Source organism: Halopenitus salinus (genome assembly GCF_042662125.1).
Classification (GTDB): domain Archaea; phylum Halobacteriota; class Halobacteria; order Halobacteriales; family Haloferacaceae; genus Halopenitus; species Halopenitus salinus.
The window spans coordinates 1-112,409 of record NZ_JBHSXL010000006.1; the positions used below are offsets into that span (position 1 = coordinate 1).

At 68.2% G+C, this 112,409-nt stretch carries 108 protein-coding genes, 2 tRNA genes and 1 pseudogene (1 of these 111 running past the window's edge); 39 read left to right on the plus strand and 72 right to left on the minus strand.

What is annotated here, in order from left to right:
* Window positions 1-252: 252 nt before the first annotated feature.
* Both ACFQE9_RS06175 and ACFQE9_RS06180 read right to left on the minus strand, forming a co-directional pair.
* Window positions 253-867 carry a DUF8054 family protein gene (locus ACFQE9_RS06175; RefSeq protein WP_379741920.1) on the minus strand — a complete coding sequence of 205 codons (615 nt, stop codon included), beginning with the start codon at window positions 865-867 and terminating at the stop codon, window positions 253-255.
* Window positions 864-1,631, minus strand: coding sequence for a nucleotide-binding protein (locus tag ACFQE9_RS06180; RefSeq protein ID WP_379741923.1), 768 nt, complete (start codon window positions 1,629-1,631; stop codon window positions 864-866). Before ACFQE9_RS06180 ends, ACFQE9_RS06175 begins: the two co-directional genes overlap by 4 nt.
* A gap of 146 nt (window positions 1,632-1,777) precedes the next feature.
* On the opposite strand from ACFQE9_RS06180, the gene ACFQE9_RS06185 reads away from it, so the two are divergent.
* Window positions 1,778-1,862: transfer RNA gene (locus tag ACFQE9_RS06185), tRNA-Ser, on the plus strand.
* 52 nt (window positions 1,863-1,914) lie between these two features.
* On the opposite strand, the gene ACFQE9_RS06190 is transcribed toward ACFQE9_RS06185, so the two are convergent.
* The 5 genes from ACFQE9_RS06190 to ACFQE9_RS06210 form a co-directional block, all read right to left on the minus strand.
* Entirely contained in the window at window positions 1,915-2,220 is a 306-nt protein-coding gene (locus tag ACFQE9_RS06190) for a DUF8081 domain-containing protein (RefSeq protein ID WP_379741926.1), read from the minus strand.
* Window positions 2,221-2,329: 109 nt separating this feature from the next.
* Entirely contained in the window at window positions 2,330-3,967 is a 1,638-nt protein-coding gene (locus ACFQE9_RS06195; protein WP_379741929.1) for a 2-isopropylmalate synthase, read from the minus strand.
* Between the two features lie 50 nt (window positions 3,968-4,017).
* Window positions 4,018-4,446, minus strand: coding sequence for a DUF192 domain-containing protein (locus tag ACFQE9_RS06200; protein WP_379741932.1), 429 nt, complete (start codon window positions 4,444-4,446; stop codon window positions 4,018-4,020).
* Window positions 4,443-5,153 (minus strand): type I 3-dehydroquinate dehydratase, encoded by a 711-nt coding sequence (locus ACFQE9_RS06205; protein ID WP_379741935.1) that lies wholly within the window; start codon window positions 5,151-5,153, stop codon window positions 4,443-4,445. Before ACFQE9_RS06205 ends, ACFQE9_RS06200 begins: the two co-directional genes overlap by 4 nt.
* A 113-nt stretch (window positions 5,154-5,266) precedes the next feature.
* Window positions 5,267-6,223, minus strand: coding sequence for a transcription initiation factor IIB (locus ACFQE9_RS06210; RefSeq protein ID WP_379741938.1), 957 nt, complete (start codon window positions 6,221-6,223; stop codon window positions 5,267-5,269).
* 196 nt (window positions 6,224-6,419) lie between these two features.
* Between ACFQE9_RS06210 and ACFQE9_RS06215 the strand changes: the two genes are divergently transcribed.
* Window positions 6,420-7,193 carry a cobalamin-binding protein gene (locus ACFQE9_RS06215; RefSeq protein ID WP_379741941.1) on the plus strand — a complete coding sequence of 258 codons (774 nt, stop codon included), beginning with the start codon at window positions 6,420-6,422 and terminating at the stop codon, window positions 7,191-7,193.
* A 116-nt stretch (window positions 7,194-7,309) separates the two neighbouring features.
* Window positions 7,310-7,876, plus strand: a complete 567-nt coding sequence (locus ACFQE9_RS06220) for a DUF84 family protein (protein ID WP_379741944.1) — start codon at window positions 7,310-7,312, stop codon at window positions 7,874-7,876.
* A 214-nt stretch (window positions 7,877-8,090) separates the two neighbouring features.
* On the opposite strand, the gene ACFQE9_RS06225 is transcribed toward ACFQE9_RS06220, so the two are convergent.
* Window positions 8,091-9,902, minus strand: a complete 1,812-nt coding sequence (locus ACFQE9_RS06225) for a flippase-like domain-containing protein (protein WP_379741947.1) — start codon at window positions 9,900-9,902, stop codon at window positions 8,091-8,093.
* Between the two features lie 199 nt (window positions 9,903-10,101).
* On the opposite strand from ACFQE9_RS06225, the gene ACFQE9_RS06230 reads away from it, so the two are divergent.
* Window positions 10,102-10,350, plus strand: coding sequence for a DUF7123 family protein (locus tag ACFQE9_RS06230; RefSeq protein ID WP_379741950.1), 249 nt, complete (start codon window positions 10,102-10,104; stop codon window positions 10,348-10,350).
* A 76-nt stretch (window positions 10,351-10,426) separates the two neighbouring features.
* A complete protein-coding gene (locus ACFQE9_RS06235; RefSeq protein WP_379741952.1) occupies window positions 10,427-11,107 on the plus strand; it encodes an HAD family hydrolase in 681 nt (226 codons plus the stop codon).
* Window positions 11,108-11,113: 6 nt separating this feature from the next.
* On the opposite strand, the gene ACFQE9_RS06240 is transcribed toward ACFQE9_RS06235, so the two are convergent.
* From ACFQE9_RS06240 to metG, 6 genes are all read right to left on the minus strand, one after another.
* On the minus strand, window positions 11,114-11,755 hold the full coding sequence (locus tag ACFQE9_RS06240) for a winged helix-turn-helix transcriptional regulator (protein ID WP_379741954.1): 642 nt from the start codon (window positions 11,753-11,755) through the stop codon (window positions 11,114-11,116).
* A 126-nt stretch (window positions 11,756-11,881) separates the two neighbouring features.
* Complete coding sequence (locus ACFQE9_RS06245; protein WP_379741957.1) at window positions 11,882-13,015, minus strand: SPFH domain-containing protein; 1,134 nt, start codon at window positions 13,013-13,015, stop codon at window positions 11,882-11,884.
* A 64-nt stretch (window positions 13,016-13,079) separates the two neighbouring features.
* Window positions 13,080-13,718, minus strand: coding sequence for an NfeD family protein (locus ACFQE9_RS06250; RefSeq protein WP_379741961.1), 639 nt, complete (start codon window positions 13,716-13,718; stop codon window positions 13,080-13,082).
* Between the two features lie 82 nt (window positions 13,719-13,800).
* Window positions 13,801-14,031: a DUF7312 domain-containing protein gene (locus ACFQE9_RS06255; RefSeq protein WP_379741964.1), complete on the minus strand. Its 231-nt coding sequence runs from the start codon at window positions 14,029-14,031 to the stop codon at window positions 13,801-13,803.
* A gap of 185 nt (window positions 14,032-14,216) precedes the next feature.
* On the minus strand, window positions 14,217-15,974 hold the full coding sequence (pyk, locus tag ACFQE9_RS06260; RefSeq protein ID WP_379741967.1) for a pyruvate kinase: 1,758 nt from the start codon (window positions 15,972-15,974) through the stop codon (window positions 14,217-14,219).
* A 134-nt stretch (window positions 15,975-16,108) separates the two neighbouring features.
* A complete protein-coding gene (gene metG / locus ACFQE9_RS06265) occupies window positions 16,109-18,244 on the minus strand; it encodes a methionine--tRNA ligase (protein ID WP_379741969.1) in 2,136 nt (711 codons plus the stop codon).
* Window positions 18,245-18,456: 212 nt separating this feature from the next.
* Here metG and ACFQE9_RS06270 point away from each other — a divergent pair, with 212 nt between their 5' ends.
* From ACFQE9_RS06270 to ACFQE9_RS06280, 3 genes are all read left to right on the plus strand, one after another.
* Complete coding sequence (locus tag ACFQE9_RS06270; RefSeq protein ID WP_379741972.1) at window positions 18,457-18,897, plus strand: DUF7562 family protein; 441 nt, start codon at window positions 18,457-18,459, stop codon at window positions 18,895-18,897.
* 108 nt (window positions 18,898-19,005) lie between these two features.
* Window positions 19,006-20,307 (plus strand): ribonuclease catalytic domain-containing protein, encoded by a 1,302-nt coding sequence (locus tag ACFQE9_RS06275; RefSeq protein WP_379741975.1) that lies wholly within the window; start codon window positions 19,006-19,008, stop codon window positions 20,305-20,307.
* Window positions 20,308-20,471: 164 nt separating this feature from the next.
* Window positions 20,472-22,790, plus strand: a complete 2,319-nt coding sequence (locus tag ACFQE9_RS06280; protein WP_379741978.1) for a nitric-oxide reductase large subunit — start codon at window positions 20,472-20,474, stop codon at window positions 22,788-22,790.
* Between the two features lie 46 nt (window positions 22,791-22,836).
* Here ACFQE9_RS06280 and ACFQE9_RS06285 read toward each other — a convergent pair whose 3' ends face one another.
* The 6 genes from ACFQE9_RS06285 to ACFQE9_RS06310 form a co-directional block, all read right to left on the minus strand.
* On the minus strand, window positions 22,837-23,838 hold the full coding sequence (locus tag ACFQE9_RS06285; RefSeq protein WP_379741981.1) for a class I SAM-dependent methyltransferase: 1,002 nt from the start codon (window positions 23,836-23,838) through the stop codon (window positions 22,837-22,839).
* Entirely contained in the window at window positions 23,835-25,229 is a 1,395-nt protein-coding gene (locus ACFQE9_RS06290; protein WP_379741984.1) for a glycosyltransferase family 4 protein, read from the minus strand. Before ACFQE9_RS06290 ends, ACFQE9_RS06285 begins: the two co-directional genes overlap by 4 nt.
* 27 nt (window positions 25,230-25,256) lie before the next feature.
* Entirely contained in the window at window positions 25,257-25,652 is a 396-nt protein-coding gene (locus tag ACFQE9_RS06295) for a 6-pyruvoyl trahydropterin synthase family protein (RefSeq protein WP_379741987.1), read from the minus strand.
* 102 nt (window positions 25,653-25,754) lie between these two features.
* Window positions 25,755-26,591, minus strand: a complete 837-nt coding sequence (locus ACFQE9_RS06300; protein WP_379741990.1) for a CDP-alcohol phosphatidyltransferase family protein — start codon at window positions 26,589-26,591, stop codon at window positions 25,755-25,757.
* Between the two features lies 1 nt (window position 26,592).
* Entirely contained in the window at window positions 26,593-26,964 is a 372-nt protein-coding gene (locus tag ACFQE9_RS06305) for a DUF7475 family protein (protein ID WP_379741993.1), read from the minus strand.
* A gap of 117 nt (window positions 26,965-27,081) precedes the next feature.
* Complete coding sequence (locus ACFQE9_RS06310) at window positions 27,082-28,071, minus strand: zinc-dependent alcohol dehydrogenase (RefSeq protein ID WP_379741996.1); 990 nt, start codon at window positions 28,069-28,071, stop codon at window positions 27,082-27,084.
* A 232-nt stretch (window positions 28,072-28,303) separates the two neighbouring features.
* Between ACFQE9_RS06310 and ACFQE9_RS06315 the strand changes: the two genes are divergently transcribed.
* Together ACFQE9_RS06315 and ACFQE9_RS06320 are read left to right on the plus strand one after the other, a co-directional pair.
* Complete coding sequence (locus ACFQE9_RS06315) at window positions 28,304-28,789, plus strand: DUF2062 domain-containing protein (RefSeq protein WP_379741999.1); 486 nt, start codon at window positions 28,304-28,306, stop codon at window positions 28,787-28,789.
* A 127-nt stretch (window positions 28,790-28,916) separates the two neighbouring features.
* Window positions 28,917-30,125, plus strand: coding sequence for a pyridoxal phosphate-dependent aminotransferase (locus tag ACFQE9_RS06320; protein WP_379742002.1), 1,209 nt, complete (start codon window positions 28,917-28,919; stop codon window positions 30,123-30,125).
* Window positions 30,126-30,184: 59 nt separating this feature from the next.
* On the opposite strand, the gene aldA is transcribed toward ACFQE9_RS06320, so the two are convergent.
* Window positions 30,185-31,639 (minus strand): aldehyde dehydrogenase, encoded by a 1,455-nt coding sequence (gene aldA, locus ACFQE9_RS06325; protein ID WP_379742005.1) that lies wholly within the window; start codon window positions 31,637-31,639, stop codon window positions 30,185-30,187.
* Between the two features lie 135 nt (window positions 31,640-31,774).
* Here aldA and ACFQE9_RS06330 point away from each other — a divergent pair, with 135 nt between their 5' ends.
* Entirely contained in the window at window positions 31,775-32,086 is a 312-nt protein-coding gene (locus ACFQE9_RS06330) for a hypothetical protein (protein ID WP_379742008.1), read from the plus strand.
* A 277-nt stretch (window positions 32,087-32,363) separates the two neighbouring features.
* On the opposite strand, the gene ACFQE9_RS06335 is transcribed toward ACFQE9_RS06330, so the two are convergent.
* The 6 genes from ACFQE9_RS06335 to ACFQE9_RS06360 all read right to left on the minus strand — a co-directional run bounded on the left by ACFQE9_RS06335 (window position 32,364) and on the right by ACFQE9_RS06360 (window position 36,932).
* Window positions 32,364-32,448: transfer RNA gene (locus ACFQE9_RS06335), tRNA-Ala, on the minus strand.
* 38 nt (window positions 32,449-32,486) lie between these two features.
* Window positions 32,487-32,795 (minus strand): 30S ribosomal protein S10, encoded by a 309-nt coding sequence (rpsJ, locus tag ACFQE9_RS06340; protein WP_021073576.1) that lies wholly within the window; start codon window positions 32,793-32,795, stop codon window positions 32,487-32,489.
* A 3-nt stretch (window positions 32,796-32,798) separates the two neighbouring features.
* Entirely contained in the window at window positions 32,799-34,064 is a 1,266-nt protein-coding gene (gene tuf, locus ACFQE9_RS06345; protein WP_379742011.1) for a translation elongation factor EF-1 subunit alpha, read from the minus strand.
* A gap of 367 nt (window positions 34,065-34,431) precedes the next feature.
* On the minus strand, window positions 34,432-35,427 hold the full coding sequence (locus tag ACFQE9_RS06350) for a homoserine dehydrogenase (protein WP_379742014.1): 996 nt from the start codon (window positions 35,425-35,427) through the stop codon (window positions 34,432-34,434).
* Window positions 35,427-36,020 carry an amino acid-binding protein gene (locus ACFQE9_RS06355; RefSeq protein WP_379742017.1) on the minus strand — a complete coding sequence of 198 codons (594 nt, stop codon included), beginning with the start codon at window positions 36,018-36,020 and terminating at the stop codon, window positions 35,427-35,429. Before ACFQE9_RS06355 ends, ACFQE9_RS06350 begins: the two co-directional genes overlap by 1 nt.
* Before the next feature lie 171 nt (window positions 36,021-36,191).
* Window positions 36,192-36,932 carry a hypothetical protein gene (locus ACFQE9_RS06360; RefSeq protein ID WP_379742020.1) on the minus strand — a complete coding sequence of 247 codons (741 nt, stop codon included), beginning with the start codon at window positions 36,930-36,932 and terminating at the stop codon, window positions 36,192-36,194.
* A 161-nt stretch (window positions 36,933-37,093) separates the two neighbouring features.
* On the opposite strand from ACFQE9_RS06360, the gene ACFQE9_RS06365 reads away from it, so the two are divergent.
* A complete protein-coding gene (locus ACFQE9_RS06365; protein ID WP_373672819.1) occupies window positions 37,094-37,300 on the plus strand; it encodes a cold-shock protein in 207 nt (68 codons plus the stop codon).
* Window positions 37,301-37,558: 258 nt separating this feature from the next.
* Here ACFQE9_RS06365 and ACFQE9_RS06370 read toward each other — a convergent pair whose 3' ends face one another.
* Entirely contained in the window at window positions 37,559-38,659 is a 1,101-nt protein-coding gene (locus tag ACFQE9_RS06370) for a DUF4330 family protein (protein WP_379742023.1), read from the minus strand.
* A 345-nt stretch (window positions 38,660-39,004) separates the two neighbouring features.
* Here ACFQE9_RS06370 and ACFQE9_RS06375 point away from each other — a divergent pair, with 345 nt between their 5' ends.
* From ACFQE9_RS06375 to ACFQE9_RS06385, 3 genes are all read left to right on the plus strand, one after another.
* Entirely contained in the window at window positions 39,005-41,785 is a 2,781-nt protein-coding gene (locus ACFQE9_RS06375; protein ID WP_379742026.1) for an autotransporter outer membrane beta-barrel domain-containing protein, read from the plus strand.
* Window positions 41,786-41,929: 144 nt separating this feature from the next.
* Window positions 41,930-42,397, plus strand: a complete 468-nt coding sequence (locus ACFQE9_RS06380; protein WP_379742029.1) for a hypothetical protein — start codon at window positions 41,930-41,932, stop codon at window positions 42,395-42,397.
* Window positions 42,398-42,478: 81 nt separating this feature from the next.
* Window positions 42,479-43,306, plus strand: a complete 828-nt coding sequence (locus ACFQE9_RS06385; protein ID WP_379742032.1) for an undecaprenyl-diphosphate phosphatase — start codon at window positions 42,479-42,481, stop codon at window positions 43,304-43,306.
* A 69-nt stretch (window positions 43,307-43,375) separates the two neighbouring features.
* On the opposite strand, the gene ACFQE9_RS06390 is transcribed toward ACFQE9_RS06385, so the two are convergent.
* A complete protein-coding gene (locus ACFQE9_RS06390; protein ID WP_379742035.1) occupies window positions 43,376-43,663 on the minus strand; it encodes an amphi-Trp domain-containing protein in 288 nt (95 codons plus the stop codon).
* Between the two features lie 181 nt (window positions 43,664-43,844).
* Window positions 43,845-46,034: an elongation factor EF-2 gene (locus ACFQE9_RS06395; protein WP_379742038.1), complete on the minus strand. Its 2,190-nt coding sequence runs from the start codon at window positions 46,032-46,034 to the stop codon at window positions 43,845-43,847.
* 203 nt (window positions 46,035-46,237) lie between these two features.
* On the opposite strand from ACFQE9_RS06395, the gene ACFQE9_RS06400 reads away from it, so the two are divergent.
* Window positions 46,238-46,969, plus strand: a complete 732-nt coding sequence (locus tag ACFQE9_RS06400; RefSeq protein WP_379742040.1) for a DUF5781 family protein — start codon at window positions 46,238-46,240, stop codon at window positions 46,967-46,969.
* Window positions 46,970-47,025: 56 nt separating this feature from the next.
* On the opposite strand, the gene ACFQE9_RS06405 is transcribed toward ACFQE9_RS06400, so the two are convergent.
* From ACFQE9_RS06405 to ACFQE9_RS06425, 5 genes are all read right to left on the minus strand, one after another.
* Window positions 47,026-48,420 (minus strand): PQQ-dependent sugar dehydrogenase, encoded by a 1,395-nt coding sequence (locus tag ACFQE9_RS06405; protein WP_379742043.1) that lies wholly within the window; start codon window positions 48,418-48,420, stop codon window positions 47,026-47,028.
* Window positions 48,421-48,616: 196 nt separating this feature from the next.
* Window positions 48,617-49,255, minus strand: a complete 639-nt coding sequence (locus tag ACFQE9_RS06410; RefSeq protein WP_379742046.1) for a 30S ribosomal protein S7 — start codon at window positions 49,253-49,255, stop codon at window positions 48,617-48,619.
* Window positions 49,252-49,680, minus strand: coding sequence for a 30S ribosomal protein S12 (locus ACFQE9_RS06415; protein WP_373672880.1), 429 nt, complete (start codon window positions 49,678-49,680; stop codon window positions 49,252-49,254). Before ACFQE9_RS06415 ends, ACFQE9_RS06410 begins: the two co-directional genes overlap by 4 nt.
* 234 nt (window positions 49,681-49,914) lie before the next feature.
* Complete coding sequence (locus tag ACFQE9_RS06420; protein WP_379742049.1) at window positions 49,915-50,298, minus strand: DUF5611 family protein; 384 nt, start codon at window positions 50,296-50,298, stop codon at window positions 49,915-49,917.
* A 112-nt stretch (window positions 50,299-50,410) separates the two neighbouring features.
* Window positions 50,411-51,724 carry a DUF7093 family protein gene (locus tag ACFQE9_RS06425; protein ID WP_379742052.1) on the minus strand — a complete coding sequence of 438 codons (1,314 nt, stop codon included), beginning with the start codon at window positions 51,722-51,724 and terminating at the stop codon, window positions 50,411-50,413.
* A 186-nt stretch (window positions 51,725-51,910) separates the two neighbouring features.
* Between ACFQE9_RS06425 and ACFQE9_RS06430 the strand changes: the two genes are divergently transcribed.
* On the plus strand, window positions 51,911-53,242 hold the full coding sequence (locus tag ACFQE9_RS06430; RefSeq protein WP_379742055.1) for a nickel pincer cofactor-dependent isomerase, group 22: 1,332 nt from the start codon (window positions 51,911-51,913) through the stop codon (window positions 53,240-53,242).
* An 18-nt stretch (window positions 53,243-53,260) separates the two neighbouring features.
* On the opposite strand, the gene ACFQE9_RS06435 is transcribed toward ACFQE9_RS06430, so the two are convergent.
* The gene (locus tag ACFQE9_RS06435; protein ID WP_379742058.1) at window positions 53,261-54,400 is read right to left on the minus strand and encodes an alanine racemase; all 1,140 of its coding nucleotides are present in this window, start codon (window positions 54,398-54,400) and stop codon (window positions 53,261-53,263) included.
* Window positions 54,401-54,503: 103 nt separating this feature from the next.
* A complete protein-coding gene (locus ACFQE9_RS06440) occupies window positions 54,504-56,021 on the minus strand; it encodes an amidase family protein (protein ID WP_379742061.1) in 1,518 nt (505 codons plus the stop codon).
* A 140-nt stretch (window positions 56,022-56,161) separates the two neighbouring features.
* Here ACFQE9_RS06440 and ACFQE9_RS06445 point away from each other — a divergent pair, with 140 nt between their 5' ends.
* Window positions 56,162-56,470, plus strand: coding sequence for a cupin domain-containing protein (locus ACFQE9_RS06445; RefSeq protein WP_379742064.1), 309 nt, complete (start codon window positions 56,162-56,164; stop codon window positions 56,468-56,470).
* A 54-nt stretch (window positions 56,471-56,524) separates the two neighbouring features.
* On the opposite strand, the gene ACFQE9_RS06450 is transcribed toward ACFQE9_RS06445, so the two are convergent.
* The 17 genes and pseudogenes from ACFQE9_RS06450 to ACFQE9_RS06530 form a co-directional block, all read right to left on the minus strand.
* A complete protein-coding gene (locus tag ACFQE9_RS06450; RefSeq protein ID WP_379742067.1) occupies window positions 56,525-57,922 on the minus strand; it encodes a signal recognition particle protein Srp54 in 1,398 nt (465 codons plus the stop codon).
* 150 nt (window positions 57,923-58,072) lie between these two features.
* Window positions 58,073-59,194 (minus strand): signal recognition particle-docking protein FtsY, encoded by a 1,122-nt coding sequence (ftsY, locus tag ACFQE9_RS06455; protein ID WP_379742070.1) that lies wholly within the window; start codon window positions 59,192-59,194, stop codon window positions 58,073-58,075.
* Between the two features lie 70 nt (window positions 59,195-59,264).
* On the minus strand, window positions 59,265-59,714 hold the full coding sequence (pfdA, locus tag ACFQE9_RS06460) for a prefoldin subunit alpha (RefSeq protein WP_379742074.1): 450 nt from the start codon (window positions 59,712-59,714) through the stop codon (window positions 59,265-59,267).
* Complete coding sequence (rpl18a, locus tag ACFQE9_RS06465) at window positions 59,714-59,905, minus strand: 50S ribosomal protein L18Ae (protein WP_379742077.1); 192 nt, start codon at window positions 59,903-59,905, stop codon at window positions 59,714-59,716. Before rpl18a ends, pfdA begins: the two co-directional genes overlap by 1 nt.
* Before the next feature lie 127 nt (window positions 59,906-60,032).
* Complete coding sequence (locus ACFQE9_RS06470) at window positions 60,033-60,698, minus strand: translation initiation factor IF-6 (protein WP_379742080.1); 666 nt, start codon at window positions 60,696-60,698, stop codon at window positions 60,033-60,035.
* A gap of 6 nt (window positions 60,699-60,704) precedes the next feature.
* Window positions 60,705-60,983: a 50S ribosomal protein L31e gene (locus tag ACFQE9_RS06475; protein WP_379742083.1), complete on the minus strand. Its 279-nt coding sequence runs from the start codon at window positions 60,981-60,983 to the stop codon at window positions 60,705-60,707.
* 5 nt (window positions 60,984-60,988) lie between these two features.
* On the minus strand, window positions 60,989-61,141 hold the full coding sequence (locus ACFQE9_RS06480) for a 50S ribosomal protein L39e (protein ID WP_379742086.1): 153 nt from the start codon (window positions 61,139-61,141) through the stop codon (window positions 60,989-60,991).
* Window positions 61,142-61,380: 239 nt separating this feature from the next.
* Complete coding sequence (locus tag ACFQE9_RS06485) at window positions 61,381-62,556, minus strand: acyl-CoA dehydrogenase family protein (protein WP_379742089.1); 1,176 nt, start codon at window positions 62,554-62,556, stop codon at window positions 61,381-61,383.
* 118 nt (window positions 62,557-62,674) lie between these two features.
* Window positions 62,675-63,391 (minus strand): type 1 glutamine amidotransferase, encoded by a 717-nt coding sequence (locus tag ACFQE9_RS06490; protein WP_379742091.1) that lies wholly within the window; start codon window positions 63,389-63,391, stop codon window positions 62,675-62,677.
* An 86-nt stretch (window positions 63,392-63,477) separates the two neighbouring features.
* Window positions 63,478-64,263, minus strand: coding sequence for an alpha/beta fold hydrolase (locus ACFQE9_RS06495; RefSeq protein ID WP_379742093.1), 786 nt, complete (start codon window positions 64,261-64,263; stop codon window positions 63,478-63,480).
* Between the two features lie 3 nt (window positions 64,264-64,266).
* Window positions 64,267-67,068, minus strand: coding sequence for an alanine--tRNA ligase (gene alaS, locus ACFQE9_RS06500; RefSeq protein ID WP_379742096.1), 2,802 nt, complete (start codon window positions 67,066-67,068; stop codon window positions 64,267-64,269).
* Window positions 67,069-67,179: 111 nt separating this feature from the next.
* Entirely contained in the window at window positions 67,180-67,977 is a 798-nt protein-coding gene (locus ACFQE9_RS06505) for an SAM-dependent methyltransferase (RefSeq protein WP_379742099.1), read from the minus strand.
* Between the two features lie 150 nt (window positions 67,978-68,127).
* Window positions 68,128-69,156, minus strand: a complete 1,029-nt coding sequence (locus ACFQE9_RS06510; RefSeq protein ID WP_379742102.1) for an LLM class flavin-dependent oxidoreductase — start codon at window positions 69,154-69,156, stop codon at window positions 68,128-68,130.
* Window positions 69,157-69,216: 60 nt separating this feature from the next.
* Window positions 69,217-69,813 carry a GNAT family N-acetyltransferase gene (locus tag ACFQE9_RS06515; RefSeq protein ID WP_379742105.1) on the minus strand — a complete coding sequence of 199 codons (597 nt, stop codon included), beginning with the start codon at window positions 69,811-69,813 and terminating at the stop codon, window positions 69,217-69,219.
* A complete protein-coding gene (locus tag ACFQE9_RS06520) occupies window positions 69,813-70,337 on the minus strand; it encodes a peroxiredoxin family protein (protein WP_379743048.1) in 525 nt (174 codons plus the stop codon). Before ACFQE9_RS06520 ends, ACFQE9_RS06515 begins: the two co-directional genes overlap by 1 nt.
* Window positions 70,311-70,511 (minus strand): annotated as a pseudogene (gene samp2 / locus ACFQE9_RS06525) (ubiquitin-like small modifier protein SAMP2); the annotation flags it as partial. The gene ACFQE9_RS06520 and the pseudogene samp2, both read right to left, overlap by 27 nt.
* Window positions 70,512-70,568: 57 nt before the next feature.
* A complete protein-coding gene (locus ACFQE9_RS06530; RefSeq protein ID WP_379742108.1) occupies window positions 70,569-71,126 on the minus strand; it encodes a hypothetical protein in 558 nt (185 codons plus the stop codon).
* Between the two features lie 94 nt (window positions 71,127-71,220).
* Here ACFQE9_RS06530 and ACFQE9_RS06535 point away from each other — a divergent pair, with 94 nt between their 5' ends.
* From ACFQE9_RS06535 to ACFQE9_RS06555, 5 genes are all read left to right on the plus strand, one after another.
* The gene (locus ACFQE9_RS06535) at window positions 71,221-72,447 is read left to right on the plus strand and encodes an inorganic phosphate transporter (protein WP_379742111.1); all 1,227 of its coding nucleotides are present in this window, start codon (window positions 71,221-71,223) and stop codon (window positions 72,445-72,447) included.
* Between the two features lie 85 nt (window positions 72,448-72,532).
* Window positions 72,533-76,954, plus strand: coding sequence for a replication factor C small subunit (locus ACFQE9_RS06540; RefSeq protein WP_379742114.1), 4,422 nt, complete (start codon window positions 72,533-72,535; stop codon window positions 76,952-76,954).
* 5 nt (window positions 76,955-76,959) lie between these two features.
* Entirely contained in the window at window positions 76,960-77,505 is a 546-nt protein-coding gene (locus ACFQE9_RS06545) for a metallophosphoesterase (RefSeq protein ID WP_379742117.1), read from the plus strand.
* Between the two features lie 405 nt (window positions 77,506-77,910).
* Window positions 77,911-78,039, plus strand: a complete 129-nt coding sequence (locus tag ACFQE9_RS06550; RefSeq protein ID WP_379742120.1) for a DUF7859 family protein — start codon at window positions 77,911-77,913, stop codon at window positions 78,037-78,039.
* A 1-nt stretch (window position 78,040) separates the two neighbouring features.
* Window positions 78,041-79,243, plus strand: a complete 1,203-nt coding sequence (locus ACFQE9_RS06555; protein WP_379742123.1) for an inorganic phosphate transporter — start codon at window positions 78,041-78,043, stop codon at window positions 79,241-79,243.
* 4 nt (window positions 79,244-79,247) lie between these two features.
* Here the strand turns inward: ACFQE9_RS06555 and ACFQE9_RS06560 are convergent, their stop codons facing one another.
* Entirely contained in the window at window positions 79,248-80,633 is a 1,386-nt protein-coding gene (locus ACFQE9_RS06560) for a hemolysin family protein (RefSeq protein ID WP_379742126.1), read from the minus strand.
* A 262-nt stretch (window positions 80,634-80,895) separates the two neighbouring features.
* Here ACFQE9_RS06560 and ACFQE9_RS06565 point away from each other — a divergent pair, with 262 nt between their 5' ends.
* The 3 genes from ACFQE9_RS06565 to ACFQE9_RS06575 are packed head-to-tail and all read left to right on the plus strand — an operon-like array spanning window position 80,896 to window position 82,313.
* Window positions 80,896-81,159 (plus strand): glutaredoxin family protein, encoded by a 264-nt coding sequence (locus tag ACFQE9_RS06565; RefSeq protein WP_379742129.1) that lies wholly within the window; start codon window positions 80,896-80,898, stop codon window positions 81,157-81,159.
* Window position 81,160: 1 nt separating this feature from the next.
* The gene (locus tag ACFQE9_RS06570; protein WP_379742132.1) at window positions 81,161-81,673 is read left to right on the plus strand and encodes a redoxin domain-containing protein; all 513 of its coding nucleotides are present in this window, start codon (window positions 81,161-81,163) and stop codon (window positions 81,671-81,673) included.
* A gap of 4 nt (window positions 81,674-81,677) precedes the next feature.
* Window positions 81,678-82,313 carry an L-threonylcarbamoyladenylate synthase gene (locus ACFQE9_RS06575; RefSeq protein ID WP_379742135.1) on the plus strand — a complete coding sequence of 212 codons (636 nt, stop codon included), beginning with the start codon at window positions 81,678-81,680 and terminating at the stop codon, window positions 82,311-82,313.
* 18 nt (window positions 82,314-82,331) lie between these two features.
* Here the strand turns inward: ACFQE9_RS06575 and ACFQE9_RS06580 are convergent, their stop codons facing one another.
* Both ACFQE9_RS06580 and ACFQE9_RS06585 read right to left on the minus strand, forming a co-directional pair.
* The gene (locus ACFQE9_RS06580; protein ID WP_379743050.1) at window positions 82,332-83,015 is read right to left on the minus strand and encodes a CRISPR-associated protein Cas4; all 684 of its coding nucleotides are present in this window, start codon (window positions 83,013-83,015) and stop codon (window positions 82,332-82,334) included.
* Between the two features lie 246 nt (window positions 83,016-83,261).
* Entirely contained in the window at window positions 83,262-83,954 is a 693-nt protein-coding gene (locus ACFQE9_RS06585; RefSeq protein WP_379742138.1) for a hypothetical protein, read from the minus strand.
* Between the two features lie 178 nt (window positions 83,955-84,132).
* Between ACFQE9_RS06585 and ACFQE9_RS06590 the strand changes: the two genes are divergently transcribed.
* The 4 genes from ACFQE9_RS06590 to ACFQE9_RS06605 all read left to right on the plus strand — a co-directional run bounded on the left by ACFQE9_RS06590 (window position 84,133) and on the right by ACFQE9_RS06605 (window position 86,597).
* The gene (locus ACFQE9_RS06590; protein WP_379742141.1) at window positions 84,133-84,363 is read left to right on the plus strand and encodes a ribbon-helix-helix domain-containing protein; all 231 of its coding nucleotides are present in this window, start codon (window positions 84,133-84,135) and stop codon (window positions 84,361-84,363) included.
* Window positions 84,356-85,060, plus strand: a complete 705-nt coding sequence (locus ACFQE9_RS06595) for a queuosine precursor transporter (protein WP_379742144.1) — start codon at window positions 84,356-84,358, stop codon at window positions 85,058-85,060. Before ACFQE9_RS06590 ends, ACFQE9_RS06595 begins: the two co-directional genes overlap by 8 nt.
* Window positions 85,061-85,138: 78 nt before the next feature.
* Window positions 85,139-85,495 (plus strand): thiol-disulfide oxidoreductase DCC family protein, encoded by a 357-nt coding sequence (locus ACFQE9_RS06600; RefSeq protein ID WP_379742147.1) that lies wholly within the window; start codon window positions 85,139-85,141, stop codon window positions 85,493-85,495.
* A 67-nt stretch (window positions 85,496-85,562) separates the two neighbouring features.
* A complete protein-coding gene (locus ACFQE9_RS06605; RefSeq protein WP_379742150.1) occupies window positions 85,563-86,597 on the plus strand; it encodes a threonine aldolase family protein in 1,035 nt (344 codons plus the stop codon).
* A 6-nt stretch (window positions 86,598-86,603) separates the two neighbouring features.
* On the opposite strand, the gene ACFQE9_RS06610 is transcribed toward ACFQE9_RS06605, so the two are convergent.
* The 4 genes from ACFQE9_RS06610 to ACFQE9_RS06625 form a co-directional block, all read right to left on the minus strand.
* Entirely contained in the window at window positions 86,604-88,853 is a 2,250-nt protein-coding gene (locus tag ACFQE9_RS06610) for a (Fe-S)-binding protein (protein ID WP_379742153.1), read from the minus strand.
* An 86-nt stretch (window positions 88,854-88,939) separates the two neighbouring features.
* On the minus strand, window positions 88,940-89,656 hold the full coding sequence (locus ACFQE9_RS06615) for an energy-coupling factor transporter transmembrane component T family protein (protein WP_379742156.1): 717 nt from the start codon (window positions 89,654-89,656) through the stop codon (window positions 88,940-88,942).
* Entirely contained in the window at window positions 89,653-90,483 is an 831-nt protein-coding gene (locus ACFQE9_RS06620; RefSeq protein ID WP_379742159.1) for an energy-coupling factor ABC transporter ATP-binding protein, read from the minus strand. Before ACFQE9_RS06620 ends, ACFQE9_RS06615 begins: the two co-directional genes overlap by 4 nt.
* 40 nt (window positions 90,484-90,523) lie before the next feature.
* Window positions 90,524-91,105 (minus strand): biotin transporter BioY, encoded by a 582-nt coding sequence (locus tag ACFQE9_RS06625; protein ID WP_379742162.1) that lies wholly within the window; start codon window positions 91,103-91,105, stop codon window positions 90,524-90,526.
* A 296-nt stretch (window positions 91,106-91,401) separates the two neighbouring features.
* On the opposite strand from ACFQE9_RS06625, the gene ACFQE9_RS06630 reads away from it, so the two are divergent.
* The 4 genes from ACFQE9_RS06630 (at window position 91,402) to ACFQE9_RS06645 (ending at window position 95,194) form a co-directional block, all read left to right on the plus strand.
* Window positions 91,402-91,992, plus strand: coding sequence for a 50S ribosomal protein L15e (locus tag ACFQE9_RS06630; protein WP_379742165.1), 591 nt, complete (start codon window positions 91,402-91,404; stop codon window positions 91,990-91,992).
* Between the two features lie 103 nt (window positions 91,993-92,095).
* Complete coding sequence (gene ubaA, locus ACFQE9_RS06635) at window positions 92,096-92,908, plus strand: SAMP-activating enzyme E1 (protein ID WP_379742168.1); 813 nt, start codon at window positions 92,096-92,098, stop codon at window positions 92,906-92,908.
* Window positions 92,909-93,062: 154 nt separating this feature from the next.
* The gene (locus ACFQE9_RS06640; protein ID WP_379742171.1) at window positions 93,063-94,019 is read left to right on the plus strand and encodes a succinylglutamate desuccinylase/aspartoacylase family protein; all 957 of its coding nucleotides are present in this window, start codon (window positions 93,063-93,065) and stop codon (window positions 94,017-94,019) included.
* The gene (locus ACFQE9_RS06645; RefSeq protein WP_379742174.1) at window positions 94,019-95,194 is read left to right on the plus strand and encodes a threonine synthase; all 1,176 of its coding nucleotides are present in this window, start codon (window positions 94,019-94,021) and stop codon (window positions 95,192-95,194) included. The genes ACFQE9_RS06640 and ACFQE9_RS06645 overlap by 1 nt, the downstream gene beginning before the upstream one ends.
* A 52-nt stretch (window positions 95,195-95,246) precedes the next feature.
* Here ACFQE9_RS06645 and ACFQE9_RS06650 read toward each other — a convergent pair whose 3' ends face one another.
* Window positions 95,247-96,764, minus strand: a complete 1,518-nt coding sequence (locus ACFQE9_RS06650; RefSeq protein WP_379742177.1) for a TiaS agmantine-binding domain-containing protein — start codon at window positions 96,762-96,764, stop codon at window positions 95,247-95,249.
* 54 nt (window positions 96,765-96,818) lie between these two features.
* On the minus strand, window positions 96,819-97,955 hold the full coding sequence (locus tag ACFQE9_RS06655; protein WP_379742180.1) for a CNNM domain-containing protein: 1,137 nt from the start codon (window positions 97,953-97,955) through the stop codon (window positions 96,819-96,821).
* 291 nt (window positions 97,956-98,246) lie between these two features.
* Here ACFQE9_RS06655 and ACFQE9_RS06660 point away from each other — a divergent pair, with 291 nt between their 5' ends.
* Entirely contained in the window at window positions 98,247-99,215 is a 969-nt protein-coding gene (locus tag ACFQE9_RS06660) for a transcriptional regulator (protein WP_379742183.1), read from the plus strand.
* A 61-nt stretch (window positions 99,216-99,276) separates the two neighbouring features.
* Here ACFQE9_RS06660 and ACFQE9_RS06665 read toward each other — a convergent pair whose 3' ends face one another.
* The 6 genes from ACFQE9_RS06665 to ACFQE9_RS06690 all read right to left on the minus strand — a co-directional run bounded on the left by ACFQE9_RS06665 (window position 99,277) and on the right by ACFQE9_RS06690 (window position 104,450).
* Window positions 99,277-99,828 carry a DoxX family protein gene (locus ACFQE9_RS06665; RefSeq protein WP_379742186.1) on the minus strand — a complete coding sequence of 184 codons (552 nt, stop codon included), beginning with the start codon at window positions 99,826-99,828 and terminating at the stop codon, window positions 99,277-99,279.
* 258 nt (window positions 99,829-100,086) lie between these two features.
* Window positions 100,087-100,341 carry a glutathione S-transferase N-terminal domain-containing protein gene (locus tag ACFQE9_RS06670; RefSeq protein ID WP_379742189.1) on the minus strand — a complete coding sequence of 85 codons (255 nt, stop codon included), beginning with the start codon at window positions 100,339-100,341 and terminating at the stop codon, window positions 100,087-100,089.
* 77 nt (window positions 100,342-100,418) lie between these two features.
* A complete protein-coding gene (locus ACFQE9_RS06675) occupies window positions 100,419-101,798 on the minus strand; it encodes an NCS2 family permease (protein WP_379742192.1) in 1,380 nt (459 codons plus the stop codon).
* Window positions 101,799-101,965: 167 nt separating this feature from the next.
* Window positions 101,966-102,679 (minus strand): phosphoribosyltransferase family protein, encoded by a 714-nt coding sequence (locus tag ACFQE9_RS06680; protein WP_379742195.1) that lies wholly within the window; start codon window positions 102,677-102,679, stop codon window positions 101,966-101,968.
* Between the two features lie 181 nt (window positions 102,680-102,860).
* Window positions 102,861-103,703, minus strand: coding sequence for a polyprenyl synthetase family protein (locus ACFQE9_RS06685; RefSeq protein ID WP_379742198.1), 843 nt, complete (start codon window positions 103,701-103,703; stop codon window positions 102,861-102,863).
* A 267-nt stretch (window positions 103,704-103,970) separates the two neighbouring features.
* On the minus strand, window positions 103,971-104,450 hold the full coding sequence (locus ACFQE9_RS06690) for an RNA-binding protein (RefSeq protein ID WP_379742201.1): 480 nt from the start codon (window positions 104,448-104,450) through the stop codon (window positions 103,971-103,973).
* A gap of 133 nt (window positions 104,451-104,583) precedes the next feature.
* Between ACFQE9_RS06690 and ncsA the strand changes: the two genes are divergently transcribed.
* Both ncsA and ACFQE9_RS06700 read left to right on the plus strand, forming a co-directional pair.
* Window positions 104,584-105,606, plus strand: a complete 1,023-nt coding sequence (gene ncsA, locus ACFQE9_RS06695) for a tRNA 2-thiolation protein NcsA (RefSeq protein WP_379742204.1) — start codon at window positions 104,584-104,586, stop codon at window positions 105,604-105,606.
* Window positions 105,607-105,674: 68 nt separating this feature from the next.
* Entirely contained in the window at window positions 105,675-106,463 is a 789-nt protein-coding gene (locus ACFQE9_RS06700; protein ID WP_379742207.1) for an SDR family NAD(P)-dependent oxidoreductase, read from the plus strand.
* A 50-nt stretch (window positions 106,464-106,513) separates the two neighbouring features.
* On the opposite strand, the gene ACFQE9_RS06705 is transcribed toward ACFQE9_RS06700, so the two are convergent.
* Window positions 106,514-107,035, minus strand: a complete 522-nt coding sequence (locus ACFQE9_RS06705; protein WP_379742210.1) for a nicotinamide-nucleotide adenylyltransferase — start codon at window positions 107,033-107,035, stop codon at window positions 106,514-106,516.
* A 170-nt stretch (window positions 107,036-107,205) separates the two neighbouring features.
* Here ACFQE9_RS06705 and lonB point away from each other — a divergent pair, with 170 nt between their 5' ends.
* Together lonB and ACFQE9_RS06715 are read left to right on the plus strand one after the other, a co-directional pair.
* On the plus strand, window positions 107,206-109,548 hold the full coding sequence (gene lonB, locus ACFQE9_RS06710) for an ATP-dependent protease LonB (RefSeq protein ID WP_379742215.1): 2,343 nt from the start codon (window positions 107,206-107,208) through the stop codon (window positions 109,546-109,548).
* 83 nt (window positions 109,549-109,631) lie between these two features.
* On the plus strand, window positions 109,632-110,549 hold the full coding sequence (locus ACFQE9_RS06715; protein WP_379742219.1) for a CPBP family intramembrane glutamic endopeptidase: 918 nt from the start codon (window positions 109,632-109,634) through the stop codon (window positions 110,547-110,549).
* A gap of 31 nt (window positions 110,550-110,580) precedes the next feature.
* On the opposite strand, the gene ACFQE9_RS06720 is transcribed toward ACFQE9_RS06715, so the two are convergent.
* Window positions 110,581-111,552 carry a pantoate kinase gene (locus tag ACFQE9_RS06720; protein WP_379742222.1) on the minus strand — a complete coding sequence of 324 codons (972 nt, stop codon included), beginning with the start codon at window positions 111,550-111,552 and terminating at the stop codon, window positions 110,581-110,583.
* 7 nt (window positions 111,553-111,559) lie between these two features.
* Window positions 111,560-112,409, minus strand: partial view of an aspartate--tRNA(Asn) ligase gene (gene aspS / locus ACFQE9_RS06725; RefSeq protein ID WP_379742225.1) — the 3' portion only. The gene runs 464 nt beyond the window's last position; only the last 850 of its 1,314 coding nucleotides appear in the window; the start codon falls outside the window, past its right edge; the stop codon is at window positions 111,560-111,562.

The following is a 112,409-nucleotide window of genomic DNA, read 5'->3' on the forward strand; positions in this document are numbered from 1 at the left end:
TCACGGAGAGCACCGAACAGTTGTGTGACCGAGAGTTTCAGCCCCATCGAGAACATCGTCGAGAGAACAAAGACCGTCGTTACAATCTCAACGACTGCATCTCCAGATATCGCCTCCATTGTCGGTTCGTACAGTCGCAGGTTCGAGGTAGTACCATTTGTCAGTGGCGTATCGAAGATCTAGAAGTGGTTCCCGTCGCGGCCGTTTGGCGAACGAATCGTCGATCGTCCTCGGTCTTGTCTTCGTCCCCGCTCACGGCTCCACGTCGAATCCCCACTCCGCGGCGCGGTCGGCGGCCTCCTCGCGAGCCTGCTCGCGGATCGCTTCGATACGCTCGTCGTCGGCGAGGAAGGACTCGAGCGCGCCGTGGTCGGAGGACGGATCGTCCTCCGTGCGACGGTCGGCCGGCGCACGCTCCCTGGTTCGCTCGGCCAGCGCCGGCGCGTCCGCGAGCTCCTCGGCGGGCATGCCGGGCGGGACGCGAAACGACTCCTCCTCGTGGAGCGTATCGAGCGCGTCGGCGGCGAGTTCGTACACCTCGATCCGATAGGGCCCGGAGACGGCGACGTCGGCGAGCGCGTCGGCGCCGCCGCGATCGGAAGCCGGCGTGTACGCGAGCACGGGAACGCCGTCCTCGAGGGTGAGGACGGTTCGGACGTCGCCGTCCAAAAGCAGCGTCTCCTGAGGGACGAGCACGAGATAGCCGGTGAGCCGAGCCGAAAGCGCCGTCTCGAGTGGCTCCTCGAGGTCGGAGACGACCCGCGAGCGCCGGAGTTCGCCGCGTGGAATCGGAACGCTACCCAGGGCGAACGCGCGGCGCTCGCGAGGGGTCTCGGGGAGGCTCGCGTTCGGTCGGTCCTCGCTCATACCGTGTCGGGAACGACCGCGCTTCGAAACCGGTCGGCCACCGCTTCGACGTCGCGGTCCCGGACGTCGATGGCCGCGGCCGCCTTCCGGAAGGCGGCTGCAGCGTCGCTGTTCGGAGCGTACGCGAGAAGCGGCTCGCCGGCCGCGCGAGCCGCACGAACCGACTCCGCGGCCGGCACCTGTGCGAGCGTCGGTCCGCCGAAGTGGCGTTCGGCCTGTTCGGCCACGCGGTCGGCGTCCTCGCGGACCTTGTTGAACAGGACGCCCGCAGTTTCGGTCCCGTAGGCCCGCGCGTACTCCTGGACCTTCAGTCCGTCCGAGATGGCGGGGATCGTCGGCTGGACCACGATCACGGTTCGATCCGCGAGGACGATGGGCAACACGGCCGATCGCGACCCGAGGGCGGCCGGGGAGTCGAGGAGCAACACGTCCGTGTCGGCGGCCAGCTTCGCGACCACGTCACGGAGGCGGTCCGGATCCGCCCGCTCGAACCCTGAAAGCGAGGTTCCACAGGGGACGACCGTCATGCCGAACCGGTCGTAGCTCGCCTCCGAGATCTCCGTCGCCGTCCCCTCGAGGAGGAGGTCGTGGAGCGTGACCTCGACGTCGTCGAGGCCGGCGTGGAAAAGCAGGTTCGCCATGCCCGTGTCGGCGTCGACGACCGTCACGTCGTGGTCGGCCGAAAGCGCCATCCCCAACGCGAGCGTGCTCGTCGTCTTTCCGGTTCCGCCCTTCCCGCTGGCGACCGCGAAGGCCTCGACCATCGATCGCTACTCGCCGGGGGCGGCTAAAAGTGACTCGGGAGCGAATCCGGTGCGGATCCGGTGCGAGATCCACGGGGGACCGCCGCGCAGTCGGACGGGTACGGGATCGAAACCCCTTTCATTCGAACTCGAGTACGGACACGTGAGCCGAGGTAGCCTAGCCTGGCCAAGGCGGCAGATTCGAAATCTGCTGTCCGTTCGGACTCAAGGGTTCAAATCCCTTCCTCGGCGCTCCCGACTTTTCCGAGAATCCGATCTTGCCCCGCGGATCGAGACCGTGCGATCACGCCCCGTCGAGCGACCGCTGGGTCGCACCGTCCTCACGAAGGCGACGGCGGCGCTTGTCGTAGGCCGCCTCAAGCTTCGCGTTCGTCGCCCGCGAGAGGAGGTAGCAGTCGACGTCGCCGCCGTCCTCCGGATGGGCCGAAGCGATCCAGACGTGGCCGTCGCCGGCCGAGAGGTCCGCCGCCCACCGCTCTGCAGCCTCGCGATCGGCGAACTCCCGGCGTGGGCCCTCCTCGAAGACGGCGGTCCCGACCTTGGCGTTGCGCTTTCGAGCCGAGGGTTTGATCGCGACGACGACGCTCACGCCCGTCGATCGGAGGCGATCGAATAAAAACCCCGTCAGACGCGCGTCGACGATCGAGCGATGGCCCGATACCGGCCGATACGAAGACCGGAACGGAAGCCGGAGTCGCTCAGTCGTCCGCCGGCGTGGGTCCGCTCGCCTGCCGAAGGGCGTCGCCACACAGCCGGTCGAGCGCGTCGACCATGGCCACGACGCTCGCACGCGTGATGTCGGCCTCCGCGGCCTCGACGGTGACCGTCCGGTCGCCGCGGGAGAGTTCGACCACGACGGTCACGACGGCGTCGGTCCCGCCGGTGATCGCATCGACGTGGTAGGAGTCGAGCTCGAACTCGACGTCCTCGTCGGCGAGCGCCTCGCGAACCGCGGCGACGGCGGCGTCGACCGGGCCGGAGCCGTGACCGGATGCGACCCGCTCCTCGCCGGCGACCCGCAGTCGCACCGACGCGGTCGGGAGCCCGGAGCCGGAGGAGGCGGTGAGATCGAGCAGCTCGACCTGACGCTCGCGCTCGCGCTCGCGTACGTCGTCGGCGATGGCGAGCAGATCGGCGTCGGTGACGCGCTTTCCGCGGTCGCCGAGGTCCTTGACGCGCTCGACGACCGTGGCGAGCTGGTCGTCCGTGACCTCGACGCCGTGTTCGGAGAGGGCGGCCGAGACGCCCGCGCGCCCGGCGTGTTTCCCGAGCACGAGCCGGCGCTCGCGGCCCACCGTCTCGGGCGGGTACGGCTCGTACATGGCGCCGTCCTTCAGCGTCCCGTCGGTGTGGATGCCGGACTCGTGGGCGAAGGCGTTCGCCCCGCAGACCGCCTTGTTCGGCGGGGGCGAGACGCCGGTCGCCTCCGAGACGGTCCGGGCGAGCCGGTAGAGGTGCTCGAGGTCGACCGTCTCGATCCCGTAACACCGATCGAGCGCGATGGCGACCTCCTCCAAGGCGACGTTGCCGGCGCGCTCGCCCACCCCGTTGACGGTCGCGTGGACGAAGTCCGCCCCGGCGCGGAGGCCGGCGTGGACGTTCGTCATTCCGAACCCGAGGTCGTCGTGGGTGTGAACCCCGGTCGGCCCGAGGGCGGCCAGGCGCGAGACGATGTCGGCGGTTCGTTCGGGGCCGGCCGCGCCGACGGTGTCACAGTAACAGAACCGATCGGCGCCGGCGTCGAATCCGGTCTCGGCCATGCGCTCGAGGTACTCGAGGTCGGCCCGTGAGCCGTCCTCGCCGAGCAGCTCGAGCCACAACCCGTGGTCCTTCGCGTAGGCGACGAGCTCCTCGACGGTCTCGAGGACCTCCTCGCGCGTGGACCCGACCTTCGTCTCGACGTGGCGATCCGAGGCCGGGACGACGAGGTTGACGCCGTCGACGCCGCACTCGAGCGCGCGGTCGATGTCGGCCTTGACGCCGCGGGCGAAGCTCGTGACGGTCGCATCGAGCCCCTCGTCGGCCACCCGGCGGATGCCCTCGCGTTCGCCCTCCGAGGTGCACGCGGAGCCGGCCTCGATGACGTGGACGCCGGTCGCGTCCAGCTCGCGGGCGATGTCGAGTTTCCGATCCGGGGTCAACGAGACGCCCGGCATCTGCTCGCCGTCGCGAAGGGTGGTATCGAGCAATCGAACGGAATCGCGGTCCGAAAGCGAGGTGAAAACGGCGTCGTCTGTGGACCCGTCGTGAGAAGGACGGGCCGGTTGGTCGTCGTTACCGGAGAATTTCACGGCCAGCCGCCGTGTGGCGACTTCCTCTATCCTCCGAATTGCCACGAGTGTATCGTGTCATTCGTACTCGTGGGGTGGAGACCCACGGTAATAAGCTATCGGGTTTCCGGGAACGCGATAGCGTCGCCGGGTTCGACGGCGTCGGCGGCTCCGGCCGGCAGCTCGATCACCGTGTCGGCCCGGGCGCGACCGATCCCGACGAACGGCCGCAGTCGCTTTGTCCGCGTCACGATCCCGTCGACGATCCAGACGGCGTCGATGGGAAAGGGCACGAAGAGCATGTGTAGCGTTCGCGCGTCGACGTTCTCGAAGGGAAACACGAGCGCGTAGTCGTCGGGGATCGACCGCCGGAACATCAATCCCCTCGCCTTCGAGAGCGTCGAGTCCGCGATCTCGACGGTGCTCGCGAGCGTCCGGTCCGCGGAAACGTCGTCCTCCTCCACGTCGGTCGACGGGGCCGAACCGGCGGGCCGATGACGGAGTCGGGATCCCTCGGAGAGGTTCGACGGCGTGGAGTCGGTCACGCCTCGCTCCCGTCCCGAGTCAGGTCGTCGACGAGCCGACGAAGCGTCGAGAGCGAATACTGTCCGGGCGCCGTCGCGTTCGCCGGATCGACGGGGGCATAGCCGACCCGGGAGCCGTAGACGGGCGCCACGGCACGGGTGTGTCTGCCGGGTTCGCCCATGCACATCGTCGCCACCGTGTGGCCGGCCGCGGTCGCCCGTCGGGTCGCACGCAACATCGCGAGGGCGTCGTCGGGAGAGGCGGCCATCGTCGCGACCTTCCCGACGTCGCCGGCCGCGGCGGCGTCCGCGAGGAGGTCGACGAGCGCGTCAACGGGCGGCGTCGACTCGAAGTCGTGAGCGGAGGCGATCACCTGCACGCCGGACTCGCGAGCGGTCTCCCGGAGCGCGTTCGCGTGTGACCGTTCGAGCTCCGGATCCGGCGCCGTGGCTTGCAGCGCCGCGAGTTCGACGTCGACGGCGACGACGGAGTCGTGGGCGACCGCCTCCGAGAGCCGCTCGTAGCGCGCGAGCGAGTCGGCCTCGCCCCCCTCCCAGTCGGCCCGGTCCGTGGCGATGACCGGGAGCGGTCCGTCGTAGGCCGACAGCGCACGGAGTGGATCATCGGCGAGGTCCATCCGAAACTCGAGGGCGTCGGCGGCGGGCACCGCCGCCTCGGCCTCGCTCGGATCCGCCGTGGCCGCCGCGAGCACGAACTCCTCGAACATGTCGACCCGTGGGCCCCGAGCCGACTTAGGTGTGGCTGTCGACCGCTCGCAAGCGAGGGGAAAAGCAACGGGGAAACGAAAGCGGAGAAAGGAACCGTAGAGACGCCGATCGACTACGCGATGAGGCCTTCCTCGGCTTCGAGCAGCTCGTGGTACCGGTTGCGGATCGTGACCTCGGAGATGTCCGCGACCTCCGAGACGGCCGCCTGCGTCGTCTTCTCGTTGGTGAGCAGCGCGGCGGCGTAGACGGCGGCGGCGGCGAGCCCGACCGGCGACTTCCCCGAGTGGACGCCCTTCTCCTTGGCGTTCTTCAGAAGCTGTTTCGCGCGCATCTCGGCCTCGTCGGAGAGCTCGAGCGCGGAGGCGAACCGGGGGACGTACTGTTCGGGATCCGCGGGTTTGACCTCGAGTTTGAGCTCGCGCACGACGTAGCGGTACGTCCGGGCGATCTCCGACTTCTCGACGCGGGAGACCTCCGAGATCTCGTCGAGCGAGCGCGGAACGCCGGCCATCCGCGCGGCTGCGTAGACACACGACGTCGAGACGCCCTCGATGGATCGGCCGGGAAGCAGGTCCTCGTCGAGCGCCCGCCGGTAGATGACGGAGGCGGTCTCGCGAACGTTGTCCGGGAGGCCGAGCGCGGAGGCCATGCGGTCGATCTCGCCGAGCGCCTGCTTGAGGTTGCGCTCCTTGGAGTCGCGCGTGCGGAACCGCTCGTTCCACTTGCGGAGCCGCTGCATCTTCTGGCGCTGTCGGCCCGAAAGCGACCGGCCGTAGGCGTCCTGGTCGCGCCAGTCGATGTTCGTCGACAGGCCCTTGTCGTGCATCGTGTTCGTCGTCGGGGCGCCGACGCGCGACTTCTCGTCCTTCTCGCGAGAGTCGAACGCGCGCCACTCGGGGCCGCGATCGACGGAGTCGGCCTCGACGACGAGGCCGCAGTCCGAACAGACCGTCTCGCCGTGCTCCTCGTCGGTGACGACGTGGCCGTCACACTCGGGGCAACTCAATCCTTCGTCGCTTTCGGTTTCGCGCTGGGAGGTTCTCTCCCGCATGTGTGTGCGTTCGCTCATAGGTGTCATCCCCCTCGGACGGACCAATGAGAACCCGAGGAAGTGCTTACCCAAAAGACGAGCGAACGACACTTAAAACGACCGGAATCCACCCGGGCAGAAATTGAATGAATGATCACGATCGTCGGCGAACGGTTCGATCTCGTGTGTGAGTGCGTACCGAAGCACCCTTGACGTGGGCGATCGATCGACGACCATGGAGCCTCCCCGCGTCGTCTCGCTGGCGCCGAGCGCGACCGCGACGATCGGCGCGTTAGGCGCAAGCGACCGTCTCGTGGGCGTGACCGCCCACTGCTCGGTCGAAAGCGGTCGCGATCCGGAGACGGTCGGTGGATGGACGACGCCGGATCTCGAACGGGTCGACGAGCTCGAACCGGACGTCGTCCTCACGAGCGACGGACTCCAAGCGGAGATCGCCGATGCGCTTCGTGATCGAGGACATGACGTGGTCCACCACGAGCCCGCGACGCTCGAGGACGTGGTGGAGTCGTTCGCCGACGTCGGTGACGCCGTCGGTCGGCGGGAAGCCGGAGAACGCCTCGCGGAACGGGCACGCGGTCGGATCGACGAGATCACCGAGAGCGTCTCGAACCATCGCCGAGAGTCAAGGGGCACTCGGCCCGTCATCTACTGCGAGGAGTGGAGCGACCCGCCCATGGCCGCCGGCAACTGGGTCCCGGACGTGGTCGAGGCCGCGGGCGGGCGGTATCCGTTCGTCGATCCCGGCGAGCGCTCGCGGGAGACGGACGAGGAAGCCGTCCGTGGCCACGACCCCGATCACGTCGTCCTACACCCCTGTGGATACGGAGATCGCGTGGATCCGAGCGTGATAGCCGATCGGGGCTGGGAACTCGACGCGGAGGTCCACGTGATCCACGACGACCTCATGAACCAACCGAGCCCGGGACTGATCGAGGGGATCGAACGGCTCGCGGAGGTCATTCATCCAGGTCTGCATCTCGAGACGTGATGCCGGCGAGCGCGACGTGCGTGACCGAGGACGCGACCCGGCCACCCATCCACACGACCCGACCACCACTAACACGACCCGACCACCACCGACACCGACTTGTCCGGTCCCGATCGATGGCCGACATGCGAGTCGGCGTCGGTAGCGCGAATCCGGTGAAACGCGAGGCGGTCGCGGCAGCGGTGAACTGTGCCACGATCGACGGGACCGCTCCCGCCTCGATCGAGACAGTTCCCGTCGGGACCGGCGTGAGCGAACAACCCCGCGGTCGCGCGGAGACGATCCGCGGTGCCCGAACACGAGCTCGAAACGTCCTCGAGAGGGGATACGACCTCGGCGTCGGGCTCGAGGGGGGAGTCGCCGACGTCGAGAACGCCGACGGGCTGTTCTTGATCATGTGGGCCGTCGTCGACGACGGAGCGACGACCGGGATCGGTTCCGGACCGAGCGTTCGACTCCCGGCAACCGTCGAGCGGCGGGTGCGGGACGGCGCGGAACTCGGCCCGGTCATCGACGACGTGCTCGGGGAGGAGGACGTCGCCACCGGACGGGGAGCGATCGGCGCGTTCACCGGAGGTCGAATCGACCGAACGAAGGCGCTCGAGACCGCAACTTCGAGCGCTCTCGCACCGTTTCTCACCGATCTATACGTGTGCGAATCGGCCGACCGACCCGACGTTTAATACACATAACGACCCAGCCGTCCCGTGTCTCGGTAGCCGGTCCGGAACGGAACGCGGGCGCGCGATACGGACGTTTCGGAACCGTCGGTCGCTCGTAGTCCGTATCGCCTGTCCGCCACTTCACGAGAGGGTGCTGTTCTGCATCCCCAAAAGATTCCGTCGAGATTCCTCCGATCGAACGACGGAGACCGGATGGATGGGCCAGTATCCGAGCTTACTCCCTGAGCGCGTCAGTCTCGCTCATGTCCGCCGTCTCCTCGACGGCGGTGGTGAGCGAGACGTTGAGCGCCAGCATCGAGACGACGCCGCCGACGAGCGTCACGACGTTCTTCAGGGCGTGATCGAGGACCGCGGCACCGAGGGCCGTCGAGACGCCGATCGGGGTGAGTCCGACGACGAGGGCCGTGAAGGCACCCTCGTAGAGGCCGATTCCGCCGGGAGAGATCGGAAGTACCTTTGCGAGGTTGCCGACGCTCACGGCGAAGAAACAGACCGCGATCAGCGTCACCGGTTCCAGCCTGACGCCGAGCGCAACCAGGACCAACAGGGCAACCAGCACGTCGATGGCCCAGATGACGACGCTCGTCGCGCCGACGCGGGAGAACGCTGCGGGATCGCCGCCGACCCGCTGGAGGTCGCCGACGAACCGCTCGAGGACGTCGGCGACGACTCGACCGTAGGAGTCGCTGCTGACCCGCGAGACGAGCGTGCGGATCCGGTTCGCATCCGAGCGTGCCGAAAACACCAGTCCGAGGACGGCGGCGATCGCCACCAGACCGACCCCCATCGCGACGAACGCCGCCGTTCGACCCGCCGGATGGCCTCCCGAGATGGCGACGATCACCTCCCCGAGTCGTCCGGAGGCGGCATAGCCGACGAGGACGACGCCCGACAGTCCGGCGAGCGTCAGGAGGTCGAAGACGCGTTCGGCGGCGAGCGACGCGAACCCCGACGGGTACGGGATCGAGCGTCGCATCTTCACGATGTAGGCTCGAACGGCGTCGCCGCCGCGAGCGGGCAACACGAGGTTGCCGGTCTGTGAGATGAACACCGCGCCGGTGAGAAACCCGAGACGCTCGTGAAATCCGAGCTCGTGGAGGATGTCCCCGTATCGATAGCCCCGTATGGGCCACGAGAGGGCGTACAACACGGTGGCGACGGCGAGAAGGCGAGGGTCGGCCCGACGCATCTCGCGAACGACCTCACCGAAGTCGATGTAGGTCGACATCAACGCGACGGCGATGGCAACGAGGAGCAGTCCGGCACCGAAGCTCACCCGTGGCGTGATCCGCGGTCTGACCGACAGCTGCCACCACAGACGGCCGAGCTGTGATCCCATTCCGAGTACGTCACGGACGAGATCGACCTTCGTGTCGCCCTTGGGCTCCCAGGCGACCGGGAACTCCTTGACTCGAAGCCCCTGGCGTTGGGCTCGAACCAACAGTTCGGTGTCCCAGAACCAGTGGTCGTCCTCGACGTCATCGGCGAGCGTCGAGAAGGCCTCCCGTGAGATCGCCTTGAATCCGCACTGGTGGTCCCGAACGTCGGAGCCGAGGAGTCCCCGAACGAGGAGGTTGAAGCCGCGTGAGGGAACGCCGCGTTTCGCCGGGCGATCGGCCTCGCGTCCCGGCATCCATCGGGATCCGGTTGCGAGGTCGTACTCGCCGGAGCGGACCGCCTCGACGAGTTCCTCGAGGTGGGACATGTCCGTCGCGAGGTCGGTATCGAAGTAGACGAGAACGTCGCCGTCGGCGGCCTCGAACGCGCGCTCGAGCGCACCGCCGCGTCCGAGCCGCTCCTCGCTGTGAACGTGTCGAACCCGTTCGTCCCTCGCCGCGAGTCGATCGGCGATCTGCGGGGTGTGATCCGTACATCCGTCCTCCGCGACCATCACCTCGAAGTCGCCATCCGGGAGGAACTCGGCGAGCGTCGAGAGGGTCGCCTCGACGGTATCCTCGAGCGTGGCCTCCTCGTTGTAGGCTGGCAACACCACGCTCACGGCTGGATCGCCGGCGACTCCGGTCATCATCGCCACATGGCCACGGCGCAGGTAAGTACCTTCTGAAGGGGTCACGGAAGGCATCCGCGAGCCGCTTCGAGGATCGTACCCACCTCGTCAGTCCTCGGGGACGATCGGGTATCCATCACATGGAGAATCGACGGAATGCGCGGCGTTAGCCGATCCTACCAAACCGCCCTTTTGTCGTCGGTACCTGGGTACGAACATGAGCGCGACAACGACCGATCCGGCGGCGGCCACGAACCTCACCGAAAAACAGCGCCGCATCCTCTCCTACCTCCGTTCGCGCGTGGATACCCAGACCTACTTCAAATCGCGACTCATCGCCGAGGACCTAGGACTCTCGGCGAAGGAGGTCGGCGCGAACATCCGGGCCGTACGCGATGCGCCGATCGACCTGTCGATCGAGAAGTGGGGCTACTCGTCGGGAACGACGTGGATGGTCGAGCGATAGACCCGCCTCGGACGATCAACCGGGGGGATGGCCGCCGTCCGGGGCGCTTTTTGCCGGCGGCGACCTACGAACGGGCGTGACCGAGGTGGCGCTATTCGACATGGACGGGGTGTTCCTCGAGGGGGACGGAACGGATCCCCGCGTGTACCGGGCGGCCGCACACGACGCGCTCCGCGAGCACGGGGTTCGGAGGGTCAGCGACGAGCACGCGTCGATCCTGGAGGAGACCGAGTATCGGCCGGCCATGGACGAGACGTGTCGCGAACTCGATATCGATCGCGACGAGTGGTGGCGAACGCGCGAATCGCATGCCTCCCGCCGCGCGAACGCCCGGATCCGATCCGGTGACCGTCCGCTGTACGACGACGTCGAGGCGATTCTGGAGCTTCCCGACCACCTCCCGACCGGGCTCGTGAGCAACAACCGCCACGAGACGGCGAAGTTCGTTGCCGACTACTGTTTCCCGGAACGATTCGACGTCGCGATCGGCCGGAAACCGACGCTCGCCGATTACCGTCGAAAGAAGCCGGAACCGACGTTTCTCGAGCGTGCGCTCTCGTCGTTGAGTGCCGAAAGCGTCGATTCCGGCCACTACGTCGGCGATCGCGAAACGGACGTTATAGCTGCCCGACGAGTGGGCCTCGAGTCGATCCTTCTCGATCGACCACACGTGAACGCGGCCGAAGTGACGGCGGAACCGGACCACGTGGTCACGTCGCTTCGGGAGGCAGTCCGGATCGTCGAGGACGGCGGATGAGGTGGATCACTCGTCCGCGCCGGGATCGTATCGAAGGTGGTCCGCGGCGTCGTCCGCGAACGCCCGCGCCTCCGGACCGAAGGAATCGGCGTAGCGCACGATCAACACGACGAGGCGCTCGGGCTCGCGAACGACGTATCCGTCCTCGCGATCGAGGAGGCCCGCCGCCTCGAGATCCGCAGCTGCCGCGCTGATGGTCGGGCGGGAGACGCCGACGGCCGCGGCGATCTCCGTTCCCGTCGCCGATGGGTCCCGAAGGAGGTGGACGAGGAGTCGACGGGGCGTCTCGCGACGGAGGTATCCGAGCGCTCGCTTGTCGACGTCGTCGAATCGACCCGTCGGGTAGAACCGTCGGTAGTCGCCGTCCTTCGCGGATTCGAGATCGCCGGCGGAGACGAGTCGCCGGAGGTGATACTGCGTCTCGCCCGTTCCGAGCCGAAGGTCGTCGCGGATCTTCGAGAAGTGGGCACCGGGCGTGGTCGCGACGTATCCGCGGATGGCCTCCCTGGTCTCGTTGTCCGCCGGGGGGTCGCTCGAGTCGTCCCCGTCGTCGTCCGCCCGTGCCGAGCCGACGAACGGAGCGGCGGCTCCGATGGCGGCGAACCGCCGGAGCGTCCGTCGTTTCCGCTCGTCGACGTCGTCTGTCACGACCGAAGAGTGTCGAGCATCGGATAAAAGCTCATCGCTCGTCGTGTGGACGAGTGACAGGAATTGTCCGCGGGGGTCGACCGTTCACCCGGTTTCGATCCGGTTCGATCGGGAGCCACCGTCAACTCACTCGGATTCCCTCTCCAGGTCCTCGTCGGCGACGTCCGCGTCCATCTCCTGGATCACCTCGTCGGCGGACTTGATGCTGCCGACGTCGCCGGACTTGACGGCCTCGGCCTCCTGTTCGAGCTCCTCGACGTTCATCTCGGCGGCCTCGTCTATCTGGCCGAGGATCTCGTCGATGTCGTCGAGACCGAGCAGCTGGCGCGTCTCCTCGTCGAACTCGAGCGCCTCGAGCCCCTCTCCCTCGCTTTCGACGTCCGAACCCGTGAGGTGCTTGCCGTACCGTCCGACGAGGCTCGTGAGTTCCTGCGGGAGCACGAACGTCGTCGACTCTCCCTGGCCGATCGCCTCCAGCGTCTCCATGCCACGTTCGATGACCGCCCGCTCGCCCATCGCCTCCGAGGACTTCGCGCGCAGTACCGTCGAGATCGCGTCGCCTTGTGCCTCGAGGATCTGGCTCTGTTTTTCACCCTGCGCGCGGATGATGTTCGACTGCTTGTCACCCTCGGCCTGTTCGACCGCCGAGCGACGTTCGCCCTGTGCCTCGAGGATCATCGCGCGGCGGCGTCGCTCCGCGGACGTCTGCTGTTCCATCGCCTGCTGGACGTCCTTGGAGGGGTTGACCTCCCGGACCTCGACGCTCTCGACGCGGATGCCCCACTCGTCGGTCGGCTCGTCGAGCTCCTTGCGGATCTTCGCGTTGATCTCCTGGCGCTTGTTCAGCGTGTCGTCGAGCTCCATGTCGCCGAGGACGGCCCGGAGCGTCGTCTGCGCGAGGTTCGAGACCGCCTTCTTGTAGTTGTCCACCTCGAGGAACGCCTTCTTGGCGTCCATCACCTTGATGTAGACGACCGCGTCGGCGGTGACCGGGGAGTTGTCGCGGGTGATCGCCTCCTGGCGCGGGACGTCGAGCGTCTGGGTCCGCATGTCGAAGGCGTAGGTCCGCGAGACGAACGGCGGAATAATGTTGATGCCGGGCTCGAGCAGCTGTCGGTACTCGCCGAAGACGGTGAGCGCCTTCTTCTCGTAGGCGTCGACGATCTCGATCGACTGCCAGATCGCGACGAGGACCAAAACGAGAAACAGCAGGCCGATCGGCGCGAGCCCGAAGCCGGTCTGGAGGAGGGGAGATACCATACGTATGATTGACGTATGACGAACATAAGCGTTCGCCCGGGAGGAAACCGATCGAACCGGATCGTTACTCGGTTTCGACTTCAGCGTCGTCTACGGCTTCGGTTTCGCTTCCGGATTCGGATCCGTCTCCCGCCTCCTCGTCGAGTTCGGCGTTCGAAGCGTCCGCCTCGGCGATCGCGTCTCGACCGGCCGCCAGCTCGCGGTCGATGTCGTCCTCGATCGCCGAGAGGGACTCGACGGTGAGGACGTTTCCGCCGCCGGGATCGACGACCATGACCTCCGATCCCTCCGGGATCGTCCCGTCGATCGACCGGGCCGAGTAGTGGGGGTTGAACCCGCCACCGGAGAGCTTCACCTCCCCTGCGGTCTCCGTCACCGTCTCCGTGACGCGACCGGTCGTCCCGATCAACGAACCGCTGTCGCGGGTCTGTTGTTGTCCCTTCCCCCCGTAGAGGTCGAGTTCGCGGTAGCCGTAGAAGGCGATCGCGCCGAAGAACAGCGCGACCAACGCGAGCGCGAAGGGGCTGGCGAGGGGGGAAAAGACGAGGCCGACGAGTCCGGCGCCAAGGAGCGCGATCCCGACGACGATGAAGTTGGCGCCGGGGGCTATCGCCTCCGCGACCGAGAGGGCGAGTCCGAGGGCCAACAGCAAAATCGGCAGCGCCTCGGGCGTGAGGAGCTCCGCCTGGAACAGCAACTCCATACTCGAGGTAGGGGCTCCAGGGGATTAAGTGGTTTCACGGAGTTTCCGGCGATTCCGCGGCGGTTTCGACGGGGAATTCCCCTCAAAAGGCGGTCACGACGACCGCGACGGCGAGAACGACCCCGAGCGCGACGAACGTCGCGTGGACCGGGTCGATGGATTCGGGCTCGATCGGTCCCGGGCCGGGACTCGTCTCCTCGACGATCCCGTCGGGGCCGACCTCCTCGATGCTGAACCGCCACTCGGACCCCTCGTCGGCGTCGTCCTCCTCGTCCGCCCGCGCGTGACCGCGACCGCGATCTCCCCGAGTCATGGGTGAGATCTGGGTGGGGATGGGTAAATGGCTGGTGGGTGACTCGCCGCGATCGAACTCGAACGGGGTCGCTCGACGGTTCCGGACGGCGTCAGTTAACGGTCGAGCGGGGACGGTTAACGGTAGAGCGGGGACGGTTAACGGTAGAGCGGGGACGGTTGACGGTCGAGGGGATCCGGACGGCCTCAGCGATCGCCGGAGCGCTGCCGGACGTCACCCTCGTATATCACGCCGCGCTCGCCGTCGATGGTCGCGACCTCTCCGTCGTCGATCCACGAGGGGAGGGTGACGCCCGAGACCATCGGGACGCCGAGCTCGCGGGCGATGACCGCCGGGTAGCCGGTCATGCCCGGACGCGCGCCGATGATCCCCGATATCCGGGAGAGATCCCCCGTGAATTCGCCGTCGAACTCCTCGGAGAGTACGACGATCGAGTCCCGCTCGAGGACGGAGAGATCGCCGTCCGGGATCCGAACGAGAGGGGCGGTCGTTCGACCGCTCACGACCGACTTGCCGGCCGCGATCGTCTCGGCTGCGACGTGAACCTTCAGCGTGTTCGCCGTGTCGGTCCCATCGAGTCCGGACATCATCCCCAACAGGACGACGACCGTGTCGCCCGACTCGGCGGCACCGACGTCGATCGCCGCCTCGACGGCGTTGTCGAGGACGTGTTCGATGTCGGTGGCGTAATCGGCGTACTCGGGCTGGACGCCCCACGAGATGGCGAGCTGGCGACGGACGCGGTCCGTCGGCGTGGTCGCAACCACCGGCACTCCGGGGCGGAACATGGCCGTCTTCCGGGCGGTGTATCCGGATTCCGAGACCGCGACGACCGCGGAGGCCCCCACGTCGCGGGCGAGATAGCGCGCCGAGCGAGCGAGCGCCTCCGTCCGGGACTCGTCGTCGGCGGTCGGGACCCGCTGTTCTCTGGTCTCCGCGTACTCGTCGCTCGATTCGATCTCCCGGACGATCCGGTCCATCGTCTCGACGACGCGAACCGGGTGGTCGCCGATCGCCGTCTCGCCGGAGAGCATCACGGCGTCGGTCCCGTCGAGGACGGCGTTCGCGACGTCCGACGCCTCCGCCCTGGTCGGACGACGCGATCGGATCATCGAATCGAGCATCTCCGTCGCGGTGATGACGGGGACGCCGGCATCGACGCAGGTCCGGATGATCCGCTTTTGGATGACGGGAACGTCCTCGAGCGGACACTCCACGCCGAGGTCGCCGCGGGCGACCATCACGCCGTCGGCGGCGTCGACGATCCCGGCGAGGTTGTCGACGGCGCCAGCGCGTTCGATCTTCGCGACGACCGGGATGTCGCCGCCGCCGTACTCGTCGAGGCGGTCCGTGATGGTGTAGACGTCCGCCGCATCCCGAACGAACGACGCCGCGACGAAGTCCGCGTTCTCCTCGGCGGCCAGCCGCAGCTCGCGCTCGTCGCTCGGCGTGACGAGGTCGACGTCGATGGCGACGCCGGGGAGGTTGACGCCCTTCCGGGAGGCCAGCTCGCCGCCGGAGTCGATGCGCGCGGTGACGGTTCCGTCCTGGACGTCCTCGACCGTGGCCTCGATCCGGCCGTCGTCGAGAAGCACCGTGTCGCCGGGTCCGGCGGCGGCGATGGAGTGGGTGAGCCCGACCGCCTCCGGCGTCGCGGTGTCACCCTCCAGAAACCGGACCACGGAACCGGTCTCGAGGTGGATCGGCTCGTCCGTCTCCGCGGTCCGGACCTCCGGCCCCTGGAGGTCGACCATGACGGCGAGCGGCGAGTCCGTCTCGTCGTCGACCGATCGAACGCGCTCGAGCACCGTCCGCCGGTGGTCGGTGGTCCCGTGGCTCGCGTTGAGCCGCGCGACCGACATGCCGGCCGCGGAGAGCGCCCGGATCGTCTCCGTGTCGTCCGACGCCGGGCCCAGCGTGCAGACGATCTTCGCGTTTCGCATACCACGGCGTTGTCGGGACGGGTGAAAAAGCCTCTCAACGATCGGCGGTCCGCGGCCGTCGAACGACGATCGCGTCGTGTGGACCGGGGTCCTACTGCGGGTGGATCGAGGTTCTACCGCGGGCGGGCCGGAATCTACCGCACCGTCTCGCCCGGCTTCGCGTCCCCGTGGGTCGCGAGGAGGTCCGCCTCCTCGCCGGCGGCGAGGACCATCCCGTTCGACTCGACGCCGAACAGCTCCGCGCGCTCGAGGTTGGCCAGGACGATCACGGTCCGTCCCTCGATCTCCTCGAGGTCGTGGAGCTGTTTGATCCCGGCGACGATCTGGCGGGTCTCGACGCCGATGTCGACCTCCAGGCGGGCGAGCTTGTCTGCGCCCTCGATCCCCTCCGCCGAGAGGATCCGCCCGACGCGGAGGTCGAGAGCCTCGAACTCCTCGAAGCTGATCCGGTCCTCGGCGAGCGGCTCGAGATCGACGCTCACGTCGTCCTCTTCGGACCCTTCGTCCGCCGACACGTTCTCATCATCGTCCGTCTCCGTGCCTTCGTCCGTTGCGGCCGCGACCCGTTCCTCGAGCTTCGCGTTCAGCTCCTCGACGCGCTCTTCGGGGATCTTCTCGAAGAGTTCCGCGGGCTCGTCGAACGATCCGGCGGGCGGTTCCGTCGCCGCCTCGACGGTGACGTCGTGGATCGAACCGTCCTCGCCGAGCTGGCTCCAGAGTCGCTCGCACTTTTCGGGGGCGATGGGCTCGAAGAGGACGGCGATCGCCTTGGCGATCTGCACGCAGTCGTAGATGACCTGTGCGGCCGCCTCCGGCTCGTCGTCGACGAGCGCCCACGGCTCGTTGCGCTGGATGTACTCGTTTCCGAAGCCCGCGAGGCGGGTGACGGCGTCGCCCAGATCGCGGATCGAGTAGTCGTTGACCGCCGCCGTGACGTCGGCAACCGCCTCGTCGATCGCCGTCTCGACCTCCTCGCTCGGCTCGTCGACGTCGGCCGGCGCGCCGTCGTAGTTTCGGTGGGCGAAGAGCAGCGAGCGGTAGAGGAAGTTGCCGATCGTGCCCACCAGCTCGTTGTTCACGCGCTCGCGGAACCGCTCCCACGAGAAGTCGACGTCCTGCTGGAAGCCGCCGTTCGTGGCGAGATAGTAGCGCAGCAGGTCCGGGTGGAACCCCTCCTCGAGGTACTCGTCGGCCCAGACCGCCCGGTCGCGGCTGGTCGAGAAGCCCTTCCCGCCGAGGGTGACGAACCCGGAGGCCATCACCGCGCGCGGCTCGACGTGGTCGCTCGCGTGCAGCATCGCCGGCCAGAAGATCGTGTGGTGTTGGATGATGTCGCGGCCGATCACGTGGACGATCTGGCCGCCGTCGTGGTCGGCGTCGTCCCGCCAGGCGGCCTCCCAGTCGAAGACGTCGGCGCCCGCGCGCTCCGTGTACTGTTTCGTCGAGGCGATGTACTCGATCGGGGCGTCGACCCAGACGTAGAGGACGAGGTCGTCACCCTCGCCGGCGTCCCCGCCCTCGTCGGCGTCGGGGTAGTCGATCCCCCAGTCCATGTCCCGGGTGATACACCAGTCCTGCAGCCCCTGTTCGATCCACTCGCGGGGCTGGTTGCGCGCGTTCGAGGTTCCCTCGAGCCGGTCGAGGAACGCGGAGAGGTAGTCGGCGAACTCCGAGACCTCGAAGAACTTGTGGGTGCGCTCGCGGTACTCGGCGGGGTTGCCCGAGATGGTGGAGACCGGGTCCTCGATCTCGCCGGGCTCGAGGTGGCGTTGACACCCCTCGTCGCACTCGTCGCCCCGGGCGTGAGCCCCGCAGTAGGGACAGATCCCCTCGACGTATCGGTCGGGGAGGTACTGGTCGTCGATCGGGTCGTAGGCGACCATGATCTCCTTTTCGTAGACGTGGCCGCGCTCGTCGAGGGTCCGGACGAGTTCGCGGGTGAGCTCGGTGTTCGTCCCGTCGTGGGTGTGGCCGTAGTTGTCGAACTCGACGTTGAACTTCGGGAACGTCTCGGCGTACCGTTCGTGCCACTCGAGGGCGAAGTCCTCGGGGGAGACGCCCTCGCGTTCGGCGTTGACGGCGACGGGCGTGCCGTGCATGTCCGAGCCGCTCACGAACGCCGTCTGCTGGCCGAGTCGTTCGAGTGCGCGGGCGTAGACGTCGCCGCCCACGTAGGTGCGGAGGTGGCCGACGTGCAGGTCGCCGTTGGCGTAGGGCAACCCGCAGGTCACCACCGCGGGGTCGTCCGTCGGGAAGTCTTCGTGGCTCATGGTGGTCCTCGTCGTCGCTCGTGAGCGTATCCGGGAATCGCGGCCTAAAGCCCGCCGATCCGTCCCGCCCGGGTTTTTAACACCCACCGACGCCGGGCGTCCGACACCGGACGTTCGACGCCGGTGTCCAACCGCGAACGTTCGACGCCGAACGTCCGACGCGCGGCAGCCGCGCACGAATCCCTAAGTACCACCGGCCCGTGGCGTCGATCATGTGGTCGCCCCGGAATCACCGGGAACGAACGACGGTGGTGTGTATCGCCTGCGGCGACGCGATCCTCCGATCCGAGGCCCGCGAGTACGACAAGGAGGGCGATCGCTTCGACCGCCGCGGAAAGGAGTTCGAGCATCTCTGCCGGGAGTGCCACGACGATCTGTGCCACCAGCCGCGCGGCGATCTCGAGTCGCTTCTGTGTGCGATCGGCGCCGGCGAGCTCGACCGCTCGACGTTCCTCGAGCGGTACGCCGCGGCCGCCGAGTCGGGAGGGACCGGATCGAACGACGCGGGAGGGTTCGATCGGCCGGACGGCGATCGGCTGGACGGGGAGCGACTGGATGGCGATCGGTTGGACGGCGATCGATCGGACCCCGATCGACTGGACGGCGATCGGCCGGACCTCGATCGTCGAGACGATCGCGATCGCGGGCGGTGACCGGCCTCGGCGTCCGCGAACCGCACCGATACGTCCGCGATCGCGTCCGTACGCCGGTCGTCCCGCGACCCCGACACGCCTTTCTACCCGACACGCATTGTCCCCGACATGTCAAGCGACGCGCGATCCGAGTCGGACACCGGCGACGACCAGGGGCCGGTTCGGGTCACGGAGGCGGTGGCCGACCAGCTGGCCGAGAAACGCGAGGAGCTCTTCGAGGAGTTCGAGATCCGCGACGAGTTCCCCCGGGAGGTGCTCGCGGAGGCCGAGGCCCGAACGGAGGGCGTCGAGGCCGAGATCGAGGAGGCGGTCGAGGAGCGTCGGGACCTCCGGGATCTGACGACCTGGACCACCGACCCGATCGACGCCCAGGACTTCGACGACGCCATCTCGATCGAACGCGAGGAGGACGCCTACCGGCTGTGGGTCCACATCGCCGACGTCACCCACTACGTGAACCCGGAGACGTCGATGTGGGAGGAGGCGGTGAAACGGTGCAACACGGTCTATCTGCCCGCCTATACGGTCCACATGCTGCCGCCGACCCTCGCCGAGACGGTCTGTTCGCTCGTCCCGAACGAGGACCGGCTCGCACACACCGTCGAGATGGAGATCGACGACGAGACGCTCTCCTTCGAGGACATCGATATCTACAAGTCGGTCATCAACTCGAACGAGCGGCTCACCTACACGCAGTGTGAGAACCGCCTCGAGGACGAGGACGCGCCGTTGCACGACGAGAACGCGCTCGCGTTCGAGCTGGCCGACCGGATGCACGAACAGCGCAAGGCGGACGGCTCGCTCGTGTTGAACCCCCGCCGCGACCGCGCGCACACGATCATCGAGGAGTCGATGCTGAAGGCCAACAAGGCCGTCACGCACACGCTCATGTGGGACCGCGGCGTCGAGGCGATGTACCGCGTCCACCCGCAGCCGACGCCGGACCAGTGGAACGACGCGCTCCGGGAGATCCAGGAGCTCGAGTCCGTCTCGATCCCCGGCTCCTCGTGGGACGACCCCCGGAAGGCGGTCAACGCCGCGCTCGAACAGTCGCCGGATCGACAGCTCAACAAGATCCAGCGGGCCGTCCTCAAGGTGATGCCGCGCGCGAAGTACATGAACGACCCCTTCGGGGGCCACCACGCGCTCAACTTCGACATCTACGGCCACTTCACCTCGCCCATCCGCCGGCTCTCGGACCTGATCAACCACTGGATCGTACACACGAACGACGTTCCGGAGAACCTGATCGAGCTCTGTGATCGCGCCTCGGACAAACAGAAGGATGGCGAGACGGCCGAGCGCCTCTACAAGCAGTTCATCCAGGAGCTCGGGATCGACGCCTACGCGGTGAACAACCGCGGACTCGAGGTCGTCGAGGACGCGGAGGACGCCGACTACGACGTCTGAGGCGGTCGGGAGACCGGACGTCGATCGCGGGCACTCGATCCCGGGGGTACCGGGGACGTCGATCACGGAGGTGTCCCGGACACCCGTCCACGTCCGTCGTGACCGGGTGACGCACGAATATACTCGTGGGCAGGTATTATGGGCTCGCGAGTGGACGCTCCGACATGGAGCTCACTCGACGAACGATCGCGAAGGTGCTCGCGGTCGTGTTCGTGTTCAACCTCGTCGTGATGGGTGCCGGGGCGTTCTACTCGGCCCAGCAGGTGCCGCCGATCCCCCAGGAGGTCGTCGGTCCGGACGGGGACGTGATCGTCACCGACACCCAGGTTCGCGACGGCAAGATCGCCTTCCAGAAGAACGGGCTGATGAACCACGGCTCGATCCTCGGAAACGGGGCCTACTTCGGACCGGACTACACGGCGGATACCCTGGATCTGAAGGTCGAGTACATGCGGGAGTACTACGCCGAGGAGCGTTACGGGGAGTCCTACGGGTCCCTCGACGGACCCGACCAGTCGGCCGTCGACCGGATGGTGCGCGACGACCTCGGCGGGACCATCACGGAGGGCCAGGAGACGATCGAGTACTCCACGGCGGAGGCGTACGCCCACGAACAGGTCACGGAGACCTACGTCGATCGGTACCACGGCGGCGATCTCGATCGCGGCGTTCCCGCCGAGTTCATCGGCTCCGAGGAGGAGGCACGCGAGTTCGCCGACTTCGCGCTTTGGACGGCGTGGATCTCCCACACCGACCGACCCGGAAGCGACCACAGCTTCACGAACGACTGGCCGTACAACCCCGACGCCGGGAACGTTCCCACCGGGGCCACGATGATCTGGAGCGTGATCAGCATGGTCCTGCTCGTCGGCGCCGTCGGGATCGGCGTCTGGCTGTACAAGTCGGTCACGCTCCCGGAGCCGGAGGTGACCGGCATCGAGATCCCGCCGCCGGACGAGATCAACCTCTCGCCGAGCCAGCGCGCGGCGACGCGATTCATCCCGCTCGCGGGCGCGCTCTTTGCGGTACAGGTCCTCCTCGGCGGGCTGCTCGCCCACTACTACGTCGAACGGCACGCCTTCTTCGGCGTCGAGGAGGTGTTCGGCGTCGGGATCGTCGAGGCGTTCCCGTTCGCGCTGGCCAAGACGTTCCACCTCGATCTCGGCATCCTGTGGATCGCCTCGCTGTGGCTCGGCGCGGGGCTGTTCCTCCCGCCGCTTTTGACCGGCCACGAGCCGGACCGCCAGCGGACCTACGTCCACGTCCTGTTGGGCGCGCTGATCGTGGCCGCCGTCGGCGGGCTCTCCGGGGTCTGGCTCGGCGCGCAGGGGTACATCGACGGCGACCTCTGGTGGATCATCGGCAACGAGGGGCTCGAGTACCTCGAGGTCGGCCGCCTCTGGCAGGTCGGCCTCCTCGTCGGGTTCGTGTTGTGGACCGGGCTCGTCTGGCGCGGGTTCAAGCCGCTTCTCGATCGCGAGTCGCCCTACGGGCTCGCACACATGATCATCTACGCGGGCGGATCGATCGGCCTGCTGTTCACCGCCGGGTTCTTCTACACGCCGGAGACCAACATCGTGATGACGGAGTTCTGGCGGTGGTGGGTCGTCCACATGTGGGTCGAGGGCGCCTTCGAGTTCTTCATCGTCGCCATCGTCGGGCTCACGCTCGTGAGCATGGGCCTGTTGCGCAAGCGTTCCGCCGAGAAGGCGGTCGCCTTCCAGGCGCTTTTCGTGATGGGCTCCGGCGTCATCGGCGCCTCCCACCACTACTGGTGGGTCGGCCAGCCCGACGTGTGGCTCCCGCTCGGAACCGTCTTTTCGACCCTCGAGCTCATCCCGCTCATCCTCATCCTCTTCGAGGCGATGGGCCAGTACCGCGCGCTCGCGACGAGCGGCGAGTCGTTCCCGTACACGCTGCCGTTCATGTTCATCATCGCGAGCGGCTTCTGGAACTTCCTGGGCGCCGGCGTGCTCGGCTTCTTCATCAACCTCCCGCTCATCAACTACTACGAACACGGCACGTACCTGACAGTCGGCCACGCCCACGCCGCCATGTTCGGCGCGTTCGGCTTCCTCGCGCTGGGGATGGCGACCTACATGCTGCGGATCGCGACGCGGCCTGCCGACTGGACCGAACGTCACCTCCGGTGGGCCTTCTGGCTGTGGAACGTGGGACTCGCCGTGATGGTGTTCGTCTCCGTGCTCCCGGTCGGGTTCCTCCAGCTCGAGGTGGCGTTCACCGAGGGCTACGCCGCCGCGCGAAGCCTCGCGTTCTACAACCGCGATCTGGTCCAGGCGCTGTTCTGGGCGCGCCTGCCCGGCGACACGCTCATCATCCTCGGCACGTTCGTGTTCCTCTACGACATGGTGAAAAAGCGCTTCACCCTCCGTCCGGTCTCGCGACCGACGACCGGATCCGGCACGATCCCCGAGCGGATGATCGACGAGGACGAGGAGCCGGCGGCGCTCGACGACGACTGAGGCGGCCCACCGTCGGGGATCCCGATCGATCCCGTTTTCCTCCGTCTCACGCGCGCATGAGGACGTCGAGGTGATGGGCGATCATCGAACACTCGCCGCGCTCGACCTGCGTCCGTCTGGCCTCGACCCACCGCTTTCGGTCTGCGGGATCGAGGACGTCCGCGGGGAAGTCGGCGAGCGCACCGTCGATCGTTTCGAGGAGTCCGCGAAGAAAGGTCGCCTCCATCGCCGGGTACTCGCCATTCGTCCCACCACTCGGGTCGCCGCGTCCGTTCTCCCCCACGGTCATGGGTCGAACGACCCAGTCCGCCCCGCCCGCGTCGAGCACCTCGTAGTCGAACGCCGGCGCGGCCGCGAGGAGATCCAGACCGGCTCGGCTGCTTCCGGGTTGCTCGCGCACCTCGTCCATGTGTCGGTGGTAGAGCCGCTCGATTCGGTCGTCGAGCGGGTGAGCCGGGGCGAAGCCCGTGGCGCCGGCGTAGGTGCAGGGCGCATACAGGAGCCCGCCGTCGGCGAGCAGCGACCGGATCCGTGGGAGGACACACTCCAGATCCACGAGGTCGAGAAGCGCCGACGCGATGACCGCGTCCGCCTCGGCCGAGACCTCACGGAGGTCGGCCACCTCGAGCGAGATCTCGAGCCGGTCGGGATCCCCGGTTCGTTCGGCGGTCGTCGCCACGAACCGGTCGCCGCGCCGGGTGGTCGCGTCACGCTGGGCAGCCGCGTCCTCCCGGAAGGCCGTGTCATCCCGCGTGATCTCGTAGCCTCGATCCATGAGATGGCGGGGGACCCGATCCCGAGCGACGGCGATCACGTCGGGATCGACGTCGACGGCCCGGTAGCGAACGGAGTCGGGGGTGCCGTCCCAGGCGGCGAACCTGGAGATCATCGATCCGACGCCTGCGCCGAGTTCGAGGACGCGAACCGGGCCGTCGGACCGGTCCGCACGCTCGCGCAGGGCGGCGAGGAACCGATCCCGAATGCGGCGATTCACCGCCCGGTCGTCGACGGTGGTCTTCGCCTCGAGGAATTCGGACTTCGAGGTCACGGGTCGATCGCTCCCTCCACACCTCGGGACGGAGCCCCGTGGGGCTCGATCCGGACGTCGGGGACCGCGTGGGGATCTGGTACAGCAGCGGACCCCCGACCGTCGACGTTCTCGGTCGCCAACGCGCCGCAAAACGAGCGGAGCGACTCCGTCACGGCGTCCCACCCGGGTTGGCGGTCGGCGGTCGCGAGGGCGCCGCGGGCGATCTTCGCGAGCAGGTTCCGGTCGGTCGCGAGCCGCGAGAGACGGTCGGCGAGCGCGGCCGGATCGCCGGGGTCGATCACCAGTCCGTTCACGCCGTCCGCGAGGAACTCGCTCGCGCCGCCGACGGAGCCGGCGACGGGAACGGCCCCGCGCTCCATCGCCTCGAGGTGCGCCATGCCGAAGGCCTCATACTGTGACGGGACACAGCAGACGTGCGCCGACTCGAGTTTCCGCACCAGGACGTCGGTCGGAACGGTTCCGAGGAACTCGACGCGATCGCCGATCCCGAGCGCGTGGGTCCGGGAGAGAGCGTCGTCAGCGTACCCCGGATCCGCCGTTCGATCACCGATCACGGTCAACCGCCAGTCGACCGGGGCGTCGCGCGTCTCCTCCAGTTCGTTGTCCCTAGCACCCGTCTCGTGCTGCTCGCCCCGCGAGGGCCCGATCCGTGCGAGCGCCTCGAGGAGCGTTCGCAGGTCCTTGCGTGGCACGACGGAGCCGACGTAGACGACGCGGAAGGGATCGCCGGCCGTGCGGTCGGCCAACGTGTCCGGAGGGACTGCCGCGGCCTCCGCGCGGCCGGCGGGGTGGGCGACGAGCGACGGACGGGGATCAGGCGACGAACAAGACCCGAGCGACGGACGGGGCCCGAGCGCAGGACAGCAAGTGCGGGCGCGCCGTTCGGTGAACGCGCTGGTTGCGACGACGCCGTCGAGCGAGTCGAGAAACCGCCGTTCGACGGGACGGATCAGCGAGCGGAATCGCTCCGTCGGATCGTCCGAACGGAGGTGGTGGAGCAGCCCGACCACGGCGTCCGGTCCCTCGATCCGACGGTTATGTCGCCACAGGGCGGGGTGACACAGTCCGTCCTCCAGAAGTACGTCGACGTCCCGGTCGAGTCGCGAGCGGAGGCGAGGCGAGTAGGCCGTCGCGACGGCGGCCGGATACCGGCGCCACGGGAGCGCGATCACCTCGACCGTGTCGCCGCGCTCACGCAGGCGCGAGACGATCTCGCGATCGTAGCGGAATCCGCCGGATGACCCCTCGAGTCCCTCGTAGACCACGAGAGCGAACGAGAGGGAGCCCGCGATTGAGGGGCCCGACGTCCGGCCGGTCGATCGGGAGCTGTCGGTCCGTATCCGTGAGGGCGACGTGCCGTCGGTTCCGGGATCGCTACCTGCGTCCATGATGGTGGTCGGTGAGGGTCCCGCGGCTTACGGTTCCGCGTCGGAGCCGAGCGAGCGTCGGTGTGTGACGGCGGCGACATCGTCCTCGCGAACGCGAACCGACAGCTCCGTGGCGGTCTCCGGGACGATCCGATCGAGGAGCCGGTCCCCGACGATCCGCGCGAGGTGTTCGACGCTCGGGTTGCGCCCCGCGAAGGCTTCGAGGTCGTTGAGCGTCCGGTCGGCGAATTCCTCCGCGATGGCCTCGAGGGCGGACGCCAGGGCGTCGATGTCCACGAGGTAGCCGTACTCGCCGAGTTCGGGGCCACGAAAGGTCGCCTCGACCGTGTAGCGATGCGAGTGGAGCGTCCCCTCCGGACCCGGGTCGGGGACGATCAGGTAGTGTTGGGCGATGAACTCGCGGGAGAGTGACACCGAATACACAGGATCACCACGGCGGCGTCGCACATAAAACCGGGTCCCGAGCGGGATCCGAACGAGGAACCGCGAGCAAACATCGATCGGTCCCTAGAACGTCGACGCCGATCAGCCCAGTCGACCGGAGACGACGAGCCAGTCGCGCAGGAAGTGGCCGAGGAACGGAATCGCCACGAACGCGGTGACGACGCGAGCGTGCTCGGGAGCGACGGCCGGAAGGAGCGCGATCCAGACGGCGAGCATGGCCGCCCCCGCCAGCACGCGGCGGATCGGCCGGTCGTCGAGCTCGTGGAGCGCGAGTCCGCGCCGGGAGCGGAAGTGCATTCCGGCGACGAACAGGTAGCGAGCGGCGCCGACGGCGATGAAGGCGGCCGGTGCGGCGCCGTAGCGAACCGCGAGGGCAGAAGCGAGGAGGATCCCGAGCGCGTCCGCCTCCGTGTCGAGTCGGGCGCCGAGCGCGGTGACCGAGTCGGTCGCACGCGCGAGCGCGCCATCGATAACGTCGAGAGCGGCGACGGTCCCGTAGAGCGTCGCCGGGAGCCATCCGTTGGAGCCGACCGTCGGGTCAGCGACGAGCGATACCGCCAGCACGCCGGCGAGCGGAACCAGCGTGCCCGCACGGATCGCGGTCACCAGGGTGGCGGCGGTGGCGGGCTGCGGTCCGGCCTCCGATCGGGCGACGACGAGCGAGCGGCGGCCGATCGCCGCGGCCGCGACGAGCGCCAGGCTCGTTCCGAGGAGAAACGCGAGGCCGGAACGACCCGACCCCACGGGAACCCCCGAACGGATCGGGTCGAGTGACGCCCCGGAACGAGCCGGCTCGAAGGGGACATCGAGGAGCGAGAGGGCGACGATCGAGACTGCCACCGCGAGAACGAGGTGGACGGCGGCGACGGCCCGGAGACGCCGACGACGCCGGCGGGATGCGGATGCGCTCGAGGTCACGCTACCGCTCCCGACGATGGAGGACGACGAGAACGCCGATCAACGCGACCTGAACGAGCTTGTCGAGCAGGTGGACGGCGGGGACGTCGGAGAGCCCGGCCGGACGGTTGAACACGTACCAGAGGACGATCTGAATCCCGACGAAGGGGATCCCGACGAGATACAGCAGGCGGCGACGGTAGCCCATCGCGAGCAGGTAGACCGCGCCGAGGAACCCGCCGGTGGCCAGCAGGAACGCGACCCCCATCGGGTGCGGCAGGAAGCCGACGCCCAACACGAGGTGAACGAGCGCGCTCGAGAGCGCGAGGACGATCCCGAAGCGGGCCAGCGGCGAGAGCGAGTCGAGATCGAAGCGGTCGGCCATCCGAGCCATACGGGTCCTACGGACGAGACCGATAAATCGTTTGTCACGGTCTTTCGTCCGCGATCCTGTCCGGGCCGGTCGAACGGCCGCGACGCTGTCCGGGGCGGTCGAACGGACGGAGCGAACTCACGTGTGGTCCAAAAGCACCTGCAACGCCCGGTCCGGGCTGGTGTCGAGGAGATCGTAGGCCGCCGGCGCCCGTCCGATCGGCATCCGATGCGTGACGACCGTCTCGGGGTCGAACCGTTCGAGGCGGTCCACGGCGACCTCACGACGGCGGGACCGGTCCCACCGTCCCCGCAGCTCCGGATGGATGGTGCTCACCTGGCTCGAGACGACCTCGATCCGGTCGCGGTGGAACCGTCCGCCGAGATCGATCGGTGCGCGCTTGGTCCCGTACCAGGACCCGACGACGATCCGCGAGTCGTAGCCGACGGCGTCGATCGCGTCGTCGAGGGTGCCCGGCCGCCCCGAGACCTCGATCGCCAGATCCGCGTCCATCGACCCGGCCGCGAGGTCCTCCGGGGCGAGGGCATCGTCGGCTCCGAGTTCCTCGGCGGTCCGTCGACGGGCCTCGATCGGATCGACCACGACGAGCCGTTCCAGCGGAAACCCCGCGAGGACGTGGGCCACACAGAGCCCGATGACGCCGGCTCCGAGGACGACGACGCGCTCGCCGACGCGCGGGCGGGCGTCCAACGCGAGGTTCGTGGCGGTCTCCATCGAGGGCAGGAGCGCGCCGGCCTCCGAGGACATCCCGTCGGGGAGCGCGACGACGTCCGTCGCCGGGATCGAAAAACGGGTCTGGTGGGGATGGAACGCGAAGACGGACTCGCCGAGCCACTCCTCGTCCATCCCGCTCCCGACCGCGGCGACCGTTCCGACCGTCGCGTAGCCGTACCGCATCGGGTACTCGAAGCTCCCGTCGAACGCGTCGAGGGTCTCGTCGACGGACATCTCCGGCGTCTCGTCGCGATAGACGAGCAGTTCCGTGCCGCTGCTTATCGCGGACAGTTCGCCCTCAACGAGGAGCTCCTGGGGTCCCGGTTCGGAAACGTCGACCGACCGGACATCGACCGTTCGTTCGTCGACGAAGTAGACGGCACGGTCGGTCATCGTGTGCCGTTCATCGGTCGGCGGTCGACGTCGACTCCGGCCGGACGAACGCGATCGTCGCCTCCGGCCGGTCGGGGACGGAAACGACCGGCCGGTCGCACCGAGCGAAGCTGCGTCCGTCGAAACCGACCCGCGGCATGGGTGGGGAGCATGAACGTAGATGGGACCACGGCGGTATAATTGATGTGGACGTCGAAGCATTGATGTCGGCTACCGGAGTATCGACGCGGTGATGATCCGGGAACGGGCGAGACGAACCCACGATCGGGTTCGCGAGGAATTGGAGTCGGCGTTCCTCGAGGACCACACGCCCCGCGAGATCGCCGTGAGCTTCAGCCTCGGCGTCTTCATCACGGCCCTGCCGACGCTCGGATTCGGAGTCGCGGTGTTCCTCGTTCTCGCGTACCTGTTCAAACAGCTGAGCAAGATCGCGCTCTTCGCGTCCGTGATCGTTCTCAATCCGGCGGTGAAGTGGGGCGTCTACGGCACGAGCTACTGGCTCGGAACCCGCCTGCTCGCGCCCGTCCCCGAGGAGGCGATGGAGGCGTTCACGCCCGTCGCCGGCACGGAACACCTGCTTCGACTGTGGGCCGGGAATCTGCTTTTGGCGATCGTCTTCGCCGTCGTGGCCTACGTGCTCGCGTTCCGGCTCGTGATCGAGTTCCGGGAACGGAACCCGGACCTCGACGCGCTCCCGGTCGATCTCGACGGCGAGTGACTGACGACCGCATCGATGGCGAATGATCGGCGATGGCGTCGACGGCGAGTGGTCCACGACCGCGTCGACGAAAGAACCGGCAACCACAGACGCAAAGACCTCTCGCGTCGATCCTGAAGGTGAGGACATGGATCCGAGGACCACCACCGAGACGAACCGGCTGTCCCGGCGCGTCGGCGACGTCGAACCCCAGCAGATCCGCGTGATGTTCGAGCTCGCGGAGCGGCAAGGCGGCGATCTCGTCCACCTCGAGTTCGGCGAACCCGACTTCGACACGCCCGAACACGTCGTGGAGGCCGCGACCGAGGCCGCGAAGGACGGCCGGACGAAATACACCTCGAACGCCGGAATACCGGAGCTTCGCGCGGCGATCGCGGCGCGCCTGTCGTCGGAGCCGGGTCCGGACATCGACCCCGACTCGGAGGTCGTCGTCACCACCGGCGGCGTGGAGGCGCTCCACCTCGCGATCCAGGCGGTCGCGGATCCCGGCGAGGAGGTCGTGGTTCCCACTCCGGCCTGGCCGAACGTGATCGAACAGACGCGTCTGGCCGGCGCCGAGCCGGTCGAGGTCCCGATGCCCGCCTCCGAGGAGTTCGAGCCCGACCCGGAGGCCATCCGCGAGGCGATCGGCCCCGACACCGCGGCGGTCTCGATCACCTCGCCCTCCAACCCGACGGGCCGAACCATCTCCGAGGCCGGCATCGAGCGGATCGCGAAGACGGCCGCCGACAACGGCGCGTACGTCATCGCCGACGAGGTCTACCGCGAGTTGACCTACGGCGATCGACCCCGGCGGGCCGCGGCCGTGACCGACCACGACGAGTGGGTGCTGTCCGTGAACTCCCTGTCGAAGACCTACGCGATGACGGGCTGGCGCGTCGGCTGGCTCACGGGACCCGCCGACGTCGTCAACGTGCTCTCGACGATCCACGAGTACACGACGTCGTGTGTCAACACGCCCGCACAACATGCCGGCGTCGCCGCCCTCACCGGCCCACGCGAACCGGTCGAGCGCATGCGGGAGACGTTCCGCTCGCGTCGAGAGTACGTCCTCGATCGGATCGAGGCGATCCCGCACGTCTCAGCCGGACGACCGGAGGGGGGTTTCTACGTCTTCGTCGACGTGAGCGCTCTCGAGGGGTCGAGCCTGGAGATCGCGAAGCGACTCCTCGGCGACCACGGCGTGGTGACTGCGCCCGGGTCGGCCTTCGGCGAGGGCGGCGAGGGCTACCTACGGGTGAGCTTCGCGAACGACCGCGATCGGCTCGCGACCGGGTTCGATCGGTTCGAGTCGATGGTTCGATCGGAGCTCGGAGAGACGGAGCGTTCGGCATAACGAGACGGGTGATCGGCCGAGCGTTCGTCGGCGACGACGCGGACGGACCGTGACGTCCGCTAGGCGTAGTTGTGGTAGACGGTCTTGAGCTGTGTGTACTTCAGGAAGCCGTACTTGCCGTCCTCGCCGCCGAGGCCGGACTGGTTCCACCCGATGTGGTGGCCGTGCCAGGACTCGCCGAGGGTGCGGTTGATGTAGGTCTCCCCGAACTCGAGTTCCTCCGCGGCCCGCATGGCGACCTGGTAGTCGTCGGTGAAGAGGTACGCCGAGAGCCCGTATCGCGAGTCGTTGGCGTACTCGATGGCCTCGTCCAGCGAGTCGACCTCCATGATCGGGGTGACCGGCCCGAAGACCTCCCGTTGCATGATGTCCATCTCCTGGTCGACGCCGCCGACGACGGTGGGCTCGTACCAGTACCCGCTCTCGAACGCCCCGTCGTCGGGCGCGGATCCCCCGAGGAGGACCTCCGCACCCTGTTCGCGGGCGCGATCGACGGCGGCCGCGGTCTTTTCGAGCTCCCGCTCGCTCACCTGCGGCCCCATGTCGGGGTCGTCTTTCGGATCGCCGATGGTGACCTCACGTGCGGCCTCGACGTACTTCCGTTCGAACTCCTCGCGGACGTCCGAGTGGACGTAGACGCGCTCGGCGCAGGTACACACCTGTCCGGTATTCGTGATCCGGGCCGTGAGGACGTCCTCGACCGCCTCGTCGACGTCGGCGTCCTTCCAGACGATGGCGGGAGCCTTGCCGCCGAGTTCGAGCGAGACCTCCGTGAGGTTGTCGGCCGCTTGACGCATTATCTCCTTGCCGGTCTCGACGTTTCCGGTCATCGAGATCATGTCGACGTCCGACGACTGGACCAGCTGTGCGCCGGCCTCGCCCGCGCCGAAGACGAGGTTGAAGACCCCGTCCGGGAGGTCGACGTGCTCGTCGATGAGCTCGGTCAGCCGTAACGTCGCCACGGGCGTCAGCTCGCTCGGTTTGGCCACGAGCGCGTTGCCGGCGACGAGGGCGGGCGCGAACTTCCGAACGAACACCGCGATCGGATAGTTCCAGGGGATGATGCCCGCGACGACGCCGACCGGCTGTCGCTGGAGGTGGATGCTCTCGTCGCGAACGTCCCCCGGCAGGATGTCGCCCTCGATGCGACGGTCCCACTCGGCCATGTACTCCGCGAGGTCGGCGGAGGCCTCGATCTCGCCCTCCGCGACCGATCGGGGTTTGCCCTGCTCTTCGACGATCAGCTCCGCGAGTTCGTCCTTGTGGTCCAAAAGCACGTCCGCGACCTCGCGGACCAGCTCGCCGCGTTCCTTGGCCGGGCGTCGCCCCCACTCGGTCTGGGCCTCGTTTGCGGCCTCGACGGCCGCCGCGACCTCCTCGCTCGTCGCGGTCGGCAGTTCCGCGATGACCGCCTCGGAGGCGGGATCGCGAACGTCGACCTCGGAGCCGCCGGACGGCTCACGCCACTGCCCGTCGATGTAGTGACCGCCAGTGCGGTGGTAGGTGCCAGACATCATGCGGATGAGTCAGTCAGATTTTTATATATTTTACGACACCGACACCGGTTCGAGTTACACCGGAACCGATTCGACCCACACCGGAACTGGTTCGGGTTACTATTGAAGTATACGAGGTCCGTTCCCTCGAGTATGATCGACACGAAACGGCTCCTTGAACGGCTCTCGAGCGAGCGGGGAGCGGACTTCGATTTCGAGCCGAGCCCGTCGGAGTCGGCGATCCGCGAGGTCGTTCGGTCGCTGCAGGCAGAGGGGCTCTGTGGCCGTCGCGTCGTGGAACAGCGGCTCGGCCCCTACTTCCTCGCCAGCGATCGACACGGACAACGCGAGCTCGATCTCCTCGAGGAGATCGTCGAGGAGGAGTACGCCGACGTGGACGTCTGTGTCCGGACGCGGAGTTCCGAGTGTAGTCGGCTCCGTGGCGGGTGCCAGGGCGCACGGTAACCGTCAGTTGACACCGATCGGTGTGAGTCAACACCGACTACAAATTCGATACGCGAACGCTCCGCTCACGGATTCGTACTGCGTTCGGAAGTGGACTCGCGGGGTCCCCACGAGCGCAGCGAGTGGGGGCACGCGAGGGAACGAACGAAGTGAGTTCCCTCGCGGGGATGTGAACCGAAACCAGACGTGCTCGCTCCCGTCGGTCGCTGCGCGCGACTGGTAGGGTTCAAATCATCGCTCGACCATTCTGCTCCCTCGTAAAACTCGGTCGCTCCGATGGACTCGCGGGGATTTGAACCCCGGGCCTCTTCCTTGCGAAGGAAACGATCGACGCCGACATCGGCGCCGCTATCGACGGGTCAAAAAACGGAAGAACTGCGGCGCGAGTGCGCCCTAGCGCTTAGTCCTCGAGTACGATCTCGATGCTGACGTCGTTCGGAACCTGAATGCGCATGAGCTGGCGAAGCGCCCGCTCGTCCGCGTCGATGTCGATCAGACGCTTGTGAACGCGCATCTCCCAGTGTTCCCACGTCGCGGTCCCCTCTCCGTCGGGGGACTTGCGGGACGGGATCTCCAGCGTCTTCGTCGGCAGCGGGATCGGGCCCGACAGGGAGACCCCCGTCGAGTCCGCGATCTCGCGGACGTCGTCGCAGATGTCGTCGAGGTCCTCGGGGCGGGTACCGGCGAGGCGGACGCGTGCCTGCTGCATCGATTATCGCTCGTTGACGCTGAGCACCTTGCCGGCAGCGATGGTCTGACCCATGTCGCGGATCGCGAAGCTGCCGAGTTCCGGGATCTCCCCGGACGGCTCGATGCTGAGGGGCTTTTGCGGGCGCACGGTGACGACTGCGGCGTCGCCGGACTTGATGAAGTCCGGGTTCTCCTCGGCGACCTCGCCGGAGGACGGGTCGATCTTCTGGTCGATCGACTCGATCGTACACGCGACCTGCGCCGTGTGGGCGTGGAAGACCGGCGTGTATCCGGCGGTGATGACGCTCGGGTGCTGCATGACGACGACCTGCGCCTGGAAGGTCTCCGCGACCGACGGCGGGTCGTCGGCGGGACCACAGACGTCGCCGCGACGGATGTCGTCCTTGCCGATGCCGCGGACGTTGAATCCGACGTTGTCGCCGGGCTCGGCCTTCGGCACCTCCTCGTGGTGCATCTCGATCGTCTTCACCTCGCCGCCGACGTCCGACGGCTGGAAGGAGACGTTGTCGCCGGTGTTCATCACGCCGGTCTCGATACGTCCGACCGGGACGGTCCCGATGCCGGAGATCGTGTAGACGTCCTGGATCGGCAGCCGAAGCGGCGCGTCCGTCGGCGGCTCGGAGGCCGGCAGGTCGTTGAGAGCCTCGAGGAGGATCTGCCCGTCGTACCAGGGGGTGTTCTCGGACTCCTCGGCGATGTTGTCGCCCTCGAAGGCCGAGATGGGAACGAACGTGGTGTTGTCCGTATCGAAGCGGACCTGGTTGAGGAGCTCCTTGACCTCCTCGACGACGTCGTCGTAGGAGGACTCCTCGTAGTCGACGAGGTCCATCTTGTTGACGCCGATGATGAGCTCGCCGATACCCAGCGTACGGGCCAGGAAGACGTGCTCGCGTGTCTGGGGCGCGACGCCGTCGTCGGCCGCGACGACGAGGACCGCGTTGTCGGCCTGTGAGGCGCCCGTGATCATGTTCTTCACGAAGTCACGGTGGCCCGGACAGTCGACGATGGTGAAGTAGTACTCGTCGGTGTCGAACTCCTGGTGGGCGATGTCGATCGTGACGCCACGCTCGCGCTCCTCGGCGAGGTTGTCCATCACGTAGGCGAACTCGAAGCCGCCCTTGCCCTTCTCTTCGGCTTCCTCGCGGTGCTGCTCGATGACGTGCTCGGGGACGCTCCCCGTTTCATAGAGGAGTCGGCCCACGAGCGTACTCTTGCCGTGGTCGACGTGGCCGATAATGGCCAGATTCTGGTGCGGTTTGTCACTCATGGGTAATCACGCGCTAAGGCGCTCTGTGAGGATGTTTTCGGTTGATTCCACTAAAACGGTTTCGATACGGAGTACAACCCATCCGGATGCCGTCCGGCGGTTTGTGCGGGATCCTCACGTGGGGAGTGCTGACACGACCGCCGCACCCGGTCCGGGAGGTGAGGTCGACACCGGTCGTCAACGTCGATGTCGGTCGTGAATATCGATACCGGTCGTCGAGGCCGATACTCATTGTCGACGCCGATACGCATCGTCGAGCCCGAGGGTGGGCGAGAACGAATCGGATACCGAAAGAGGCGGGGGCGATGCTGATGGAGCGGGGAGAACGCGATGACGGAGAAAGGGGCGAACGGGGAGAAAGCGACGATCAGCTCAGACGACCGACGTCGCCGAGGACGGCGCTCGCGGTCTCGGGGCCGCCGGCGCCGCGTCCCGAGAGGTTCAAGCGGTCCGCGTGGGTCGTCTCGAGCTGGACGATGTTCTGCGTGCCGGGGACCGCGAGGGTCGCGCCCTCGGAGACGAGCCGCGGACCGACCCGGACGCGATCGCGGTTGGCCTCGCCGATGAGGCGGATGGTGCGGCCGTCGTCGGCCGCGAGTTCGAGGGCGTTTCCGGGGATGTCCCGAATGCCATCGACGGTCGCGTCCGCGAGGGAGAACTCACGGGCATCGGAGGGATCCTCGGCGGAGCCGAACGAGAGCACGTTCGCCAGGATGACGCACTTGAGCGCGGCGTCGGTCCCCTCGACGTCGAAGGAGGGGTCGGCCTCCGCGACGCCCATGTCCTGGGCCTCCGCGAGGACGTGGTCGTAACCGAGACCCTCGGCCGCCATCCGCGTGAGGATGAAGTTCGCCGTGCCGTTCAACACGCCGCGAACCGCGGTGACGTGGGCGGGGTCGACGTCCTCGATGGTCGAAATCGCCGGGATGGCGCCCGCGACGGTGGCCTCGAATCGGACTGACCCGGCGGAGTCGTCGGCGAGCGCTTGAACGTCGCCGAACCGCTCGGCGACGGGCCCCTTATTCGCGAGCACGACGTTCCGATCGCGTTCGAGGGCGGTCCGAACGTGTGAAAAGCCCGGCTCGGCGTCCCCGAGCGTGGTCGGCGTCGCCTCGACGAGCACGTCGTAATCCGCGGCGAGCGCGTCGGCCGGGTCGGCGGGACCGACGACGCCCGAGGCGTCCTTCTCGGCGAGCGCGTCGGCGACGTCGAGTCCGTCCTCGTCGATCGCCGCGCCCCGCGAGTCCGAGAGCGCCACGACCTCGTGACCGTACTCGCTCGCGAGTTCGGCGACCGACCGACCGACGGCCCCGACGCCGAGGATCGCGAGTCGGCTGCCGGTCCCTGGCGAGGTCGCCGCCATCACCGGTCACCTCCGGCGAGCGGCTCGATGACGTCGATCCCCTTCTCGGAGGCGATCGACCGGACCGCCTCGAGGGCGGTGACCGTCTCGTTCGCGCGCGCGGCGAGCCGGAGCCTGGCGCTGGAGACGCCGTTTCCGGACCCCTTGGGTGCCGAAAGGGACACGTCGACGACGGAGGCGGACGCACACTCCTCGATCCGCGAGAGCGTGTCGGAGAGGTCGGTGTCGATGAGGTGGCCGACGAGCAACAGCGTGATCTGCTCCGCGTACCGCTCCGTGCCCGCCTGCATCACGTTGATGCCCTCCTCGCGGAGCGCCTCGACGATCGCCTCGAACCGGTCCTCGGTCGCCTCGAAGTCCACCTCGACCGGGATGTGACCACGCGGGGTCTTGTTGCCGCGCTCGTGGTAGATGGACAGGAGGTTGCCGCCGTTGTCCGCGATGGGGTGGAGCGCCGCGAGCAGTTCGCCCGGCTCGTCGACGAGCTCTAAGCGAACGGTGTGGGTCGAGGAGGCGGCGGCGTGGCCGCCGTCGGTGGCGCTCTCGGCGTCGCCATCGACGTCGGCGTCCCGGCGACCGCTCGGGGCGCTCACGCGACCACCTCCGAGCGCCCGATCCGGTCCGCGAGGGGGCACGGCGTTGTCGGCCCGGAGCGACTCGGCCGTGGCTCCGTGTCGACGCGTCGATCTGGGGGCGTGCCCGTCTGCATACACCACGGTGTCGGGTCGGGAGGTATAAGCCTCCGGCGATGTGGGCCGAACGGACTACCGGGTCGAATCGGGGCCGACGTCCTCGTCCGTCTCGGATGCCGATCGCGTGGCATCCTCCTCGGGCGGCTCGGGTGACTCTGATGGGCCGGGCGGCTCGGGCGGCTCGGGCGGTTCGAGCGCGGCGACGAGCAGCTCGACGGGACGCGTCTCCCGAAGCTCGGACCAGGTGCGGTCGTCCCGGAGCGCGATCGTTCCGGCGGCGGCGACGGCGAGCGCGAGAACGGAGCGGATCCCGACGATCGATCCATCCGCGACGACTGCCGAGACGAAGACGCCGACCGCGGACGCGAGTCCGACCGCGAGCGCGAGGAGTCCGAGCACGCGCAAGGGTGCCGCACGGAGCTCCGCGTGAGTCGACTCCGCGGCCGAGGCGAACCACGAATCCGCCGTCGCATCGCCGAGACGTCCGAGAACTCGGTCCAAGAGGACAAGCACCGGGCCGACCGTCCACGTCTCCCGAAGGTCGATGACGATCACCTCCGGGTCGGGCTCCGCGGTGAGCCAGCGAAACAGCCAGGAGTTCCGGGTCGCCTCGACGAGGAACCGCCCGCAGTCGGCGAGCGTGGAGTCGACGGCGATCTCGCTCGCGCGGTCGGCGGTTCGACGGGCGGTCCGAATGATCGCCGAGTCCGCCGACGCCCGAGAGAGTCGGTTCGCGGCGCGCTCGATCGCGCGTCCGATCGCTGACTCGCTCGGGTCGATCGACGGACCGGCGGCGTCGGAATCGGAGGACATCGGTGTATCGCGTCTCGTCGTATGGTGACGCCTGCGAGTATAAAGAGGTGGGCGATTCGGACGGCGGAACGGTCGGGTGGACGCTCCAGTCGAGGAGGGGTGGTCGTGGTACCATGACCCTCGCAAGCGTTATCCCCGAACGGGGTGTACGTTTGGTTGCAATGGCAAACGGTAAGGTTGACTTCTTCAACGACACTGGCGGCTACGGTTTCATTTCGACTGACGCGGACGACGTAGACGAGGACGAAGACGTGTTCTTCCACATGGAGGACGTCGGCGGCCCCGATCTCGAGGAAGGTCAGGAAGTGGAGTTCGACATCGAATCATCCCCCAAGGGACCCCGCGCGACGAACCTCGTCCGTAACTAAGACGACCTCGTCCGTCACTTCCAGCGAGGAAGGGCGATTTCGCTTTTTCGACCGATCACGACCCGACTGCGTAGAGTCGCGATCGCGACCCGACTACCGGGAGTTGGACGGCTGGCTGCGGAGCGTTGGAACGGCGCGGAGCGACGAGTCAACTCGAAGGGACGGTAAGGCGCCGAGAAACATCGATCACAACGACGCCGAGAGACGTCGACTGCGGTTGCGCCCCGGCGACGACCGTCGCCTCGGCGTCGACCGAGACTACGCCCCGACGGCGACCACGGTCGCCTCGACCGTGACCGTGCCGAGATCGAGGACGACCGTCGAGCCCTGCCGGAGGGGTTCGCCCTTGAACCGGACTCCGGTAGTCGTCTCGCGCACGCGCAGGTCGGCCGTGATGGTGACCTCGCGGTTCACCGGGTGGTCGACGACGTTCACGGTCCCGTCGTCTCCGGTCGCGATGATGATGGACGGTTCCGTCTCGACGTCGGTGACCTCGGCGACCGTCTCCTCGCCGGAGTACTCGACCATTCCGGGCGCGATCGCGTCCGCCATGTCCTCGTGGACGTCCTCCATGCGGAGGGTGACCTCGCGGGTGGTGGCCGAGTCGAGTTCGGGCTCGCCGCCGACGCGCTCTACCGTCCCCTCGAAGGAGTAGGCGGTCGTCGGGAACGTGAGGTTTTGTCCTTGGCGAAGGGGCGTGCCGGCGAACCACAGGGAATCGCCGTGGCGGTGGGCGTCGAGCGAGACGGCGAGGAGCACCCGGCGGGTCCCGGGGTCGGCGGTCGCGTAGACGGCCGAGTCCTCGACGGTGGCGACGGTGCGTCCGGCCAGGCGAAGCTCGTCGCCCGAAGCGATGCTTTCCGCCGCCGCGGCGGGCATGGTTCCCCGCAGGACCGCCGTCGTCTCCTCGGCGTCGATCGCATCGGCCTCGCCGACGTCGCGGATCTGACCGTTCACCTGGTAGCGGTCGGTCGCGATCTCGAGAGAGCGCCCGAGCCGTAGCGGGGCGTTCTCGTAGGTGATCGCTCCGTCGTCGTCGAGTGTCCCCTGAACCTCGACGCGGGCGAGCACCGCGACCCCGCCCTCGCGCGGCGTGAGGTGGAGGTCCGTGATCGTGAGTCGGGTTCCGTCGCTCGGCTCGTAGACGTCACCCTCGTTGATCGCCGCGACGACGTAGTCGGGCTGGGTGCCCAGATCGAGGGTGGCGTGGGTCGTTCCGGTGTCGGGTTCTGGAGCCGGATCGTCGGCGAGGACGAGGGCCGCGCCGGCGACGACCACGGCGGCGACGAGCAGGACCACGAGGGCGTCCACGACGTTCACTACGCCGAGGAGGTTGCCCTCGTCGTCTATGAGCGCCATTGGCGATCACCGGCCGGAGAGTCGCGTGTGAGAGTCATGTTGGTACGGGACGGGCGCGGATACATGATTGTTGCCGTTTCGAGCGACTGGGACGGCCACATCGAGCGACCGACACGGTTCGAATCGTGACCAAGCGGAGATTCGGTGGGCGTCCTCAAGAATTATCACTCAAGCGACGATAGATTGTGAAGAACCGACCGGTGGGTCGGAGGCAGGAGACGCGAAAATGAGCAGGAACATCCTCCAGTGTGGATACGGTGGCGCCGACTCGACCGAACCCACGAGCCGTATCGTCGCCGCCGTGCATCGAACGTCCTCGCGACGGACGGGATCGAGAGGTCGTCGATGACTCCACGACGAATCCTCGCCGTGATCGCCGTCGGGGTGTTCGCGGTGGGACTGACGTTGGTCGGGGGAGCCGACGGCCAAAGCTCGAAGGGGAACATCACCGCGGAGGACCCGATCGTCGACGTCGCGGCGAACCACACCGCCGAAATAACGATCGAGAGCGACGACGGCGTGAGTGGCAGCTCACTCACCGGACTCCGACTGGACTACTCGGCGAGCACGGCACCCGATCTCGGAAACGTGACGGTTGACGACGTGGTTCGAGCGGGGATCGACACGGATCAAGACGGAACGATAGAAGAGGATGCGATCTCCGATCTGGACGACGTGACGCTCTCGAACGGTGGAGAGACGATCAGCTTCGACTTCGGCGGAAGCGTGAGCATCAGTGCGGACGACCGTATCATACTCGAATACTCGAACCTCACGAACCCCGACACAACGGGGCCGCACGATGTGGAGATCGTGGTCAACCCCAGCAGCAGTGCGACGTCCGCGGTTCCGCGGTACGAACTCCTCGAGCCGCTCGAGATCGAACGGTTCGCCTTCGAGACGGACGACCGCGAGGCCGACCTCGTGCTCAACGCGAGCGAGAAGCTCGACGACATCGAGGTGGCCGTCGACGGCGATCGTTCGACCACGCTCGACGAGGGCGACTTCATCCACCACGGCAACGGCAACTACACCGCCGAGAACGTCTCCGAGGGAGATCCGGGCGACTACGACGCGACCCTCCGGACGGCGAGCAACACCACGGACGGATTCACGCGCGACGCCGCGGACGGACAGACGGCGAACGTCACGATCGGAGCGCTGTCGATCGTCGACGGCGAAAGCTCGGTGACCGAGGTGGCGGCGGGCGAGACCGTGACGGACCAGACGGTCACCGCCGAGATCGAGAACCTCTCGAACGGGAACGGACACGCCGTGACGTTCGCGTTCCCGAACGACCTCGACGGCGAGATAACGGACGCCACAGTCACGACCGACGCCGGCGCGGCGAGCCAACCGACCACGACCGTCGACGGAAACGAGGTCACCGGAACCTTCGATCTGGACGACTGGAGCGACCTCAACGACCTGAACGTCACCCTGGATGCGGACGTGACCTATCCGACCGGGGCCGAAGGCGATGACCTCGACGTCGACGCGACCGTCGACGACGCGGACGGAAGCACCGACACGAAGCGGCTGTCCACCGTCTCCGTTCTCCCGATCGTGGACGTCGCGGGCGGATCCATGTCACCCGACGAGGTGGACGCTGGCGGGACCGTCACCGACCAGACGATCGAGATCGACGTCGACGAGTTGAACCGGGACGGGGCGCCCGCGAACGTCTCGCTCGCGTTCCCGGACGCGCTCGCGAACGAGGTAACCGTCACGGACGTGGCGACCGACACGGGAACCGTCGAGGGGAACCGGACGGTGAACGGCGAGCGCGTCGACGTCGATCTGAACGTGGGAGGCGGGGGCGGAACCGCGGACGCGAACCTGACCGTCACCGCCGACGTCACCTACCCGACCGGAACGGACGGCAACCGGCTCCACTTCGATGCGACCGCGGAGGACTCCGATGGGAACTCGGATTCGGAATCGCGGGTTGCGAACGTCTCCGTCGGCGAACTCGATCCGGTGGCGATCACGGACGGATCGATCGACCCGAACGGCGTCGACCCCGGCGAGACCGTGACGCAGAACCTGACGGTCGAGATCGGCAACCTCACTCGGGACGGCGAGGACGCAGAACTCGAGGTCGTCTTCCCCGACCCCCTCGACGGAAACTACACCGTGACGGATGCGACGGCGGCCGACGCGACGGTCGAGGGGAACTCGACGAGCGGATCGACGACCACGGTCACGCTGGACGCCGGAAGCGGCGGCGGAACCACGGACGCCACCGTCGAACTCACCGTGGAGGCGACCTACCACTCGGCGCTCGAGGACGGCGAATACGGGATCGACGCCTCCATCGACGACACCGACGGGACGAGCGACACGAGCGACCCTCTCGTCCGGGTCGCCGTCGGCGCCATCGATACGGGGATCGACGCGTTCAGCCTCTCCGCCGACGATGGGGACGACGACGGTACGGACGACGAGCTCTCGGTGGAGTTCGAGTCGCTCACGGAACTTTCGGCCGCGAGCGTCGCCGTGACCGGACCGATCGAGGGAACGCTCGATCGCGGCGACCTGGTCGAGACGGAGATCGGCGACGGCGACTATCGGTACTCGGGAACGCTGGTCGTCGGCGACGGCGACGACGCCGGCGGGGATTACGAAGCGACCCTCGAGTCCGCGAGTGACGTGTACGACAACGACGTGAGCGACGGAGAGTCCGACACGGCAACGATCGAACGCGCAGTCGACGACGGAGACGATGACTCCGGCGGCTCGGAAAGCGATCCGCCCGTCTGTTCGCCGAGCGCCGAAAGCGATCTGGACGGAACGAACCCCGTCGAACACGAGACCGCGGTGTGTGCACGCCCGGGTTCGACGGTGACCGCGGAGTACGTCGTCACCGACCACGAGGAGGCGATTGGGGTGTCAGTCCTCGAGTACGAGATCGTCGCGGACACCCGAGTGGACTTCGACCTCTCGGTCACGGTTCGAAACGGGAGCGACGCAGGGATCGACGCTCCCCGATCGGTCGCCCGGCCCGTGGTGATCGACGTCGAACGTGTCTCGGGGATGCCCGACAGCGTGCGCGAGGGGACGCTCGTGGTGGGCGTGAACGCGAGCGCGTTCGGCGACGCGCCGCCGACGGCGATCGACGTCTAACGAACCGACGACTGGTCGAGCGTCGACGCCGAACGGCTCGAGGACGGATCCGAGGGCGGTTCCGGTCCGGAGACCTATCGATTCGCGATCGCCGCCGACGAGCCGGCACGGTACGCGGTCGCCACCGAGCCCGGACGGATCGCGGTGCTCGAGGCCGACCACCTCGATCAGCGGGTGCCGGTCGACGCGTCGACTACCACCCGGACGACGGTTCGAAACGAGGGATACACGGCCGCGACACGCACGCTGTCGGTGACCGCAAGTCGAAGCGAATCGGAAGGGGAAAACGGAGAGGGCGGAGACCGTCGAGTCGCGAACCGGACGGTCATCCTCGATCCGGGCGAGGAGCGGACCCTCGAGTCGAACTGGACCGCGGAGCCAGCCGGCACCTACGACGTCCGCGTGGGGTCGATCCACGCCGGGGAACTGCGCGTGGTGGAGGAGACCGCGACGCCGGAACCGACCGCCGAGCCGTCCGGAACGGCCGAACCCGGGAGCACGAGCGCGACGATATCCTGGATGTGGCTGCTCTTCGTCGTGGTCCTGCTCACAGCGCTCGCAGCGATCTCACGACGGCGTGAGGACGACCGCCGGCGCGGACCGCGACGGTGATGACCTCGATCCCCGTGGTTCACCGCGTTCGGGAGCCGTCGATCGATCCCCCTTAAGTACGGTGACGCGCCAGTACCGATCGTGACGCGCACGGAGCTGATCGTGGCGGTGCTCGCGGGGATCGTCCAGGGGGTCGTCGAGTGGCTACCGGTCTCCAGCCAGGGCAACCTCGCGTTGTTCCTCACGATCGCGGGGACGGACCCGCAGGTCGCCATCCAGCTGGCGCTGTTCCTGCAGGTCGGGACGACCGTTTCGGCCGCGAGCTACTACCGCGAGGACATCACGCGGGCGGCGGGCGCCGTGCCCGGCTGGCGGCCCGACGCCGCCTACAGCGGCGAGAACGCGATCGCGTCCTACGTCGTGGTCGCCTGCGTGATGACGGGGATCGTCGGGATTCCGCTTTACGTCTACGCCGTCGATCTGGCCGGGCAGCTGGCCGGGGGCGTCTTCATCGCGCTCATCGGCGTCCTCCTCGTGCTGACGGGCGTCCTCCAGATCGCCTCCGAATCGATCGGGATGGGCGGCCGCGAGCGGCCGACGTTTCGCGACTCCCTGCTCGTCGGGGCCCTGCAGGGGATCGCGATCCTGCCCGGCGTCTCCCGGTCGGGGATCACCACGAGCGCGCTGCTCGTGCGGAGCTACGACCCGCCGGCGGCGTTTCGGCTGTCGTTCCTGCTTTCGATCCCCGCGAGCCTCGCCGCCGCGGCGTTGACCGTCTTCGGCGCGGGCGGCCTCCCGGGAATCGCCCCGGGCGCGGCCGCGCTGGCGCTCTCGGTGAGCGCGGTCGTCGGGTATTTCACGATCGACGCGCTGATGCGGGTCGTCGAACGCGTCCCCTTCTGGGCGGTCTGTTTCGGGCTCGGCGGGCTCGCGATCGTCGGAGGCGGCGGCGTCTCGCTGGTGACCTGAGATGCCGAGAGGACGAACGACGGTTCGCTCCTCGGACGATACGGCCGGCCGACGGAACGCGTGACCGGGTCACTCGATCTCTAACGGATCGCCTGCATCTCCCTTCGTCTCGCCGTTTTCGGGCCATTCGAGCTCGAACTCGATGCTCAATTCGCCGGGACCGTCGGTCGGCCCCTCGCGTTCGGCTTTCACTTCGAACGTGGGTCGTTCCGGCGGGTCCATGCGCACCGATTCGGACCCGGCGGTCAGCGTGATCGCATCGTCTCGGTCGAGCGCATCGGCGACACGGCGAAGATACGACGCGATCTCCGTTCGGGTGTGGTCGCTCTCGGAACTGAACAGCACTTCTTCGGGCATGTGGTGTGGTACGTCGCCATCACGGATAAAGAGCGGCGTCGAGGCGGCGAACCGATAACGTCGAGCCGACACGGCTACTCGAAGCGGTGAGACCTGATCGAGGAAACGATGGGCCGACTGAGGGGGATGTTCGATCGAACGACGGATCGAGGCGACGGTCCGGTCGCCCGCGATCGCCCGATCAGATGTAGTCGATCGACTGGGGCAGCTCGAGCTTCATGCCCTTTCGCTCGCGGATCTCCATGATCTTCTCGCGCTGGAGGTTGTCGACGAGCACGCGGAAGCCGGCGTTCTCCGTGTTCCAGGAGGCGCGGCCCTCGGTGGCGGATCGGATGTCGGAGGAGAATCCGATCATCTCCTCGACCGGCGCGATGCCCTCGACGACCATGAGGTCGCCCTCCTGGTACATGTCGTCGACGCGACCGCGTCGACCCTGGATCTCGCCGGAGGCGGCGCCCATGTGCTCGGAGGGGACGTCGATGCGGACGTCCTGGATGGGCTCGAGCAGACGGACCTCGCCGTCGATCAGCGCGCGGTGGACCGCGTCGCGGACCGCCGGGATGACCTGGGCGGGACCGCGGTGGATGGTGTCCTCGTGGAGCTTGGCGTCGTGGAGCCGGAACAGCGCACCCTGGACGGGCTCGGCCGCGAGCGGGCCGTCATCGAGGGCCTCCTGAAGCCCCTCGAGGACGAGCTCCATCGTCTCGTTGAGGTGCTGGATACCCTTCGTGTCGTCGATGAGGATGTTGGTCCGGTGGATGTCCTCGACGTTCTGGGAGGTGTCCTTGTCCATGCCTGCCTCCTGGAGCGCTTCGCGGCGTTCCAGCTCGGGCATGTCCATCGAGACCTCGCCGAGCTGGATGGCCTCGACGATCTCCTCCGAGAGCGGCTCGACGGTGAGGTAGAACTTGTTGTGGCGGTTCGGCGACTGGCCCTCCACCTCGCGGGAGGCCTCCTGGGGCTGTTCGCGGTAGACGACGATCGGCTCGCCGGTGATGACCGGAATGCCCTGGTTGTCGCGGATGCGCTGGGTGATGACCTCGAGGTGCAGCTCGCCCTGCCCGCTGATGAGGTGCTCGCCCGTGTCCTCGTTGATCTCGATCTGGATCGTCGGGTCCTCCTTTGCGACCTGCTGGAGCGTCTCGATGAGCTTCGGCAGGTCGTCCATGTTCTGTGCCTCGACGGACTTCGTGATGACCGGCTCGGAGATGTGCTCGATCGACTCGAACGGCGTCATCTCCACGGACGAGACCGTCGATCCGGCGATGGCGTCACGCAGCCCGGTGACGGATGCGATGTTGCCGGCCGGGACGCGTTCCACCTCCTCGCGTTCGCTCCCCATGAAGAGACCGACGCTCTGGATGCGGTTCTTGCCGGCGGTCCCGGAGACGTACAGCTCCTGGCCCTTCTCCAGCGTGCCCGAGAAGACGCGGCCGGTCGCGATCTCGCCCGCGTGCGGGTCCATCGAGATGTCCGTCACCATGAAGACGACCTCCCCGTCCTCGTCGACCAGCTGCATGCCCTCGGCCAGCTCGGAGTCCGGGTCGCCGCGCCAGATGCGCGGGACACGACGGGGCTGGGCGTCGATCGGGTTGGGGAAGTGCTCACAGACCATGTCGAGCACGACGTCCGAAAGCGGCGTGCGCTCGTGGAGCTCCTGACGCTCGTCGTTGCGCTCCAGCTCGATGATGTCGCCGAAGTCCATGCCGGTGCGCTGCATCGAGGGCATCGAGACGCCCCACTTGTAGAGCGCGGAGCCGAACCCGACGGTGCCGTCCTCGACCGAGACGGTCCAGTCGGTGGGGATGTCGTCCATGTTCTCGGCCATCCCCCGGATGAGCTCGTTGACGTCGGCGATGACGGACATGAGCCGTTCCTGCATCTCCTGGGGGCCCTCCTGGAGCTCCGAGATGAGGCGGTCGACCTTGTTGATGAAGAGCGTCGGCTTCACGCCCTCGCGAAGGGCCTGCCGGAGCACCGTCTCCGTCTGGGGCATCGCGCCCTCGACGGCGTCGACGACCACGAGCGCGCCGTCGACCGCGCGCATCGCGCGGGTCACGTCGCCGCCGAAGTCGACGTGGCCCGGCGTGTCGATGAGGTTGATGAGGTGGTTGGTGTCGTCGTACTCGTGGGTCATCGAGACGTTCGCCGCGTCGATGGTGATTCCCCGTTCCTGTTCGTCCTCCTTCGTGTCCATCGCGAGCTGTTCGCCCGCGGTGTCCTCGGAGATCATCCCCGCTCCTGCGAGCAGGTTGTCCGAGAGCGTCGTCTTGCCGTGATCGACGTGAGCGGCGATGGCGATATTCCGGATGTGGTCCGGGTTGTCCATCAGCCGTTCACATTCCTGGACGATCTTCTTTCGTCGGCCCATTATGGTGCGTTGTACCGCCAGCGGGGTCAAAAGGGTAGTGTTTCGCTCCGGGCACAGCCGGGGGTTTTCGGCCGTCACGTGGACGTTTCGTGTTGATCCGACACACGGTGGGGCGGCGTGGACGGGAGACGGCGATCGTCGATTCGGAAGGAGACGGCATCCGCGAAAACGCTTTAGGCGGGTAGGCCGTGGTAGGGATGAGCATGGACATTCGAGTGTGTGGCGATCTCGCCCCCGACCCGTTTCTCAGCGCGGCCGACCTCTTCGAGACCGAGTTCACGATCGAGGATCCCGTCCGCGTTCGCGTCCGCGAGGATCCCGACGAGCGGACCTGGGCGGCACACTATCGGGACCGTCACGTCCTCAACATCTCCCGGCGAGCGGCGACGAGCGCGATGGCTCGCGAACTCGCCGTCCACGAGTTCGCACACATGGTTCGCCACGAGGAGTCACACCCCTCCCACACCCAATCGACCGAGGAGGCGCTGTATCTCGGCCTCGCCGGCGAGTCGATCGAGCGTCGAAAGCTCGCGCACTGCTATCAGATCGCGAACCACATGAAGGACATCTACGCCGACGACATCACCCTCTCCGTGGCGCCGTCCGACAAGCTGCTCGGGTTCCTGGAGTCGACCCTCGCGGCCGCCGTCGCCGATCGACCGACACCGCCGCGACCGGACAGCGAGCCGGCCACGAGCGGGGCGGACCCGGAGATAACCGCGGTGAACGCCGCCTTCGCGCTGGCGCTCGTTGAACGCCACGATCTCGCCGACCGCGATCACAGGCTGTACGACCTCGCCCGGGCGGCGGGCAGCGACGCGCCCGCGATCGACGTCGCGAACTTCAAGCGGCGATTCCTGGCGCTCGGCCCCGATCCCTCGGAGAGCGACTACCGGAAGGCGCTCGTCGACGCAACGCGTGCATACGCGGTCTGACTACTGGACCTCGCGGGCGCCGACTACGACACACGCCGACTCCGATCTCGTGCCGCTCACGCGGGCGTGAGCCGAACGAGTCGGTCGTCACCCTCCCGGGGGAACCCCTCCCGTGCGCGTCCGTCCCGGTTCGAGGTGATCGCGTAGACCTCGCCGTTCGGTCCCTGCTCGACGTGGCGGACCCGGCCGAGTTCGTTCTCCAGCGTGTGGTGGGCGACGGCGTCGTACGCCTCGTTCATCCAGTCGGCGTCGTACCGCGTTCCGCCGTTCTCCGTCGAGGCGGGCTCGCCGTCGGCGGGATAGACCGTGACGAGGTTGACCCGCTGGGAGACGAGCCCGCCGACGAGCAGCCGGTTCGACCAGGAGGGAACCCGGTCGCCGGTGTAGAAGACACAGCCCGACGGGGCCCACCCCTCGTCCGGGCCGGTGTTGACGACCGGCCGGGCGTAGTCGGTTCCCGGGTACGTCTCGGCGTCGCGCGCGCGCTCGTCCTCGGGACCCCACCCGTAGTTCGCGCCGGGGCGAAGCACCATCACCTCGTCGCGGTTCGACGGGCCGTGTTCGGTAACGATGGGCGTCCCGTCCGGGAGGAAGCTGATACCCTGGGGGTTCCGATGGCCGTAGGTGTACACCCGCGGGTCGCCGCCGTCGATGTCGGGATTGTCCTCGGGGGCGCTCCCGTCGGGCTCGAGACGGAGCACCTTCCCCGCGAGCGAGGAGGGGTCCTGGGGCAGCGGCCGGTCCGTTCCGAGATCGGGATTGACCGAGGCGGCGTCGCCCGTGGTCACCCACAGGTAGTCCTCGGGACCGAAGGCGAGCCGCGCGCCGTTGTGGATGATCTCGTTGCCGGGGACGTCGTCGATCACGACCGTCTCGGTTTCCGCCGGGTCCTCGGCGGAGACGTCGAAGTAGGAGACACGGTTGACGTACGGGTCGCCGCCCTCGACGGCGGGTTCGTCCTCGCGGGTGTAGACCGCGTACACGAACGGCACGTCCGGGTAGCTCGGATGGACCGCAAGCCCCATCAGGCCGCCCTCGCTGCCGGCCTCCCACCAGCCGCCCTCCTCGCCGGGCGCGATCGAGTCGGCGTGGTCGATCACGTCGGGGGCCGCGACGGTCTCCAGTTCGTCGGAGTCGTACCGCGAGATCCGTCCCACGCGCTCGGAGACGAAGAGGTCGCCGTTCGGCGCGAACGCCAGATCCCAGGGGATCTCGAGGCCCTCGATCACCGTCTCGATCTCGACGTCGAGCGTCGGCGGATCGACCGGATGAGACCAGTCCGGGTCGTATCGGTCCCACGACTCGATGTCGTGGGTGACGGCGAGGTCGGAGGACGGCGAGTCAGTCCCGTTCGTCGTATCGCTCGGTGCGGAGAGACAGCCGGCGACGCCGGAGAGCCCGGCGGCGCTCGCGGCGGCGGCCGCGAGGAATCGGCGGCGGGTCGATCGCATGCGAGCGGGTTGTCCGAGCGACGGGTAAAACGTACCGTTCGAAGCACCGTCCCACAGCAGGTCAAAAAGGAGAGCCGGGAGGGAGTGAGATATCAGAGGAGGTGAGGTATCAGAAGGGAGTGAGGACTCGGAGGCGGGGAACGAGTCGAAGGAGAGAAGGAAGCAAAAGCGGGGGAAACTGAAAGCGCGGAGGTATCTAGCGGGCCGCCGCGGCGACGCGCTCGCGCTCCTCCTTTTGGGAGATCGGGTAGGCGTCGACGTCGTAGTCGGCCGCGCCGATGAGCTGGTGGGCCAGCGCCTCGGCGGCGGGCGTCGTGGACTTGTAGGTCGCCGATTCGACGCCGTCGGCGATGAACTTGAGGGCCTGGTCGACGCGGCGCTGGGGCGCGACGTCGACCGCCTTCGGCACGGAGATGCCGCCGTACTTGAGGCGGACGGTCTCCTCGCGCGGGGCCGCGTTCTCGACGGCGGTGACGAGGATCTGCACCGGATTCTCCTCGGTGCGCTCGTGGACGATGTCGAGAGCGTCGCGGACGATCCGCGTGGCCTGCTGTTTCTTCCCGGTGTTCTCCTCGTTTTGCATCAGACGGTTGATGAGCCGCTCGACGAGGGATATCTCGGACTTCTTGAACTGCTTTGCGGCGTGGCGACCCATCGTGTGGGCGATGGGCGTCACGTTCATGTACCGCTTCGTCGAGGGGTCCTCGTAGGCGATCTCCGAGACGTCCCAGACGCCGAACAGCAGGGCGTTCTCGGTGGCCGTCTCGCTGTCGGCCGGCGCGTCCGGCTCCGGCGTCTGTGCCTCCTCGACGTCGGTCTCCTCGTTTCCGCTCATCGGACGGGTTTCTCCGCGTTCCCGCGAACGAGTTCGATCATCGATACGCCGTTGACCTTCTCGACCTTGTAGTTCACGCCCGAGAGGTCGCCCATCGCGCGGCCCTTCGCGCCGCCGATGCCGGCGATGGTGACCTCGTCGTGCTCGTCGATGAACGAGATCGCGCCGTCGCCGGGACAGAAGGCGGTGACCTGCTTGCCGTTCTTGATGAGCTGAACCCGGACGCACTTTCGGATCGCCGAGTTGGGCTGTTTCGCCTCGATACCGACCTTCTCGAGAACGATCCCGCGGCCCTGCGGGGCGCCCTCGAGGGGGTCGGACTTCGTCTTGAGCCCGCGCTCGCGTCGAGCGTACTCGGTGTCGGACCAGCGTCGTTTCTGCCGGTCCTGTTTGAGCTTGCGGGCCGCGTACTTGCCGTTCGCCATCGTACCCGCCATTCCCGACGGAGATACTTAAACGCCCGCTTTCTCGATCGGCGAAACCGCCTCAGATCGGTCGATCGGTGCCTCTCGTCGGTTTTGAACGAGTCTCACGGATCGAAACGGCGGCCGCACAGCTCCGATGAGCGAGTAACGAGGACACAGCGGTCGTCTCGTGGACGCATGAGACGCGACCTGGAGAGCGGGAGCGATGCGGCGAAAAAGCGGCCGGTTTCCCTCTCAGTAGTCGGGCGCCTCGTCCTCGACGGCGCGCTTCATCGAGTCGCGTCGCGACTTGGCGTCGCGGCCGGTGGCCTCGAGCAGGAAGTCGTTCTTCGCGTCCACGGCCCCGGCGGCCGCGTCGGCGTTGCCCTCGGCGATGACGTCCTCCGCCGGACGCTCCTCGAAGTGGACGGCGAGTTTGTCCTTCTTGCCGTCGTAGCTCGCGGCGCCGGCGACGATCCGCTCGAAGACCGGATTGTCCGGATCCTCGACGACGTACAGTTCGTGTCCGTCGTAGTCCTCCGTGCCGGTGACCTCGCCGAAGTAGTCCTCGATCGACGCCTTCAGATCGGGCATCCGCTCCTCGAGGTACTCGCCGCGACGCATCTTGTACTGTTTCATTGGCGCGACGTTCGAAAGCCGACGGTAAACCCCTTTCGTCACGGACCATGCGCGGGTGTAACGGACACGGACGCCTCGCGATCACGACTCCGCGATCAGCACCCCTCCGCGATCACGACTCCGCGATCGGCCGCTCCGCGATGTAGCCGCGCTTGCACTCGGGACAGATGTCGCCGGCCCGCATCGAGCTCTCGCCGGACGGCTGTACCAGCCCGCACTCCGGACAGAAGTACTCGGTGGTCTCCTCGTCGGACTCGGTCGCGAGCTCGACCGTCCGAGCCGCCGTGAATCCCGGATCGTCGACGTCCGTACCGTCCGATCCGCCGGATCGACCGGCCGTTTCCGCGGCGGCCGAACCCGGACCTCCGTCGGATCCCTCGATGAACTCCGTCTCCTCGTCGTCGAACTCCATCGGCCCGTCCGCCTCGGGCGTCAACCCGCCGCCGAAGGAGACCGCGGGGTCGTCGCCGTCGTCGCCGCCCTCGTAGGTCGCATCGAACCCCTCGTCCTCGCCGCGACGCTCCGGCCAGGGGGTGTGATCCCCGTCGACGGTCGGATCGGGCGACTCCTGCGAGCGGTCCTCACGGTCGGGATCGGACCACTCGCCGCGCTTGCGCTCGTCGGACGATCCGGTTCCGTCGGGCGACTCCGGGGCGTCGACCGGGGCATCCGGTGCCGGTGGATCGTCCGTGCTTTCCGTTCCGTCGGACTCCGTGAGGATGATCCCGTCGTCCTCCGATGCGGATTCCGAGCCGGGATCGGCGTCGGGTTGCGAGTCGGCTCCGGCCGGTGTCGATCCGGATCCCGAATCCGGCGTGGGTGCGTCGGACGTCTCGGGGCGTTCGGAGGCTTCGTCTTCGTGATCGACCGTTCCGGCTCCCCCGCCGGGTTCGTCGTCCGTTTCCTCGAGTATCTCGGCGTCCTCCCCGGATGCGGTCTGCGCATCGATGTTCGCGTCCGCCTCGCTCGCAGCCGCGGTCGGCGGCTCCGTCTCCGATGATCCTCCGGCGCTCGAGGGGTCACCAGCGCGTGAGGGTTCTCCCGCGCTTGCGGACGCTTCGGCGCTTGCGGACGTTTCGGCGTCCGTGGGATCTCCGACGGTTTCGGCGGTTTCGGAGGGGTCTCCGACGGTTGTGGTCGGCCGGTTTCCGCCCGCCGCGGCTCCCCGATCGTCGACGCCGGCTCCCTCCGGCCCGGCGTCGGGGGCGGATCCGGCCTCGTCCGGAGCGTCGGTTCCGGCCGCCGCGGCCGCCAGCTGTTCGAGGGTGGTGACCTCCTTGTTCTCGCTGACGACGCGACGCTCGCCACAGCGAGCGCACTCCTCGATCTCACGGACGGTGATGACGACCTGGTCGCCCTCCTCCTCGCGCTCGCGTTCGACCGTCGGCTCCCCGAAGTCGTGCCCGAGCAGACACCTGAGTCCCATTTGTCGTTCCCTGTGCGGTCCGAACGTAAAAAACGTCGCCGTTGGCGTCCGACGCGCGGCGGACGCGAGCTCGGAGCGATCGATTCGACGGCGGTCCGACGAGACCGCGACGGTGGATCGACACCGGGAAACGACCGAGACCGCCGTGTGCCAACGTTTATGGGCGGGTCGTTCCCTCTATCGAGTATGAGCGACGACGAGACGAAACCGACGGATCTGGTGATCCCCGACGAACGCGTCTACGACACCTGCGGGACGACCGAGTTCCCCCGCGTCGGCGTGATCGAACAGCGGTGGGAGACGGACCCGATCCCCGAAGACCAGCTCGCGAGCGAGGCGAGCGCCGCGGTGTCGGAACTGGACCTGGCGGACGTGCCGGCCGGCGGCGAGGTCGCGGTGGGCGCGGGATCGCGCGGCATCGCGAACGTTCCGGAGATCGTTCGCGGCGTCGTGGAGGGGCTCTCCGATCGCGGCTACGAGCCGTTCGTGTTCCCCGCGATGGGCAGCCACGGCGGGGCGACCGCCGAGGGGCAACGCGACAAGCTCGCCGCGCTCGGCGTCACCGAGGAGGCCGTCGGCTGTGAGGTACGCGCGACGATGGAGACGGAGATAATCGGCGAGACCGACGAACACGGGATCGCCGTCCACGCCGACGCGAACGCCGCGGCGGCGGACGCGATAGTGCCGGTCAACCGCGTGAAGCCGCACACCGACTTCGACGGTGACGTCGAAAGCGGCCTCTCGAAGATGCTCGTCATCGGCATGGGCAAACAGAAGGGCGCCCAGATGGCCCACCGCTGGGCGCTCGACTGGAGCTTCCGCAACATGCTGCCGGAGATCGCGTCGTTGATCATCGACCGGCTGCCGGTCGTCGGCGGGGTCGCGATCGTCGAGGACCTCCACGACGACACCACGATCATCGAGGGGGTCCCCCCGGAGGGCTTCCTCTCGCGTGAGGCCGAGCTGCTCGAGATCGCCTACGAGCAGCTCCCCACGCTCCCGTTCGACGAGCTCGACGTGCTCGTGCTCGACCGGATGGGCAAGGACATAAGCGGCCCCGGGATGGACCCGAACGTCCTCCACAGACGGCCCTACGAGCCCGAGCCGATCCTCGAGCGCCCGCGGTACACGCGCGTGTACACTCGATCGCTCACGGAGCCCTCCCACGGAAACACCGTCGGGATCGGTCTCGCGGACCTGGTCCACGAGGACCTGCTCGAGGCGATGGAACCCGAAAAGGGATTCACGAACGCCGTGACCGCGAGCACGCTTCGGGGGATCCGAACGCCGACCGCCGTCGAGAACGACCGGGCCGGACTGACCGTCTGTCTGTCGACGATCGGCGTGAACGAGCCCGAGGACGTCAGGCTCGTTCGCGCGCTCGACACGATGCGGCTCGGCACGCTCGTCGCGAGCGAGGCGCTGGTCGAGGAGGCGCGCGAGCGCGAGGACCTGCGAGTCGTCTCCGAGCCGGAGCCGATCGACTTCGAGGACGACGACTTCCTCGAGTTCCCGTAGACGTCGCGTCGCCCGCCGTCACCGGACCTTTCCCCTCGCTTGGACCTCCCAGAGTTCCTCGATCCGGCCGTCTCGAACGCCGGCGATTCGATCGTGGAGGTTGATCGTCGTACAGACGTGGGGAACGATGAACTCCAACCGGTCGCCGACCGAGAACGATTCGTCCGAGTTGCCGGTGTCGATCCAGCCGTGTTCCTCGCTGGCGTTGACGTACTCGACGTCGTCGCGGTTCCTGGGAACCGGCATCCTGGGGGTGTCCAACGAGAACGTCTTGCTGCCGCCGTCGACGACGAGTCGATCGTCGTCCGGCACGGAGATGACCGTCGTGAGGACCGTCGCCGCACAGTCGTCCTTCGACACCTCCCACGGCCGGTGTTCGAGTTCGCCGACATCGTTGAAGGGGTACATGCCCGGGTTGATCTCGGTGACCACCGGGTGCGTACCGCTGTAGCGCGAGGTGGCCGTCCCGCCGACCTTCACCTCCGCCACGGCGACGCCGGCGGCCTCGATGTCCGCGACCACGTCCTGGACCAAGTCCATCGCCTCCCGACACCGCTTTTCGAAGTCCGATTCGGTCGCGGCCTCGGCCTTGACGTGTGACTCGTACGCGAGGAGGCCGTCGAACTCGAGGGCGTCCGCCGCGTCGATCCGCTCCGCGAGAGCCACGGCCTCGGGGCCGGGAGCGACGCCGGTTCGGTGCAATCCCACGTCGATCTCGAGGACGACGTCGACCGTCGTGTCGTGGTCGCGGGCGGCGTCCCGAAGCATCTCGATCGTCGCGACCGAATCGACCGTCGTCGCCAGCTTCTCCGCCTTCCTCGAGAGCCAACAGAGCCGGTCGAGCTTTCGATCGCCGACCACCTGATACGACAGGTACACGTCGTCGATGCCGTTTCGCACCATCGTCTCCACCTCGCCCAGGGTTTGACAGCAGATCCCGCCACCGTCGGTCATCTCGTCTTGGAGCGCCGCGAGCTCGGCGTTCTTGTGCGTCTTGGCGTGCGACCGGAGCGAAACGTCGTTCTCGTCGGCGAACGCCGCGTAGGACTCGATGTTGCGCTCCATCGCGTCGACGTCGACGAGCAGGGCCGGGGTTTCGAGGGCCGCGACCGACTGGTGAAGCGTCGGTCCCGTCTCGTCGGTGGTCCAGGTGGACATGGTCCGAAACGACCCTCCCGAATATTAAATGTGAGTCGCCCCGGCTACCGAGAACCACGACGGACTCCGCGATGGCCGGACCGCGCCCCAGTCGCGCCGCCGGTCACGAGGCCTCCAGATCCCCGAAGCGCTCCGGCGGGCGCCGATGATCGGTCGCCTGCTCGTAGCTGTAGGCCACCTCGAACAGCCGCGGTTCGGCGAACCGCCGTCCGAGGAGTTCCATCCCGACCGGGAGCCCGTCGTCGGTGCTTCCGGCCGGCACGACGATCGCGGGGAGCCCGGTGTGTGCGGCGAGCTCGCAGGGAAGCTCGGAGAACGGCTGGTGGTCGGGGCGTTCGACCGGCGGAACCGTCGACGGGGGGTACATCACGGCGTCGAGGTCCTCCTCGACGAACCGGGCGAGAACCGCGTTTTCGAGTCGCTGCCGTCGCTGCAGGCGACGCAGATAATCGACGTTCCGGTCCAGCGACTCGCCGTCGCCGTCCAAAATTCCCGCGTCATCGATCCGCGAGGCGACCGCCGGCGCGATCGACCCGGTTTCGTACAGTTCCCGTAGCGACTCGTACGGGATTTCGCCGCCGTGTTCGGCGAGATACCGGTCGAACTCGCGGACGAACTCGAAGCCGACGACACGGGCACTCCGAAGGGTGTCGCCGTCGACGACCTCGACGGGATCCACGACGGTCGCGCCCGCCGCGCGAAGGTCCGCGATGGCGTCCTCGAGCACGGTCGTGACGGCCGCCGCGTCCGCCTTCGGGGCGGCCGTCTCGTCCTGGAGCCCGAACCACTCCCTGAGGATACCGATCCGTGCGTCCTCGAGACCGTCCGGATCGAGGTGTGAGACGTATCCGTCGTCGGGAACCGCGTCCGCGCCCCGCGCGGTGACCGGATCCTCGGGGTCGTATCCGGCCATGACGTCGAGCATCCGGGCGGCGTCGGCGACGGTCCGCGCGATCGGACCCGCCGTGTCCTGTGTGTCGCTGAGCGGGACGATGCCGGTTCGGCTCACCAACCCTCGCGTGGGGCGCACCCCGACGAGCGCGTTGAACGCGGGCGGGGAGCGAACGGACGAGCAGGTGTCCGTCCCCGTGCCGATCGTGGCCATGTTCGCGGCGACCGCCGCCGCCGTCCCGCCGCTCGATCCGGACGGTCGACGGTCGAGGTCGTATGCGTTTCGCGTTTCACCGCCCAGAGAGCTGATCGTATCGACGCCGAAGGAGAGCTCCTGGAGGTTCGCCTTCGCGAGAACGATCGCCCCCGCCTCCCGAAGCCGTTCGACGATGAAGGCATCGCGGGCGGGCCGTGCCTCCGCGAGCGCGACCGAGCCCGCCGTCGTCGGCATGTCGTGGGTGTCCTGGTTGTCCTTCAGGATCACCGGGACGCCGTGGAGCGGGCCGACCGGTCCCTCGTCCGCGAATCGCGCGTCGAGCCGGCGGGCCCGCCGGAGAGCGTCGTCGTTCACCGTCAAGATCGCGTTCAGGTCGTCGTCGTAGGCGTCGATGCGCTCCAGATATCGCTTCACGAGCGCTTCGGCGGTGATCCGTTCGTCGGAGATCGCCGTCCGGACGTCGTCGACCGTCGCCTCGACCGGATCGAATCGGTCCGTGGACGTTGTGGTCATTGATCGTGTGAGCCCCGACGGGTGTTCCGGGGCGACCACGAACAGTCTACCGGCCGCGGAAGGCGGCGCGATCTCAAGCGACGTGGCATCGAGGTGTTCACCCCCAGCTTTAATTGACGACGTCGAGTAGGGCGATCGCTATGCAACTCGTGGATACGACCTCGACACACGGGTTCTTCGACGTCGTCGCCGGCACGGGGCGCTCGCAGGCGGCCTCGATGGTCCTCCAGCCCGGCCAGTCGACGGGCAGCCCCGAGAACGCACACGCCGGGAGCGACCAGTGGCTGTTCGTCGTCTCCGGGACCGGACGGGCGACGATCGAGGGGGATCGACACGATCTCCGGGCGGGAACGCTCGTCCTCATCGAACCCGGGGAGACCCACGAGATCGTCAACACCGGGGACGACCCGCTCGTCACCGTGAACGTGTACGCTCCGCCGGAGTATTGATCTACCCAGATCCGATTTCCAGCGTTGCGCGTTCGACGAGCGTACGAGGCGCGTTCAGAAAGGTCCGTTTCCGCCGCCCATCATCCCGCCGAGACCGCCGCCGCCGTCGCCCTGCTGGAGCTTCTTCATCATCCGCTGCATGTCGCCGTCGCCCATCCCCTGGAACTGGTCGAGGGTTCGCTCCATCATCCGGTGTTGCTCGAGCAGCTCGCGGACCGTCTCCGCCTCGATTCCGGACCCGCGAACGATCCGCTCGACGCGCGACTGCCCGACGATCCGCGGGTTCTCGAGCTCCTCGTCGGTCATCGAGTCCATGACCACCTCGAACTCGCGCATCCGGTTTTGGGTGACGTCCATCGCGTCGTCGGGCAGCTGGTCCATCACGCCGCCGCCCATCCCCGGGATCATGTCCATCACCTGATCGAGGGGACCCATGCGGTTCATCGCCGCCATCTGCTTTTGCATGTCCTTGAGGGTGAAGTTCCCGTCGAGGAGGTCCTCGGGGTCCCAGTCGTCCTCCTCCTCGCCCGTCTCCGCCATCGCGCGCTCGACGCGCTCGGAGAGCTGCTTGAGGTCGCCCATGCCGAGCAGCCGGGAGATGAACCCCGAGGGCTCGAACCGCTCTACGTCCTGGACCGTCTCGCCGGTCCCGAGGAAGGCGATGGAGGAGCCGGTCTCGTTGACCGCCGCGAGGGCGCCGCCGCCCTTCGCGGTCCCGTCGAGTTTGGTGATCACGACGCCGTCGATGCCGATCGCCGACTCGAACCGGCTCGCCTGTTCCGTGGCGCCCTGGCCGATCGCGGCGTCGAGCACGAGCAACGAGCGGTCGGGATCGACGGCCGACTCGATCTCCTCGATCTCCGCGATCAGGTCGTCCTCGAGCGCGTGTCGACCCGCCGTGTCGACGATGTGAACGTCGGCGTCGGCGGTCGCCTCCATGCCGTCGCGCGCGATCTGCACCGGGTCCTCCGCGTCCGGGTCGCCGTAGAAGTCGACCTCGGCGCGCTCGCACATCTGTTTGGCCTGGTCGTAGGCGCCGGGCCGGAAGGTGTCGGTCTGGATGACCGCGGGTCGAAGCCCCTTCTTCGAGAACCACCAGGCCATCTTGGCGGCGGAGGTCGTCTTACCCGACCCCTGCAGGCCGGCGAGGAGTATCGTCTGCGGCTCGAGGGGGAGCTCGGTCGAGTCGCCGACGAGTTCGACGAGCTCCTCGTAGACGATCTTCAGGACGTGATCGCGTGCTGTCGTCCCCGCGGGCGGCTCCTCCTCGAGCGCCCGCGTCTCTATCGAGTCCGAGAGTTCCATCACGAGGGAGACGTCGACGTCGGCCGAAAGCAGCGACCGCTGGATCTCCTTGATGATCTCCTCGACGTCCTCCTCGCTCAGTCGGGACTTCCCCTGCAGCGTATCGAGCGTGCCGCGGAGGGAACTTCCCAGATCGTCGAGTACCATTTACGGGAAGTACGCGACCCGAGGGCTAAAGCCTTTGTTCGTCGCCGGCACGCATGTGGGCGGATCACACCGTCGAATTCTCGACGAGGGGGTCGATCCGTCGAGCGTCCACCGATCGTTGCGAGCGGAGGCGAGCGCCCGAGTCCGGCGCTACGCGTCCTCGCCGAGGAGCCGATCGACGAGCCGTTCGGGATCGAAGCGCTCGATGTCGTCGTAGCCCTGGCCGGTTCCGAGAAAGAGGATCGGCTTGCCGGTGACGTAAGCGATGGAGATCGCGGCCCCGCCCGAGGAGTCGGCGTCGGCCTTCGTGAGGATGGCGCCGTCGATCGCCGCCGCGTCGTCGAACTCCTTGGCGCGGGTGACCGCGTCCTGGCCGGCGACCGCCTCGTCGACGAACAGGGTGAGGTCGGGATCGACCACGCGGTCGATCTTCTCGAGTTGGGCCATCAGGTCGTTCGAGGTGTGCAGCCGGCCGGCCGTGTCGCCGAGGACGACGTCGACGTCGTTGGCCTCGGCGTACTCGACGGCGTCGTAGACGACCGCGGCCGGATCGCCGCCCTGCTCGTGGGCGATGAGCTTCCGGTCGAGCCGGTCGGCGTGCTCGCGGATCTGCTCGTTCGCGCCGGCCCGGTAGGTGTCGCCGTTCGCGAGCACCGAGGAGTAGCCCCGGTCGGCGAGCCACTCCGAGAGCTTCGCGATCGACGTCGTCTTGCCGACGCCGTTGACCCCGGTGAAGACGATGGTGACCGGCTTGTCGGCCTCGGCGATCCGCGCTTCGAAGTCGAACTGGCCGACCGCGATCACCTCGAGCAGCGCGTCGTGGAGCGCCTCCTCGACGAGCTCGCCGGTCGTCTCGACCTGCTTTCGGGTCTCGCCGAGCATCGTCTCGCGGACCGTCTCGAGGATCTCCTCGGCGACGCTCATCTCGACGTCGCTCTCGAGAAGCGCCATCTCGAGGTTCCAAAGCGGCTCCTCGAGGTCCTCCTCCTCGATGATGATCCGGCCGGTCGCGAACGCCTTCGCACGTTGGAAGGTGCTCGGCTCGGCGCCTTCGGAGTCCGGATCGGAGTCCCCGTCCTCCGACCCGGCGGAACCGCCCCCCGAGGCGTCTCCGCTCGAGGCGGCGTCGGCCTCCGGTCCGACGGCCGCGTCGCTCGCGGCGGGTTGATCGGGGGCTTCCCCGTCGTCGGACCTCTCGTCCGGTTCGGACTCGGCCTGCTCTTCGACGTCGGTACGGAAGTCGTTCAGCTTGTCCTTCAGTCCGTCAAACACGATCGTGGCTCCCGAAAGCGGTGGTCGTCGGTCGGTCGTTTCGTCCCGTCATCGAGGTTCGAATTCCGACCTACTCGTCGTCCTGCTGTTGCATCTGCTGCATCTGCTGTTGCTGCATCTGCTGTTGCATCTGTTGGGCCTGCTGTTCGAGCTCGCTGCTTTCTTCTTGCAGCTCGTCGAGTTCCGCCTCGGTCTCCTCGATGCGGTCGTCGAGCGCGTCCCGCTTCGTCTCGAGCGCGGAGACCGCGTCGTCCTGCGGCTGCTCTGCGGCGTAGTCGCCGCCGAGGGAGACGACGACCTCGTCGATGTCTTGAACCTCCGCGCGGAGGTAGGCGCCGCCGCCGAGGGGGACCTGAACCGTCGAGCCGGTCTCGAGGGTCTCGATCGCCTCGATCGCCTCGTCGATCTCGCGCTGCTCCTGCTCGAACCCCTCGATCTCGGCCTCGAGAGCGGTGATCTCCTCCTCTATCGCCTGCAGCTCCTGGGAGAGCTGCTGGAGCTGCTGTTGACCGCCGCCCATCATGCTTCCACCCCGTCGGCCTCGGTCAGCTCGTCGAGCTCCATCTCGGCCCGCTTGACGCCGTGCTGGCTGCCGACCTGCGAGAAGACGTGCTCGCGGGCGACGTCCTCGTTGGGGGCCTCGATGGTCTTGGTGAACTCCTGGAACCCGTGGCGCGTCTTGAACCGTCCGCTCGCCGTAAAGTGACTCATGGAGGGGAATCGGGAAGCGACAGGGAAGTATCTTCCTAAACGGGAACCGGAACGGGAGGGGACGAAAACGGACAAAAACGGACGGAATCGGAGCCGGGAGAGTCGGGTCGCGGCGGAAACGAACGGGCTACTCGATGAACCCGAGCGCGTCCTCGATGCGCCCGAGCTCGGGCCCGGTGGTGTCCTCGCCGACGACGTAGCCCTCGTCGTTGGCGATCAGTCCGGAACCGACGAGGGGACCGCCGTAGTTGATCGTCCCGAGGTCGGCGTGGACGTCGAGGTGCTCCTCGATCGCCTCGAGTTCCTCCTCGCGGGACTTCGGGTGACAGAGCGCGCCAACGTCGTTCGCCACCGCCGCCGTTCCGACCGTCCTGACGTCGCCCAGATCGCCGCGTTCGACCGGGACCTCCAGGGTCTCGCGGATCGCCCGGACGGCCTCTCGGTCGAGGTCGGGGTGAACGTACGCGCCGTAATCGTTCGTCAGGATGACGTTGCCGGCGGCGTTGATCGTTCCGGGAAGCTCGCGGACCTCGCGGTCCGCGGCCTCCTCGATGCGCCGCTTCTCGCGTTCGGTGGCCCGCGGCGAGACGACGATGCCGCACTCGTTGCCGGTCGCCAGCGCGCCGACGGTGTTCGAGCCGCCGACCGTCGTGGGAACGACCTCCGCGTCGAGCTCCGCGCCGAGCGCCGACTGGAGGTCGTCGTCGATGTCCGGCCGCACCAACAGGACGTCGTTCGCGACCCGCGCGAACACGCCGACGTACGACGAACCGACGAAGGACGCCCGTAGCACGCGCGGTTACTCCGCGTGTTCGGCTTCGACGATCGGTTCCTCGTCCTCGACGAACCGGGCCGCGCGGACGCGGAGGGAACTGGGCGGGTTCTGGCGCCCCTGCGCCCAGACCGCCTCGTTGATGTCCGGGTCGAGCCGGACGGCGTCCTCCTCGACCGAGAAGTGCTGTGCGAGGTGTGATCGAACCGTCCGCATCGCGTAGTCCGCACGCTTTTGGACCGGCTTGTCCGAGAGACCGCCGAGCGGAACGGTGACGACCCGTTCCTCGAAGTCGCTTGTGCTCATCGGTCCTACTCGTCGAGGTCGCTTCGCCGCCAATTACGCCGCTTGGGATTGCGGGTGACGTTCATGTCCGTCTTCATCATGACCCAGGACGGCACGCGCTGGTTCTGGCGCTCGGCTTTGGCCAGACGCTTCTTCTTGGCCTTCGATTTCTCGCCCATAGTGGCCCGTTGTTCCCACGGAGCGCTTAAAACCCCTTCCATATGGGCCCGATCGGACGGATCGCCGCCCCGGGTCGTGCGCCGATCGAGTTCGACGGACGATCGCTCGTGATCGACGAGCGAACCGGACGGCGGCTCACCCGGAAGCGACGAGCGAGCGCGACCGCGGCTCCTCCGGACGCGACGAGAGAGCCCGGGGGAGGCTCACCCCGGAAGCGACGAGAGAGCCCAACCGCGGCTCACTCGTAGGCGGCCACCCCCGTGAGGTCCTCCCCGAGGATCAGGGTGTGGATGTCGTGGGTCCCCTCGTAGGTGTAGACGGTCTCCATGTTGGCCATGTGGCGCATCGGGGGGTAGTCGGTCGTGATCCCGTTGCCGCCGAGGATCTCGCGGGCGACCCGCGACTGGTCGCGGGCCATCCGGACGTTGTTGCGTTTGGCCATCGAGACCTGCTGGGGGCGCAACTCGCCGCGCTCCTTCAACTCGGCGAGCCGGTGGGCCAGAAGCTGGCTCGTGGTGATCTGGGTGGCCATCTCCGCGAGCTTCCCCTGTTGGAGCTGGAAGCGGGCGATCGGCCCGCCGAACTGCTCGCGGTCGCCGGCGTACTCGCGGGCCGTCTCGAAGCAGTCGCGGGCCGCGCCGACGGCCCCCCACGCGATCCCGTAGCGCGCCTGCGTGAGACACGACAGCGGTCCCTTCATTCCCTCGACGCCGGGGAGCACGTTCGAGTCGGGCACCCGAACGTCCTGGAGGCCGATCTCGCCGGTGATCGACGCCCGAAGCGACAGCTTCTCCTCGATCTCGTTCGTGGTCACGCCGTCGCGGTCGGTCTCGACGAGGAACCCGCGAACGGGGCCCGTCTCGCCGTCGTCCGCCGCCGAGCGATCGCGCGCCCAGACGACGGCGACGTCGGCGATGGGCGAGTTCGTGATCCACGTCTTCGAGCCGTTGAGGACGTACTCGTCGCCGTCCCGAACCGCGCGGGTCTCCATCGCGGCGGGGTCCGACCCGTGTTCGGGCTCGGTCAATCCGAAGCAGCCGACGGCCTCGCCGGTGGCGAGCTCGGGGAGCCACTCGTCCTTTTGCGCCTCGCTGCCGAACGCGTGGATCGGATACATCACGAGCGCGCCCTGCACGCTCGCCATCGAGCGCAGCCCGGAGTCGCCCGCCTCGAGCTCCTGCATCAACAGCCCGTAGGCCGTCTCGGAGACGTTCGGAAGGCCGTACCCGTCCAAGTTGGGCGCGTAGAACCCGAGATCGCCCATCTCGGGGATCAACTCCGTCGGGAACGTCCCGTTCTCGAAGTGCTCGCCGACGTCCGGACGTACCTGTTCGTCGACGAACCGACGGGCCGTGTCGCGTATCATCCGCTCCTCCCGGTCGAGGTCCGCCTCGAGCCCCACGTAATCGAGCATGACGGAACGTCGACGGAGGACGTCAAAAGGTGTTTGCAAACCGGTCACACGAACGACGGGACCGAAGATCGAACGGGAAACGAAGGCGGGGAAGAGAGAACGGACGACTGGACGCCGATCAGTCGTCCGCCGGCGCCGTCGCGGGGTCGGCGTCCGCGACCCGGTCGCGAACGTACGACGTGAAGTTCTCGAAGACCTGTTTGGCCTCGCAGGCCGCCTCGTGGGCCTCCGGGGAGATGCCGGCGAGAACGTCGTCGACCCGCGCGTCGCCGAGCCGGTCACGCTTTCCGTCGGCGACGTGTCTCGCCGTCTCGACGTCGTATTCGGGGTGGAACTGGAGGCCCCAACTGTGGCCGCACCGGAAGGCGTGGACGCCGTATTCGTTCTCGGCCAGCAGCTCGGCCTCCGGCGGCAGCTCCACGACGGCGTCGCCGTGGGAGGCGAAGGCGGTGAACGTCCCGTCGACCCCCTCGAAGATCTCGTCGCCGTGGTGGTCGATCTCCGCGTAGCCCAGCTCGAAGTCGTCCATGCCGGCGACGCGGCCGTCGAGCGCCTCCGCGAGCACCTGATGGCCGTAACAGATGCCGAGCGCGGGAACGCCGCGATCGACCGCCTCCGAGACGTACTCGACGAGCGGCGGGATCCACTCCTCGTCCCAGTAGACCGACGATCGCGAGCCGGTGATGACGATCGCGTCGTACTCGTGGTGGTCGGGCAGCTCGCCCTCCGTGGCCCGGAACTCGACGAGGTCGGCATCGAGCTCCCGGCGGAAGTTGCGCCGGTTGTGTGCGGCGTCGTGAGCCGCGTTGAGCAGCGCAAATCGAAGTCGCGTCATTGTCGGATCCAGTCGTCACAGCCTCAAAACGGTTGTGTCCGTCCCGAACGCTGCCGGCGTCCGACACGGGAGGAACGCCGCCAAGATCAGCGGTCCCGATCCGCGTGTTCCGCGAGCCAGCCGACCAGCTCGTCGTTTACTGTCGCGGACGCTTCGACGCCGACGAGGTGACCTGCATCCTCAACGGCGCGGAACTCGCCGCGGGGCAACCCCTCGGCGAGCGACCGTCCGTAGTGAGCCGGACAGATCGCGTCCTCGCCGCCGTGGATCACGAGCGTCGGCGTCGTGAGTTCGTGAAGCCGATCCCCGACGTCGAACGCGGAGAGCGCCGCTTTCTGTGCCTCGAACGGCCCCCTCGCGGCGTCCTCGCGAACCCGCCAGTCGACGATCCGGGACGCGACGTCGGGGTGGGACTCCCGAAAGTCCGACGAGAGGAGCGCGTTCACCGACGCCTCGACGGCGGCCGGATCGTTCGGGTCGGCCCACAGGGAGTCGGGGTTGTAGGCGTCGCCCGCGGGGGGCGTTCCGAAAAGCGTCAGGCTCCTCGGACGCGAGGACGAGAGCGCGTAGGCGAGCGCGAGCATGCCGCCAAATCCGTATCCGACGAGGTGGACGCGGCGACGCCCCTCCGCGGCGAGGACCGCCTCGAGGTCGGCGACGAGGTCGTCGACGCGGTAGGGTCCGGACGGCGCGTCCGACCGGCCGATCCCGCGAATCTCCGGGGTGATGGCGGCATAGGGACCGGCGACCGCGGCGTGCTGCCAGCCGAACTGCCAGGCGCCGAGGCCGACGTCGCCGACGAACAGCACCGCGGGGCCCGACCCGTCGCGCTCGTATCGGATCGAGACCGGACCGTTCTCCGCGCGGGCCACGGTCTACGCCCGCTTGATCGACCGCACCGTTTCGGCGGCCTCGGCGAGCGCGTCGTCGAGCGCGTCGACGTCCGGGCCGCCGCCCTGGGCGAAGTCGGGCGGACCGCCGCCGCCGCCGCCGACGCGGCTCGCGAGCCGGCTGACGACCTCCCCGGCGTTCACGCCGACGTCGTCCGGAACGCCGACGACGAACTGTGCGGAGCCGCCGGCGCCGGAGCCGATGACCGCGACCTTGCCCTCCTCGACGAGGGCGTTCGCCGCCGCCCGCAGCTCGTCGGAGTCCGCGTCGAGCCGCTGGATGACAACGGCGTCGCCGTCGAGGTCGACCTCCTCGAGGGCGTCGCCGGAGCTGGCTCTCGCCTCCGCGAGCTCCGTTTTGAGCCGCTCGATCTCCTTGCCGCGGTCCTTCCACTCCTCGAAGAACCGCTCCGCCGTCCCCGGGACGTCGAGGGGATCCACGTCGAGGACGTCGGCGGCGTCGTACAGCGCGTCCTCGGTCCGCTGGGTCCCCTCGATCGCGGCGGTGCCGGCGGCGAAGACGATCCGCTCGACGCCGTCCTGGACGGGCTCGGTCTTGAGCACCTTCACCGCCCCGACGTCGCCGGTCCGGCTCACGTGCGTCCCGGCACACGCCTGGACGTCGGCGTCTCCGACGTGGATCAGCCGGACGTTCGTTCCCGGCGGAACCCCGCCCTGGTAGAGGTCGAAGCCGTGTTCGGCCTCGGCCTCGTGGCGGTGGGGCCACTCCTGGCGGACGGCGACGTTGTCCATCACGAGGTCGTTGGCGACGCGCTCTATCGCCTTCACCTCCTCGCGGGTGATCCGTTCGTAGTGGCGGACGTCGAGCCGCGAGGAGTCGAGCCCCTTCTGGGCGCCGGCCTGCCGGACGTGGTCGCCGAGCACCTCGCGGGCGGCGTGGCCGATCAGGTGGGTCGCGGTGTGGTGGCGCATCAGTTGCCGGCGACGTTCGCCGTCGACCTGGCCGCGGACGAACTCGCCTTTCCCCGGGTCCCCGTCGGTGCGGTGGAGGACCACCCCGTCCACCTTCTGGACGTCGGTGACCTCGACGGTCGTCTCGCCGGCGGTGAGGGTCCCGCGATCGGCCGGCTGGCCGCCGCCCTCCGGGTAGAACATCGTCTGGTCGAGGACCACGTCGTATGCCGGCTCCCCGTCGTCTCCATCATCCGTCGCGTCGACCTCGAGGACGTCGAGGACGACCGCCTCGAACTCCATGCGCTCCTGGTCGTCGTAGAACAGCTCCTCGGTCTCCGGGAGGTCCGCGAGCCGGTCGTCGCGCTCGGCGGCCGTCTTCTCGCCGGCCTCCTCGTGTCGGTCGGCCACGAGCCCGTAGAAGTCGTCGGGAACGTCGACGGTGGCTCCCCGATCGGCGGCGATCTGGGCGACGGTGTCGGGCTGGATGCCGTGTGAGTCGTACAGCTCGATGAGCGTCTCCGTCGGGATGGGCTCGTCAGCTCCCGCGTACTCGTCGGCGATCTGTTCGACCTTCCGGGTGCCGCGCTCCAGCGTCCGTCGGTACTTGCGCTCCTCGGTTCGGACGATGTCGCGGATCGTATCGCGGTTCTCGTAGCCGAGGCGCTCGGCCTGCATGTCGACGAGCTCGTCGAGCGGCGCGTCCACGCCGACGTCGTCGACGAGCCGCTTCGTCCGCCGGAGGACCATCCGCGCGAGGTACCCTGTCGAGACGTTCGAGGGGACGATGCCGTCGCCGAGCATGTACGCGAGCGTCCGCGAGTGGTCGGCGATCGCGTAGATCGACTCGAGCGGCTCGAGGAGGGCACGAAGCTCCTCGACGTCGACGTCGAGCTTCTCGGCGATGTCGCCGCGGGCGTCCTCGACGTCCTCCACGTCGTCGATGTCGAGCCGGCCCGCGAGCGTCGCCGCACGGTTGATGATCTCGCGTTCCTCCTCCGTGTGCTCGATGCCGGCGTTGTCCTTCAGGAACTCGATCGCGTCGGGGTAGATCGCCTCGTAGACGGTGGGCGTGCCCTGGCTCATCCAGGTCCACCGCTCGAGCCCGTAGCCCGTGTCGACGATGTAGGTGTCCATGAAGGAGTAGGTGTTCCCGTCCTTCAGCTCGTAGTCGCCCTCGGGGTCCTGTTCCATGCACATGAAGACGAGCGTGGCGAGCTCGGCGCCGCGGTAGATGACCTCGATGGCGGGGCCGGCGTTGCCGCCGCCGACCCACGGGTCCTCGATGTAGGTGATCTCCTCGAGGTTCGCGCCCAGCGACTCGAAGAACTCGTCGCAGTAGGCGACCGTCTCGTCCTTCCAGTAGACCTCGCCCTCGTAGGCGTACTCGTCGTCGGCGTCCTCGCGGACGTTGAAGGCGTGGTGAGCCATCATCTCGAAGGCCATCGTGTGCCGGCCGGTCTTGCCGACGTTGTCGATGTCCTGCATCCGGATGCACGGCTGGGAGATGGCGAGGGGGTTCGCCGGCGGCGGCGTCTCCCCGGAGGTGACGAGCGGCTGGAAGTCGTAGATGGACGCCTGGGTCAACAGGACGTCGTCGCGCCAGCGGTTCGCCGCGACGGGATAGGGGTCGATGCGCTCGTGGTCGTGACCCTCGAAGAACGAGAGGAACGCCTCGCGCATCTCCTCGAGCGTGTACGGCTCGTCGAAGCCCGGATCGCCGATGAAGCTGTAGTCCTCACAGGGCGGTTCGCCGCACAGTTCCCGGTCGTCGTCGCGCGTCCAGAAGTGGACGCCACAGGAGGAACACTCGCGGCGGTGAAAGCCCTCCTCCTCGAAGTAATCGAGACGATATTCGTCCTCGAGCGCACTCATTACCGTTGTGTGGCCGACGTTTGGCCAAAAGGGTTCCGGGGTCGGCCGCTCGCCGTCGATCCGACGCAGTTGCGCGTTTTTCGGGGTTTCGGTCGACGCCGTCGGGACGGCTCAGTCGACGCGTTCGGCGAACCCGAACTTCGGCTTGAGATCGTCGACGACGACCTCGACGGTCTCGCCCTCGGAGGCCCCGGGAACGAAGATCGTGTAGCCGTCGCGTTTGGCGATCCCGTCGCCCTCCTCGCCGGAACCGACGATCTCCACCGTGAGCCGATCCCCCTCGGAGACGGGCGCGGTGAGCCGACCCTTCGCGACGAGGTACACCTCCGAGGAGGAGTCGCGGGAGGCCCGCGGCGAGACCGTCCGAACGTACTCGAACTCGGCCTCGATGTCCGACTCGAGATCGGCGAGGTCCTTACCCTGGAACACCTTGACGACCAGGTCGCCGCCGGGCGCGAGGAGGTCGAGCGCGACCTCGAACGCCTGGCGGGCGAGGTGGACCGAGCGGGCGTGGTCGAGGCCGTACTCGCCGGTCATGTTGGGGGCCATATCGGAGATCACCACGTCCGCGCCGCGCTCGCCGATCGTCTCCCGCAGCCGGTCCGTCGTCTTCTCCTCGGTCATGTCTCCGCGGATCGTCTCGACGGTCGCGACGTCGCCGTCGCCCCAGTCGTCCTCGGCGTCGAGATCGCGGATGCGCTGGAGGTCGACTCCGACAACCGTTCCCCCGGCCCCGACGCGCTCGGCGGCGATCTGCAGCCAGCCGCCCGGCGCGGCGCCCAGGTCGACGACCGTGTCGTCGCGGTCGAAAAGCGATGCCGTCTCGTCGAGCTGCCGGAGCTTGTAGGCGGCCCGGCTCCGGTACCCCTCCTGTTTGGAGCGGTTGTAGTACATGTCCTTGCGCGTCATGCGTACTTCACCGGCCCTCGATCGACGTCTCCCCCGGAGATCGCGGACGAATCCGTGTTCATGTCGATCGAAACGTCGCGGACCCGGAAAGGCACGTCGGATGGCGCCGGACGGGACCGGGAGTCATCCGGTCGGAACGGCCGCCACACGTCATCGGGCGGAGAGACCGACGGCGTCCGCCAACAGCTCGTGCGAGCGGAGCGCGTCCTCGTGGTCGCCGAGGACGTGCTGGATCATGACCTCGTCGACGCCGACGCGGTCGGCGAGCTGGTCGAGCAGCCCCTCGATCGTCTCCGGACTGCCGGAGATCGCCCGTGGCCACTCGTCGGGATCGAGGGTGGCGGGCGTCGGGTCGGGGACGCCGCCGATCTCGTCGATCGCCTCCTCGATGGCGGGTCGGGTGCCGACCTCGCCACGTTGCATCCGCCTGTAGGACGCCTCCGCGACGGATCGGAGCCGGGCGGCCGCCGCGTCGGTCTCCGCACAGACGGCGTTCAAAGCGACCATCCCCTCCGGCTCGTCGACGCCGCCCCCCAACCGGGAAGGCTCGAAGCGCTCCCGGTACTCCTCGAAGGCGGGGACGGCGAACTGCGGGCGGATGAACGCGGCGAAACAGAAACGCAGCCCGAGCTCCCCGGCGATGGCCGCGCTCGACGGGCTCGACCCGAGCACCCACGGGACGGCCGGACCGTCCTCCGAGCGGGGGATCTCCAGATCCGCGTAGGCGTGGTCGTCCGGATACTCGTCGTAGAGATGGGAGAGGACCGCCTCGATCCGCTCCGCGTGGTCCTCGTCGGGATTTCGGACGTGCCTGTCCGTCCCGAGCGCCCGATCGGCGGCGGGCGATCCGTTCGCGCGTCCCAATCCCGCGTCGATCCGCCCCGGCGCGAGCGCGTCCAGCGCGCCGAACTGCTCTGCGACCTTGAACGGGCTGTAGTGGTTGAGCAGGACGGCGCCCGAGCCGAGCCGTATCGAGTCGGTCCGGGCGGCGAGGTGGCCGAGCAACACCTCCGGCGTGGTTCCCGCGAGCGTGTCGGCCATGCCGTGGTGTTCGGCCACCCAGAAGCGCTCGTAGCCGAGCCGCTCGGCCTGGCGTGCGGCCTCGACAGTGTTCGCGTACGCGTCGGCGGCGGTCCCGTCGTCGGGGACCGGGGAGAGATCGACGGCGGAGAGCTTCATGCTCGGATTCGGAGTCCCCCGGAGAAAACGGTTCGGCTCCGGAACGTCCGGATCCGCCGGCTACCTGGACGAGGACCGATCGTTCGATGCCGACTCGAGGGCAAGCTCCCCCAACAGCCGATCGTCGGAGCGGTCGTCGTCGGGGGAGCGATCGTTCGCCCCGATCGAGAACCCCATGCCCGCGTAGAATTCCCGCAGATCTGGATCGAATTCCGCGACGACCCGATCGAAACCGCGGCCCGCGGCGTGGCGGATCCCCGCCCGGACGAGCGCCGATCCGATCCCGCGTCCGCGACGGGAGCGATTCACGGCGATGGCTTCGATATGAACCCCGGCGTGCCGCGGGACGAGCACCATCGCGGCGATCACGGGAGCGGCGTCCGAACCACCCACGGCCGAGTCGGCCGTCTCGACGGCGGCCAGGACGTCCTCGGCCTCGATCCGCTCGCGAACCTCGTCGGCGTCGACGTCGAGCAGCGCCCCCTCGAGGATCCGCATCACGTCCACGTACTCGTCCGCATCGGCGGGCCGGGTCGTGATGCCGGAGGGAGGATCGTCGGAGTCGATCGAGGATAGTGCCTCCGGTGTCGAAGCGTCCGGCGATGGTGCCTCCGATGCCGGAGCGTCCGGCGATCGCGGGTCGTCCTCCCCCGTCATCACGTGAACTTCGCGGCCTCCTCGAGGATCGCCTCGATCCCGGGCCTGTCGCCGGGGTGGTCGCCGGCGTATCGCCACAGGACCTCGGGGTCCCGGCGCAGGTCGACGAGGACGACCTCTGGCATCCGACCGATCAGATCGACCCGGCGGCCGATGGGTCCGAACCGCCGCCGCTGACCGTACTGGCTGGCGATCTCGGCGTCGGGGTCGGCGACGAAGGGGTAGGGAACGTCGTATTCCGCGACCCACTCGGCGGCGCGATCGCGGGGCTCCGGAAGGATCGACACGGGTTCGACGCCGGCGTTCTCGAAGTCGTCGTGGCGAGCGACGACGGTCTTGACCTGCGTTCGGCAGTTGCCACAGAGGTGGTCCCGGTGGAAGAACAGGGCGGCGAGGTCGGCGTCGGCCTCGGACAACACGAAGGGGTCGGGACCCGCCCCGACGTTCGCGCCCGCGAAGTCGACGTCCCCTGGAACGCCGAGATCGGACCGACCGTCCGACCCGCCCTTGATCAGCCGAAGCACCGTAACGGAGTCGGAATCCACGGTCCGATCCTCGGGGACCGGGGACCCGTCGACGAGGGCGGAGGCCTCCTGGGGGCTGTATCCGACGGCGCGGATCAGGTCGCCGTAGGTGTCCTCGGGGCCACACGAGAGATCGCGACTCCCCTCGCCGACGACCTCGACGGTGACGTTCATGCTCGGGTTTGGGGCCTGATCGGGTTGAAGCGATCGGTTCGACACGCGCGGGCGACCTCACGACTCCGAGCGAAGCCGGTCGGCCAGCTCGGCCGCGAGATCCTCGTCGATCTCGCTCACCCGGTCGATGAGTTCCGACTCGACGTCGCGTTGCACGCGGCTTTCGACCTCCTCGGCCACCCGTGTCTCCACCTCGTCCGCGACCTGGTCCTCGAGTTCCCGGGCCACCCTGTCGTCCACCTCCTCGGCGACGCGATCCTCGGCCCGCTCTGCGACCTGCTCTTCCGCCTCGGCCGCGACCCGTTCCTCCGCCTCTGCGGCGACTTGCTCTTCGGCTTCCGCCGCCACCTGCTCTTCGGCTTCCGCCGCCACCTGCTCTTCCGCCTCGACTGCGACGCGATCCTCGGCCTTCTCGGCCACCTGCTCCTCGAGGACGCGCTCGTAGACGGTCATGTTCTCCCAGACGCGAAGCACGTACCCGAGGACGAGCCCGCCGGAGAAGGCCGCCACGCGGGCGTCCATCCCGGCGATCATCAGGTAGCCGAACCCCGCGAGGAAGGCGACGCCGTAGACGATGTCGATGTAGAACTGGGTCTGTCGGCCGCGCAGTCGCATCGGGCGGCGGTAGGGCGCGGATCGACCAAACGCTTTCGCCGTACCGGGAGACGGCGGCGTTTATATTCGATCGTCGCCTCCCTCCGATCGAGCCGTGATCGCGACCGATCCGTTGCTCGTCGCGGGCGTCGTCATCGCCAGTTTCGTCGCGTACAACGTGGGGGGATCGACCACCGGTCCCGCGTTCGGTCCGGCCGTCGGCGCCGGCGTGATCGGGAAGGTGGCCGCGGGCGCGTTGATGAGCGTCTGTTTCTTCGCCGGGGCGTTCACCATCGGCCGGCGAGTCGTCGAGACGCTCGGGACGGACCTGCTTCGAGAGCCGGGCGTGTTCACCCCCGAGGCGAGCATCCTCGTGTTGGCCTTCATCGGCGGCGCGCTGTTCCTCGGGAACCTCTCGGGCACCCCCGCCTCGACCTCGATGACCGCGGTCGGGGCGATCGCCGGGCTCGGGCTGGCCGCCGAGCAGCTCGACTGGGCGGTCGTCGGCGAGATCCTGCTGTGGTGGATCGTCTCGCCGGTGGCCGGGTTCTGGCTCTCGGTGGTCGTGGGTCGGTACTTCTACGCTCGCATCGAGCACGCGATCGCGATCGACGGGTCCGCGGGACCGCTCGTCCGGATCGACCGGAGCGGGCGCCTGCCGCGTCCAGTTCCCGGACCCGACACGACGCGCCGCGAGATCGCGGGCAGCGCCGCGGTCGTCGCGATCGGGTGTCTGATGGCGTTCAGCTCGGGAACGAGCAACATCGCGAACGCCATCGCGCCGCTCGTCGGCAGCGGGGCCATCGACATGACGCCGGGGATCCTGATCGGCTCCGCGGCCGTCGCGGTCGGCGCGTTCACGATCGCCAGACGGACGATGGACACGCTCGGAAACGACATCACTGACCTCCCGTTGACCGCCGCGCTCGTGGTGGCCGTCATCAGCTCGACGATCGTCGTCGGGCTCTCGGCGATGGGAGTCCCGGCCAGCTTCGTCGTGATCGCGACGACGTCCATCGTCGGGCTCGGCTGGGGACGCGCGAGCCGGACGTTCACCGTCGCCGAGGCGGTCGCCGGCGAGACGTCCCCGAGCGTCTCCGTCGGCGCGCTGCGTGCGGACGACGACCCGCCGACCGTCGGCGACCCGACGAGGGAGACGGAGCGATCCGCGCCCGAAGCGATCGGCGACGCCGACCCCGCGGACGTCCCGGCGGCCGTGGAGCTGTTCGATCCGCGCACCTCGATCCGGGTGATCCTGGTGCAGAACCTCGTTCCGATCCTCGCGACCGTCGGGTCGTTCCTGACGTTCAGCCTCCTGTTCGGCGGCGTGTGGCCGGTCTGAGGCCGACCGCCGTGAACGGCACGGGCGCATCGAAGCGAGTCGGCGTCTCGGTTCGTTTATGACCCCGCCGAACGGTGGTCGACGTATGAGCGACCCCGAACAGCCGGCCGACCCCGACGGGGAAGCGTCGGATCGAGAGCCGGAGGCGGACGTCGACGCCGAGGGATCCGAAGCCGACGTCGACGACCCCGAGACGACGGCCGCGACCGCGACCGGCCGGGAGATCTGGATCGAGAAGTACCGGCCCCAGACCCTCCGGGAGATCCACGGACAAGAGGAGATCGTCGAGCGGCTCGAGAGCTACATCGCACAGGACGACCTGCCGCACCTGCTCTTCTCCGGGCCTGCCGGCGTCGGGAAGTGCGTCACGGGCGACACGCCGGTGTTGACGGGCGACGGCATCAGGCGCATCGAGGACGTGGTCGGCGACATCGACGGATTCTCGACGCCGCAACGCGACCTCGAGGTGGCCACGCTGACGGAGCAAAACGACTTCGAGTACGTCTCCCCCTCGGACGTCTTCGCGAAGGAGGCGAACGAACTCGTCACGATCCGCACGCGAGACGGGGGCGAGTTCCGGGTGACCCCGGAACACAAGCTCCGCGTCATCACCAAAGACGGGTTCGAGTGGGTTCCGGCAGCCGACACCGAGGCCGGCGATCGGGTCGCTCGACCGCTATCGGTCCCGACGCCGGAATCGCCCGCACCCCCGGGGGCGGAGTCGGGATCGTCGCTCCGTTGGTTCGAGGAGATGGACCCGGACCGCACCGAAGTCACGCTCGCGTGGGAGTCGCTTCCGGACCGCGTCTCGATGCTCGATGCCGAGTGGGCGACCGGATCGGGGGTGAATTCGATACCGCTCTCCGAGCTTCGCGCGTGTGATCTGCGGCCGAACGAGTGGGTTCCCGCGGCGCAAACGATCGAATACGTCAACGCCGTCGGCCACCGGTCGCGGTCGATCACGCCACCGACGACCGTGACGCCTGAACTCGCGCGGTTCCTGGGACTCGCGATCAGCGAGGCGAGGATCGACGACGGACGGATCAAGTTCTACAACACCGACGAGGGACTCCTCGAGGCGTTCGAATCGGCGGCACGAACGGTCTTCGAGGTCGACACGGAGCGTGGGTGCCAACACGGGGTTCCATACGTTCGCATCGGGTCACGGACGCTCACCCACTATCTCGAGTCGGTTTTCGACGTCTTTGCGAGCGCATCGGGCGACGAGGAGACGGCGATCGGCTCCGCGATCGTCTCGGCGGACGACGCCCCACGAGCCGCGTTCCTCCGTGCGGTCTTCGACGCCGAGGCTCACGTCGGAGCAGAAGGGACCATCGAACTCATCCAACGAAATCCGGACCACATCACGCTCGTCTCCTACCTGCTTTCGACGTTCGAGATCCCGTGCCGGCGAAAGACGTTAGAGAAGGCGGCAACGAACGGGACCGGGATCGAGCGAACCTACCACGCGATATATCTCTCCGGCGCGAGTGCGCTCGAGACGTTCGCCGACCGGGTCGGCTTCTCGATCGGGTACAAGGCCGATCGGCTTCACGAACACGCCGCGAAGGACGCCAACCCGAACCACGACACGATCCCGGCACAGACGGTGCTCCGGGAACTCTGTGGCCGACTCGACATTCCGGTCACCGACCACCTCCCGAAATCGCTGAATCCGGAGACGCCCGGAAGGGAACGGTACTGTGCAGTCCTGGACGACGTCGTCTCGGCCGCGGCCGATCGGATCGAGGAGGTACAACGGGCACTGGAGCGGCTCGACCGATTGGAGCCGATGGTGACGGGGACGACGAGCCTCCCGGCGGCGTGGATCGAGAAACGAAGCGACCTCGAGCCGATCGAGACGCGGTCGGCGATCGCCGAATCGACCGGCGTGCGATCCGATCGACTCCTCGAATACAGCGACGGGCGGCGGACCCCGTACGCGACGCGCGCCCTGCAGGTTCTCGAGGAACTCGACCGACCGATCGAGAACGCGGCGCTCGAGGCGGTCCAGACCGAGTTGCGGACCTGCCGTGACCTGATCGGCGCCTCAAACGTGGAGATCGCGGAGGGACTCGCGTTCGAGCCGGCGGATCTCGCGAATCTGCTGGAAGCCGACGATCACGCGGGAACGGTGGCGCGGTTCGAAACCGTGGCTGAACGGCTTCGTGAGGTGGCGCTGGATCGACTGTCGGTCGAGACGATCGAGCTGCTCAATGAGGCGACCGCGATCGCCGACGCCGATCTGTATTACGACCGCGTCGAATCCGTGGAACGGATCGAAACCGACGAGCGGGTCTACGACTTGACGGTGCCCGGGACGCGAAACTACGTCGCCGGAAACGTCCCAACGGTGATGCACAACACCACCTCGGCCACGGCGATCGCCCGCGAGATCTACGGCGACGACTGGCGCGGGAACTTCCTCGAGCTCAACGCCTCCGATCAGCGCGGGATCGACGTGGTTCGCGATCGGATCAAGAACTTCGCACGGTCGTCCTTCGGGGGCTACGACTACCGGCTCATCTTTCTCGACGAGGCCGACTCGCTGTGCGTTCCGCCGGGGACCGAGGTGGTAACGGGATACCCATCGAAACCGAAGGTGAAGCCGATAGAGGAGGTGAGCACGGACGGCGAGCCGATCCCATCGGTTGACTTCGAGACGAACGAGATCCAGTCGGACGCCGGCCGTCTCGTTGACTCCGGGATCGCGGACTTCTTCGAGATTGAACTGGATGACGGGCGGACGTTCCTCGCGAGCCCGACCCATCCGTTCTTCGTGGTCGGCGAGGACGGGAGACTCGTCGAGAAGGAGCTGCGGGAGCTATCCCCGGGAGACGAGATCGCGGATTTCAAGGACGACATCGGGGTGTCTCGGTGTGAGGTCTGTGGCTCGTGGACTGCCGGACGGTTCTGCTCGATCGACTGCAAGAACGAGGGACACAGCCGGGAAATGAGCGGTGAAAACAATCCGATGCATGGGACGGAGTGGTCCCAAGAGCGGCGGGAGAAGATCGTCGAGGCACTCTCCGATGGACGGCTGGCTGGCGAACGCAATCCGAACTACGGGGGTGATTTCCACGGGACCCACGTCTGGGACATGGACGAGGAGACGGTCGAACGAGTCCGTGAGTCGATCAGCGAAATGCGGTCGGGGACGCCCTGGGAGGAGTGGGTCGTCGATGCCGATGCCGAGGAAACCAAGCGGAAGATCGGAGCGGCAGCTGCGGAGTGGTGGCGGAATCTCGATGCCGACGAGCGGGCCGAAGTCATCGAAAAAAGCGCCGAAAACTGCGATTATCCGGTCTGTGATATCACCGGGGATAACAATCCAATGCGCGATCCCGAGATCGCAGCGAAGGTCTCCGAGGCACTGAAGGGACACGAACCGACGGGTGGGAACGTCAGACACAGCGAGGAGCTCGGTCATCTCGTCCGATCCGATTGGGAATACGAGGTCGGCAAGAAACTACAGGAAGCCGGCATCGAATACGAGTACGAACCCGCCTTCGAACTATCGGATTCAGTATATCACCCCGACTTCGTGGTCGGCGAGACGGTGATCGAAGTGAAAGGGGTGGCCAAACTGTGGGGACAGACGGAGAAAGTAGAGGAGTTCCTCGAAACGTACGGAGATAAGTACACGTTCATCGTCGTCGGTGACGGAGAACTACCGCATCACGAACACTACGAGAAGGACGAGTTCGAGGCTGCGGTACTCACTGACGGCGGTCTCGAGTCGGTTCGAACCGTGCAGATCGACAGCATCGAGTACAGCCACCGCGGGAAGGCGTACAACATCAGCATGGAAGGAACGCCGAACTTCATGCTCGCGAACGGCGTGTTGACGCACAACACCGACGACGCCCAGTCGGCGCTCCGGCGAACGATGGAGCAGTTCTCCGACAACACGCGGTTCATCCTCTCGTGTAACTACTCCTCGAAGATCATCGACCCGATCCAGTCGCGGTGTGCCGTCTTCCGGTTCTCGCCGCTCTCGGACGAGGCGATCGCGGGCCAGGTCCGCGAGATCGCCGCCGCCGAGGACATCGAGGTGACGGACGCGGGCGTCGACGCGCTCGTCTACGCGGCGAACGGCGACATGCGCCGGGCGATCAACTCGCTGCAGGCGGCCGCGACGACCGGCGACGTCGTCGACGAGGAGGCCGTCTACGCGATCACCGCGACCGCCCGCCCCGAGGAGATCGAGTCGATGGTCACGGACGCGCTCTCGGGCGACTTCTCTCGGGCTCGGGCGACCCTCGACACACTCCTCACGGAGACCGGGATGGCCGGCGGCGACGTGATCGACCAGCTCCACCGGTCCGTCTGGGAGTTCGACCTCACGGAGCGCGAGGCCGTCCGGCTGATGGAACGGATCGGCGAGGCCGACTACCGGATCACGGAGGGGGCGAACGAGCAGGTGCAACTGGAGTCGCTGCTCGCGGCGCTCTCGCTGCCCGGGGAGGACGGGAGCGAGGCCGACAAACCCGACGGGACGGAGTGACGCCGATGCTCGCGATCGTCTCGGACACACACAGCACCGGGGGACACCGGCTCTCGGGAGCGACCCTGACCGCCGTCCGGGAGGCCGAGGCGGTGATCCACGCGGGCGACTTCCATCGCGAGTCGGCGGTTGAGGCGTTCGCGGAGGAGGCCGGAACGCTTCGAGCGGTCCACGGAAACAACGCCGACGCGGCGCTTCGCGATCGGCTTCCGGAGACGCGAACGGTGGAGTACGCGGGCGTCCGGTTCGCGGTCGTCCACACGCTCCGCGGCGGGAGGACCGCACTCCGGCTGTTCGGCCGCGAACGCGACGCCGACGCCGTCGTGTTCGGCCACACCCATCGTCCCACGGTCGAGGAGGCCGGCGGAGTGACGCTCGTGAACCCCGGCAGCCACACACAGCCCCGCGGGAACCGGACCGCACACGCCGAGCTGGAGACGGTGGACGAGGAGGGCGACGAAACCGGACTTCGAGGACGGCTCGTGACACCCGGCGGCGAGACGTTCGAGCGGTTCCGGATCGATCCCTCCGCGGGCGACGAGTGCGAGTGAAAACCGGGGGGATCGACGACACCACGCTCGGCAACGGGGACGCGGTCGACGACGGCAACGCGTTCGGCGCCTACATCGGGTGAGGGGAAAGTGGGTCGCCAGCCGAACGGCGGGTGGGACGTCGACGCCGAAAGGGGGGGAACGTCGGCGCCGAAGGGGGGAACGTCGTTGGGTGAGTGGACGCCGTAATCTGAATCGACGTCGCGTGGGGGTCAGGTATCGTCGACGGTCCGTGGATCGCGGGGGAGGGCCGAAGCGGGTGTCGCATCCGAACGTGGGAGCGCCGGGAGCATATATCCGTGCTTGGCACAAAGAGGCGTTTTAGCGATCGACACAAACGGCCGGGTCGGACGCTCCGCCGTCGCGCCGAAACGCCTAACACCACGCCGGGAATAGCCGCGGTGTATGATCCCGCTGGATCCCGTGTTCATCGGCCTGCTCCTGGCGTTGATCGGGCTCTTTCTGTTCGGCTTCCTGCTCGTCAGGCGCACGCTCTTGAGCCTGCGTGAGGGCTACGAGGACGGCCAGCGGTAAGATGGCCGCCGAAACGGCACTCACGTTCCTCGTCGCCGGGCTGGCGAGCCTGTTCATGGCCTGGGCGATCGGAGCCGGATCGTCGGGGTCGACTCCCTTCGCACCCGCGGTCGGCGCGAACGCGATCTCCGTGATGCGGGCGGGCCTCGTCGTCGGCGTCCTCGGCTTTCTCGGGGCGGTGCTTCAGGGCGCGAACGTCACGGAGGCGGTCGGCACGGAGCTGATAGGCGGCGTCACGCTCACCGCCGGGGCCGCGATCGTCGCGCTCGTGACCGCGGCGGCGCTGGTGGCGATCGGGGTGTTCACGGGATATCCGATCGCGACGGCGTTCACGGTCACGGGCGCGGTCGTCGGCGTCGGCCTCGGCCTCGGGGGCGACCCCGCGTGGGGCAAGTACGCCGAGATAACCACGCTGTGGGTGCTCACGCCGTTCGTCGGGGGCGGCGTCGCCTACGGCGTCGCGCGCGCGCTCCAGAGTCCGAGGCTCCCGGAGCGGGCGTTGACCGCGAGCCTCGCCGGAGTGGTCGGAGCGATCCTCGCGAACGTCGGATTCGCGTTCCTGGGGCCGGCCGACGAGCAGGGATCGATCGCGGGGGACCTCGGCGGACGTCTCCCGGCGGTCGCCGAGTTCGATCCGGGCCTCGGAATCGGACTCGGAGCGATCATCGTGACGTTCGCGTTCGCCGCAGGCGTCGCCGCCGTCGTCCACGCCGACCTCGGACGCGATCGCGAGGGGGGACAGCGACGGTTCCTGCTGGCGCTCGGCGGGCTGGTCGCGTTCTCCGCGGGCGGCTCGCAGGTCGGATTGGCGATCGGCCCCCTGGTGCCGCTGCTCGGGGGGACGTCGGTGCCGCTTTGGGCGGTCCTCGTCGGCGGCGGCGCCGGGCTGCTCGCCGGGTCCTGGACGGGCGCGCCGCGGATGATCAAGGCGCTCGCCCAGGACTACGCGTCGATGGGGCCGCGCCGCTCCATCGCGGCGCTCATCCCCTCGTTCGCGATCGCCCAGACGGCCGTCGCGTTCGGTATCCCGGTCTCGTTCAACGAGATCATCGTGTCCGCGATCATCGGCGCGGGATACGCCGCCGGGGACTCGGGCGTGAGCGGTCGAAAGATGGGGTATACCGTCCTGGCGTGGATCGGATCGCTCGCGGTCGCGTTGGCGCTCGGGTACGGCGCCTACCGGCTGGTCGCGGTCGTTCCGTGAGGGCTCAGGAGGCGTCGGGTTCCGCGGCCTCTTCGGTACCGGACTCGTCGGGCTCCTCGGGGGAATCGTCGGCGCGATACTCGTCGGTGATGGTGACTCGGGCCTTCATGATCCGGGTGTTGTCGACGCGCTCGATTCGGATGTCGATGCCGTCGTAGTCGATCGACTCGCCCTCCTCGACGAGGCGACCGGCGCGGTTGAAGACGAAGCCGGCGAGGGTCTCGAACTCCTGTCCCTCCGGGAGATCGATGCCGAGAATCTCGTTGACCTCGTCGATGTTGACCTCGCCTTGGACCATCGCGACGTCGTCGTCGATGAACTCGACGGGCTCCGGCTCGTCGCCCTCGAGGATGTCGCCGACGATCTCCTCGACCATGTCCTCGAGGGTGATGATGCCCTCCGTGGTCCCGAACTCGTCGATGACGACGACCATCTGGAGGCGGTTGTCCTGCATCTCCTCGAGCAGCTCGTCGGCGTTCTTCGACTCCGGAACGTGCAGCGTCGGCTTGACGACGCGGTCGAGGGAGGGTTCACCCTCCGCGTATCGCAGCTCGCGAACGAGGTCGCGAACGGTCACGACCCCGACGATGTTGTCGAGGTTCCCCTCGTAGATCGGCACGCGCTCGTGGTCCGACTGGACGCAGGTCTCGATCGCCTCCTCCACGCTCGCGGATTTCGGGACGGCGGTGACGTCGAGTCGCGGCGTCATCACCTCCTTGGCGATGGTGTTGTTGAACCGGAAGATCCGGTCGAGCATCTCGCGTTCCTCCTCCTCGATGACGCCCTCGCGCTCGCCGGTCTGGATGATGTTCTGGATCTCCTCGCGGGTGACGTAGGTCGACTCGATCGCCGCGCGACCGCCGGTGAGGCGGTTGACGAGCCGGGTGAGGTGGTCGAAGAGCACGACGAGCGGGAACAGCACCCACTCGGAGTACTTGAGCGGGCGGGCGATCCGAAGCGCCCACGACTCGGTGTGTTCCACCGCGTAGGACTTCGGGGCGCTCTCGCCGAACAGCAACACGATCGCCGTGATGCCGAACGTCGAGATGAGCACCGCGGGCCCGGCGTCGAAGTAGAAGCCGACCAGGGCGGTCGAGATCGACGACATCGCGATGTTGACGATGTTGTTTCCGACGAGGATCGTCACGAGGAGACGGTGGGAGTTCTCCCGCAGGCCCTGGACGGTCTCGGCGGCCGCTACGCCCTCCTCCACCATCGCGTCCACGCGGTGTTTCGCGAGCGAGAACATCGCGATCTCCGAGGAGGAGAAGAACGCGGACAGTCCGAGCAGGACGACGATGGCGACCATCCCGAGGAGCGTCCAGGTCGTCGTGTCGATCGGTGCCGCCTGGAGCAGGGTGATGGCCGAGATACTCGACGATAAGCCCATTCTCATTACACGTGAGAGGGGGAGCCGTTAAATCATTTCGGAGGGTGTTTCGGATCGTTTCGGCCGAAGCGGCCCCCGAACCGGCGAACTACCGCGATCGGAGGCGATCGAATGCGATCAAACACGATCAGAGGCGATCAGAGGAGATCGGAGACGATCAAACGCGATCGGACGCCGAAACGTATCGGTCGGGTGGATCGAGCCCGGTCGGACGCCACGACGTGGCGACACGGTTACACGCGAGGAGGCACAACCCGTCCTCATGGCCGAGGACACAGACATCACCCTGTATCGGCTGCAGGCGTGCCCGTACTGCGAACGGGTCGTCCGGACGCTGAACGATCTCGGACTCGCGTACCGGTCGCGGTTCGTCGAGCCGATGCACTCCGAACGGAACGTGGTAAAGCGGGTCTCCGGCGCCCGGACCGTTCCAGCGATCGTCGACGAACGAACCGGCGTGACGATGTCCGAGAGCGCGAACATCGTCGAGTACCTGCAGAACACCTACGGCGAGGAGGGAGCCTGAGATGGTCGAGTTCGACGTCGTCTCCCTGCCGGAGACGGACCACGTCGAGGCCGGCGAGGCCGCGCCCGATTTCACCCGTCCTCTCGTGAACGACGAGTACTGGGAGGATCGATCGCTCTCGAGCCTGATCGAGGACGGGCCAGTCCTGCTCGTCGCACATCCGATGGACGGCGCGTTCCAGTCGACCTACGTGTACAACGAGATCGACGAGCGAGAGTGGACGGACCGGATCGAGGTCGTCGGACTGAGCATCTCGACGCCGTACGAACACGGGACGTTCCTCGATGAGCGCGGCGTCGACGCCCGGATCTTCTCGGATCCGGCCGGCGAGGTGCTCGCGGACTACGGCATCGAGAACGATCTCGACGGGATGACCGGGGTCGTCGACGCCCGGCCCGCCGTGTTCGTGATCGACGAGGACCGGACGGTTCGATACGCCTGGGTCGGCGACGAGCAGCCCTCGTTCCCGCCGTACGACGAGGTCGAGACGGCGATCGGCGACCTCCTCGGGTGAGCGAATGAGCGGACAGCCGAACCCGAGCGCGGATCCGGCGGTCACGCCGGAGATCGAGGCGGCGATCGACCGGGCGGCCGCGGCGACGGCACGAGGGGAACTCGTCGTCTACCCGACCGAGACCGTCTACGGACTGGGAGCGGACGCGCTCGATCCGGCGGCCGTAGAGCGGGTCTTCGAGACGAAGGGCCGGAACCGATCGAAGCCGCTCTCGCTCGGCGTCGCGAGCGTCGACGCGGCGCTCGCACACACCCAGCCGACCGACATCGAGGAGGCGTGCCTCCGCCGGTTCCTCCCGGGGCCGGTCACCGTGATCGTAGCGCGGGACGAGTCGGTGCCGGACGCGCTCACTGCGGGTCGAGACCGGGTCGGGATCCGGATCCCGGACCATCCGATCGCGCTCGCGCTGCTTTCGGAGACCGGGCCACTCACCGCGACGAGCGCGAACCGGTCGGGAACCGGAAGCGTTCGCCGACTCGAGGACCTCGACGAGGGGATCCGCGATCGGGTCGCGGTCGCCATCGACGGCGGCGAGACCGACGGGGTCGAAAGCACCGTCGTCGAACCGGCGACGGGCACCGTCCACCGCCGCGGCGCGAACGCCGACGCGGTCGAGGCGTGGCTCGAGTCCGAGCGGTAGGCCCGGAGGACGGCGTGTTCACAGCCCGAGCCGCGATCGAAGCGATCGGGTCTTCGTTCCGCATTTCTCGTGGTACTCACAGGGCGGACAGCGGGCGTCGTTTACCCTCGGCGGCGGACCGTCGATCCCGCGGGCGGCGCGAAGCGCCCGTCGATACGTCGCCAGCCGCCGCACCGTGAGACGCACCTCCCGAACGACGCCGACGGCGGGATACTCGACGAGCGCACGCGGGATCTCCCGTTCGCGTTCCCATGCGAGCGCCTTCGCGACGGCCACGGCTCGAACCGCCTGCGGTTCCCAGACGCCGGTCTCCGGCGGCGTCCCGGGCGAGACGATCGTCGGGATCGGCGGTGGATCCGGGGACGAACCGTCCGAATCGGGACCGTCGATGACCTTGTGTGCTATGCCGTGGCACGTCCGACCGACGAGCAGGACGCGCTCGTCGGCCGGGTTCACGAGGGAACGCCAGGGGACGTCGAATCGATCCACGAGTCCGCCGTCGCGAAGGGACCGAAGTCGCCGCCGATAACGGGCCGGCGGCGGATCGATCGGTCGATCCGAGAGGTCGCGATCGGAGAGGTCGAGCAGTTCGGGGTATCGAAAGGCGAGGTCGATCCGGGCCCGCTGGGAGTCGGGGATCGTTCGATCGTCGACCCGTCGGGCGTAGTAGAGCTGGCGCGGGCAGTAGGCCGCGCGAGTCAAGTCGCCGAACGAGACCGAACCGGACGGGAGAGGCGAGTCCCGTCCGGGCGAGGCGGTTCCGACCTCGGTGGCGTCCGCTGGTGTTGCGTCCGTTGCTGTAGCGTCCGCTTTTGTAGCGTCCGTTCCTGTGGCGTCCAACTCGAGCGTATCGGCGTCTGACACGGGGTGTCTGTGCCGCGATCCGGTATAAACGACCGGGGTGGACGCTCGAGGAGGTGGAGAGGGGTGAACGACCGGAGCCGGCGATCAAAACGAGACGTCGGTCTCGATGTCCTCGGCGGCCTCCCGGAGGCCGTCCTCGCGCGCGTCGGTGGCGTGTGTCTCCTCGAGTTCGACGTCGGTGAGGAGTTCGCGAAACTCGTCGCGGAACCGGTGGTTCGCGCGCGTCGACTCGACGTCCGCCTCGGCGACACGGCGGCATCGGGCGGCGGTCTCGGCGTCGATCCCCAGCTCCTCGGCCAGCTCCGCCGTGGTGGCGCCGGCGAGGACGAGCCGCGTTACGGCCTCGAACTCGACCGGGAACTCGCGGTCGTCGTCGCGAACGAGGTGGAGATCCATCCGGGCGCGAAAGACGTCCTCCGAAGAGATCTCGGGAGCGGCGTCGAGTTCCGCGTTCGGGTCCTCGGCCGCCGACGCGAGGTCGGCGGCGATCGCGGCGTCGTCGCTCCCGGCGTCGTCGCTCTCACCGCTCCCGTCGTTCCCGTCGCCGTCTCCCTCGAAGTGGGCGCGGACGACGCGTTCGTAGGCCGAGTCGGGGAGGTCGCTCGAGAAGGCGTACCGCTCGCGCATCGTCGCGATCAGCTCCTGGACCCGCCGTGTGACCGTCGCGTCGTCGCGATCGGTCAACGACCCCCGGCCGGACTCCTGGCTCTCCGTGACGGTTTCGGCGCCCGTGGCGTCGACGAAGATGTCCCGAAGCTCGGCCGTCTTCTCGTCCATGGTGGCGATCCAACGGCTCGCGCGAGTAAAAGCGTGTCCCCGTCCGGCGGAGACGGCGTTCGAACGCCCCGGATCCCCTCCGGAACGTCGATCGCGGCGAGCGCGTGAATTGATATTACTCGAGGAGCCTTGGAAGCATATATAACCGGGAGTCCCCGAACGACTCTCGAGACCAACGATGCCCAAGGTGAGCGTGGACATTCCCGAGGAGCTGTTGAACGATCTCGATCGACACGTCGGCGACGACGGCAAGTTCGTGAACCGAAGCGACGCGGTCCGCGCGTCGATCCGCAAGACGCTCGACCGGCTCGACGAGATCGACGAACGACACGGGCGGCTGGACGAGGACGAACGGGGAGACGGAACGCCCGACGCGAACGGAACGGACGACGGGGGCGAGGATGTCTAGCCCGGGCGCTGTGGCGTCCGAGGACCCGACCGGCCGCCGGGCGATCGGACGGGTGAGCCTGCTCGCGCTGTTCGTGACCGCGCTGGTGACCGCCCAGCTGACGGCGGCGAAGCTCCTCGCGATCCCGCTTCCGGTCGCGGTCCCGCGGGTCGGTCCGGAGATCCTGCTGCCGGGGGCGGCGCTCGCGTACGCGCTCACGTTCTTCGCCTCGGACTGCTACGCCGAGCTGTACGGGCGGCGCGCGGCGCAGGTGATGGTCAACGTCGCGTTCGCGATGAACTTCGTCGTGTTGGCGCTCGTCTGGTCGACGATCGCGGCGCCCGCACAGAACCCGGAGTTCGCGGCGACCTTCGAGTCGGCGCTCGCGCCGGCGACCAACATCGTGGCCGGGAGTCTGCTCGCGTACCTCGTGAGCCAGAACTGGGACGTGCTCGTCTTCCACGCGCTCCGCGATCGGACCGACGGGGCCCACCTGTGGCTGCGAAACCTCGCGTCGACCGCGACGAGCCAGGCGATCGACACGGTCATCTTCGTCGGCGTCGCCTTCGTGGTGGCGCCGACCTACTTCGGCATCGGGGACGCGCTGCCGACGGCCATCGTCGTCTCGTTGATCCTCGGCCAGTACCTCCTCAAGCTGCTGATCGCGGTGGCGGACACGCCGTTCGTCTACCTCGTGGTCGCCGCCGTGCGGCGATAGGGCCGGACCACGTGAGGGGACGGATCGGTGGCCGCCGGGAAGCCAAACGCCCAAGCCGATGCCCGGCCAAGCGGGGACATGGCGACGCCTCGTCTCGTCTACGACGACGACTGCGGGTTCTGCAAGTGGTGTGTCCGGATCGCGGTCCGCCACGGCGAGTTCGAACCCGTCGGGTTCGGCGAACTCTCGCCCGACCAGCGGGCGCGGCTGCCCGGGAACTACGAGTCGTGCATGCACCTGTTGACCGACGAGGCGGTCTACTCCTGCGGCGAGGCTCTCGAGCGCGTCGTAGCCCGTTTCGGCCCCGGATGGCGAGCGGCCGTCAACGTCGCACGCCGGGTTCCGGGGTGGTCGACGCTTCGGGAGCGGGGCTACCGGTTCGTCGCCGATCGGCGGTCGATCTGGGGACGGATCCGGTCGTGTGAGACGGTGTAGCGACGGCCGATCAACGCGACGCTCCCCTGTCCGGTATCGATAAGCCCGTGTGGACGAACCGACGGACATGAGCTCGGATCTCGACGTCGACCTCCGGTCCGACACGGTGACGACGCCCTCGACGGCGATGCGCGAGGCGGCCGCGGTCGCCGACGTCGGCGACGACGTCTACCGCGACGACCCGACGGTGAACGAACTCGAGTCCCGCGCGGCGGAGATGGTCGGCATGGAGGCCGCCCTCTACGTTCCCTCGGGCACGATGGGCAACCAGATCGCGGTCCACACGCACGCGGAACCCGGCGACGAGCTGCTGGTGGAGCGCGAGTCGCACATTTACCGGTGGGAGCTCGGCGGCGCCGCGAGCCTCTCGGGCGTCCAGACGCGCCCGATCGACGCCGGCGATCGGGGCGTGCCGACGCCCGACCAGGTTCGCGAGGGGATCGTCGAACGCGACCTGCACCGTCCCGGCACGGGATTGTGCGCCCTCGAGAACACGCACAACTACCGCGGCGGGGCCGCGATCGGGAAATCGGCGATCGACGCGGCCGCGACGGCCGCCCACGACCACGCCGTTCCGGTACACGTCGACGGAGCTCGGATATTCAACGCGGCGGTTGCGCTGGACGTCGACGCGTCCGACCTGCTCGAGCGCGTCGACAGCGTGATGTTCTGTCTCTCGAAGGGACTCGGCGCGCCCGTCGGGTCGATGCTCGCGGGGCCGGCGGCGTTCATCGAGGAGGCGCGGCGGGTCCGCAAGCTGTTCGGCGGCGGGATGCGCCAGGCCGGGATGATCGCGGCCCCCGGCCTCTGCGCGCTCGAGAACGTCGACCGGCTCGCCGACGACCACGCCAACGCCGCCCGGCTTGCCGAGGGGCTCGAGGAGCTACCGGGCCTCTCGACGTCGGATCCCGACACGAACATCGTCGTGGTCGACGTCGAGGGGGCCGGACGCACGGCCGCGGAGTTCGCGAGCGCCTGTGCGGACGCCGGCGTGGGATGCGTCGAGTTCGGCCGGCGGACGGTCCGGTTCACCACCCACCTCGACGTGGACCGCGGGGACGTCGAGACGGCGCTCGAACGGATCGAGGGGATCGTTGGATAAGGGCAGCTAGTCCGCGGCGGTCGCGCCCGCCGTCCCGTCCGCGTCATCGGCGGCGACGGGATCGAGCGTGTCCGAGACCTCGAGCGCCTCGAGGAGCAGCTCCGCGACGTCGACGATCTCCAGGTCGTCCTCGAAGCCCCCGGTCTTTCGCCCGTCCTCGAACATCGTCGTACACATCGGACAGGCGACGACGAACTTCTCGACGGCGGCGCCCGCGTCCGTGTCCTCGGTCGCCTCCCGGAGGCGCTCCTCGCTCGGCTTCGTCTCCTCGTCGTGTTCCGTCCAGAGGCCGCCACCGCCGCCGCCACAGCAGAACGAGTCCGCACGCGAGCGCGGCATCTCGTGGAGGTCGGCGCCGGTCGCCCGGATCAGCTCTCGAGGCGCCTCGTACTCGTCGTTGTACCGCCCGAGGTGACAGGGATCGTGGTAGGTCACGGTGTAGTCGAGTTCGTCGCCGGAGAGTCCGAGGCGATCGTCCGCAACGAGTTCCTCGACCACCTGCGTCCAGTGTTTCACGTCGATCTCGCCGTCGGCGTTCCACGGCTCCTCCCGGTCGAAGGGCATCATCGGATCGTCGGCGAACTCGGCGAAGTCGAGCTCGGGGTACTCGTTTTTCATCGTGTTGTACGAGTGGGGGTCCGTACAGACGATCGTCTCGAACTCGCAGTCAGCGAACGTCTCGACGTGGTGGCCCGCCAGCTCCAGGTAGAGGAACTCCTCGCCGAGCCGCCGGACGTCGTTGCCGTCGTACCGCTCGTCGTCGAAGAGGATGCCGAACTCGACGTCGGCGGCCTCGAACAGCCTGGCGAGCGCGCGAGCGACCTTCCGGTTGCGGTCGTCGTAGCTCGGATAGTCGCCGACGTACCAGAGGAACTCCACCTCGCGCTCGCGCGCGTCGGCGACGTCGAACGGGAGGTCCTCGGTCCACTCGCCGCGGGCGTCCGCCGGCTCGCCGAAGGTGTTGCCAGTCCGCATCGCGTCCTCGAGGACACCCTGCAGGTTCGGGTCGACCGCCCCCTCGTCGACCAGCTGACGGTTGAGCCGGGTGAACGTCGAGAGGTGGTCGATCTCGACGGGACAGGCGTCCATGCAGGCCAGACAGGCCATACACGACTCCATCGACTCGGCGTCGATCACGCCGCCCTCCTCGGCGACGATCGGGACCGTCCCGTCGTCGCCGTCGCCGTCCGCGGACGCCGGGGCGTCGCCGTTCGCTCCCGGGACGGCGTTCGCGGGGCGGCCGATCACGGGATCGTCCTCGCGGGACTCGCGGTACGCCTTCAGATCGAGGATGACGTCGCGGGGGTCGAGGTTTCGCCCGGAGGCCTTCGCGGGACACGCCGAGGAGCACCGCCCGCACTTGGTGCAGGCGTCCTGGTCGAGCAGCTCCTTCCAGGTGAAGTCCTCGAGGGACTCGGCGTTCGTGTGATCGAGGTCCGCCGGGACGTTCGGCAGGCGCGCGCCGGCGTCCTCGTCCCTGACCACGACGTTCGCGAACGACGAGAGCATGTGGAACGGCTTGGCGTAGGGGATCCACGCGACGAACGCGAGCGCGAGCAGGGCGTGGTGCCACCAGACGAGGGGATAGATCGCGGCCGCCCCGGCGGGCGTGAGCCCGAGTTCCAGAAGGCCGGTCGCCATCGCCATCCCCACGAAACTGACCGACTCGCCGGCGCGGGCGGGCTGGCCGACGATGGCGACGGCCTCCGCGATGAACCCCCCGACGCCGAGCAGAAGGAGGCTCCAGACGAACGCGTCGTCCTCGAGCGAGGTGTGTTTCCCCCACAGCCGGTCGGATCGCGTCGCGTAGCGCCGCCAGAGGGCCATCGAGATCCCGACGACGAACAGCAGGCCGAAGGCGTCGACGGCGAACTGGTAGACGAGGTAGAAGCCGCCGACCCAAAAGGAGTCGCCCGTGATGGGCCCGTAGACGTCCATGTCGACGAAGAGGATCGTCGTCGCCATGAGGAGGACGAGAAAGCCCCACATGACGAAGGTGTGCATGAGTCCGGCGTAGAGGTCGCAGTCGAACTGCCCCTCGTTGCTCGCCACGATCCGGGTCGCGGCCAGGGTTCGCTCGGGGAGCGAGGAGAGCCGGTCGATCGGATCGGATCGGCCCGCGGCGTACCGCGCGAACCGCGCGTAGACGCCGTAGAGGAGGACAGCGATCGCGGCGGCGGCGAGGACGTAGAAGACCGCCTTGCCGGTCGGGGAGATCGTCCAGAACGTCTCCCGGGTGGCCTGCAGTGGCAGCATGGATGAAGGTCCGCGGTTCGTCGGTTAAATCTTGCCACCGCAGAGAGATCGATCGTCCCGTCGACGTCGTCCACGAGGGAGCACGCTCAAACCCACGGGAGAAGGGCCGATAGAACGAGTCCCGCCGCCAGAAGCGTCGCCAGCGCGTCGAGACGACCGAACTTGGCGGGCGGGAGCGTCGGGTTCCAGGCGAGACACCGGGCGTTCAACGCGAGCGCGAGCCGGTCGGCGCGATCGAAGGCCCGGTTCAGTCCGGCGACGGCCACGATCCGCATCCGCTCGGGGAGGGAGCGGGCGTCGCCACACCGCGAGTGGAGGGCGTTCCGGGCGCTCGCGAGCTCACGGCGAAGAAGCGGGAGGAACCGGAAGACGAGCGAGATCCCGATCCCGAGGGATCGCCCCGCACGTCCCGGGACAAGACGCTGGATCGCGGCCCGCGACTCGCGAACTGGCGTCGACCGGACGTAGGCGCCGGCGACGAGCAGGACGATCGCCACCCGGTAGCTCGCGAGCCCGGTCGAGAGGGCGCGTTCGAGTCGAAACCACGGCGTGCCGAGGGTCGCCCCCGCGACGATCGGAGCGACGAGCAACACGGGCGCCGCCCATCGGAATCCCCACGCCATCTCGTGAACGGTACCGCCGGCGGCCCACACGCAGCCGACCGCGAGGATCGTGAGGACCGCGAGCCCACGCGGCGTCGTGTGGGCGTACGCCGCCGCGGCGAAGCCGACCTGCACGAGGAGTTTGACGCGGGCGTCGAGCCGGTGGGCCGGCGACTCCCCCGGAACGTACGCGACGGTCACGACGCCCCGTCCAAGTCCGGGCCCGGGTCCGGCGCCGATGGCTCCGGTGTCGACGTATCTGCGATCGAGCCACCACTCGCGTCTTCGTCCCGGTCCCCGTTCCCGACCCCGGCCGACCTCGGCCAACCCGAGGGCACCCGCACGTCGAACCGCGAGAGCGCCTCCGCCGCCCCCTCGGGCGGATCGTCCGCGACGAGTCGACCGTCGGAGAGGACGAGGACGCGATCGACGAGCGGTTCGAGGTCGCGAAGGTCGTGGGTGACGATCACGAGGCTCGTCCCGTTCCGCCGGAGTTCCGCGAGGCGGGAGCGCACGGATCGGCGGGAGGGCTCGTCGAGCCCCGAGAACGGCTCGTCGAGGACGAGGTGGGACGGCTCCATCGCGAGCGCGCCGGCGATCGCGACCCGCGCGCGCTCGCCGCCCGAGAGCGCGTCGACGCGGTCCTCGCGTCGACCGTCGAGTCCGACGGCCGAGAGCGCACGATCGACGCGCCGGTCGATCTCCGCGCGATCACGTCCGAGGTTCTCGGGGCCGAACGCGACGTCGGCGCCGATCGTGGCGGCGACGATCTGGTCGCGCGGGTGTTGAAACACCATCCCGACGGCGCGGCGGGCCGCGGCGAGATCGGCTTGAACCGCCGTTCCGTCGACGCGAACCTCCCCGGAATCGGGCGAGACGAGCCCGTTGAACGTTCGGACGAGGCTGGTCTTTCCCGAGCCGTTCGCGCCGGCGATCACGACGGACTCGCCGTCGGCGATGTCGAGGGAGACGTCGTCGACGGCGGGGACGCCGTCGTAGTCGACCCGGACGGAATCGACCTCGATCACGGCGTCGGGTCCTCCTGGGCCGAAAAGGCCAGCTGCGTCCTCATCGCGCCGCGATCGCCTCCGATCGGACGACGCCGACGGCGGCGGCGATCTTCGCGGCCTCGGCCGGAATGAAGAACAGCGCCCCCTGGAGGAACGCCTCGACCGGCCCGAGCCCGAGGACCAACATCAGGCCGACCACGCCGAACGCGTAGATCACGACCGTGCCGGCGACCATGGCGCCGACCAGGGTGGAAAGGCCGACGGTATCGAGATCTCGGAGCTCGGAACCCCGGTGAACGAGAAGTCCGACGAGGCCGGCGGCGACGGGGTAGGACAGGAGGTACCCGCCGGTCGCGCCGACGAGGTGTCCGAACCCGGCGCCGCCGCCCTGGAAGATCGGCGCGCCGACCGCGCCGGCGGCCAGGTAGATCACGAGCGCCGCGGGCCCCCAGACCGGACCGAGCAGGATGCCGGCGAGGAAGACGCCGAGCACCTGCAGGGTGACCGGGGCGGGCGAGAGCGGGAAGGGGAACGATACGTAGGCGAACGCGCCGACCAGAGCCGCGATCAGCGCGCAGCGGGCGAGATTCCGCGTCGTCTCGTCGCCGACGAGGTCGACCGATTCGGTCCGTGTGGACATGTCCGTGGCGTTCTCGTAAACCTACTTTAGAGTGTTGGTTTACGACGTGATCGGGGATCGACGATCGTCGATCTGGACTGGTCGGGAGGTCGGCTCGCCTTCGTGGCGTCCATGGGATGTGGCCGCACGGCGACCGGCAAACGACGTTTTTAACCGGGGGCGTACGGTAGTGGCGACAACTCGCTGGTCGGACGTCCAGCGGGCACCCGCCGCCCGGCCTCGCCGGGGACGGGACGAAATGTGGTTCCGCGGCGGTTCGCCGCCGGGACTGAATCGAAAACGTCCGTGGACACACCATGGCACGAAGCTTCTACTCGCACATCAAGGAGGCCTGGCGGTCCCCGGAGGAGGGGAAACTCGCCGAGCTACAGTGGCAGCGCAAACAGGAGTGGCGCGAACAGGGCGCCATCGAGCGCGTCGAGCGACCGACCCGCCTGGACAAGGCCCGCGAACTCGGCTACAAGGCCAAACAGGGGATCGTCGTCGCCCGCGTGAGCGTCCGCAAGGGCGGCTCTCGGAAGCAGCGGTTCACGGCCGGCCGCCGCTCGAAGCGACAGGGCGTCAACCGCCTCTCGCGGCGCAAGTCGATCCAGCGGATCGCGGAGGAGCGCGCCTCCCGCAAGTACCGCAACCTGCGCGTGCTCAACTCCTACTGGGTCGGCGAGGACGGGTCCCAGAAGTGGCACGAGGTGATCCTCGTGGATCCGGCCCATCCCGCCATCGAGAACGACGACGACCTGAACTGGATCTGCGCCGACGAGCACCGCGGGCGCGCCTTCCGCGGTCTCACCTCCGCCGGCAGCAAGGGCCGTGGTCAGAGAACCCGCGGCAAGGGTACCGAACACACCCGGCCGTCGATCGGCGGCGACCGGCGCCGCGGCAAGTAGACTTCGAACGCGGTCAGCTTCGATCGATCGGTTCTCTTTGCGAACGCGGTTCTCCATCACGTAGCCCCCGCAGCCTTATGGCCGTCACCGGCGAAGACGACCCATGAGCCTCTCGTTGGATTCCACGCAGCTGGATCGCTACTCCAGACACATCATCCTCGAGGAGGTCGGCCCCGAGGGGCAAAAACGGCTGCTCGAGGGCGAGGCCCTCGTGCTCGGGGCCGGCGGGCTCGGCGCGCCTGTCATCCAGTACCTCGCGGCGGCGGGCGTCGGGAAATTGACGATCGTCGACGACGACGTGGTGGAGCGGTCGAACCTCCAGCGGCAGATCGTCCACACGGACGCGGACGTCGGCGAGCCGAAGGCCGAATCCGCGAGGCGGTACGTGGAGGCGCTCAACCCCGACGTCGAGGTGACGACCCGCCGAACGCGTCTCGACGTCGACAACGCCCGCGATCTGTTTTCGGGCCACGACGTGATCGTCGACTGCACGGACAACTTCCGGACGCGGTACATCGTCAACGACGCCGCCAGACTCGAGTCGATCCCGGTTGCCCACGGCGCGATCTACAAGTTCGAGGGACAGGCGACGACGCTCGTGCCCGAGGGACCTTGCTACCGGTGTCTCTTCCCCGAGGCGCCCGAGCCGGGAACCGTCCCCGACTGCGCAACGACCGGAGTGCTCGGGGTGCTTCCGGGCACGCTCGGGTGCATCCAGGCGACGGAGGCGGCGAAGCTCCTGCTCGAGACGGGTGAACCACTCGTCGGCCGGATGTTGTTCTACGACGCGATGGACATGACCTTCGAGACGGTCGAGTACGCGCGAAACCCCGAGTGTCCGGTCTGCGGGGAGGACCCGATCGAGACGATCGAGGGCATCGACTACTCGGGGGGCTGTGCGATCGAGGCCGACTAGCGGTCCGAGACGCACGAGCAGCCCGCGGTCGTCTCGCTCGCGATGGCCCGCGGTCGTCTCGCCCGCAACGATCCGTGGTCGTCTCGCTCGCGATGGCCCGCGGTTCCGGACGCGAATCGAACCGATTTAGAGGGCTCCCGACGAGGCTACGGTAATGCTCACGCTCGGAACGGCGAGCGCGCCCCCGGGACGGATGGACACGGGGCGACTCGAGGTCGGCGAGGCGCGGGACGGATCGCCCGTCCGGTTGCCCGTCGCCGTCATCAACGGCGCGGCGGACGGGAAGACGCTCTACGTGCAGGCGGTGAGCGACGGCGACGAGCTCAACGGCCTCGGCGTCGTGAACCGGGTGGTTCCGCGGATCGATCCGAGCGAACTCTCGGGGGCGGTCCTCGTCGTGGGGATCGTCAACCACTACGCCTTCCAGATCGCCGAACACCGAAACCCGATCGACGACACGAAGATGAATCGGGCGTACCCCGGCGACGCCGAGGGGACCGCAACCGAACGCATCGCCCACGCGACCTACGAGGCCGCCACCCGGGCGGACCTGATCCTCGACCTCCATCAGGGCTCGACGAGCCGGATGATCGACGAGGTCCGGGTGCGCTGTGGGCCGCGCCACCGGATCCACGGGGACTGTCTGCGTCTCGCGAAGGTCTTCGGGTGCGGCTACGTCCTCGACCAGAAGGGGCCGGACGGCCAGCTCGCTCGGGTCGCGCCCAACGACGGGATCCCGACGATCGACCCGGAGCTCGGCGGCTGTATCGGGTGGGACGAGGAGTCGATCCGCAAGGGCGTCGAGGGCGTCTTCAACGTCCTCGGCCACTACGGCTTCCTCGATCGGGAGCCCGAGATCAACGAACAGACGCGTGCGCGCGGCTTCGAACAGTACGGCTCGCCGGCCGGCGGGCTCGTCCGGTTCAAACAGGAGCTCGGCGGACGCGTCGACGCCGGCGACCCGCTCTTCGAGGTGACGGACGTCTTCGGGAAACGCAAAGCGCGCGTGACGGCCGACAGCGACGGGATATTCTGGCGGTCGCGGCGACTGCCGCAGGTCGCCGCCGGCGAGTACGTCTGTTCGATCGGAACGAACGTGGACCAGTACTGATGTCCCCGCCCGACGACGCCGACGGGTCGACCCCGGAATCCATCGAATCCCTCGTCTGTCCGGACTGCGGCGCAACGTTTCTCGACCGCTGGCGCTGCAGTTGCGGGTCCCCCCTGGAGTTCGACGCGAATCCCCACCCAACGTCGCCGTCACCCCCGGATCCGGGCGGGTTCGACGTGCGAGCAGGTATGTGGGCCTTCGAGGAGTTCCTCCCGATCGGCGGGGATCCGGACGATCGCGTGACCTTCGGCGCCGGCCCGACGCCGATCGTCGACGCCGACCGGGCTGGAGACGAAAGCGAGGAGACCGAGGAGGCCGACGAGCCCTGGAACTGCCGGTTCAAGCTCGAATACGTCCTCCCCACGGGCTCGTTCAAGGACCGAGGGGCGACCACGATACTCACCCGTGCGCGGGAGCTCGGCGTCGAGCGCCTGTGTGAGGACTCCTCGGGGAACGCGGGAACGGCCGTGGCGACCTACGCCGCCCGCGCCGGGATCGACGCCGAGATCTACCTCCCGGCGTCGTCCGCGGCGTCGACGATCCGGGCGATCGAGCGGGTCGGCGCTGACGCCGTGCCCATCGAGGGAAAACGGCGGGCGGCGACCGACGCGTGTCTCGAGGCGGTCGAATCGGGGTCGGCCTGGTACGCGAGCCACGCGTGGAATCCCGCGTTTCACGCCGGAACGGCGAGCTTCGCCTACGAAGTCGCGTTGCAGTCGGGTTGGGAGGTCCCCGACGCGGTGGTGGTGCCGGCGGGACACGGCACGCTGTTGCTCGGCGCCCATCGCGGGTTCGATCGGCTCCGCGAGGCCGGCTGGATCGACCGGACGCCGCGGCTGCTGGCCGCACAGGCGGCCGGAAACGCACCGGTGGTCCGCGAGTTACACGACGCGGACGCCGCGAACCGGGGCGGGGACAACGACGCCGCGAAGGGGATTCGGATCGAAAACCCGCCGCGGATCGACGGAATGATCGAGGCGATCCGGGAGACGGGCGGCGACGCGATCGCGGTCACGGAGTCCGACACCCGAGCGGCGCTCGGACGGCTCCGGCGGGAGGGGTTCGACGTGGAGGCGACCTCGGCGGTCGCGCCCGCGGCCCTCGAAGCGTATCGCGAGCGGGGGATCCTCGATCCGGACGAGGACGTGGTCGTGCCGCTGACCGGACGGGCGTAGCGAGGGACGGGCCACGCCGTGTCGACGCGGATCATCGCCGCGTAGACGCGGATCACCGCTCCGGATGGATCGACGCGTCGAACCCGCCGCGAACGAGGGGCTTCGCGACGTGGCGGCGCGCGCACGGGGGAACCTCGTACCAGCCGGGCTTCAGATCGCGATCGATCCGCCGCCGATCGCGTTCGTCAGCGTGGGTACCGCAGTCGCGACACCGATACCCCTGGTCGCGTCCCGCGGAGGCCATCGACCGGCCGCAGGACGGACACGTCGGGTTGACCCGCTCGGTCCGGACCGGGTCGCGGAGGGCGAACTTCTCGAGTTTGATCGTCCGGTCGGGACCGTCCGTCGATCGGGCAAGACCGTTCGTCGATCGGCCGGATTCGTCCGACGGGCGGTCGGAATCGCTCGGCGCTTCCCGTCCGCGCTCGCGCCGGGAGACCTCCCCGCAGACCGTGAGGCGATCGCCGACCCGGAGGTTCCGAACCCGGTCGCGAAAGCGCTTCGTGGGCTCGAAGGCGGCGGCGAGAAGCCGCTCGTCCGCGGGGGGCGAGGTGACGGATTCGAGGAGCGATGGGTCGAACTCGGGGGAGTCCGGACGGAGCCGGTCGGCGAGCCGGGGAGAGGTCACCTCGAGGAAGACGTGGCCGCCGCGCCGGGTCTCCGGCGGGGAACACACCACGCAGTCGACACGGTAGCCCGCGCCGTCGCGAAGCGACCCGATCGACCCCGACGCGAGGTGGGCGTCGGTCCCCTGGTTCGTCAGGAAGGTCGCCGAGCGGTCCACCGGCTCGGAGTCGATCCGGTCCGCCACCGCGCGGCACGCCTCGGGGTCGTCGCCCCGGATCCCGTAGAGGATCGGGCCGGGCGCGTTCGGGACGCAGACGGCCGTCCCGGCGTCGCGATCGGCGGTGTCCCAGACGGTCGGATACGCGGAGTCGGCCGCCTCGAGAACGGAGTCGACGTCGACCGACCTCGGCGTGCCACACCGGTCGAACTCGCGATAGGCGATGTGCTCGTGGGTCCACTCCTCGAAAGCGGCGAACGCGCCGACCGCCGCGAGCGCGCCGATCCGCCCGCGCCCCTCGGTATCACACCCCTCGGCGGCGAACCCGGCGTGGAACATTCCATGCGAGTCGATCAAAGAGAGGGCGTCGTCGAGGTCGTGACGCCGTCGGAGTGCGTCCTCGGCGAACTCGGCAACCGCGGGGGGGATCCCGCGTCGCTCGTCCGCGGATCGGCCCTCCTCCGAGGGGCCGATCGTGCCGGCGTCCGCGACCGCGACGTCGGCGACGACGACCCCGGGCGAGGTCCGCGGGTCATCGCCGATCGACCGTGCGTCGATCTCCTCGCGGGCCAGCGCGAAGGCGTCGGCGGCGGGCATGTCGGTGTGAAGCGCGAGGGCCGCGTTGCCCCGGGTCTTGTGTTCGATTGCGGGATTGAGACGGATCAGGAGCCGTCGCTCGACGGTTCCACCGTGCTCGCGGATCCGTTCCGCGAGCCGGGTCGCGAGGTAGGTCGTACACATCCCGAGCGAACGGGAGTCGGTGTCGTCGACGCCGACGATGGTCACGTGGCCCGGTTCGTCTTCGGAGAATAAGCCGGTTTCGCGGCGGCGACCGGAGCGTCACGTCGAGTCCGCATCGTCAGGATCGCTCGAATCGACCGGATCGCCCAGATCTGCCGGATCGTCGGAGCCGTTCGAGTCGTCACCCCACGCCCGATCGAGCGGGTCCTCGAGTTGTCCCATCACGGCCTCCAGCGCGTCCGTCGCGGTGATCAGTCCGATCGCCTCGTCGTCGCGGAAGACGAGCGCGAGCTCCTGTCGGTTCTCCTGAAACCGGTCGAAGGCCTCGCTGAGGCTCGTCCCGGCCGGGATCGTCATCGGCGGGGCCGCGATGTCCGCGAACGACACGGAGCCGTCCTGGAGGTCGTCCACGTGGTTCAAGATCGCGGGGGCGTACACGACGCCGCGCAGGTCGGAGGGGTCCTCGCCGATCAGCGGGAATCTGGAGTGGGGCGTCCGTCGGATGCGCTCGAAGTTCTCCTCGATCGAGGCGGCCGTCGAGATCGCGACGACGTCCTCGACGTCGACCATCACCTCCTCGACGAGCCGCTCGTCCACGTCGAGCGCGTTGAGCACCTCCTCGCGCCGTTCCGAGGGGAGATCGCCCTCGTCGAGAAGCGACCCGAGGCGGTTGCGGAGGTCCGCGCGCGACTCGATGACGTCGGTCTCCGTCTCGAGCCACGCGCCGGTCATCTCGACGCCGAACAACCGCAGGGTCGCCTTGGCCACCGAATCGCCGATCCGCATCACGGGCGAGATGAGCCACGCGAACCAGTAGAGCGGACGCGCCCCGTACCGACACACGAACTTCGAGCGCTCGACGCCGAGGTAGGTCGGCGTCTGTTCGCCGTGGGTGAGGTGCAGGAGGTTGATGATCCCGAACGCGATGAGGCCGCCGGCGCCGATCGACGCGAACACGCCGCCGGCGAAGAACGGCTCGAAGAGCGCGGCGAGGGCGGGCTCCGCGACGATACCGACCGCGATGCTCGAGGCGGTGATCCCGACCTGACAGCTCGTGAGATAGATCTCGAGATCCTGGGTCATCTCCCACGCTCGGCGGAGAGCGGGGGTGTCGAACTCCGATTCCGGATATTGCCGAACGCGCGTCAACGCGAACTCGATCGCGACGAAGAACCCGTTCGCGAGGATGAGGAGGATCCCGGCGAACAGCCGGATGCCGATCTCGGTCGGTGTCATTCGACTCGCCGTATTTGCGCCACATGGTTAATTGTGATGCGGACTCGTCGTCCCCGAGTCGTCCGCGACTCCGACGAACGGCGGTCGAGTCCACACTGCGGGTGATCGATGTCCAACACCGCGGGCGGTCGAGTCCACACTACGGGCGGTCGACGTCCACGCCGCGGGCGGCCGAAATCAACGCCGTGGAAAGGCGACGTCCCCGCCGCGGATCGAAACCGCGGGATAGCGACGCGTCGAACCGGGCATTCCGGCACAACGTATTTACGTACCGAATGGGTATTTTCGTCCATGTCACGGGCAGCGCTGGTCGAGAACCTCACGGCGATGTTGGAGGACGCGGAGTTCCTCGTCAGCGATCGCTGTGCGGTTCGACCCAAGAGCTTCGACCTGGCGGCCCGCCGCGGCGAGGACCTGCTGCTTTTGAAGATCCTGGCCAACATCGACGCGCTCGACGCCGAAACCGGCGCGGAGCTGCGCCGGCTCGGCGAGTACCTGGAGGCGACGCCGATGCTCATCGGGCTGCGGACTCGCGACGAGGACCTCAAGCCCGGCGTCGTCTACTTCCGGCACGGCGTGCCGGTGGTGAACCCGGATACCGCCTACGACCTCTTCGTCGAGGAGGTCCCGCCGCTCATCTATGCGGCCCCCGGCGGGCTCTACGTCAGCCTCGACGGCGACCTGCTGGCCGACGAGCGCGAGGAGCGCGGCTGGTCGCTCGGCCGGCTGGCCACGGAACTGGGCGTCTCGCGACGCACGGTCTCGAAGTACGAGGACGGGATGAACGCCTCCGTCGAGGTCGCGATCCAGCTCGAGGAGATCTTCGAGCAACCGTTCTCCGATCCCGTCCGGGTACTCGAGGGAGCTGACGACGTTCGCGAGGCGGATCCGACGCCGTCGGCGCCGGACGCCGACCCCGACGACGAACACGTCCTCCACGTGCTCACCGCCGCCGGGTTCACGGTTCACCCGACCGCCCGGGCGCCCTTCAAGGCGGTCTCGGAGGACGACGGCCCCGAGATGCGGGTGCTCACCGGGCACTCGACGTTCACGGAGGCGGCCGAAAAGCGTGCACGGATCATGTCCTCGATCGGCACGGTCGCCCAAACGCGCTCCGTCTACTTCACGGAGAACAGGCGCAAGCGCGAGCAGGTCGACGGCACGGGGCTCGTCTCCTGTGAGGAGCTCGCGGAGATGGACGACCCCGATGCGATCCGCGAGCTGATCGAGGAGCGCGCGGAGAAGCCGGCCGAGGCGTGAGCCTCGAACCGCATCCGAGTGCGTTTCCTACTCGAGCACGTGTCTCACCCGAGCGCGCCCTTCACCCGAGCACGTACCGGAGCCGCGGGTAGCGCTCGACGAGCGGCTCGCCGTCGACCTCGTAGCGCTCGATGAACCGGTCGGCGCCGTAGTACCGGCCCGCCCCGTACGCCGCGACCGTGAGGAAGGCGAGCGCGTAGACGAGCTCCGAGGTGACGAAGCCCGTGAGGACGTCGTAGGCGCCGGCCATGTCCCAGTTGCCGAAGTAGAACGCCAGCGACTGGATCGCGCCGAAGAACGCCGCCAGGCGGACGAGCCCGCCGACGATCAGTCCGGTCCCGATCAGGACCTGGCCGACGGGGACGGCGACGTCGACCGTGGCGATGACGGCCGGGCTCGCGGCCATCGCGCCGTAGACCCCGCTCAGGGGGCTCGCCGGGTCGACGTTCGCGAGGTACCCCTGGGCGGTGAAGCCCTCGAGGAGCTTCCCGAGGCCGGCCGTGATGAAGATCCAACCCATCGCGAGCCGGAGCCCCACGGCGAACCACTCGGGTTTCGGTCCCACGTCGTCGAGTTTCGGCACGCGGTAGCCGCGTGCATCCTGTGTGGACATGTTTTTTTGCCTCCTTACGGATGAAAATACGGCGGAATCGGACTTATATACGGAGAACGGTTCCCATCAAGTGAGAACTATCCGTATAGAGTGATCGTTCGTGGTTTGTATTCGGCTCGGAGAGCGAGGAACACACGCTCGATCGACGACTCGAGTGGTCGAGGCCGGCCGGGTTCGTCCGAGGACGTCGATCGATCGAGCCTCGAGGACGTCGAGCGGGTGATCCTCGAGGACGTCGAACGGATGATCCGACGACGATCAGGCCGCCTCGCCGTAGGTCTCCTCGAGGTAGGCGACGATGTCGTCGCTTTCCGACATGCCCTCGACGCCGTGGTCCTCGTCGACGAGGACGGGCACGCCGGTCTGGCCGCTGACCGCCTCGACCTCCTCGCGTTCGGCGTGCGAGCGCGGGACCATCCGCGATTCGTACTCGAGATCGAGGTCCGCGAGCTTCTGTTTGACCTTCGCACAGTACGGACAGCCCTCGAGTTCGTACAGAACGATGTTCGACATCGACGAGGTGTACGTGCGCCGATCGGTTAACGGTCGTGGTACGTCGGGGAACGCCGACGCGGGGTCGAGACGAGAGCCTACAGAATCACGCCGCTCGTCTGAAGGACGTAGTAGGCGGCCACCAACGCGGCGAGTAGGTACTGTCCGAGCGAGACGTCCGTGGGTTCGCCGACCGCGAGTTTGATGATCGGGTACGCGACGATGCCGGCCGCCAGACCGTCCGCGATCGAGTAGGCGAACGGCATCACGGTGACGGTGAGGCCCGCCGAGACGGCCCACGCGGGGTCGTCCCAGTCGACCTCCGTGAGCCCTTGCAGCATCATCACGCCGACGACGACGAGCGCGATGAAGGAGGCGTATCCGGGGATCGCCGCCACGACCGGGATCAACACGAGGGACGCGAGGAAGCCGAGCGCGACGACGAGCGCGGTGAGGCCGGTCCGGCCGCCCTCCTCGACGCCCGTCGAGGACTCGATGTAGGTCGTCACCGTCGAGGTGCCGAGCATGGCGCCCACCGTCGTCCCGACCGCGTCGGCCATCAGCGGCTTCTCCATCTCGGGCAGGTCGCCGTCCTCGTCGAGGAAGTCGCCGTACTGTGAGACCCCGATCAGCGTTCCGGCGGTGTCGAAGAAGTCGACGAAGAAGAAGGTGAACACGACCAATACGAACGTGAACGGCTCGATGTCGGCGAGCCCGTCGAGGAACGCGCCGGCGAGCGGCGTGATGTCGTATTGGGCGGACGGAAGGGACTCCGGCGTGACGACGCCCCGTTCGAAGACGCCGCCGAGCGTCAGCCCCCAGCCGACGATCGACGTCGCCAGGATGCCGAGGACGACCGATCCGGTGACGCCGCGGGCCCACAGGGAGAAGGTGAGGACGAGCCCGAACACGCCGAGGATCGCCCACGGATTCCCGAAGACGCCGCCGAGGGTGACGAGCGTCGCCTCGTCGGGAACGACGACCTGCAGCTCCTGGAGTCCGATGAAGAGCAGGAACAGGCCGATACCGGCGCCGACCGCGCGTTTCACCGGCTCCGGAAAGAGCTGGATCACGTACTTACGCGCGCCGACGGCCGTGAGAAGCATGAACAGAACGCCCTCGGCGAAGACGGCGGCGAGGGCCGTCTGCCACGGGATCCCCAGCCCGAGAACCACCGAGAAGGCGAAGAAGGCGTTGAGCCCCATTCCGGGAGCGAGTCCGAACGGACGGTTGGCGTAGAAGGCCATCACCAGCGTCGCGGCCGCCGAGGAGAGGACGGTCGCGATCGCGATCATCTGGACGACCTCGAAGAACTCGTATCCGGGTATCTCGATCGCCTCCGCCAGGATGAACGGGTTGACGACGATGATGTACGACATCGCGAGGAAGGTGGTTATCCCCGCGATCACTTCCGTCCGGACGTCGGACCCGCGTGCCGCGACGTCGAATCGATCGGCGAGCGTGTCTGTGAAACCCATTGAATGGTTGTGCATCTCTCACGATCGACCTATAAGCGTTACTGAAGGCGTTGATCACGGCCGCACAATACTGGGAGGAATGTACCGCCCGACCGGAACCATTCGAACCGCCCGACCGGAATCGATCCGAAGCGTCCGACGGGAACCGACTCGACGCGACCGGCGACCTACTCGAAGCGTTCCAGCGCGCCGACCGGCGCGTCGGTGAGTTCGCGGGCGCGCTCGAGCCCCTCGCCGCCGACGGCGATGAGGGTGAACACGCCGGTGACGTCGGCGTCGGCCTGCAAGGCGATGTCCAAGAGGAGCTCCTGGGTCTCCCCGGACCGAATGAGGTCGTCGACGATCAGGACGGTGTCGCCGGCGCCGATGGAGCTCGCGGGCAGGTAGTAGGTCAACTCGATCCCCGAAGCGAGCCGCTGTCTGGACTCGATGAACTCCTCGACCGCGGTCTCCTTCGACTTCTTCGCGTACGCGAGGTCGGCGTCGAAGAAGGACGCCATCGCGGCTCCCAGGGTGATCCCGTCCGTCGCCGCGGTCAACACGACGTCCGGGGCGTCGAAGGCGAACGACTCCGCGGCCACCGGCGCGACGAGGTCGAGGAACGACTGGTCGAAGACGACCCGGGAGTTGTCGACGTAGCCCTCCTCGTCGATCTCGGTCCGTGCGCGCAGCTCGTCGGCGAGCGCCTCCCGACCGATCCCCTCGACGATCTCGCGTGCACGGTCGGCGCCGGGGAGCACGTGGCCGTTGACGTAGCGGTTGAGATCGCCCGCGGGCAGGGTGGTGAGATCCGATAGCTCGTCGTAGGTCCGCGTCCGTTTCAACATGCGGAGGACGGCGACCGCCTGCAGCTGGAGGGCGGCCTTCTCTGCGCGGTTCATATCGACGTTCGAGATTGCGTATGTATGAATATATCGATGTGTGTATCGGGTGAATAGATCCACAGTCGTGGTCATCACGGGATCGACGCGGCGGACCGGAGCGCGCTCGGGGACAGCCCGACACGCGCCCGATCGACGATCGTCGGAGCCGGGACAACACCGGCGAGACGCCGACGACCGGTCACCGCTCGCGAACGACGACGAACTCGGCGAGGTCGCGGAGGTACTGCATCGCCTCCGTGTCGGGGAGGTCGGTCGCATCGAGCGCCGAGAGGGCCGCGTCCGACTGCGCCCGTGCCTCCTCGTTGGCCTCCGCCGGCGTGAGTCGGGTGACCTGGACGACGGAGGGCCGGTCCATCTCCGCGTCCTGGCCGGTCGGCTTGCCGAGCGCGTCCGGGTCGGCGGTCGCATCGAGTACGTCGTCGCGCATCTGGAAGGCGACGCCGACGCGCTCGGCGTATTCCCCGAACGACTCCACCACGAACGGGTCGGCCGCCGCGGCGACCGCGCCGAGTTCCGCCGCGGCTCGAAAGAGCGCCCCCGTCTTCTTGCGCGCCAGCGACTTGTAGGCGGCCTCGTCGGTCGGCCGATCGACGAGCTCGACGGCCTCGCCCTCGCCGAGTTCGACCATCGCCTCCGCGACGATCCCCATGGCACGCTCGTTCGAGGAGAACAGCGCGAACGCCTCGCCGAGGAGGCCGTCGGAGGCGACGATGGCCGGACCGTGACCGTACTCGGCCCACGCCGAGGGCGTTCCGCGACGGACCGCCGACCGGTCGATGATGTCGTCGACCACGAGCGAGGCGTTGTGAACCAGCTCGATCCCGGCCGCGAAGTCGACGGCGTCGTCGGGGTCCCCCCCGACCGCCTCGCACGCGAGGATCGTCACCGCCGGTCGGACGCGTTTGCCGCCGGCGAGGACGACGTGTTCGAGCTCCTCGCGAAGCTCCGGGGGCTCGATCCCCGCGATGACCTCCTCGAGCCGCTCGTCGACGAGCGCGACCCGACGTGGCAGGTACTCCATCGATCACGATAACGGGGCGGCGGCGCAAAGGTGTGACGGAACGCGCCGAGGGCACGGGCGTCCCGCTCGTTTCGCGGGGCGGACGGCATCGTGTCGCTCGGATGGGCCGGCGACCGGTACGGGAGCGCGACGTGCCTGTCTCCTTCTCCGCGCCCGCGACGCTCCTCGAGATGTTGTCCTAGTAACACGGGGCGGTCCGCGAGTGGTAGGCGAGCGTCCAACGCCAAACGCGTAGCGGCCCCGGACGTCGAACGCGTAACGACCGCCTCAGACGTCGAACTCGTAGAGGTCGTCGCCGACGTGGTGGACCGACTCGACGACCTTCCCCTCCTCGCCGACCATCTCCCCGCCGTCGACGAGGGCGCGTCCGATCGCGAGCACCTTCCCGTGGGTCTCCTCGGCGACCGCCACGAGGTCGCCGGCCTCGATGTCGGAGTCGGCCTCGACGATTCCGGGCCGCATCACGTCGGCACCGTTCGAGACGAAGGAGATCGCGCCGGCGTCGACCGTGACGACCCCCGAGTCGGGATCGGTCGCGTTGGCGCCGCGGACCGTGAGGAACGGCTCGTCGTCGGCGTAGAAGACGAGCGGTTCGCCGTCGACGAGGACGAGATCGAACGGCGAGTCGACCAGCTCGACCAGCTCGAAGGCGTCGCCGTCGATCTCGACGCCGAGTCCCTCGGCGAGCGCCTCGCGGATCGCGTCGATGTCGTCGCTGCGGAGGTGGTGACGGGATTTGATCTGCATGTGCCCGGGTGGGACCGGCACGCGCATAAATCGTCCTGGTTCGGAGGGCGTGTATCCGACGGGGATCGCGGTGGGAGCACGCGCCGATCCGACCCCGAAACCCGTATCCCGCCGGGTCGACAACCAACTCGCGATGGACTGCGACAAGTGCGGTGCCGACGCCGTCATGCACGCCGCCTACTCCGGCGCCCACCTCTGTGAGGACCACTTTTGCCGGTCGGTCGAAAAGCGCGTCCGCCGCCGGGTCCGCGAGGACTCCCTCCTCGATCCGGACGCGACGCCGGAGGACCCGGACCGGTGGGTGATCGGCCTCTCGGGCGGCAAGGACAGCGTCGTCCTCGCGTCGATCCTCGACGACACCTTCGGGCGGGACCCGCGCGTGGAGATGCTCGCGCTCACGATCCACGAGGGGATCGAGGGGTACCGCGACGAGAGCCTCGACGCCTGCGAGCGACTGGCCGAGGACCTGGGGATGCGCCACGAGGTCGTCTCCTACGCCGAGGAGTTCGGCGTCGAGATGGACGACGTCGTCGAGACGGACCCCGAGAACATGGCCGCCTGCGCCTACTGCGGGGTGTTCCGTCGCGACCTGCTCGAGACGTACGCCGAGGAGTTCGGCGCCGACAAGCTTCTCACCGGCCACAACCTCGACGACGAGGCCCAGACCGCGCTCATGAACTTCCTCGAGGGCGACGTCCGACAGGTCGCGAAACACTTCGACGCGTCGCTCGGCCCCTTCGACGAGCGGGGGGCGGAAGCGAGCTCCGATGGAGGAACGACAAACGGCGGACACCGGGCGGAGTCGGACCACTTCGTCCCGCGCGCAAAGCCCCTCCGGGACGTCCCGGAGCGGGAGGTCGCCCTCTACTGTCACCTGCGGGATCTACCCGCACACATGGCGGAGTGTCCCCACGCCGAGGAGGCCTACCGCGGCGAGATCCAGTCCCTCCTCCACGATCTCGAGGAGTCCCACCCGGGAACGCGCCACTCGATCATGGCGGGCTACGAGGAGCTCGCGGGGATCGTCGCCGAGCGCTACCGCGAGGACGGCGACGACGAGGGGACCGCGCTCGGCGAGTGCGTCGAGTGCGGCTCGACCACCAGCCGCGAGGTCTGCCGGAAGTGCCGCCTGATCGAATCGATCGAGGCGGTCTGAGTCGAGGCAGTCTGCAGGCGCCGACTCGACGCCCGCATCCTTTTAGGTGGACGCCTCCACCGGGGAGTATGACGCGATCGGAGTCCGACGGACGGGCATCGACGGAAACGGGACGACTCGCGGGCGAGACGGTCGTCGTCACGGGGGCGAGCCGCGGGCTCGGCGCCTCGATGGCGAAGCGGTTCGTTCGAGAGGGCGCGAACGTGGTCCTCACCGCGCGCGGCGAGGCGGACCTCCGTGCGGTCGCCGACGAGGTGGCGGACGCTCCGGGCGAGACGCTCGTCGTCCCGGCCGACGTCACCGACGAGGCGGCGGTCGAGGCGCTCGTCGCGCGGAGCCTCGAGACGTTCGGCGAGGTGACCGGACTCGTCAACAACGCCGGGATCGGGATGTTGAGCCTGTACGACGAGAAACGAGAGATCCTCGAGGTCGACCTCGAGGACTGGGAGGCGATCCTCTCTGTCAACCTCACGGGGGTGTTCCTCTGTGTCAAACACGCGGTGCCGTCGATGATCGACGCCGGCGGCGGCAACGTGATCAACGTCTCCTCGGGACTGGGACGGCGGGCGTCGGCCGGGTGGGGACCCTACGTCGCCTCGAAGTGGGGACTCGAGGGATTCACCCGCACGCTCGCGGACGAGGTGGCCGACGACGGAGTGAACGTCAACTGTCTCGATCCGGGCGGCCGCGTCGAGACGCGGTTTTGGGACCACCTGCCCGAGAGCGAGCGAGACGGGGTGTTGGAACCCGACGTGATGGACGAGGCGGCGACGCGACTGCTCGCACAGGGACCGGACGGGATCACCCGCGAGTCGCTGGCCGCCGAGAAGTGGGAGAAACGGCTCGACGAGGCGTAAGGATGGGCGTCACAGCGTGAGGAGCGGCAGTCGTAGCGTGAGGAGCGGCGTCACAGCGTCTCGCCGTTCGAGTCGGTCTCCGCGATCCGTCGGATGCGCGAGGCGCCGTCGATCTCCGAGATGACCTCGACGACCGCCGGCGGGACGAGGGCCTCCCAGTCGCGGTCGTGGATCATGCGCTCGCGCAGCTCGGCGCCCTCGAGGACGTCGCGTCGGAACATGGGGGACTGTCGAACCTCGACGCCGGCCTCCTCGAAGAGACGGATGACGAGGGGGTTGTTGGAGTAAGCCACCTGGAACCCCGGCGACATGCTCTGGACGTGGCTCACCCACACGGAGTTTCGGTCGAGGTCCTCGATCGGGACGACGTAGGTCGTGAGGTCGAGGTCCTCGACCGCCTTCGTCACCATCATCACCCGCTCGCCGGCCGTGAAGGGGTTTCGCGTGGTGTGGGAGTCGCCGGCCGAGCCGATCCCGAGCACGAGCTCGTCGATCTCCTCGGCGATCTCCTCGACCATGTGCAGGTGGCCGTCGTGGAACGGCTGGAAACGGCCGATATAGAACCCCCGCATGTCCGGACCTACCGAGGGGAGGATTTATAAAGCCGACGAGTCGTCGGTGATGGGACGAACGGTCGCCTCAGACGCTATATCGGCCGGTCATCCGGACGTCGGCGTCGATCGTCGGGGGAGAAAGTATATCAATCGCCGTCGCCTGTTTTCGAATAGCGACGAACCACCCTATGAGCAACGAGAAGGACGACACGGAGCGCCCGAGCGACGAGGGAGCCAATCCCACGGATGGAACGGAGCCGGCCCCCGACGACGACCGCGAGAGCGGTGAGGCCGGATCCGGGACGTCCCCGACCGACTCCGAACCCGAGGGGTCGACGGATGAGCCGGCGGAAACGCCGGCCGACGACGCCACGGAGGCGGGATCCGAGGAACGGAACGGCTCCGAGGGAGACCGGGTTGATCCCGAGCGGGACCCGGACGCACCCGATCGGAAACGGGGCGATCCGGACGACGACGGCGCGCTCACGGTAGCGCTCGCGGACGAACGGGACGCCGAGGAGGCGGTCCCCCGAGACGCGAGCGAAACGACGAACGAGGAGGACGGGACGGAAACGCCGGACATCGAGGAGCTCGGAAGCTCCGTCGAGGTCCACGGCGCCGAGGTCGAAGAGGATCCCGACGAGGACGACCTGCTCGGCGGACTCAAGGTCGACTCCACGGAGGACATCGAGATCCCCGATCGGCTCGTCGACCAGGTGATCGGCCAGGAACACGCCCGCGACGTCATCATCAAGGCGGCCAAACAGCGCCGACACGTGATGATGATCGGCTCGCCCGGCACCGGCAAGTCGATGCTCGCGAAGGCGATGGCCGAGATGCTGCCCAAAGAGGAGCTACAGGACGTTCTCGTCTACCACAACCCGGACGACGGGAACAATCCGAAGGTGCGGACCGTCCCGGCCGGCAAGGGCGAACAGATACTGGAGGCACACAGGGAGGAGGCCAGAAAGCGCAACCAGATGCGCAGCTTCCTCATGTGGATCATCATCGCGGTCGTGTTGGGCTACGCGCTCATCATCGCCGGACAGATCCTCCTCGGCATCATCGCGGCCGGCGTCATCTGGCTCGCGTTCCGGTACATGAACCGCGGGTCCGACGCCATGATCCCGAACCTCCTCGTGAACAACGCGGACACGAAGACCGCGCCCTTCGAGGACGCGACGGGCGCCCACGCCGGCGCGCTGCTCGGCGACGTCCGCCACGACCCCTTCCAGTCCGGCGGGATGGAGACGCCGAGCCACGACCGCGTCGAGGCCGGCGCCATCCACCAGGCGAACAAGGGCGTGTTGTTCATCGACGAGATCAATACCCTCGACATCCGGAGCCAACAGCACCTGATGACGGCGATCCAGGAGGGCGAGTTCTCCATTACGGGCCAGTCCGAGCGCTCCTCGGGCGCGATGGTCCAGACCGAACCCGTCCCGACCGACTTCGTGATGATCGCCGCCGGGAACCTCGACGCGATGGAGAACATGCACCCGGCGCTGCGCTCGCGCATCAAGGGCTACGGCTACGAGGTGTACATGGAGGACACGATCGAGGACACCCCCGAGATGCGCCGCAAGTACGCCCGCTTCGTGGCCCAGGAGGTCACAAACGACGGGCGGCTCCCCGAGTTCACGGCGGAGGCGATAGAGGAGGTCATCCTCGAGGCGAAACGCCGCGCCGGCCGAAAGGGCCACCTCACGCTCCTCTTCCGGAACCTCGGCGGCCTCGTTCGAGTGGCGGGCGACATCGCCCGCGGCGAGGGGGCCGACTACACCACCCGCGACCACGTGCTCCAGGCGAAGGGACGCTCGCGGTCGATCGAACAGCAGCTCGCCGACGACTTCATCGAGCGCCGGAAGGACTACGAGCTGCAGGTCTCCGACGGCTACGTCGTCGGACGGGTCAACGGCCTCGCCGTGATGGGCGAGGACTCCGGGATCATGCTCCCGGTGATGGCCGAGGTCGCGCCCTCCCAGGGGCCGGGCGAGGTCATCGCGACCGGCCAGCTCAAGGAGATGGCCCAGGAGTCGGTCTCGAACGTCTCCGCGATCATCAAGAAGTTCTCCGACGAGAACATCTCCGAGAAGGACATCCACATCCAGTTCGTCCAGGCCGGCCAGCAGGGCGTCGACGGCGACTCCGCGTCCATCACGGTCGCGACGGCCGTGATCAGCGCGCTTGAGGGCGTCGGCGTCGACCAGAGCCTGGCGATGACCGGCTCGCTTTCGGTCCGCGGCGACGTGTTGCCAGTCGGCGGCGTCACCCACAAGATCGAGGCCGCCGCCAAGGCGGGCTGCGACCGGGTCATCATCCCGGCCGCCAACGAACAGGACGTGATGATCGAGGACGAGTACGAGGAGATGATCGAGGTCATCCCCGTCAGCCACATCAGCGAGGTCCTCGAGATCGCCATGGAGGGCGAACCCGAGACGGACTCGCTCGTCGACCGGCTGAAGTCGATCACGGGCTCCGCGCTCAAAGAGAAGGGCGTGGCGAACCCCTCGAACCCGAGCCCGCAGTAATCCACGGCCGAGGGTCGAGCCGGGGTGGGCGGTGACCCCCGCCCGCGTCGGAATCCGATCCGCGGTCGCGACCCACTCAACCGATGTCGAACTGGACCGGCTTCGGCGCGGCGATCCTCGCCTTGACGCTCGTTCTTCTCGTCTTGACGCGCCGGTCACGGCGGGTGCTCGATCGGATCGCCGAGGACGGAGAGCGGAGTCGGTCACGGGCGAATTACCCGACCGATCCGGTGGAAAAAAGTCTCGACGGCGAACCGAGCGACGGGACGGCCGATCGCGAGGCTGACGACGCCGAACGAGGCCATCCGACAGACGGCGTCGAGCGAGACCATCCGACCGATGGCGTCGAGCGAGGTATCGACGACTCCGTCTCGACGCTGGCGCTTTTCGCGAACGTCACGATCACGCAGGCGCTGTTTTTCGCCGTCGTCGTCGCGATCGCGTGGGGCAGCGACGTCCCGGCGAGCGCGTTCGGCGTGGGACCGTGGGCGGGAGCCGGATCGGTGAGGGACCTCGCCGCGATCGGACGCGCGACGGGATACGGGTTCGCGGCCGGACTCGCGCTCTACGTGTTGGACGACCTGGCCGCGGCCCTCGCCGAACGGGCGGGATACGGCGCCCCGGATCGACTTCGAGAGACGCTCTCGCCCGCCACGCGCCGCGAGTGGGCGGCCCTGCTCGTCGTCGTGTTGCCCACGATCGCGGTCTTCGAGGAGACGCTTTTTCGCGGCGCGCTCGTCGGCGCGTTCGCGATCGGATTCGGAATCGATCCGTGGCCGCTCGCGGTCGGGTCGTCGATCGCCTTCGGTCTCGGCCACGGAGCGCAGGGACGGGTTGGGATCGCCGTGACCGGCGTCCTCGGCGTCGCCCTCGCGGCGATGTTCATCGCGACCGGAAGCCTCCTCGCCGTCGTCGTCGCCCACTACGTGGTGAACGCGGCGGAGTTCCTGACACACGGGTGGTTCGGGACGGCACCCGGGGATCCGCTGCGGCCCGACTAGGGTCGCTCGGACCCGATCACAGATCCGTCGATCACAGAAGGCGGGCGCCGGCCTGATGGATCCGGGTGACGTCGGGGTCGTAGCCGGCGGCCGAGAGGCCGTCCCCGAGGGCGATTACGGTCCGACCGAGCATCCCCATCGCCGCCTCGCCGCCGGCGTCGTCGACGAGATCGATGGCCTCCGCGACCTCGGGAACGAGCAGTCCCGCCTCCCGGGCGAACCGCCGCGAGGACGCGAGAAGGGTCGAAAGCGTCGGGTCGTCCCGGAGGGTCGAGAGGGCGCGCTCGCCGGCGGCGGAGAGCCCGGCGGTGTCCTCCGAGAGGACCGCGGCGGTCGAGAGCTCGCCGAAGGAGACGTACTCGATCCGGCCGGTCGCGGGCACGCCGTCGAGCGACCCGTAGCCGGGCGCGCCGGGCTCGATCCGGATCGGAATCCCGCCGCGCGCCTGGGCGACGACGTCGCCCAGGCCGGTGCCCGCCTCCACCTCCGCGACGTGGGCGACGGCCACGAGTTCGTTCTCCGAACGCCCGCACGCGAAGGCGTCGTTGACGGCGAGGGCGGTCCCGAGCGCGGCCGCCCCCGAGACGCCGAATCCCGCCCCGACCGGGAGGTCGGTCTCGACCTCGACGCCTGCGGTCCGTGGGGTCGCATCGAGCGCGGAAAGGACCGCCTCGACCGGTTCGATGTCGGCCCCCTCGCCGTTCAACCTGACGTCGATGGGGGACGGGTCCGTCGATCCGGATCGGGAGGGTAGTTCATCTCCATCGGCCGGCACGACGGAGACCTCGACGCCCTCGGCGAGCGCGATCCCGGCCCCGCGGGAGCCGGCGGATCGGGGGTTCTCGTCGGGATGTGCGCTGAAGAACCCGGTCACGTGGCCCGGAACGAACGCGCGTGAGCTGGCGTCGGTCCCGGAGTCGACAGCTGAAGCACGGTCGACGGCGCCGACACGGGGGTCGGCGTCCGTGGTCGAGGGATCGGTACCGCTCGGGTCGTCGGTCATGCCGCGATCAGGGGCTCAGCCGCTGGCGGTCGCGCGGGAAGAGCACGGCCTCGCGGATGTTGTCGAGGTCGAGAAGCGTCATCACGAGCCGCTCGGCGCCGATGGCCCAGCCGGCGTGGGGGGGCATGCCGTATTTGAACATCTTCGTGTAGTACTCGAACTCGTCGGGGTCGAGCCCCTGCTGTTCGAATCCGGCGATGAGCTCCTCGTAGCGGTGTTCGCGCTGGCCGCCCGAGACGAGCTCCATGCGCGGGTGCATGAGGTCGAAGCCGGTCGAGAGGGTCTCGTCGTCGTCGTGGTCCTTGATGTAGAACGGCTTGATCTCCGAGGGCCAGTCGGTGATGAAGTAGTGCTGGCCGACGTCCTCGCCGAGGGCGTGTTCGCCCTCCGTGGGGAGGTCGTCGCCCCAGACGAGCTGTTCGTCGAGCTCGCCGGTGGCGTTGATGCGTTCGATCGCCTCCTCGTAGGTGAGCCGGGGGAAGGCCTCGCTCGGCGCCTCGAAGTCGGCCGCGAGCCCGAGGGTCTCGAGCTGCTCCGCGCAGTTCTCCTCGACGGCCTCGTAGGCCGAGCGGACGACGGACTCACAGACGTCCATGGCGTCCGCGTGGTCACAGAAGGCGCCTTCGAAGTCGATGGAGGTCGCCTCGTTGAGGTGTCGCGGCGTGTTGTGTTCTTCCGCCCGGAAGATCGGGCCGATCTCGAAGACGCGCTCGAGCCCGGAGCCGGCGGTCAGCTGTTTGAACAGCTGGGGCGACTGGTTCATGAACGCCTCCTCGCCGAAGTAGGTGATCGGGAACAGCTCGGTGCCGCCCTCGGTCCCCGTGGCGACGATCTTCGGCGTGGTGATCTCCGTGGCG

Bases quoted from the DNA above. Each gene is read 5' to 3' on its own strand.
- ACFQE9_RS06430 (WP_379742055.1), top strand. From the start codon at position 51,911: ATGAGCGACGACGAGACGAAACCGACGGATCTGGTGATCCCCGACGAA.
- ACFQE9_RS06625 (WP_379742162.1), bottom strand. From the start codon at position 91,105: ATGTCCACACGGACCGAATCGGTCGACCTCGTCGGCGACGAGACGACG.
- ACFQE9_RS06400 (WP_379742040.1), top strand. From the start codon at position 46,238: ATGGACATTCGAGTGTGTGGCGATCTCGCCCCCGACCCGTTTCTCAGC.
- ACFQE9_RS06485 (WP_379742089.1), bottom strand. From the start codon at position 62,556: ATGCTCGATTACGTGGGGCTCGAGGCGGACCTCGACCGGGAGGAGCGG.
- ACFQE9_RS06565 (WP_379742129.1), top strand. From the start codon at position 80,896: ATGGCCGAGGACACAGACATCACCCTGTATCGGCTGCAGGCGTGCCCG.
- ACFQE9_RS06375 (WP_379742026.1), top strand. From the start codon at position 39,005: ATGACTCCACGACGAATCCTCGCCGTGATCGCCGTCGGGGTGTTCGCG.
- ACFQE9_RS06245 (WP_379741957.1), bottom strand. From the start codon at position 13,015: ATGGTATCTCCCCTCCTCCAGACCGGCTTCGGGCTCGCGCCGATCGGC.
- ACFQE9_RS06490 (WP_379742091.1), bottom strand. From the start codon at position 63,391: ATGACGCGACTTCGATTTGCGCTGCTCAACGCGGCTCACGACGCCGCA.
- ACFQE9_RS06585 (WP_379742138.1), bottom strand. From the start codon at position 83,954: ATGGACGAGAAGACGGCCGAGCTTCGGGACATCTTCGTCGACGCCACG.
- ACFQE9_RS06630 (WP_379742165.1), top strand. From the start codon at position 91,402: ATGGCACGAAGCTTCTACTCGCACATCAAGGAGGCCTGGCGGTCCCCG.
- ACFQE9_RS06305 (WP_379741993.1), bottom strand. From the start codon at position 26,964: ATGGCTCGGATGGCCGACCGCTTCGATCTCGACTCGCTCTCGCCGCTG.
- ACFQE9_RS06320 (WP_379742002.1), top strand. From the start codon at position 28,917: ATGGATCCGAGGACCACCACCGAGACGAACCGGCTGTCCCGGCGCGTC.
- ACFQE9_RS06445 (WP_379742064.1), top strand. From the start codon at position 56,162: ATGCAACTCGTGGATACGACCTCGACACACGGGTTCTTCGACGTCGTC.
- pyk (WP_379741967.1), bottom strand. From the start codon at position 15,974: ATGCGAAACGCGAAGATCGTCTGCACGCTGGGCCCGGCGTCGGACGAC.
- alaS (WP_379742096.1), bottom strand. From the start codon at position 67,068: ATGAGTGCGCTCGAGGACGAATATCGTCTCGATTACTTCGAGGAGGAG.
- ACFQE9_RS06225 (WP_379741947.1), bottom strand. From the start codon at position 9,902: ATGACCGGAGTCGCCGGCGATCCAGCCGTGAGCGTGGTGTTGCCAGCC.
- ACFQE9_RS06450 (WP_379742067.1), bottom strand. From the start codon at position 57,922: ATGGTACTCGACGATCTGGGAAGTTCCCTCCGCGGCACGCTCGATACG.
- lonB (WP_379742215.1), top strand. From the start codon at position 107,206: ATGAGCAACGAGAAGGACGACACGGAGCGCCCGAGCGACGAGGGAGCC.
- ACFQE9_RS06425 (WP_379742052.1), bottom strand. From the start codon at position 51,724: ATGGGACTCAGGTGTCTGCTCGGGCACGACTTCGGGGAGCCGACGGTC.
- ACFQE9_RS06255 (WP_379741964.1), bottom strand. From the start codon at position 14,031: ATGACTCGGGGAGATCGCGGTCGCGGTCACGCGCGGGCGGACGAGGAG.
- ACFQE9_RS06595 (WP_379742144.1), top strand. From the start codon at position 84,356: ATGTCTAGCCCGGGCGCTGTGGCGTCCGAGGACCCGACCGGCCGCCGG.
- ACFQE9_RS06205 (WP_379741935.1), bottom strand. From the start codon at position 5,153: ATGTTCGAGGAGTTCGTGCTCGCGGCGGCCACGGCGGATCCGAGCGAG.
- ACFQE9_RS06270 (WP_379741972.1), top strand. From the start codon at position 18,457: ATGTGGTCGCCCCGGAATCACCGGGAACGAACGACGGTGGTGTGTATC.
- ACFQE9_RS06310 (WP_379741996.1), bottom strand. From the start codon at position 28,071: ATGACCGACCGTGCCGTCTACTTCGTCGACGAACGAACGGTCGATGTC.
- pfdA (WP_379742074.1), bottom strand. From the start codon at position 59,714: ATGGGCGGCGGTCAACAGCAGCTCCAGCAGCTCTCCCAGGAGCTGCAG.
- ACFQE9_RS06290 (WP_379741984.1), bottom strand. From the start codon at position 25,229: ATGGACGCAGGTAGCGATCCCGGAACCGACGGCACGTCGCCCTCACGG.
- metG (WP_379741969.1), bottom strand. From the start codon at position 18,244: ATGAGCCACGAAGACTTCCCGACGGACGACCCCGCGGTGGTGACCTGC.
- ACFQE9_RS06480 (WP_379742086.1), bottom strand. From the start codon at position 61,141: ATGGGCGAGAAATCGAAGGCCAAGAAGAAGCGTCTGGCCAAAGCCGAG.
- rpsJ (WP_021073576.1), bottom strand. From the start codon at position 32,795: ATGCAGCAGGCACGCGTCCGCCTCGCCGGTACCCGCCCCGAGGACCTC.
- ACFQE9_RS06175 (WP_379741920.1), bottom strand. From the start codon at position 867: ATGAGCGAGGACCGACCGAACGCGAGCCTCCCCGAGACCCCTCGCGAG.
- ACFQE9_RS06475 (WP_379742083.1), bottom strand. From the start codon at position 60,983: ATGAGCACAAGCGACTTCGAGGAACGGGTCGTCACCGTTCCGCTCGGC.
- ACFQE9_RS06705 (WP_379742210.1), bottom strand. From the start codon at position 107,035: ATGCGGGGGTTCTATATCGGCCGTTTCCAGCCGTTCCACGACGGCCAC.
- ACFQE9_RS06510 (WP_379742102.1), bottom strand. From the start codon at position 69,156: ATGAAGCTCTCCGCCGTCGATCTCTCCCCGGTCCCCGACGACGGGACC.
- ACFQE9_RS06350 (WP_379742014.1), bottom strand. From the start codon at position 35,427: ATGGCGGCGACCTCGCCAGGGACCGGCAGCCGACTCGCGATCCTCGGC.
- ACFQE9_RS06410 (WP_379742046.1), bottom strand. From the start codon at position 49,255: ATGAGCGGAAACGAGGAGACCGACGTCGAGGAGGCACAGACGCCGGAG.
- ACFQE9_RS06360 (WP_379742020.1), bottom strand. From the start codon at position 36,932: ATGTCCTCCGATTCCGACGCCGCCGGTCCGTCGATCGACCCGAGCGAG.
- ACFQE9_RS06415 (WP_373672880.1), bottom strand. From the start codon at position 49,680: ATGGCGAACGGCAAGTACGCGGCCCGCAAGCTCAAACAGGACCGGCAG.
- aldA (WP_379742005.1), bottom strand. From the start codon at position 31,639: ATGTCTGGCACCTACCACCGCACTGGCGGTCACTACATCGACGGGCAG.
- ACFQE9_RS06315 (WP_379741999.1), top strand. From the start codon at position 28,304: ATGATCCGGGAACGGGCGAGACGAACCCACGATCGGGTTCGCGAGGAA.
- ACFQE9_RS06275 (WP_379741975.1), top strand. From the start codon at position 19,006: ATGTCAAGCGACGCGCGATCCGAGTCGGACACCGGCGACGACCAGGGG.
- ACFQE9_RS06660 (WP_379742183.1), top strand. From the start codon at position 98,247: ATGTCACGGGCAGCGCTGGTCGAGAACCTCACGGCGATGTTGGAGGAC.
- ACFQE9_RS06680 (WP_379742195.1), bottom strand. From the start codon at position 102,679: ATGAACCGCGCAGAGAAGGCCGCCCTCCAGCTGCAGGCGGTCGCCGTC.
- ACFQE9_RS06505 (WP_379742099.1), bottom strand. From the start codon at position 67,977: ATGACGCGCAAGGACATGTACTACAACCGCTCCAAACAGGAGGGGTAC.
- ACFQE9_RS06560 (WP_379742126.1), bottom strand. From the start codon at position 80,633: ATGGGCTTATCGTCGAGTATCTCGGCCATCACCCTGCTCCAGGCGGCA.
- ACFQE9_RS06540 (WP_379742114.1), top strand. From the start codon at position 72,533: ATGAGCGACCCCGAACAGCCGGCCGACCCCGACGGGGAAGCGTCGGAT.
- ACFQE9_RS06230 (WP_379741950.1), top strand. From the start codon at position 10,102: ATGAGCGCGACAACGACCGATCCGGCGGCGGCCACGAACCTCACCGAA.
- ACFQE9_RS06395 (WP_379742038.1), bottom strand. From the start codon at position 46,034: ATGGGCCGACGAAAGAAGATCGTCCAGGAATGTGAACGGCTGATGGAC.
- ACFQE9_RS06590 (WP_379742141.1), top strand. From the start codon at position 84,133: ATGCCCAAGGTGAGCGTGGACATTCCCGAGGAGCTGTTGAACGATCTC.
- ACFQE9_RS06685 (WP_379742198.1), bottom strand. From the start codon at position 103,703: ATGGAGTACCTGCCACGTCGGGTCGCGCTCGTCGACGAGCGGCTCGAG.
- ACFQE9_RS06215 (WP_379741941.1), top strand. From the start codon at position 6,420: ATGGAGCCTCCCCGCGTCGTCTCGCTGGCGCCGAGCGCGACCGCGACG.
- ACFQE9_RS06390 (WP_379742035.1), bottom strand. From the start codon at position 43,663: ATGCCCGAAGAAGTGCTGTTCAGTTCCGAGAGCGACCACACCCGAACG.
- rpl18a (WP_379742077.1), bottom strand. From the start codon at position 59,905: ATGAGTCACTTTACGGCGAGCGGACGGTTCAAGACGCGCCACGGGTTC.
- ACFQE9_RS06530 (WP_379742108.1), bottom strand. From the start codon at position 71,126: ATGCGACTGCGCGGCCGACAGACCCAGTTCTACATCGACATCGTCTAC.
- ACFQE9_RS06675 (WP_379742192.1), bottom strand. From the start codon at position 101,798: ATGGGTTTCACAGACACGCTCGCCGATCGATTCGACGTCGCGGCACGC.
- ACFQE9_RS06250 (WP_379741961.1), bottom strand. From the start codon at position 13,718: ATGGAGTTGCTGTTCCAGGCGGAGCTCCTCACGCCCGAGGCGCTGCCG.
- ACFQE9_RS06610 (WP_379742153.1), bottom strand. From the start codon at position 88,853: ATGCTGCCACTGCAGGCCACCCGGGAGACGTTCTGGACGATCTCCCCG.
- ACFQE9_RS06550 (WP_379742120.1), top strand. From the start codon at position 77,911: ATGATCCCGCTGGATCCCGTGTTCATCGGCCTGCTCCTGGCGTTGATC.
- ubaA (WP_379742168.1), top strand. From the start codon at position 92,096: ATGAGCCTCTCGTTGGATTCCACGCAGCTGGATCGCTACTCCAGACAC.
- ACFQE9_RS06420 (WP_379742049.1), bottom strand. From the start codon at position 50,298: ATGAAACAGTACAAGATGCGTCGCGGCGAGTACCTCGAGGAGCGGATG.
- ACFQE9_RS06570 (WP_379742132.1), top strand. From the start codon at position 81,161: ATGGTCGAGTTCGACGTCGTCTCCCTGCCGGAGACGGACCACGTCGAG.
- ACFQE9_RS06670 (WP_379742189.1), bottom strand. From the start codon at position 100,341: ATGTCGAACATCGTTCTGTACGAACTCGAGGGCTGTCCGTACTGTGCG.
- ACFQE9_RS06575 (WP_379742135.1), top strand. From the start codon at position 81,678: ATGAGCGGACAGCCGAACCCGAGCGCGGATCCGGCGGTCACGCCGGAG.
- tuf (WP_379742011.1), bottom strand. From the start codon at position 34,064: ATGAGTGACAAACCGCACCAGAATCTGGCCATTATCGGCCACGTCGAC.
- ACFQE9_RS06370 (WP_379742023.1), bottom strand. From the start codon at position 38,659: ATGGCGCTCATAGACGACGAGGGCAACCTCCTCGGCGTAGTGAACGTC.
- ACFQE9_RS06330 (WP_379742008.1), top strand. From the start codon at position 31,775: ATGATCGACACGAAACGGCTCCTTGAACGGCTCTCGAGCGAGCGGGGA.
- ncsA (WP_379742204.1), top strand. From the start codon at position 104,584: ATGGACTGCGACAAGTGCGGTGCCGACGCCGTCATGCACGCCGCCTAC.
- ACFQE9_RS06645 (WP_379742174.1), top strand. From the start codon at position 94,019: ATGTCCCCGCCCGACGACGCCGACGGGTCGACCCCGGAATCCATCGAA.
- ACFQE9_RS06365 (WP_373672819.1), top strand. From the start codon at position 37,094: ATGGCAAACGGTAAGGTTGACTTCTTCAACGACACTGGCGGCTACGGT.
- ACFQE9_RS06605 (WP_379742150.1), top strand. From the start codon at position 85,563: ATGAGCTCGGATCTCGACGTCGACCTCCGGTCCGACACGGTGACGACG.
- ACFQE9_RS06720 (WP_379742222.1), bottom strand. From the start codon at position 111,552: ATGACCGACGACCCGAGCGGTACCGATCCCTCGACCACGGACGCCGAC.
- ACFQE9_RS06555 (WP_379742123.1), top strand. From the start codon at position 78,041: ATGGCCGCCGAAACGGCACTCACGTTCCTCGTCGCCGGGCTGGCGAGC.
- ACFQE9_RS06440 (WP_379742061.1), bottom strand. From the start codon at position 56,021: ATGACCACAACGTCCACGGACCGATTCGATCCGGTCGAGGCGACGGTC.
- ACFQE9_RS06640 (WP_379742171.1), top strand. From the start codon at position 93,063: ATGCTCACGCTCGGAACGGCGAGCGCGCCCCCGGGACGGATGGACACG.
- ACFQE9_RS06545 (WP_379742117.1), top strand. From the start codon at position 76,960: ATGCTCGCGATCGTCTCGGACACACACAGCACCGGGGGACACCGGCTC.
- ACFQE9_RS06715 (WP_379742219.1), top strand. From the start codon at position 109,632: ATGTCGAACTGGACCGGCTTCGGCGCGGCGATCCTCGCCTTGACGCTC.
- ACFQE9_RS06665 (WP_379742186.1), bottom strand. From the start codon at position 99,828: ATGTCCACACAGGATGCACGCGGCTACCGCGTGCCGAAACTCGACGAC.
- ACFQE9_RS06280 (WP_379741978.1), top strand. From the start codon at position 20,472: ATGGAGCTCACTCGACGAACGATCGCGAAGGTGCTCGCGGTCGTGTTC.
- ACFQE9_RS06405 (WP_379742043.1), bottom strand. From the start codon at position 48,420: ATGCGATCGACCCGCCGCCGATTCCTCGCGGCCGCCGCCGCGAGCGCC.
- ACFQE9_RS06220 (WP_379741944.1), top strand. From the start codon at position 7,310: ATGGCCGACATGCGAGTCGGCGTCGGTAGCGCGAATCCGGTGAAACGC.
- ACFQE9_RS06690 (WP_379742201.1), bottom strand. From the start codon at position 104,450: ATGCAGATCAAATCCCGTCACCACCTCCGCAGCGACGACATCGACGCG.
- ACFQE9_RS06515 (WP_379742105.1), bottom strand. From the start codon at position 69,813: ATGACGGGGGAGGACGACCCGCGATCGCCGGACGCTCCGGCATCGGAG.
- ACFQE9_RS06435 (WP_379742058.1), bottom strand. From the start codon at position 54,400: ATGTCCACCTGGACCACCGACGAGACGGGACCGACGCTTCACCAGTCG.
- ACFQE9_RS06655 (WP_379742180.1), bottom strand. From the start codon at position 97,955: ATGACACCGACCGAGATCGGCATCCGGCTGTTCGCCGGGATCCTCCTC.
- ACFQE9_RS06180 (WP_379741923.1), bottom strand. From the start codon at position 1,631: ATGGTCGAGGCCTTCGCGGTCGCCAGCGGGAAGGGCGGAACCGGAAAG.
- ACFQE9_RS06600 (WP_379742147.1), top strand. From the start codon at position 85,139: ATGGCGACGCCTCGTCTCGTCTACGACGACGACTGCGGGTTCTGCAAG.
- ACFQE9_RS06210 (WP_379741938.1), bottom strand. From the start codon at position 6,223: ATGAGCGAACGCACACACATGCGGGAGAGAACCTCCCAGCGCGAAACC.
- ACFQE9_RS06700 (WP_379742207.1), top strand. From the start codon at position 105,675: ATGACGCGATCGGAGTCCGACGGACGGGCATCGACGGAAACGGGACGA.